122 protein-coding genes, 3 pseudogenes and 1 riboswitch (2 of these 126 running past the window's edge) are annotated in these 115,343 nt (G+C 44.7%); of the genes and pseudogenes, 44 read left to right on the forward strand and 81 right to left on the reverse strand.

Annotation, left to right across the window (positions count from 1 at the left end; genetic code table 11):
• The 3 genes from F7Y48_RS12760 to F7Y48_RS12770 form a co-directional block, all read right to left on the reverse strand.
• A protein-coding gene (locus F7Y48_RS12760; RefSeq protein WP_005392259.1) for an MJ1255/VC2487 family glycosyltransferase crosses the window boundary here: on the reverse strand, positions 1–998 show its 5' portion. Its footprint begins 49 nt before the window's first position; the window shows 998 of its 1,047 coding nt (coding positions 1–998); the start codon lies at positions 996–998; its stop codon lies off the left edge, out of view.
• 3 nt (positions 999–1,001) lie between these two features.
• A complete protein-coding gene (locus F7Y48_RS12765; protein ID WP_005379690.1) occupies positions 1,002–1,550 on the reverse strand; it encodes a phosphatase PAP2 family protein in 549 nt (182 codons plus the stop codon).
• 148 nt (positions 1,551–1,698) lie between these two features.
• Positions 1,699–2,496 (reverse strand): SH3 domain-containing protein, encoded by a 798-nt coding sequence (locus F7Y48_RS12770; RefSeq protein WP_047009047.1) that lies wholly within the window; start codon positions 2,494–2,496, stop codon positions 1,699–1,701.
• Positions 2,497–3,010: 514 nt separating this feature from the next.
• On the opposite strand from F7Y48_RS12770, the gene leuA reads away from it, so the two are divergent.
• From leuA to F7Y48_RS12795, 5 genes are all read left to right on the forward strand, one after another.
• A complete protein-coding gene (gene leuA / locus F7Y48_RS12775) occupies positions 3,011–4,558 on the forward strand; it encodes a 2-isopropylmalate synthase (RefSeq protein ID WP_006742733.1) in 1,548 nt (515 codons plus the stop codon).
• A gap of 82 nt (positions 4,559–4,640) precedes the next feature.
• Positions 4,641–5,732, forward strand: a complete 1,092-nt coding sequence (leuB, locus tag F7Y48_RS12780; RefSeq protein WP_005392269.1) for a 3-isopropylmalate dehydrogenase — start codon at positions 4,641–4,643, stop codon at positions 5,730–5,732.
• An 81-nt stretch (positions 5,733–5,813) separates the two neighbouring features.
• The gene (gene leuC, locus F7Y48_RS12785) at positions 5,814–7,214 is read left to right on the forward strand and encodes a 3-isopropylmalate dehydratase large subunit (RefSeq protein ID WP_316684392.1); all 1,401 of its coding nucleotides are present in this window, start codon (positions 5,814–5,816) and stop codon (positions 7,212–7,214) included.
• 11 nt (positions 7,215–7,225) lie between these two features.
• Positions 7,226–7,828, forward strand: a complete 603-nt coding sequence (gene leuD, locus F7Y48_RS12790; protein ID WP_104971226.1) for a 3-isopropylmalate dehydratase small subunit — start codon at positions 7,226–7,228, stop codon at positions 7,826–7,828.
• 363 nt (positions 7,829–8,191) lie between these two features.
• Complete coding sequence (locus tag F7Y48_RS12795; protein WP_258507037.1) at positions 8,192–8,974, forward strand: DUF547 domain-containing protein; 783 nt, start codon at positions 8,192–8,194, stop codon at positions 8,972–8,974.
• A 100-nt stretch (positions 8,975–9,074) separates the two neighbouring features.
• On the opposite strand, the gene djlA is transcribed toward F7Y48_RS12795, so the two are convergent.
• The gene (gene djlA / locus F7Y48_RS12800; protein ID WP_005383076.1) at positions 9,075–9,929 is read right to left on the reverse strand and encodes a co-chaperone DjlA; all 855 of its coding nucleotides are present in this window, start codon (positions 9,927–9,929) and stop codon (positions 9,075–9,077) included.
• A 266-nt stretch (positions 9,930–10,195) separates the two neighbouring features.
• Here djlA and lptD point away from each other — a divergent pair, with 266 nt between their 5' ends.
• The 6 genes from lptD (at position 10,196) to F7Y48_RS12830 (ending at position 16,957) form a co-directional block, all read left to right on the forward strand.
• Positions 10,196–12,541: an LPS assembly protein LptD gene (gene lptD, locus F7Y48_RS12805; protein WP_085342743.1), complete on the forward strand. Its 2,346-nt coding sequence runs from the start codon at positions 10,196–10,198 to the stop codon at positions 12,539–12,541.
• Positions 12,542–12,601: 60 nt separating this feature from the next.
• Positions 12,602–13,885, forward strand: coding sequence for a peptidylprolyl isomerase SurA (gene surA, locus F7Y48_RS12810; protein WP_006742728.1), 1,284 nt, complete (start codon positions 12,602–12,604; stop codon positions 13,883–13,885).
• Positions 13,875–14,873 carry a 4-hydroxythreonine-4-phosphate dehydrogenase PdxA gene (gene pdxA / locus F7Y48_RS12815; protein ID WP_258507038.1) on the forward strand — a complete coding sequence of 333 codons (999 nt, stop codon included), beginning with the start codon at positions 13,875–13,877 and terminating at the stop codon, positions 14,871–14,873. The genes surA and pdxA overlap by 11 nt, the downstream gene beginning before the upstream one ends.
• Positions 14,870–15,679, forward strand: coding sequence for a 16S rRNA (adenine(1518)-N(6)/adenine(1519)-N(6))-dimethyltransferase RsmA (gene rsmA / locus F7Y48_RS12820; protein ID WP_005379669.1), 810 nt, complete (start codon positions 14,870–14,872; stop codon positions 15,677–15,679). Before pdxA ends, rsmA begins: the two co-directional genes overlap by 4 nt.
• A gap of 75 nt (positions 15,680–15,754) precedes the next feature.
• Positions 15,755–16,135, forward strand: coding sequence for a Co2+/Mg2+ efflux protein ApaG (gene apaG / locus F7Y48_RS12825; RefSeq protein WP_005379668.1), 381 nt, complete (start codon positions 15,755–15,757; stop codon positions 16,133–16,135).
• Positions 16,136–16,150: 15 nt separating this feature from the next.
• On the forward strand, positions 16,151–16,957 hold the full coding sequence (locus F7Y48_RS12830; RefSeq protein WP_164666520.1) for a symmetrical bis(5'-nucleosyl)-tetraphosphatase: 807 nt from the start codon (positions 16,151–16,153) through the stop codon (positions 16,955–16,957).
• 266 nt (positions 16,958–17,223) lie between these two features.
• On the opposite strand, the gene folA is transcribed toward F7Y48_RS12830, so the two are convergent.
• The 6 genes from folA to rplU form a co-directional block, all read right to left on the reverse strand.
• Entirely contained in the window at positions 17,224–17,703 is a 480-nt protein-coding gene (folA, locus tag F7Y48_RS12835) for a type 3 dihydrofolate reductase (RefSeq protein ID WP_046874034.1), read from the reverse strand.
• A gap of 9 nt (positions 17,704–17,712) precedes the next feature.
• Positions 17,713–18,186 (reverse strand): threonine/serine exporter family protein, encoded by a 474-nt coding sequence (locus tag F7Y48_RS12840; protein WP_005392295.1) that lies wholly within the window; start codon positions 18,184–18,186, stop codon positions 17,713–17,715.
• Complete coding sequence (locus tag F7Y48_RS12845; RefSeq protein ID WP_150916207.1) at positions 18,186–18,986, reverse strand: threonine/serine exporter family protein; 801 nt, start codon at positions 18,984–18,986, stop codon at positions 18,186–18,188. Before F7Y48_RS12845 ends, F7Y48_RS12840 begins: the two co-directional genes overlap by 1 nt.
• A 195-nt stretch (positions 18,987–19,181) precedes the next feature.
• Positions 19,182–20,357: an Obg family GTPase CgtA gene (cgtA, locus tag F7Y48_RS12850; RefSeq protein ID WP_005383091.1), complete on the reverse strand. Its 1,176-nt coding sequence runs from the start codon at positions 20,355–20,357 to the stop codon at positions 19,182–19,184.
• A gap of 206 nt (positions 20,358–20,563) precedes the next feature.
• Positions 20,564–20,821, reverse strand: a complete 258-nt coding sequence (rpmA, locus tag F7Y48_RS12855) for a 50S ribosomal protein L27 (protein WP_005383095.1) — start codon at positions 20,819–20,821, stop codon at positions 20,564–20,566.
• Positions 20,822–20,841: 20 nt separating this feature from the next.
• On the reverse strand, positions 20,842–21,153 hold the full coding sequence (rplU, locus tag F7Y48_RS12860) for a 50S ribosomal protein L21 (RefSeq protein ID WP_005383096.1): 312 nt from the start codon (positions 21,151–21,153) through the stop codon (positions 20,842–20,844).
• 256 nt (positions 21,154–21,409) lie between these two features.
• Between rplU and ispB the strand changes: the two genes are divergently transcribed.
• Positions 21,410–22,381 (forward strand): octaprenyl diphosphate synthase, encoded by a 972-nt coding sequence (gene ispB, locus F7Y48_RS12865; RefSeq protein ID WP_316684444.1) that lies wholly within the window; start codon positions 21,410–21,412, stop codon positions 22,379–22,381.
• Positions 22,382–22,470: 89 nt separating this feature from the next.
• On the opposite strand, the gene F7Y48_RS12870 is transcribed toward ispB, so the two are convergent.
• A complete protein-coding gene (locus F7Y48_RS12870) occupies positions 22,471–22,662 on the reverse strand; it encodes a hypothetical protein (protein ID WP_005392299.1) in 192 nt (63 codons plus the stop codon).
• 113 nt (positions 22,663–22,775) lie between these two features.
• Positions 22,776–23,711 carry a malate dehydrogenase gene (mdh, locus tag F7Y48_RS12875; RefSeq protein WP_005392300.1) on the reverse strand — a complete coding sequence of 312 codons (936 nt, stop codon included), beginning with the start codon at positions 23,709–23,711 and terminating at the stop codon, positions 22,776–22,778.
• 359 nt (positions 23,712–24,070) lie between these two features.
• Between mdh and argR the strand changes: the two genes are divergently transcribed.
• The 4 genes from argR to F7Y48_RS12895 all read left to right on the forward strand — a co-directional run bounded on the left by argR (position 24,071) and on the right by F7Y48_RS12895 (position 29,272).
• Complete coding sequence (argR, locus tag F7Y48_RS12880; RefSeq protein ID WP_031780246.1) at positions 24,071–24,541, forward strand: transcriptional regulator ArgR; 471 nt, start codon at positions 24,071–24,073, stop codon at positions 24,539–24,541.
• A gap of 405 nt (positions 24,542–24,946) precedes the next feature.
• A complete protein-coding gene (locus F7Y48_RS12885; RefSeq protein WP_005392302.1) occupies positions 24,947–25,915 on the forward strand; it encodes a TAXI family TRAP transporter solute-binding subunit in 969 nt (322 codons plus the stop codon).
• A 295-nt stretch (positions 25,916–26,210) separates the two neighbouring features.
• The gene (locus F7Y48_RS12890) at positions 26,211–28,790 is read left to right on the forward strand and encodes a TRAP transporter permease (RefSeq protein WP_065644958.1); all 2,580 of its coding nucleotides are present in this window, start codon (positions 26,211–26,213) and stop codon (positions 28,788–28,790) included.
• A gap of 44 nt (positions 28,791–28,834) precedes the next feature.
• On the forward strand, positions 28,835–29,272 hold the full coding sequence (locus F7Y48_RS12895) for a universal stress protein (protein ID WP_005392306.1): 438 nt from the start codon (positions 28,835–28,837) through the stop codon (positions 29,270–29,272).
• 63 nt (positions 29,273–29,335) lie between these two features.
• Here F7Y48_RS12895 and F7Y48_RS12900 read toward each other — a convergent pair whose 3' ends face one another.
• Positions 29,336–30,412: an alkene reductase gene (locus F7Y48_RS12900; RefSeq protein WP_316684449.1), complete on the reverse strand. Its 1,077-nt coding sequence runs from the start codon at positions 30,410–30,412 to the stop codon at positions 29,336–29,338.
• Positions 30,413–30,504: 92 nt separating this feature from the next.
• Here F7Y48_RS12900 and F7Y48_RS12905 point away from each other — a divergent pair, with 92 nt between their 5' ends.
• The gene (locus F7Y48_RS12905) at positions 30,505–31,452 is read left to right on the forward strand and encodes a LysR family transcriptional regulator (protein WP_316684452.1); all 948 of its coding nucleotides are present in this window, start codon (positions 30,505–30,507) and stop codon (positions 31,450–31,452) included.
• Positions 31,453–31,470: 18 nt separating this feature from the next.
• Here F7Y48_RS12905 and thiQ read toward each other — a convergent pair whose 3' ends face one another.
• The 5 genes from thiQ to mpl form a co-directional block, all read right to left on the reverse strand.
• A complete protein-coding gene (gene thiQ / locus F7Y48_RS12910; RefSeq protein ID WP_182033097.1) occupies positions 31,471–32,175 on the reverse strand; it encodes a thiamine ABC transporter ATP-binding protein in 705 nt (234 codons plus the stop codon).
• Positions 32,175–33,761, reverse strand: coding sequence for a thiamine/thiamine pyrophosphate ABC transporter permease ThiP (gene thiP, locus F7Y48_RS12915; RefSeq protein WP_193447944.1), 1,587 nt, complete (start codon positions 33,759–33,761; stop codon positions 32,175–32,177). The genes thiQ and thiP overlap by 1 nt, the downstream gene beginning before the upstream one ends.
• Positions 33,762–33,802: 41 nt before the next feature.
• On the reverse strand, positions 33,803–34,795 hold the full coding sequence (gene thiB, locus F7Y48_RS12920) for a thiamine ABC transporter substrate binding subunit (protein ID WP_193447945.1): 993 nt from the start codon (positions 34,793–34,795) through the stop codon (positions 33,803–33,805).
• Between the two features lie 71 nt (positions 34,796–34,866).
• Positions 34,867–35,003: riboswitch (TPP riboswitch) on the reverse strand.
• 37 nt (positions 35,004–35,040) lie between these two features.
• Entirely contained in the window at positions 35,041–35,676 is a 636-nt protein-coding gene (locus tag F7Y48_RS12925) for a flavin prenyltransferase UbiX (protein WP_006742964.1), read from the reverse strand.
• Between the two features lie 4 nt (positions 35,677–35,680).
• On the reverse strand, positions 35,681–37,039 hold the full coding sequence (gene mpl / locus F7Y48_RS12930; protein ID WP_124007403.1) for a UDP-N-acetylmuramate:L-alanyl-gamma-D-glutamyl-meso-diaminopimelate ligase: 1,359 nt from the start codon (positions 37,037–37,039) through the stop codon (positions 35,681–35,683).
• 312 nt (positions 37,040–37,351) lie between these two features.
• Here mpl and fbp point away from each other — a divergent pair, with 312 nt between their 5' ends.
• On the forward strand, positions 37,352–38,368 hold the full coding sequence (gene fbp, locus F7Y48_RS12935) for a class 1 fructose-bisphosphatase (protein ID WP_005392321.1): 1,017 nt from the start codon (positions 37,352–37,354) through the stop codon (positions 38,366–38,368).
• A gap of 127 nt (positions 38,369–38,495) precedes the next feature.
• The gene (ppa, locus tag F7Y48_RS12940) at positions 38,496–39,026 is read left to right on the forward strand and encodes an inorganic diphosphatase (protein WP_012841160.1); all 531 of its coding nucleotides are present in this window, start codon (positions 38,496–38,498) and stop codon (positions 39,024–39,026) included.
• 74 nt (positions 39,027–39,100) lie between these two features.
• Here the strand turns inward: ppa and F7Y48_RS12945 are convergent, their stop codons facing one another.
• The 4 genes from F7Y48_RS12945 to F7Y48_RS12960 are packed head-to-tail and all read right to left on the reverse strand — an operon-like array spanning position 39,101 to position 45,379.
• The gene (locus F7Y48_RS12945; RefSeq protein ID WP_074191999.1) at positions 39,101–39,463 is read right to left on the reverse strand and encodes a DUF2799 domain-containing protein; all 363 of its coding nucleotides are present in this window, start codon (positions 39,461–39,463) and stop codon (positions 39,101–39,103) included.
• Positions 39,464–39,512: 49 nt separating this feature from the next.
• Positions 39,513–39,860, reverse strand: coding sequence for a gamma-glutamylcyclotransferase (locus F7Y48_RS12950; protein ID WP_316684461.1), 348 nt, complete (start codon positions 39,858–39,860; stop codon positions 39,513–39,515).
• A 45-nt stretch (positions 39,861–39,905) separates the two neighbouring features.
• Entirely contained in the window at positions 39,906–43,670 is a 3,765-nt protein-coding gene (locus tag F7Y48_RS12955) for a translocation/assembly module TamB domain-containing protein (RefSeq protein WP_316684462.1), read from the reverse strand.
• Complete coding sequence (locus F7Y48_RS12960; protein WP_046874047.1) at positions 43,667–45,379, reverse strand: autotransporter assembly complex protein TamA; 1,713 nt, start codon at positions 45,377–45,379, stop codon at positions 43,667–43,669. The genes F7Y48_RS12955 and F7Y48_RS12960 overlap by 4 nt, the downstream gene beginning before the upstream one ends.
• A 167-nt stretch (positions 45,380–45,546) precedes the next feature.
• On the opposite strand from F7Y48_RS12960, the gene msrA reads away from it, so the two are divergent.
• Entirely contained in the window at positions 45,547–46,185 is a 639-nt protein-coding gene (gene msrA / locus F7Y48_RS12965; RefSeq protein ID WP_316684465.1) for a peptide-methionine (S)-S-oxide reductase MsrA, read from the forward strand.
• An 86-nt stretch (positions 46,186–46,271) separates the two neighbouring features.
• Here msrA and F7Y48_RS12970 read toward each other — a convergent pair whose 3' ends face one another.
• Positions 46,272–46,472 carry a DUF1107 domain-containing protein gene (locus tag F7Y48_RS12970; protein WP_012841164.1) on the reverse strand — a complete coding sequence of 67 codons (201 nt, stop codon included), beginning with the start codon at positions 46,470–46,472 and terminating at the stop codon, positions 46,272–46,274.
• Positions 46,473–46,686: 214 nt separating this feature from the next.
• On the opposite strand from F7Y48_RS12970, the gene F7Y48_RS12975 reads away from it, so the two are divergent.
• The 7 genes from F7Y48_RS12975 to F7Y48_RS13005 all read left to right on the forward strand — a co-directional run bounded on the left by F7Y48_RS12975 (position 46,687) and on the right by F7Y48_RS13005 (position 52,338).
• Entirely contained in the window at positions 46,687–47,238 is a 552-nt protein-coding gene (locus F7Y48_RS12975) for a YtfJ family protein (RefSeq protein ID WP_316684467.1), read from the forward strand.
• A 236-nt stretch (positions 47,239–47,474) separates the two neighbouring features.
• The gene (locus F7Y48_RS12980) at positions 47,475–47,774 is read left to right on the forward strand and encodes a DUF2607 family protein (protein ID WP_012841165.1); all 300 of its coding nucleotides are present in this window, start codon (positions 47,475–47,477) and stop codon (positions 47,772–47,774) included.
• Between the two features lie 134 nt (positions 47,775–47,908).
• Positions 47,909–48,574 (forward strand): zinc uptake protein ZrgA, encoded by a 666-nt coding sequence (zrgA, locus tag F7Y48_RS12985; RefSeq protein WP_104969024.1) that lies wholly within the window; start codon positions 47,909–47,911, stop codon positions 48,572–48,574.
• Between the two features lie 52 nt (positions 48,575–48,626).
• A complete protein-coding gene (locus tag F7Y48_RS12990) occupies positions 48,627–49,355 on the forward strand; it encodes an ABC transporter ATP-binding protein (protein ID WP_316684470.1) in 729 nt (242 codons plus the stop codon).
• On the forward strand, positions 49,352–50,611 hold the full coding sequence (locus F7Y48_RS12995) for an ABC transporter permease (protein ID WP_047009029.1): 1,260 nt from the start codon (positions 49,352–49,354) through the stop codon (positions 50,609–50,611). Before F7Y48_RS12990 ends, F7Y48_RS12995 begins: the two co-directional genes overlap by 4 nt.
• Positions 50,612–50,615: 4 nt before the next feature.
• Complete coding sequence (locus F7Y48_RS13000; RefSeq protein WP_206946795.1) at positions 50,616–51,110, forward strand: DUF3299 domain-containing protein; 495 nt, start codon at positions 50,616–50,618, stop codon at positions 51,108–51,110.
• A 322-nt stretch (positions 51,111–51,432) separates the two neighbouring features.
• Positions 51,433–52,338 carry a TIGR03899 family protein gene (locus tag F7Y48_RS13005; protein ID WP_206946797.1) on the forward strand — a complete coding sequence of 302 codons (906 nt, stop codon included), beginning with the start codon at positions 51,433–51,435 and terminating at the stop codon, positions 52,336–52,338.
• Positions 52,339–52,427: 89 nt separating this feature from the next.
• Here the strand turns inward: F7Y48_RS13005 and cysC are convergent, their stop codons facing one another.
• From cysC to cobA, 5 genes are all read right to left on the reverse strand, one after another.
• Positions 52,428–53,045 (reverse strand): adenylyl-sulfate kinase, encoded by a 618-nt coding sequence (gene cysC, locus F7Y48_RS13010; RefSeq protein WP_005392350.1) that lies wholly within the window; start codon positions 53,043–53,045, stop codon positions 52,428–52,430.
• 24 nt (positions 53,046–53,069) lie between these two features.
• The gene (locus tag F7Y48_RS13015; RefSeq protein ID WP_124007393.1) at positions 53,070–54,794 is read right to left on the reverse strand and encodes an SLC13 family permease; all 1,725 of its coding nucleotides are present in this window, start codon (positions 54,792–54,794) and stop codon (positions 53,070–53,072) included.
• A 252-nt stretch (positions 54,795–55,046) separates the two neighbouring features.
• The gene (cysN, locus tag F7Y48_RS13020; RefSeq protein WP_006742973.1) at positions 55,047–56,477 is read right to left on the reverse strand and encodes a sulfate adenylyltransferase subunit CysN; all 1,431 of its coding nucleotides are present in this window, start codon (positions 56,475–56,477) and stop codon (positions 55,047–55,049) included.
• A gap of 18 nt (positions 56,478–56,495) precedes the next feature.
• Entirely contained in the window at positions 56,496–57,404 is a 909-nt protein-coding gene (cysD, locus tag F7Y48_RS13025) for a sulfate adenylyltransferase subunit CysD (RefSeq protein WP_005379592.1), read from the reverse strand.
• 59 nt (positions 57,405–57,463) lie between these two features.
• A complete protein-coding gene (gene cobA, locus F7Y48_RS13030) occupies positions 57,464–58,339 on the reverse strand; it encodes a uroporphyrinogen-III C-methyltransferase (RefSeq protein ID WP_048626585.1) in 876 nt (291 codons plus the stop codon).
• A gap of 275 nt (positions 58,340–58,614) precedes the next feature.
• On the opposite strand from cobA, the gene cpdB reads away from it, so the two are divergent.
• Positions 58,615–60,576, forward strand: a complete 1,962-nt coding sequence (gene cpdB, locus F7Y48_RS13035; RefSeq protein ID WP_316684476.1) for a 2',3'-cyclic-nucleotide 2'-phosphodiesterase — start codon at positions 58,615–58,617, stop codon at positions 60,574–60,576.
• 97 nt (positions 60,577–60,673) lie between these two features.
• Positions 60,674–61,252, forward strand: a pseudogene (locus F7Y48_RS13040) (Crp/Fnr family transcriptional regulator).
• Positions 61,253–61,295: 43 nt separating this feature from the next.
• Here F7Y48_RS13040 and dbpA read toward each other — a convergent pair.
• Positions 61,296–62,675 (reverse strand): ATP-dependent RNA helicase DbpA, encoded by a 1,380-nt coding sequence (gene dbpA / locus F7Y48_RS13045; protein WP_047009023.1) that lies wholly within the window; start codon positions 62,673–62,675, stop codon positions 61,296–61,298.
• Positions 62,676–62,817: 142 nt separating this feature from the next.
• Here dbpA and F7Y48_RS13050 point away from each other — a divergent pair, with 142 nt between their 5' ends.
• Positions 62,818–63,279 carry a GNAT family N-acetyltransferase gene (locus F7Y48_RS13050; protein WP_316684864.1) on the forward strand — a complete coding sequence of 154 codons (462 nt, stop codon included), beginning with the start codon at positions 62,818–62,820 and terminating at the stop codon, positions 63,277–63,279.
• 81 nt (positions 63,280–63,360) lie between these two features.
• Here F7Y48_RS13050 and F7Y48_RS13055 read toward each other — a convergent pair whose 3' ends face one another.
• A complete protein-coding gene (locus tag F7Y48_RS13055) occupies positions 63,361–63,957 on the reverse strand; it encodes a LysM-like peptidoglycan-binding domain-containing protein (protein ID WP_047009022.1) in 597 nt (198 codons plus the stop codon).
• A 232-nt stretch (positions 63,958–64,189) separates the two neighbouring features.
• On the opposite strand from F7Y48_RS13055, the gene F7Y48_RS13060 reads away from it, so the two are divergent.
• Together F7Y48_RS13060 and F7Y48_RS13065 are read left to right on the forward strand one after the other, a co-directional pair.
• The gene (locus tag F7Y48_RS13060; protein ID WP_005392370.1) at positions 64,190–64,810 is read left to right on the forward strand and encodes an FKBP-type peptidyl-prolyl cis-trans isomerase; all 621 of its coding nucleotides are present in this window, start codon (positions 64,190–64,192) and stop codon (positions 64,808–64,810) included.
• A gap of 153 nt (positions 64,811–64,963) precedes the next feature.
• A complete protein-coding gene (locus F7Y48_RS13065; protein WP_316684478.1) occupies positions 64,964–65,443 on the forward strand; it encodes a DUF2780 domain-containing protein in 480 nt (159 codons plus the stop codon).
• A 135-nt stretch (positions 65,444–65,578) separates the two neighbouring features.
• Here F7Y48_RS13065 and rplQ read toward each other — a convergent pair whose 3' ends face one another.
• The 29 genes from rplQ to rpmE form a co-directional block, all read right to left on the reverse strand.
• Positions 65,579–65,959 (reverse strand): 50S ribosomal protein L17, encoded by a 381-nt coding sequence (gene rplQ, locus F7Y48_RS13070; RefSeq protein WP_005383141.1) that lies wholly within the window; start codon positions 65,957–65,959, stop codon positions 65,579–65,581.
• Positions 65,960–65,985: 26 nt separating this feature from the next.
• Positions 65,986–66,978 (reverse strand): DNA-directed RNA polymerase subunit alpha, encoded by a 993-nt coding sequence (locus F7Y48_RS13075; protein ID WP_005383143.1) that lies wholly within the window; start codon positions 66,976–66,978, stop codon positions 65,986–65,988.
• Between the two features lie 24 nt (positions 66,979–67,002).
• Complete coding sequence (gene rpsD / locus F7Y48_RS13080) at positions 67,003–67,623, reverse strand: 30S ribosomal protein S4 (protein WP_005383146.1); 621 nt, start codon at positions 67,621–67,623, stop codon at positions 67,003–67,005.
• A gap of 27 nt (positions 67,624–67,650) precedes the next feature.
• A complete protein-coding gene (gene rpsK, locus F7Y48_RS13085) occupies positions 67,651–68,040 on the reverse strand; it encodes a 30S ribosomal protein S11 (protein WP_001118870.1) in 390 nt (129 codons plus the stop codon).
• 18 nt (positions 68,041–68,058) lie between these two features.
• Positions 68,059–68,415, reverse strand: coding sequence for a 30S ribosomal protein S13 (gene rpsM, locus F7Y48_RS13090; protein ID WP_005383154.1), 357 nt, complete (start codon positions 68,413–68,415; stop codon positions 68,059–68,061).
• Positions 68,416–68,564: 149 nt separating this feature from the next.
• Complete coding sequence (gene rpmJ / locus F7Y48_RS13095) at positions 68,565–68,678, reverse strand: 50S ribosomal protein L36 (protein ID WP_000868186.1); 114 nt, start codon at positions 68,676–68,678, stop codon at positions 68,565–68,567.
• 38 nt (positions 68,679–68,716) lie between these two features.
• A complete protein-coding gene (gene secY, locus F7Y48_RS13100) occupies positions 68,717–70,051 on the reverse strand; it encodes a preprotein translocase subunit SecY (protein ID WP_005379562.1) in 1,335 nt (444 codons plus the stop codon).
• Between the two features lie 20 nt (positions 70,052–70,071).
• Positions 70,072–70,506, reverse strand: coding sequence for a 50S ribosomal protein L15 (gene rplO, locus F7Y48_RS13105; RefSeq protein ID WP_005383155.1), 435 nt, complete (start codon positions 70,504–70,506; stop codon positions 70,072–70,074).
• A 5-nt stretch (positions 70,507–70,511) separates the two neighbouring features.
• Positions 70,512–70,688, reverse strand: coding sequence for a 50S ribosomal protein L30 (gene rpmD, locus F7Y48_RS13110; RefSeq protein WP_005379565.1), 177 nt, complete (start codon positions 70,686–70,688; stop codon positions 70,512–70,514).
• Between the two features lie 7 nt (positions 70,689–70,695).
• Complete coding sequence (gene rpsE, locus F7Y48_RS13115; protein WP_004745894.1) at positions 70,696–71,199, reverse strand: 30S ribosomal protein S5; 504 nt, start codon at positions 71,197–71,199, stop codon at positions 70,696–70,698.
• Between the two features lie 14 nt (positions 71,200–71,213).
• Positions 71,214–71,567 carry a 50S ribosomal protein L18 gene (gene rplR / locus F7Y48_RS13120; protein WP_005379568.1) on the reverse strand — a complete coding sequence of 118 codons (354 nt, stop codon included), beginning with the start codon at positions 71,565–71,567 and terminating at the stop codon, positions 71,214–71,216.
• Between the two features lie 9 nt (positions 71,568–71,576).
• Complete coding sequence (rplF, locus tag F7Y48_RS13125; RefSeq protein ID WP_005392377.1) at positions 71,577–72,110, reverse strand: 50S ribosomal protein L6; 534 nt, start codon at positions 72,108–72,110, stop codon at positions 71,577–71,579.
• Positions 72,111–72,123: 13 nt separating this feature from the next.
• On the reverse strand, positions 72,124–72,516 hold the full coding sequence (rpsH, locus tag F7Y48_RS13130; protein WP_005379572.1) for a 30S ribosomal protein S8: 393 nt from the start codon (positions 72,514–72,516) through the stop codon (positions 72,124–72,126).
• 29 nt (positions 72,517–72,545) lie between these two features.
• On the reverse strand, positions 72,546–72,851 hold the full coding sequence (rpsN, locus tag F7Y48_RS13135; RefSeq protein WP_012841173.1) for a 30S ribosomal protein S14: 306 nt from the start codon (positions 72,849–72,851) through the stop codon (positions 72,546–72,548).
• Positions 72,852–72,868: 17 nt separating this feature from the next.
• Positions 72,869–73,408 (reverse strand): 50S ribosomal protein L5, encoded by a 540-nt coding sequence (gene rplE / locus F7Y48_RS13140; protein WP_005379573.1) that lies wholly within the window; start codon positions 73,406–73,408, stop codon positions 72,869–72,871.
• A gap of 23 nt (positions 73,409–73,431) precedes the next feature.
• Complete coding sequence (gene rplX, locus F7Y48_RS13145) at positions 73,432–73,749, reverse strand: 50S ribosomal protein L24 (RefSeq protein ID WP_005379574.1); 318 nt, start codon at positions 73,747–73,749, stop codon at positions 73,432–73,434.
• 13 nt (positions 73,750–73,762) lie between these two features.
• On the reverse strand, positions 73,763–74,134 hold the full coding sequence (rplN, locus tag F7Y48_RS13150) for a 50S ribosomal protein L14 (RefSeq protein WP_004410450.1): 372 nt from the start codon (positions 74,132–74,134) through the stop codon (positions 73,763–73,765).
• Between the two features lie 162 nt (positions 74,135–74,296).
• Positions 74,297–74,551 carry a 30S ribosomal protein S17 gene (gene rpsQ / locus F7Y48_RS13155; protein ID WP_005379575.1) on the reverse strand — a complete coding sequence of 85 codons (255 nt, stop codon included), beginning with the start codon at positions 74,549–74,551 and terminating at the stop codon, positions 74,297–74,299.
• Entirely contained in the window at positions 74,551–74,742 is a 192-nt protein-coding gene (gene rpmC / locus F7Y48_RS13160; protein ID WP_005379576.1) for a 50S ribosomal protein L29, read from the reverse strand. The genes rpsQ and rpmC overlap by 1 nt, the downstream gene beginning before the upstream one ends.
• Positions 74,742–75,152 (reverse strand): 50S ribosomal protein L16, encoded by a 411-nt coding sequence (gene rplP, locus F7Y48_RS13165; protein ID WP_005379577.1) that lies wholly within the window; start codon positions 75,150–75,152, stop codon positions 74,742–74,744. The genes rpmC and rplP overlap by 1 nt, the downstream gene beginning before the upstream one ends.
• 11 nt (positions 75,153–75,163) lie before the next feature.
• Entirely contained in the window at positions 75,164–75,862 is a 699-nt protein-coding gene (rpsC, locus tag F7Y48_RS13170) for a 30S ribosomal protein S3 (RefSeq protein WP_005383161.1), read from the reverse strand.
• 18 nt (positions 75,863–75,880) lie between these two features.
• Positions 75,881–76,213 carry a 50S ribosomal protein L22 gene (gene rplV, locus F7Y48_RS13175; RefSeq protein ID WP_005383164.1) on the reverse strand — a complete coding sequence of 111 codons (333 nt, stop codon included), beginning with the start codon at positions 76,211–76,213 and terminating at the stop codon, positions 75,881–75,883.
• 10 nt (positions 76,214–76,223) lie between these two features.
• Entirely contained in the window at positions 76,224–76,502 is a 279-nt protein-coding gene (gene rpsS, locus F7Y48_RS13180; RefSeq protein WP_004394525.1) for a 30S ribosomal protein S19, read from the reverse strand.
• A 21-nt stretch (positions 76,503–76,523) separates the two neighbouring features.
• The gene (gene rplB / locus F7Y48_RS13185; protein ID WP_005383168.1) at positions 76,524–77,348 is read right to left on the reverse strand and encodes a 50S ribosomal protein L2; all 825 of its coding nucleotides are present in this window, start codon (positions 77,346–77,348) and stop codon (positions 76,524–76,526) included.
• A gap of 15 nt (positions 77,349–77,363) precedes the next feature.
• Positions 77,364–77,666, reverse strand: a complete 303-nt coding sequence (gene rplW, locus F7Y48_RS13190) for a 50S ribosomal protein L23 (RefSeq protein ID WP_004398471.1) — start codon at positions 77,664–77,666, stop codon at positions 77,364–77,366.
• Positions 77,663–78,265 carry a 50S ribosomal protein L4 gene (rplD, locus tag F7Y48_RS13195; protein ID WP_005379556.1) on the reverse strand — a complete coding sequence of 201 codons (603 nt, stop codon included), beginning with the start codon at positions 78,263–78,265 and terminating at the stop codon, positions 77,663–77,665. Before rplD ends, rplW begins: the two co-directional genes overlap by 4 nt.
• A 17-nt stretch (positions 78,266–78,282) precedes the next feature.
• Positions 78,283–78,912: a 50S ribosomal protein L3 gene (rplC, locus tag F7Y48_RS13200; RefSeq protein ID WP_005379555.1), complete on the reverse strand. Its 630-nt coding sequence runs from the start codon at positions 78,910–78,912 to the stop codon at positions 78,283–78,285.
• A 14-nt stretch (positions 78,913–78,926) separates the two neighbouring features.
• On the reverse strand, positions 78,927–79,238 hold the full coding sequence (rpsJ, locus tag F7Y48_RS13205; protein ID WP_004410492.1) for a 30S ribosomal protein S10: 312 nt from the start codon (positions 79,236–79,238) through the stop codon (positions 78,927–78,929).
• A 455-nt stretch (positions 79,239–79,693) separates the two neighbouring features.
• Entirely contained in the window at positions 79,694–79,915 is a 222-nt protein-coding gene (gene rpmE, locus F7Y48_RS13210; protein ID WP_005379546.1) for a 50S ribosomal protein L31, read from the reverse strand.
• Positions 79,916–80,210: 295 nt separating this feature from the next.
• Here rpmE and priA point away from each other — a divergent pair, with 295 nt between their 5' ends.
• From priA to rraA, 7 genes are all read left to right on the forward strand, one after another.
• Positions 80,211–82,412 carry a primosomal protein N' gene (priA, locus tag F7Y48_RS13215; RefSeq protein ID WP_258507061.1) on the forward strand — a complete coding sequence of 734 codons (2,202 nt, stop codon included), beginning with the start codon at positions 80,211–80,213 and terminating at the stop codon, positions 82,410–82,412.
• A 304-nt stretch (positions 82,413–82,716) separates the two neighbouring features.
• Positions 82,717–83,745 carry a DNA-binding transcriptional regulator CytR gene (cytR, locus tag F7Y48_RS13220; RefSeq protein ID WP_254901949.1) on the forward strand — a complete coding sequence of 343 codons (1,029 nt, stop codon included), beginning with the start codon at positions 82,717–82,719 and terminating at the stop codon, positions 83,743–83,745.
• Between the two features lie 224 nt (positions 83,746–83,969).
• Positions 83,970–84,518, forward strand: coding sequence for a cell division protein FtsN (gene ftsN / locus F7Y48_RS13225; RefSeq protein ID WP_017820300.1), 549 nt, complete (start codon positions 83,970–83,972; stop codon positions 84,516–84,518).
• A gap of 115 nt (positions 84,519–84,633) precedes the next feature.
• On the forward strand, positions 84,634–85,185 hold the full coding sequence (gene hslV / locus F7Y48_RS13230) for an ATP-dependent protease subunit HslV (protein WP_033905999.1): 552 nt from the start codon (positions 84,634–84,636) through the stop codon (positions 85,183–85,185).
• 23 nt (positions 85,186–85,208) lie between these two features.
• Positions 85,209–86,540, forward strand: coding sequence for an HslU--HslV peptidase ATPase subunit (gene hslU, locus F7Y48_RS13235; RefSeq protein WP_006742475.1), 1,332 nt, complete (start codon positions 85,209–85,211; stop codon positions 86,538–86,540).
• Positions 86,541–87,514: 974 nt separating this feature from the next.
• Positions 87,515–88,432, forward strand: a complete 918-nt coding sequence (locus tag F7Y48_RS13240; protein WP_258507062.1) for a 1,4-dihydroxy-2-naphthoate polyprenyltransferase — start codon at positions 87,515–87,517, stop codon at positions 88,430–88,432.
• Between the two features lie 76 nt (positions 88,433–88,508).
• The gene (gene rraA, locus F7Y48_RS13245) at positions 88,509–89,015 is read left to right on the forward strand and encodes a ribonuclease E activity regulator RraA (RefSeq protein WP_005397954.1); all 507 of its coding nucleotides are present in this window, start codon (positions 88,509–88,511) and stop codon (positions 89,013–89,015) included.
• A gap of 135 nt (positions 89,016–89,150) precedes the next feature.
• On the opposite strand, the gene zapB is transcribed toward rraA, so the two are convergent.
• Entirely contained in the window at positions 89,151–89,393 is a 243-nt protein-coding gene (zapB, locus tag F7Y48_RS13250) for a cell division protein ZapB (RefSeq protein WP_005379536.1), read from the reverse strand.
• Between the two features lie 348 nt (positions 89,394–89,741).
• On the opposite strand from zapB, the gene glpX reads away from it, so the two are divergent.
• From glpX to F7Y48_RS13265, 3 genes are all read left to right on the forward strand, one after another.
• Positions 89,742–90,749 (forward strand): class II fructose-bisphosphatase, encoded by a 1,008-nt coding sequence (glpX, locus tag F7Y48_RS13255; protein WP_258507063.1) that lies wholly within the window; start codon positions 89,742–89,744, stop codon positions 90,747–90,749.
• Positions 90,750–91,292: 543 nt separating this feature from the next.
• A complete protein-coding gene (locus F7Y48_RS13260) occupies positions 91,293–91,913 on the forward strand; it encodes a helix-turn-helix transcriptional regulator (protein WP_258507064.1) in 621 nt (206 codons plus the stop codon).
• 160 nt (positions 91,914–92,073) lie between these two features.
• Entirely contained in the window at positions 92,074–92,424 is a 351-nt protein-coding gene (locus F7Y48_RS13265; RefSeq protein ID WP_048626578.1) for a DUF3135 domain-containing protein, read from the forward strand.
• Here F7Y48_RS13265 and F7Y48_RS13270 read toward each other — a convergent pair.
• From F7Y48_RS13270 to F7Y48_RS13280, 3 genes are all read right to left on the reverse strand, one after another.
• Positions 92,418–92,711, reverse strand: a complete 294-nt coding sequence (locus F7Y48_RS13270) for a GIY-YIG nuclease family protein (RefSeq protein ID WP_309303515.1) — start codon at positions 92,709–92,711, stop codon at positions 92,418–92,420. The two genes, F7Y48_RS13265 and F7Y48_RS13270, sit on opposite strands and share 7 nt — an antisense overlap.
• A gap of 383 nt (positions 92,712–93,094) precedes the next feature.
• Positions 93,095–93,517: a DUF805 domain-containing protein gene (locus tag F7Y48_RS13275; RefSeq protein ID WP_258507066.1), complete on the reverse strand. Its 423-nt coding sequence runs from the start codon at positions 93,515–93,517 to the stop codon at positions 93,095–93,097.
• A gap of 215 nt (positions 93,518–93,732) precedes the next feature.
• A complete protein-coding gene (locus tag F7Y48_RS13280) occupies positions 93,733–94,080 on the reverse strand; it encodes a 5-carboxymethyl-2-hydroxymuconate Delta-isomerase (RefSeq protein ID WP_005397960.1) in 348 nt (115 codons plus the stop codon).
• 269 nt (positions 94,081–94,349) lie between these two features.
• On the opposite strand from F7Y48_RS13280, the gene tpiA reads away from it, so the two are divergent.
• Both tpiA and F7Y48_RS13290 read left to right on the forward strand, forming a co-directional pair.
• Positions 94,350–95,120, forward strand: coding sequence for a triose-phosphate isomerase (tpiA, locus tag F7Y48_RS13285; RefSeq protein WP_316684530.1), 771 nt, complete (start codon positions 94,350–94,352; stop codon positions 95,118–95,120).
• A gap of 389 nt (positions 95,121–95,509) precedes the next feature.
• Complete coding sequence (locus F7Y48_RS13290) at positions 95,510–96,859, forward strand: MBL fold metallo-hydrolase RNA specificity domain-containing protein (protein WP_258507068.1); 1,350 nt, start codon at positions 95,510–95,512, stop codon at positions 96,857–96,859.
• A 153-nt stretch (positions 96,860–97,012) separates the two neighbouring features.
• Here F7Y48_RS13290 and galU read toward each other — a convergent pair whose 3' ends face one another.
• The 18 genes and pseudogenes from galU to F7Y48_RS13380 form a co-directional block, all read right to left on the reverse strand.
• A complete protein-coding gene (gene galU, locus F7Y48_RS13295; RefSeq protein WP_258507069.1) occupies positions 97,013–97,891 on the reverse strand; it encodes a UTP--glucose-1-phosphate uridylyltransferase GalU in 879 nt (292 codons plus the stop codon).
• Between the two features lie 69 nt (positions 97,892–97,960).
• A complete protein-coding gene (locus F7Y48_RS13300; protein WP_258507070.1) occupies positions 97,961–99,127 on the reverse strand; it encodes a nucleotide sugar dehydrogenase in 1,167 nt (388 codons plus the stop codon).
• A gap of 156 nt (positions 99,128–99,283) precedes the next feature.
• Complete coding sequence (locus F7Y48_RS13305; protein WP_258507071.1) at positions 99,284–101,230, reverse strand: polysaccharide biosynthesis protein; 1,947 nt, start codon at positions 101,228–101,230, stop codon at positions 99,284–99,286.
• 160 nt (positions 101,231–101,390) lie between these two features.
• Positions 101,391–101,939, reverse strand: coding sequence for a sugar transferase (locus tag F7Y48_RS13310; RefSeq protein ID WP_020904315.1), 549 nt, complete (start codon positions 101,937–101,939; stop codon positions 101,391–101,393).
• A complete protein-coding gene (locus F7Y48_RS13315; RefSeq protein WP_410483273.1) occupies positions 101,936–102,904 on the reverse strand; it encodes a UDP-glucose 4-epimerase family protein in 969 nt (322 codons plus the stop codon). Before F7Y48_RS13315 ends, F7Y48_RS13310 begins: the two co-directional genes overlap by 4 nt.
• Positions 102,898–103,578, reverse strand: coding sequence for a WecB/TagA/CpsF family glycosyltransferase (locus F7Y48_RS13320; protein ID WP_009698918.1), 681 nt, complete (start codon positions 103,576–103,578; stop codon positions 102,898–102,900). Before F7Y48_RS13320 ends, F7Y48_RS13315 begins: the two co-directional genes overlap by 7 nt.
• Positions 103,565–104,743, reverse strand: a complete 1,179-nt coding sequence (locus F7Y48_RS13325; protein ID WP_258507073.1) for a hypothetical protein — start codon at positions 104,741–104,743, stop codon at positions 103,565–103,567. Before F7Y48_RS13325 ends, F7Y48_RS13320 begins: the two co-directional genes overlap by 14 nt.
• Before the next feature lie 19 nt (positions 104,744–104,762).
• Entirely contained in the window at positions 104,763–105,689 is a 927-nt protein-coding gene (locus F7Y48_RS13330) for a glycosyltransferase family 2 protein (protein ID WP_258507074.1), read from the reverse strand.
• The gene (locus F7Y48_RS13335; protein ID WP_050554557.1) at positions 105,671–106,141 is read right to left on the reverse strand and encodes a hypothetical protein; all 471 of its coding nucleotides are present in this window, start codon (positions 106,139–106,141) and stop codon (positions 105,671–105,673) included. Before F7Y48_RS13335 ends, F7Y48_RS13330 begins: the two co-directional genes overlap by 19 nt.
• Positions 106,134–107,345 carry a hypothetical protein gene (locus F7Y48_RS13340; protein ID WP_316684545.1) on the reverse strand — a complete coding sequence of 404 codons (1,212 nt, stop codon included), beginning with the start codon at positions 107,343–107,345 and terminating at the stop codon, positions 106,134–106,136. The genes F7Y48_RS13335 and F7Y48_RS13340 overlap by 8 nt, the downstream gene beginning before the upstream one ends.
• A 38-nt stretch (positions 107,346–107,383) precedes the next feature.
• Positions 107,384–108,268, reverse strand: a complete 885-nt coding sequence (locus F7Y48_RS13345) for a hypothetical protein (RefSeq protein WP_316684547.1) — start codon at positions 108,266–108,268, stop codon at positions 107,384–107,386.
• A gap of 28 nt (positions 108,269–108,296) precedes the next feature.
• Complete coding sequence (locus F7Y48_RS13350; RefSeq protein WP_258507078.1) at positions 108,297–109,595, reverse strand: cytidylyltransferase domain-containing protein; 1,299 nt, start codon at positions 109,593–109,595, stop codon at positions 108,297–108,299.
• Between the two features lies 1 nt (position 109,596).
• Positions 109,597–110,535, reverse strand: coding sequence for an SIS domain-containing protein (locus F7Y48_RS13355; protein WP_009698924.1), 939 nt, complete (start codon positions 110,533–110,535; stop codon positions 109,597–109,599).
• 18 nt (positions 110,536–110,553) lie between these two features.
• Positions 110,554–111,348, reverse strand: coding sequence for a 3-deoxy-8-phosphooctulonate synthase (gene kdsA, locus F7Y48_RS13360; RefSeq protein WP_009698925.1), 795 nt, complete (start codon positions 111,346–111,348; stop codon positions 110,554–110,556).
• Positions 111,349–111,427: 79 nt separating this feature from the next.
• A pseudogene (locus tag F7Y48_RS13365) lies at positions 111,428–112,635 on the reverse strand (ISAs1 family transposase).
• Between the two features lie 251 nt (positions 112,636–112,886).
• Positions 112,887–113,540 (reverse strand): annotated as a pseudogene (locus F7Y48_RS13370) (sugar phosphate nucleotidyltransferase); the annotation flags it as partial.
• 30 nt (positions 113,541–113,570) lie between these two features.
• Entirely contained in the window at positions 113,571–114,566 is a 996-nt protein-coding gene (locus F7Y48_RS13375) for a Wzz/FepE/Etk N-terminal domain-containing protein (protein ID WP_258507082.1), read from the reverse strand.
• Positions 114,567–114,855: 289 nt separating this feature from the next.
• A protein-coding gene (locus F7Y48_RS13380) for an SLBB domain-containing protein (protein ID WP_258507085.1) crosses the window boundary here: on the reverse strand, positions 114,856–115,343 show its 3' portion. It continues 2,185 nt past the right edge of the window; 488 of the gene's 2,673 nt are visible here — the last part of the coding sequence; its start codon lies off the right edge, out of view — the gene reads right to left on this strand; the stop codon is at positions 114,856–114,858.

Genomic DNA, 115,343 nt, shown 5'->3' on the forward strand with positions numbered 1-115,343 from the left:
TTGGATAACTCCGCTTGTGAATCCCACGCGCCTTGCAATACCCAATGGACAATGGCCTGAGCAACATCTGGATATTTCACACTTTCGGCTTGCTGCTCCTTTAGCCACTGGCGTACTGCGGAAATGTCTAAGCTCTCCATCGACATCGCAAGTCCTAAGTCTTCTAAGGTCGCGACATTGCTTTGTTGCTCAAACTGACCTGCGAGTGGCTTAAGCAATAATTTTTTCCCTAGAGACAGAGCTTCCGAAGGGAGCTCGAATCCACCATTGGCAATGACACCACTACACCGATGCAAATGATGCTGAAAGTTGCTGTGGCATAAAGGGCGTAATTCTATGTTTTCCACCTGCTCACATTCGATCACATCGGGGTGATAACAGATGAACGCTTGCTGGTTAAAATGGAACAGTAAATCCGAGATGTCTTCAATGGATTCGAACGGTAGGTAAACCAAAACAAAATCGTCATTTTCTGCTTGGCTATCGACGGTATGTACAATTGGCGGCAACAAAGGCTGGTCAAAATGATGCCAATGCAAACCAAGGTGGTGTTGAGAAGGCGCAAAGTATTCAATGACGGATTTGTCTAACCAACTCGCTCCCTTTAACGGCACTGGATAACGGAAAGCATTTTGGTGACTGATACCAATCGACGGCTTATTTTGTTGTTTTGCCGCCCATGCCGTAACTGGCTCGAAATCATTGAGCACGAGATCGTAGGACGACAAATCAAGCTGTTTAACTTCTTTGCAAAATTGCACCAAATTGTTACTCAATGCTGTTTTCGCATAGTTCACTGAACCTTTTTCAGTGATAAAGGTGAAGCCTCGGCGAGTCTGATAATCGCCAAACGCTTCCATTGAAAAGTACTTTTCAGGCGCTCGTCCAGAAAACAAAAAGTCGACCTCAACATCGTGCTCTTTAAACGCATGACTCATCGCCCTCGCACGCGCAATATGTCCGTTTCCTGTACCTTGAACACCGTATAAGATTTTCATCAATTAGCCTCCCAGCATCGCAATCGCTAATCCACCACAAAGGCTACCTAGCAGTGCACCAATGATGACATCGGTAAAAAAGTGCACCCCCAATAAGATTCGCGCAGTTCCGATTAAACTTGCCCAAAAGAATGCAGCAACGCCTAGGCTCGGATAGAAATGATCAATCAGCGTCGCCATGACAAACGCAGCGGCAGTGTGTCCTGAAGGAAGACTGTAGCGATCAGAGGGGGTAATAAAAGCAGGAAGGAGTGCACTGAGTTCTTCAGGGCGACGACGCTTAAAACTGTTTTTCAGCGTCCAATAAATTGGCAACTCGATGGCAAAAGCAAGTAAACCCGCCAGTAAAAACCAAACTCCCTGCTCTTTATCTAAATACCAAGCTAATAAACCTAGCACCAAGTACAGATGTCCGTCACCACTGTGGGAGACTCCTTTACTGATGTTGGCAACTTGCTGATTAAAACGGTGCTTAAGACAAACACTAGAGAGCGCTAAATCAAACTTAGCAATGGTTGCAATTGGCTGTGTAATTGTCTCTATGGTTCGCATGTGGCCTTTCCTTACTTTGACAACGCCGTTGTGTGAAAAGTAGGAGGTTTAGGTGACAACTGCATGACGGGAGTTTGGACAATTAATGACAAATGCCAAATTAGAGTGTGCCCAATGATCTGTTGAGCACAATCGTAGGAGAGAACGATTAAGAAGGGTTTGCTTGCTGCGGTTGAGGCGTATCGATGTACCAGACCTTTCTCTTCTTACGACAGGCGCGCAAAGAGCCCATCGTCATGTCGCCATCTTTTGTCAGCTCGTAGCTAAGGGAGCGGCAAGTGTAATTTCCTGACAGTTCATGCTCTATGCCCGTTTGCTCAGTTGTGCTCGAAGCAGACTCTAAAAGAGGATTAGGCTGTGTAGAAAGAATGTCACGATTTACCACATTGCTGCGCGCATAATCCTTATGGACATAACCTTTTATCACGCCTTTCTGTTCAACGAGAAACCAAGGTTGATCCACCACTTTTGCCAACACATTAAAAACTTCCCCTTTCGATAACACGCCAAGCTTTTCTCCTTCTAAGCTCGGCTTGGATCGCAGGTTTAATGTGGTCTTAGAGCGATAGGAGACATCCATAAACTCAACTGGGTTTGAGGTATCCACACCGTCAGCTGTTGGTCGGAAGACTTCCGCTTGTTGTTTCTCACTAGGTTGCACTCGGATCTTCCACCACGAATAGGTTTCCGGATCTTTGCCTTTAAATTTATCTCGACTGTCCGACTCAAGAGCAACGAGCATTTGATTCAAAAACGATTCACGTCCCTCGTAGCTCAAGAATCGATCCATTTGATCATTAATCACCATGACACTCTGAGAGTGATCATTAATAGCAACAGGGGAAATCTCTGCCATATAGGTTTGAGATTGAAACAGCTGACAACCCGATAAGCTGACCAGAGTAAATACTGCGGCTGAACGTCCAAATTGTTTTGCTAACCTCATTATTCCTTAACCCTTCTTTTTACCTAGTGCAACTGCACTACTATAAATGGTCATTCAAAACTTTTGCCAAACAATTCGGGCCTTTGTGTGACAAGTCGCAATCCCAATGCTTGTTTTGGTAATGAAACGTCGCAAACTTGATGAGAACTTGCCTCTTCTAGCACGTTTCTATCGCACCATGCTGTTTCACGTAGCGCATCATTTTTCTCGAGAAAATGAAAAGACTCATCCGATATGAATAAAAAATCGACTTTAGGGTTGACGCGCTCCATGGAGTGCGGTACTAATTTGTTAACTTAATTATGTGGAAAGCTTAACAACTATGTCAGCTCATTTTTCTATTCTGCTTAGCCTCCTCCTGATCGTGACCAGTTCGCGCGGGTAGGCTGTGGAAGAAAAATAACCACACCAATTTCTAAGAACCCGCATGAGAATGCGGGTTTTTTTATATCTAAATACTGGAAGTAAACGATTAACTTGCACGTAAAGTGCAGAAATCAGGAAGGAAGCAAACATGAACGATCAGGTCATTATATTCGACACCACATTGCGTGATGGCGAGCAAGCGTTGTCAGCAAGCTTGACGGTTAAAGAAAAACTGCAAATTGCCTATGCGCTGGAAAGACTCGGCGTTGATGTTATCGAAGCTGGCTTCCCAATCTCTTCACCTGGTGATTTCGAGTCGGTACAAACCATTGCAAAAAACATCAAAAACAGTCGAGTTTGTGCCCTTTCGCGTGCCGTTGCGAAAGATATTGATGCCGCCGCTGAAGCATTAAAAGTGGCCGACCAATTCCGTATTCACACGTTTTTAGCCACTTCCACCATTCACGTAGAAGACAAACTACGCCGCAGCTACGACGATGTACTTGAAATGGCGGTCAACGCCGTTAAACATGCGCGTAACTACACCGATGATGTCGAGTTTTCTTGTGAAGATGCAGGTCGTACTCCTATCGACAACCTATGTCGCATGGTAGAAGCTGCCATCAATGCAGGTGCGAGCACAATCAACATTCCAGATACCGTTGGCTACACAGTACCAAGCGAGTTTGGTGGCATTATTCAAACCCTTTTCAACCGCGTTCCAAACATTGATAAAGCGATCATCTCCGTTCACTGTCACGACGACTTGGGGATGTCAGTTGCCAACTCTATTGCCGCCGTTCAAGCCGGCGCACGTCAGATAGAAGGCACCATCAATGGCATTGGTGAGCGAGCGGGAAACTGTTCACTTGAAGAGATCGCAATGATCATCAAGACGCGTCAAGAGTTCTTGGGCGTTCACACTGGCATTAAACATGATGAAATTCACCGCACCAGTAAATTGGTGAGCCAACTATGCAACATGCCAATTCAGAGCAACAAAGCGATTGTGGGCGCCAATGCCTTTAGCCACTCTTCAGGTATCCATCAGGATGGTATGTTAAAGAATAAGAATACCTACGAAATCATGACCCCTGAGTCGATTGGCCTTAAAAACCAAGCACTAAACCTAACCAGCCGTAGTGGTCGCGCAGCCGTGAAGAGCCACATGGACACCATGGGATACAACGAGGACGAGTACAACCTAGACGCTCTATACGCGGACTTCTTGAAACTTGCCGACCGCAAAGGCCAAGTGTTCGATTACGATCTAGAGGCCCTAATGCACTTCTCGAACCTGCGTGAAGAAGATGACTTCTACAAACTGAACTACCTAAGCGTGCAATCGGGCAGCGTAATGGCCACCACCAGCATCAAAATGCAATGTGGCGATGAAGAAATGTGTGAAGCGGCAGTCGGTAATGGCCCAGTTGATGCGCTATACCAATGTATCTACCGCGTGACAGGCTACGACATCGTACTGGATAAATTCGACCTAACCGCGAAAGGCGAAGGTGAAGATGGTTTGGGTCAAGCTGACATCATTGCCAACTACAAAGGTCGTAAATACCACGGTACAGGCGTTTCCACCGATATCGTTGAAGCTTCCGGCCAAGCACTATTGCACGTTATTAATAGCATCCACCGTGCAGACAAAATCGAAGAAATGAAGCAGAAAAAGATTGCGACTGTGTAATAACAACCGAGCTGCATGGCTCAGGAAAGAACACGCTCGTTGAAATAATTAAGCTCAAAATTAGAAAACTTAAAGGATTAACATGACAGACAAATCATACAAAATTGCCGTCCTACCCGGTGACGGCATCGGCCCGGAAGTAATGGCGCAAGCACACAAGGTATTGGATGCTATCGAAAAGAAGCACGGTATTGCGTTTGAGCGTGACGAGCATGATGTAGGCGGCATCGCGATCGATAATCACGGCTCTCCACTTCCAGAAAGCACAGTAAAAGCGTGTGAAGAGTCTGATGCAGTACTATTTGGCTCGGTTGGCGGCCCGAAGTGGGAGCACTTGCCACCCAACGACCAACCTGAACGCGGTGCCTTACTACCACTACGCAAACACTTCCAACTGTTTTGTAACCTACGCCCAGCGCAAATCCACGCAGGCCTGGAAGCTTTCTCACCACTTCGTGCTGACATCTCAGGCCGTGGTTTTGACATCGTGGTGGTCCGTGAACTAACTGGTGGTATCTATTTCGGTCAACCAAAAGGCCGTGAAGGCGAAGGCGCGACAGAAAAAGCGTTTGATACTGAGGTGTACCACCGCTTTGAGATCGAACGTATTGCAAAAATCGCCTTTGAATCTGCTCGTTTGCGTCGCAAGAAAGTCTGCTCTATCGATAAAGCGAACGTTCTACAAAGTTCAATCCTATGGCGTGAAGTAGTCGAAGAAATCGCGAAAGATTACCCAGATGTCGAGCTGTCACACATGTACATCGATAACGCAACCATGCAGCTTATCAAAGACCCAGCACAGTTCGACGTCATGCTATGTTCAAACATCTTCGGCGACATCATTTCTGATGAGTGCGCAATGATCACTGGCTCAATGGGTATGCTGCCTTCAGCAAGCCTTAACGAAAGTAAGTTCGGTCTGTACGAGCCAGCAGGTGGCAGTGCACCAGATATCGCAGGTAAGAACATTGCTAACCCTGTGGCTCAGATCCTATCAGCAGCACTGATGCTACGTTATAGCCTTGGCGAAGAAGCCGCAGCACAAGACATTGAAACAGCGGTGTCGAAAGCACTTTCAGCTGGCGAGCTAACAGGCGACCTTGCAGGCGACAACCCGGCACTCTCAACGTCTGAAATGGGCGATAAGATTGCTGAGTACATTTTGAACGCATAAATAGACTGAATTTATAAATATAACTGTCGTTCGCAGTCTACAACATGGTTGTGATAACAAGGACGACGAGGAAAGGAAGCAATGGGCAAAACACTATACGAAAAAGTCTACGACGCACACGTTGCCGTCGCAGCAGAAGGGGAAAACCCTATCTTGTACATCGACCGTCACTTGGTACATGAAGTGACGTCTCCGCAAGCATTTGACGGCTTGCGTGAAAAAGGTCGCAAAGTGCGTCAGGTCAGCAAAACTTTTGCCACCATGGACCACAACGTTTCGACAACCACCAAAGATATCAACGCATCCGGTGAGATGGCTCGTATTCAGATGGAAACGCTATCGAAAAACTGTGAAGAGTTTGGTGTAACGCTTTACGACATTAACCACAAATACCAAGGTATTGTGCACGTTATGGGTCCAGAACTTGGTATTACCCTACCGGGCATGACCATTGTTTGTGGTGACTCGCACACAGCTACACACGGTGCATTTGGCTCGCTAGCATTTGGTATTGGTACATCAGAAGTTGAGCACGTATTAGCAACTCAAACTCTAAAACAAGCGCGCGCTAAAACGATGAAGATCGAAGTGAAAGGCAAAGTGGCTCCGGGCATCACGGCTAAAGATATCGTGCTAGCGATCATCGGTGAAACAACAGCAGCAGGCGGTACCGGTTACGTAGTTGAATTCTGTGGTGAAGCGATCACAGACCTTTCAATGGAAGGCCGCATGACCGTATGTAACATGGCAATTGAGCTAGGTGCAAAAGCCGGTTTGATTGCGCCAGATGAAACTACATTCGAATACATCAAAGGCCGTAAGTTCTCACCTCAAGGTGCGGATTTTGATGCCGCTGTAGAATATTGGAAGACATTAAAAACTGACGATGATTCCCAGTTTGATGCTGTCGTGACACTAAACGCAGCGGATATCAAACCACAAGTCACTTGGGGTACTAACCCAGGTCAGGTTATCGCGGTAGACCAACCGATCCCAGCACCAGAAAGCTTTGCTGACCCAGTAGAAAAAGCATCGGCAGAAAAAGCTCTGGCTTACATGGGTCTAGAAGCAGGCAAGTCATTGTCTGATTACAACGTCGATAAAGTCTTCGTTGGCTCTTGTACTAACTCACGTATCGAAGACATGCGCGCAGCCGCAGAAGTCGCGAAAGGTCGCAAAGTCGCGTCTCACGTTCAAGCGCTTATCGTTCCTGGCTCTGAGCAAGTAAAAGCGCAAGCGGAAGCAGAAGGCCTAGATGTCATCTTTAAAGAGGCGGGCTTTGAGTGGCGCCTACCAGGTTGCTCGATGTGTCTAGCAATGAACAACGACCGTTTGGGTCCACATGAACGTTGTGCGTCTACTTCAAACCGTAACTTTGAAGGCCGCCAAGGTCGTGATGGCCGTACACACCTAGTGAGCCCTGCGATGGCAGCGGCAGCAGCAATTGCTGGTCACTTTGTAGATATTCGTGAACTAGACTAAGGAGCAAACAAATGTCAGGCTTTAAACAACACACAGGCTTAGTTGTTCCTCTAGATGCAGCGAACGTTGATACTGATGCCATCATTCCAAAGCAGTTCCTACAAAAGGTCTCCCGCCTAGGCTTTGGTAAACACTTGTTCCATGACTGGCGCTTCCTAGACGATGCTGGCGAACAACCAAATCCAGAGTTCGTGATGAACGCACCTCGCTACCAAGGCGCGTCTATCTTGCTGGCTCGTGAAAACTTCGGCTGTGGCTCATCTCGCGAGCACGCACCGTGGGCACTGGCGGATTACGGCATAAAAGCGATGATCGCACCAAGCTTTGCCGATATCTTTTACGGCAACTCGATCAACAACCAAATGGTGCCAGTTCGTTTGACTGAACAAGAAGTGGATGAAATCTTCCAGTTTGTTGAGGCAAATGAAGGTGCAGAAGTCGAGGTCGACCTAGAAGCGAATGTGGTTCGTGCCAACGGCAAAGAGTACAGCTTTGAAATTGATGAGTTCCGTCGTCACTGTTTGTTAAATGGTTTAGACAATATTGGCCTAACGCTTCAACACGAGGACAAAATTGCGGAATACGAAGCGAATATCCCAAGCTTCTTGCGTTAAAGCGCATTAGTAAATACACAAATCAAGGGCTGGCAATTGTCGGCCCTTTTAATGTTTTAGGTGACTGATTTTATAGCGCTTTACTTACGGAATACCGAACGCCTCTGTTGAAATTCGTCATCCTGAACAGCGGCGAAGGAGCGTGATTCAGGATCGACTGCCAGAATGTACTGTGCAGATTCATACTTTCTTTACTCAAGCGTTTGTGGGGATTAGATTCCTGCTGTCGCTTATGCTCCTCGGAATGACGGAGAATAAAGGCAACAGATAACTGATTACTGATTACTGATTACTGATTACTGAAAGAAAACAAGCACTCAACAGGTCTACACTATCAACAATATCTCATTCAAAGGTATCTCTATGAAGCGTCTGTTATTGCTATTGTGTGCTCTGGTTTCTTTCTCAGCGTTCGCTGCTCCTAAATCTGACTTGTGGCCGTATTGGCAACAATCGAATCAGGCCAACCAAACACACATTTCGCACCAGGAATGGCAACAACTGTTAGACAATTACTTGGTTGAACAAGGTGAGAATACTTTGTTCCGCTATAGCAAAGTCACAACTTCAGACAAAACCAAGTTAAAGCAGTACATCCAACGACTGGCAAAACTAGACCCTCTACAATACAGCCAAGCAGAGCAATATGCCTATTGGGTAAACCTTTACAACGCCATCACGGTAGATCTTATTTTGGATAACTATCCCGTCGAATCCATCACCAAGCTAGGTGGTTTATTTAGCTTTGGGCCTTGGGGAGACGATGTGGTCGTGGTCAACGGGAAGGATCTAACTTTAAACGATATTGAACATCGAATTTTGCGTCCAATTTGGAATGACCCAAGAACGCACTACGCCGTAAATTGTGCAAGTTTGGGATGCCCTAACCTACAAGCTCAAGCATTCTCTGCCGAAAACACCGAAGCCTTACTTGAAAGTGCTGCCAAAGCGTTTATCAACAGCAACAAAGGCGTATCTATCCAAGGAAACACGGCACAGCTGTCTTCCATTTATGATTGGTTTGCAGCGGACTTTGGTGGAGAAAAACAAGTCTTCAACCACATCGCGAAGTACGCGCCACAGTACAAAGACTTCTCTGGAAAAGTGAAGTACGAATACGATTGGAGTTTGAATCAAGCTGACTAATTTATCGTCACCGTTCAGCTTGCAACGCTTTTGGTCACCCGTAACCCAAAAGCTAAAAAGGGCACCAAGTGCCCTTTTTATTTTCTAGATTTTGACAAAATCACTTAAAGCCTTTGACCTTTTTAATCAGATCGTAAGCGTTTTGAATCTCTTGAGATTTTTCTTTCGCTACGTTCATCATCTCTGGTGGTAGGCCTTTAGCCATCAATTTGTCTGGGTGATGCTCGTTCATCAGTTTACGATAAGCACGCTTGACGGTTTTACTATCGGCATCTGAAGACACATCCAGAATTTTGTACGCGTCAGCCAGTTGATCCGCTTGTGAAGCTTGTTGCCAGCTACCACCAGAAGATTGGCCTTGATGCTGACCATGAAAACCACCCTGGCTTTGGAAACGGAATGCGGCTTCTTGCATTTGCAAGCGACGCTCTAGCTGCTCAGAAGAGAAACCCAAACCACGTGCTATTTTGTGTAACACATTTCGTTCACTAGGATGAATCGAGCCGTCAGCAAAGGCCGCCGAGATTTGTAGTTCAAGGAAAAATTGCAACAAGTCAAAACGGCCTGCTGTCGAAATTTTCACACGAACAAGAACGTCTTCTAACGGAAAGTCACTGTCTTTACCTTCACGAAACGCATCTTGCGCAGCGCGGCGCTGTTCGCCATGCAAATTCATGCGGTCCATCATTGCAGAAGCCAGTTGGATTTCCTCTTTGGTAACTTGGCCTTTCGCTTTTGCCACATGTCCCATTACCGCAAACGCCGCTTTAAAAAATTCTTCTTGGCGCTGAGCTTGGCTCGGCCCTTTTCCAAAGCCGCCAGTAGAGAACCCGGCTTGACTCAAGCGACGTGCTTTATCGAATTGATGGCCAATAAATAAGCCAAAGAGTAAACCTAGCGGCCCGCCAAGTAACAAGCCAAAAAAGGCACCCAGAATTTTGCCAAAAATATGCATTATGTGTTCTCTATCAATGAATTTTTATCGACGACGGCGGTCTTATAGTGCCGGATGCAACGATTTCCTTTATGATAATGGAATTAGTTTTATTTCGGCTAGGCCATTTCGCCTGCTTATCTTTGCAGCTATTTTGTCGTCATTATGCCACAGTGAATCAATACGCTGGGATAAATGCGACTATAGTTGATTCATTTGGCTATTACGCTAGGGTACAACAAGCCCTATAGCCATCGAGTAGTAGTGACACAGGAAAGTTCAATTCAATGCAACATTTCTCCCGCACATGTTTAGCGGCCTCTATCAGCACCGCCTTGTTTGTACCCACCACTCAAGCTGAAGCGAATATCCATGATAGTGTGCAGGAAATGCCCGCCACAGATCAATGTTTGGTCGATACCAGTGGCGAGGAGGACGCTCTTAATACCCCAGTAGTGGTAGAAGCTGACACCCTGCAAGCCATCAATGGTGACAAAGCTCAGTACTCAGGTAATGTACAAGTCACCCAAGGCCAGAAGAAAATCACCGCAGATAGCGTAACGCTGCACCAACAAGACAACGTCGTGGTTGCCGAAGGCAACGTGACTTTCAATGACGGCCAAGTCAAAGCTCGATCTGATCGTGTTACTAATGACATCAACCAAGACACGTTTTCACTGGAGAACACCGATTATCAGTTCCTTTGCCAACAAGGTCGAGGCACAGCAGCATACATCGCGCGTACAGGTCAGTCGGTTTATGAACTCGAAGATGGTTCTATTACATCATGTCCTCAAGGCGACAATTCATGGCGTTTAGTGGCATCAGGTATTGACGTTGACCAAGATGAAGAGACGGCGACGCTGCACCATCCTCGATTTGAAGTGTTAGATGTGCCTGTTTTCTATGTGCCGTATCTAACCATGCCAATTGGAGATACGCGTAAAACGGGTTTCCTCTTCCCTTCTTTATCGTATGGTTCTAGCGATGGTATGGAAGTCGAGGTGCCATTCTATTGGAACATCGCGCCTCAATATGACATGACACTCACCACGCTCTATATGCAGCAGCGTGGAACAAAACTCGACACGGATTTCCGCTACCTAACGGATGGTTGGGGGAATGGTGAAATCAAAGGCGAATACCTCAATAGCGATCGCAAATATCAAGACGAGTCTCGTTGGGGCTACCAAGTTAAACACGACGGTATCATCAATAAACAGTGGATAGTCAAAGTCGATTACTCAAAAGTGAGTGATATTGATTACTTCCTCGATCTCGACTCCGATATTGGTAACCGTGAAGATGGTCAACTGGTTCAAGAAGGACAAGTACAATATCGTTCTGATTTCTGGGATGCCTCGTTAACCGTTCGTGACTTCCAAATCTTATTGAAAGAAGAGAACCGCCCTTATCGCCTGCTTCCTCAGTTAGACTTGAACTACTACACGCCATTGTGGGGAGATTACCTCAACTTTGACGTGAAGAGCCAAGTGAGCCGCTTCGATACGAGCGATACTGCGCGACCAAATGCGACCCGTGTTCATATTGAGCCAGGACTTACATTGCCGCTTTCAAATTCATGGGCAACGTGGACAACGGAAGCTCGCGTGCTTTCCACGTACTACTCTCAAGACTTAACGGGTCTGACAGATGTCAACTTACAAAACCAGTTAGATGACGAAGTTTCTCGTGTTATCCCCGAGTTCCGTACGCATGCGCAACTTTACTTGGAGCGAGACACGAGTTGGATCAAGGGCTACACACAAACACTGGAACCTCAGCTGCAGTACTTGTACGTACCTGAAGAAGATCAAACCAATATCTACAACTACGATACCACCTTGCTACAAACCGACTACTACGGGCTATTCCGCAGTCGTAAGTACAGTGGCATTGATAAAATCGCCTCTGCGAACCAGTTAAGCTACGGTGCGAGTACTCGCTTCTTTGATGATGACTATAAAGAGCGTCTTAACGTTTCATTTGGTCAGATTTACTACTTCGATAAAAAGACCAAACTGAGCAACAGCCCAAATCTTCCGGATGAGACCACCAACTATTCATCATGGGCGATTGAAGCTGATTTCAACTACAACGATTACTTGTTCTATCACGGTGGAATTCAATACGATATCGATTTGAGCTCCATGCAGTTGGCGAACAGCACCTTAGAGTACCAATTTAACGGTGGCTTTATTCAGGGTAACTATCGTTACGTCACGCGTGAATACATCGAAGATACGATCATTCTCGAAAACCTAGACACAATTACTCGTAAAGGCATTTCACAAGCAGGTATTGTAGCGGCCTACGAGTTCAACCCGAACTGGTCTGCAAGTGGTCAATACTACTACGACCTAAATGAAAATGCGGACCTAGAATGGCTAGCGAGCCTGCGTTACCAGTCTGACTGTTGGTACATTGGTGTGACTTACGCCAACCAATTGCTTGGTTGGGAAAACCAAACTATCGGCAGCACTGGCGCATCACCTGAATACGAAAATAACTTTAGCGTTAACTTCGGTATTCAAGGCTTTGCGACCAATCAGCGTGAAGATACAGCAGTCAAAGAACTGGACGGTTCTGACAACGCGATTAAGTACGGCCGCCCATTCTATCTGAACAATTAATCGAAATAGGCGTCTTAAATGAATAAGACGCCTATTCAAAAAATACTGACGGAATTTTAAATGAAAATTTGGAAATCAATCTTATTCACGACCCTACTCTCTTGCGGAGCGGTTGCAGCACCAGTAGAGATCGATAAGGTTGCGGTCATCGTGAATGACGGTGTAATTCTACAAAGCGACATCGAAACAGCGATGAAAACGCTGCAAGCCAACGCACGTCAAAGCGGAAAGAGCTTACCTTCTGCTAGCGTGTTAAAAGAACAAGTTGTTGAAAAGCTGATTATTGACACGTTGCAAGGCCAAGAAGCAGATCGTATCGGTGTGCGTATTGACGATAACCGCTTAAACCAAGCGATTGCGGAGATCGCACGTAATAATGAACAATCTGTAGAACAACTCGCCGCTTCTGTAGAAAGTGAAGGCTTGAGTTACCCAGAATTCCGCGAACAAATTCGTAAGGAAATCGCCGCTTCAGAAGCCCGTAATGCACTGGTTCGTCGCCGTATTAATATCCTTCCAGCAGAAGTCGACAGCCTTGCTGAGCAACTATCACAAGAAACCAATGCGACCGTTCAATACAAAATTGGACACATTCAACTGCGCTTCTCTGACGACAAAGAAAAGTCTGCTGTAGAAGCAGAAGCAAAAGCGCTGGCGAAAAAGCTGAACGAAGGTGCAGACTTTACGGAGATGGCCTACACCTACTCAAAAGGTCCTAAAGCTTTACAAGGTGGCGACTGGGGTTGGATGCGTAAAGAAGAGATGCCAACCATCTTTGCCGATCAGATCAAAATGCAAAACAAAGGCAGCATCATTGGCCCATTCCGTAGTGGTGTCGGTTTCCACATCCTAAAAATTGAGGATGTAAAAGGCCTAGAAACGGTTGCGGTAACGGAAGTAAATGCGCGTCATATTTTGATTAAACCAACCGTGATTCTGAGCGATGAAGGGGCGAAGAAGCAACTGAATGAATTTGTACGCCGCATCAAAGCTGGCGAAGCCACTTTCGCTCAACTGGCAACACAATACAGCCAAGACCCTGGTTCGGCAGCGCAAGACGGTGAGCTAGGTTATCAAACGCCAGATCTGTACGTGCCAGAATTTAAACACCAAGTAGAAACTCTGCCTGTTGGCTCAATCAGCGAACCGTTCAAAACCGTTCACGGCTGGCATATCGTTGAAGTGTTGGATCGTCGCCAAGTTGACCGCACTGACTCAGCGATGAAGAACAAGGCTTACCGTATTCTATTTAACCGTAAATTTAATGAAGAAGCGGGCGCATGGATGCAAGAGCTACGCGCAAGTGCGTTTGTTGAAATCGTGGATGACAACAATGACAACTAATACAATTCGTAGAATTGTCGTAACCGCAGGGGAACCTGCGGGTATCGGCCCAGACTTAGTGCTTGCCTTATCGAAGGAAGATTGGGCACACCAAATTGTCGTCTGCGCCGATAAAAATATGCTGATGGACAGAGCCAAGCAGCTTGGCATTGAAGTCCAACTGTCTGATTACAATCCAGAAGAAATGCCTAAAGCACAAAAAGCAGGCACGCTTATCGTTGATCATATCCAAATATCGGAACCTGCGGTCGCAGGCGAGCTCAATGAAGCGAATGGCCACTATGTATTAAAAACGCTAGAAAGAGCGGCTTTAGGCTGTATGAATGATGAATTTGATGCTATTGTCACCGGCCCTGTTCATAAGGGGGTGATTAATCGCGCAGGTGTTGCATTCAGTGGTCATACTGAATTTTTCGCCGAGAAGTCACAAACGCCGCTAGTCGTCATGATGCTAGCAACGGAAGGATTACGCGTGGCGCTAGTCACAACACATATTCCTTTAGCGTATGTGTCCAAAGCGGTCACCGAAGAGCGATTAGAAAAAATCATCGATATTCTTCATAAAGACCTTGTAGAAAAGTTTGCTATCGCGCAACCAAACATCTACGTTTGCGGGCTTAACCCTCATGCTGGCGAAGATGGCTGCTTAGGTCGTGAAGAGATCGAAACCATCACTCCGACACTGGAAAAGATTCGACAAGAAAAAGGTATCAACCTGATCGGCCCTTTGCCGGCAGATACCATTTTCAATGAAAAATATTTAAATGATGCTGATGCTGTTTTAGGCATGTACCACGACCAAGTGTTGCCAGTATTAAAATACAAAGGCTTTGGTCGTTCAGTAAACATTACTCTTGGTCTACCTTTTATTAGAACATCGGTGGATCACGGTACTGCATTAGATCTGGCAGGGACAGGTCAAGCGGATACAGGGAGTTTCCGAACAGCGCTCACGCATGCGATAGATTTGGTAGAGAAGAAACAATGAGAAATGATGTCCATTTAGGACACAAAGCGCGTAAACGTTTTGGTCAAAACTTCCTGAACGATCCATACATTATTGATGGAATCGTATCAGCGATTAACCCAAAACCAGGTCAAAACCTGGTTGAAATCGGTCCTGGTCTTGGTGCAATCACTGAGCCGGTAGGTCGTGAAGTGGATAAGTTCACAGTTATCGAATTAGACCGCGATCTGGCAGAACGCCTACGTACTCACCCTGAACTGGCGGATAAGTTGACTATCCATGAGGGTGACGCTATGCGTTTTGACTTCACTCAATTAGTGAAGCCAAACAACAAGCTACGCATTTTCGGTAACTTGCCGTACAACATCTCTACACCATTGATGTTCCACCTTTTTGAATTCCATAAAGACATTCAAGACATGCACTTTATGCTGCAAAAAGAAGTGGTAAACCGCCTAGCCGCCGGTCCTGGCAGCAAAGCTTACGGCCGTTTAACGGTAATGGCTCAGTACTACTGTAAAGTGGTACCAGTACTGGAAGTACCGCCAACGGCATTCGTTCCACCACCGAAAGTGGACTCTGCCGTTGTTCGTTTAGTGCCATATGAAGAGCTACCATGCCCTGCGAAAGATCTGCGTTTGCTGGATCGCGTTTGTCGTGAAGGCTTTAACCAACGTCGTAAAACAGTTCGTAACTGCTACAAATCGTTGTTAAGCACAGAAGTACTAGAAGAGCTAGGTGTTAATCCAAGCATGCGTCCAGAGAACCTGACGCTAGAACAATTCGTCGCGATGGCGAACTGGCTTGCGGATAACCCGCAGCACTAAGAACTCAAACGATAAGCCAAACCCTTGCCGGTTTGGCTTATTATTATTGGGATATTACGTTTCTGAGGAGTGCACATGGACGTCATTCAACCTTGCATCAAAATTCAAGTTCACACCAAATACATCGAAGAACAGTCCAATCCTGAGCTACAACGCTACGTTTTCGCCTATATCATCACCATCAAAAACCTTAGCCAACAAACCGTGCAGTTAGTGAGCCGTCGCTGGTTAATCACAGACTCGAATGGCAAGCAAATGACGGTTGAAGGTGATGGTGTGGTGGGTCAACAACCTTTTATTCCAAGCAATGATGAATACACGTACAGTAGCGGAACCGCGTTAGAAACCCCTGTCGGCGTTATGCAAGGGCACTACAAAATGCTGGATGAAAAAGGACAGGAGTTCATCACCGAAATTGAACCATTTCGTCTTGCTGTTCCAAATGTTTTAAATTAGTAAATTGGAGATTCAGTGGCTACTTATATTGTTGGTGATATTCAAGGCTGTTTTGATGAATTGCAGCGACTACTAGAACAAGTCTCTTTCTCTGCGAAAAAAGACCAACTTTGGCTCGCTGGTGATTTGGTCGCCAGAGGGCCTAAATCACTAGAAACTTTACGCTTTGTGAAGTCGCTTGGCAAAAGCGCAACCGTTGTGCTTGGTAATCACGACCTTCACCTGCTCGCCGTTGCTCACGGGATAAAAAAGGTCAAAGACAAAGATAAAACCGCGCCTATTTTCACAGCACCCGACAAAGAAGATCTATTAGCATGGCTAGCTCAGCAACCTCTTATGGCTGAGCATGACGAGTTCGTGATGTGTCACGCTGGGATATCACCGCAGTGGAATCTAAAAACTGCAAGAAAATGTGCCCGCGAAGTTGAACGCATCATCCAAAGTGAAGAGCTGCCTTGGCTCTTAAAAAACATGTACAGTAATCAACCTGATTCCTGGGATGACTCTCTACAGGGTTTGGACCGATACCGTTATATTATCAATGCTTTTACGCGGATGCGCTTTTGTTTCCCCGATGGTCGTTTGGATATGGATTGTAAACTACCACCACAACAAGTTTCCGGTAACGAACTTATTCCATGGTTTGATGTACCTCAGCGCGTTCACCTCAATAAAACGGTGTTATTTGGTCACTGGGCTGCACTACAAGGCCATGTAGACGAAGAGATCATCGGTCTGGATACTGGCTGTGTTTGGGGCGGAAGCCTAACCATGATCCGTTGGGACGATAAGAAAATCTTTACTCAGGATGCGTTAAGTTAAACACGGAATAATAGTCGATAATCCATCGTAGGGAGAATGCCTGTCACCTAACATCTCCTGTAGAGTCATTCCAGCGACTTAGCGAGACTAGGAATCTAATATCCGCACGCTGCGGGTAGATAGAGATACCTTTGACAACAAAGTACTCGTATAGAAGATCCTGAATCACGCTCCTCCGTCGCTTTCAGGATGATGGCAGGCCGGGATGGCCGCTCGCTGTTATACGAACGGCATTATCGTATTAACTACGCTGTATTAATCTCGAATTACTTTTCTAACACAGTAAAGCGCATGTTGTAGGCGTTCTTCTCATCGGCTTGATACTTTTCTGAGTAAGTTTCCTTAAACTCGTCTCCCCAATCTGGGAACTGAGTATCACCATCAATCGCGGCTTCAATGTGTGTTACATATAGTTTATTGGCCATCGGCAGACAAGCTGCGTAAATCGCACCACCACCAATGATCATCACTTCTTCCACGTCACCAGCCACGTCCAAAGCTTGCTCAATCGATGTTACGGTAGTAACGCCTTCGATCTTTAGTGTCTCATCACGGCTGATAACAATATTCAAGCGACCAGGTAAAGGGCGACCAATAGACTCATAGGTTTTGCGTCCCATCACAACCGGTTTTCCCATGGTACAACGCTTAAACCAAGCGAAATCGGCGGGAAGATGCCAAGGCATTTGATTGTCTTTGCCAATGATGCGATTGTCGGCCATCGCGGCAATCATACTAATGATCATGTTAGGTCCTTATACAATTGGTCTGCGGCGATAGAATAACAGCCCTGGAACAGCAAGACCAACAGCTAAACCTGCAATAATAAACATGGCCTTAAGAAAGTTCTCCATACAAGTTGCAACGAGCTCAGGTGAATAACCAATATGGTTGATCTCAACCATGGCTATCATTGCTTTGTAAGCAAACACGCCAGGTACCATCGGGATCAAAGCTGCCACAGTGAACACTTTTGGGTGCGCGAGAAAGCGGCGAGACCAGTACACACCAATCATCCCAACTAGCGTCGCGGCAAAAAAGGTCGCCCATTCAATGGGAATACCAAACTGCATCATCAAATAACGGCTGCCGTGTCCAATCGCGCCGCCAACAGCACAATACACTAAAGCTCTTTGTGGCACGTTAAAAACCAGTGCAAATCCAACTGCGGGAATCGCAGCGAAAAACATGTCATTCAGCAGGCCAAGCATCAAATCAAACAAACTCATTAGATTGCCCACCCCCAAATTCCAGTAACGCTCATCGCAGCAACGATGCCCAAACACGTCGCCAACGTCAGTAAGCTGGCCATCACAAATCGGGCAATACCCATGTTAATGTGCCCTTTCAGCATGTCTGCCACTGAGTTAATCAACGGGAAACCCGGTACGAGCATTAATACCGACGATGCCATTGCAACGGTGGGCAGATTGCCGATTTGGTAGATTTCCGCTTGCGCAGAAATTAAGGTCGTCACAAAGGCTGTCGCTGCAAAGTTCAGTAAAGGGTTAAAGTGACGATGACCAATTTCTTGGCGAACGATCATACCACCAGCTGATGCTAAAAAGGTCATAACAAATACCCCCCAATCACCACCTGCCAGATGGCTGAATGCCGCACATGACAGGCCAATCATAAACACCACCAGCCATCGGTTATAACGCTCTGGACTGATGGCGTTCAGCTTTTTCTGCGCCATGGCTGCATCGAGCAGCCCACGCTCCATCATGATGCAGATACGTTGAATTTGCGTAATAACGCGCATATTAATGCCACGATCGGCACAACTTCGGGTAGTGGTGATGCAGTGTCCATCCATTACCGTCGTTACAACCAGTGCATTGGCTGATAGCGCAACCGCAACTTCATTAACCCCACAAGCAAGGCCAATACGGCGCATAATATCGCTCACCAGAGTACTTTCAGCACCATGAGCGAGTAGCATTTGCCCGGCCTGGGCAACAAGGCGAGAAATAGATCGTTGAGTGGATACCGCCAACTCTCCAGACGGTATGGTTTCTAGAGTCATAAATAAGTCTAATTCCTTTTAGGGTGTTGCTCATTCATACGCGAGAGGTCCAAACTAGCCCTCAAAAATCACGACGTATCGGCTATTGTGCCGTAAATCACACCATCTAAATATGATTTAGATACAAAAAAAGCCGCAATAAATAATTGCGGCTTAATGAATTATAGACAAACAGGCATTGTTTGACGGTTCTGATTAGTCACGAACGTAGACAACGTGACCGTCATCTTCTTCATCGTCCCAGTCATCCCAATCGTCGTCATCATCTTCAGTGATAACGTCTTTACCCGCCATCGCATCTTTATGGTAGTCATCCCACATGAAGTTAACTTTATCTTCTTCAGCCACTTCTTCCTCTTCGCGAGGTAGGTTATCCATAAAGTCAGCCAATTTGTAACAAAGCTCTTTAGTACCGTTACGATTGATCGCCGAGATCTTAAAGTACTCGTCTTCCCAGCCTAGTGCGTCTAAGATTTCTTGGATCTTCTCATTCGCTTCTTCTTCAGGCATTAAATCAACTTTGTTGAATACTAACCAGCGTGGCTTGCTTGCCAGTTTTTCACTGTATTGCTCTAGCTCATCAATGATCGTTAATGCATTTTGCACCGGATCAGACTGATCAATTGGCATAATATCGATCATGTGCAGCAACACTCGGCAACGCTCTAAGTGCTTCAAGAATCGAATACCAAGACCAGCGCCATCTGCTGCACCTTCGATAAGACCTGGAATGTCTGCAACAACAAAGCTTTTCTCTGGTACGACACTCACTACGCCCAAGCTTGGGATCAACGTCGTGAATGGGTAATCAGCGACTTTTGGTTTTGCTGCTGAGACTGCGCGGATAAAGGTTGATTTACCTGCATTAGGTAGACCAAGCATACCAACGTCAGCAAGAAGCAATAGTTCAAGGCGAATTTCACGTACTTCACCTTTTGTGCCTAATGTTCTTTGACGAGGCGCGCGGTTTACTGAAGATTTGAAACGCGTGTTACCTAGACCGTGCCAACCGCCTTTTGCGATCATCACTTTCTTACCGTGTTCAGCAACTTCTGCCACGATTTCATTTGTGTGGATATCCACTGCGCGCGTACCTACAGGCACGCGAAGAACGATGTCTTTACCACGTTTACCAGTACAGTTACCACCGCGGCCATTCTCACCACGCTCCGCTTCGTAGAAGCGCTGGAAACGATAATCAATCAGAGTGTTAAGGTTTTCATCGGCTTGGATATAAACATCACCACCGTCGCCACCATCACCGCCATCAGGGCCACCTTTAGTGATGAACTTTTCACGCCAGAAACTCACAACGCCGCTACCGCCGTCGCCAGCCTGAACTTTTACTACCGCTTCATCTACGAACTTCATCTTTTACTCCGACTACTTCGTGCGTGGATTAAATCTACTTTGTCATCTGACAATTTTAGCAGATGACAGATCTAAGCTCCCAGCCCACAAATAAGGTGGAAACGAGAAACTTCGATATGTCGACTGCCATAAATAAAAAACCCCGCCGATTCGGCAGGGCTTTTGAATTCAGCTTAAAGCTATTAAGTAACTTGGTAAAAACCTAATTACTCAGCTTCGATGCTTACAAACTTACGGTTCTTAGGACCTTTCACTTCGAACTTCACTTTACCTTCAGTAAGAGCGAATAGAGTGTGGTCTTTACCGATACCTACGTTGTTACCAGCGTGGAACTTAGTACCACGTTGACGAACGATGATGTTACCTGCAAGTACAGATTCACCACCGAAACGCTTAACACCTAGACGTTTGCTTTCTGAATCGCGGCCGTTACGAGTAGAACCACCAGCTTTTTTGTGTGCCATTGTTAAACTCTCCTAATAGATTAAGCGTTGATACCAGTGATCTTCACTTCAGTGAACCACTGACGGTGACCCTGTTGCTTACGAGAGTGCTTACGACGACGGAACTTAACGATTTTAACTTTATCGCCACGACCGTGTTGTACAACTTCAGCAACAATTTTGCCGCCCTCTACAAGAGGAGCACCAACTTTGATGTCTTCGCCGTTAGCAACAAGAAGAACTTTATCAAATTCTACAGTTGCACCAGTTTCAACGTCTAATTTCTCTAAACGAAGAGTTTGACCTTCGCTTACACGGTGTTGTTTACCACCAGATTGGAAAACAGCGTACATATTTTACTCCGCTTTTTCCGCACAGCCTTTCTTGAGGGTGTGCGCTAAACTAATCATCAATAGGGCGCAGATTCTACAGAATAGATGCTCCTATGACAAGCCATATTTTGAAAAAATTGGCGAAAAGCTAATCGCCAAAGAAAAGTGCGGCAATCATGCCCTTTAGTAATGTATTAATCAACGTTTTTTAGTGTATTATTCGACAATTATATAAATCGAATAAGCCTTGCAGGGTCTAACTTCAGCCGGATATACGATGGATTTTAAAACTATCCAAGCGCTTACTGCCGATGACATGGCAAAAGTGAATGAAACAATTCAAGCCCAACTTAATTCTGATGTCTCTTTAATCAACCAGCTCGGTTTTTATATCGTGAGTGGTGGAGGCAAACGCCTGAGACCGCTTTTAGCGATACTGTCAGCCCGCGCACTTGGTTACCAAGGCAACGGTCATACCATGGCAGCTGCGTTTATTGAGTTCATCCATACAGCGACTTTGCTGCATGATGACGTGGTCGACGAATCAGACATGCGCCGCGGTAAAGCAACTGCGAATGCTGCATTTGGCAATGCTGCTAGCGTGTTAGTTGGGGACTTTATCTATACTCGCTCATTCCAAATGATGACGGAGCTAGGATCCATGAAGATCCTTAAGCTAATGAGCAACGCCGTAAACGTGATCGCCGAAGGTGAAGTTCAGCAGTTGATGAACTGTAACGATCCTGACACGACAGAAGAAAGCTACATGCAAGTCATCTACTCTAAGACGGCACGCTTATTTGAGTCTGCAACTCAAATTGGCGCAATCTTAAACGATGCTCCTGAGCATGTTGAAATCGCAATGCAAAATTACGGTAAGTATTTGGGTACTGCGTTTCAGCTTATTGATGACGTCATGGATTACACCTCTGATGGCGAAGACATGGGTAAAAATGTGGGGGATGATTTGGCTGAAGGCAAGCCAACTTTGCCTCTACTTCACGCTATGCGTAATACCACGCCAGACAATGCCCTCATGATTCGCGAAGCAATTGAGAAGGCCAATGGCATGGATCGCTTAGAAGAAATTCTCGCGGTGATGAAAGAGACCGGATCTCTGGAATACACGACGCAAAAAGCACTAGAAGAAGCAGACAAAGCGATCGAAGAACTATCAGTATTGCCGGAATCTGAATACAAGCAAGCGCTTATTACTCTGGCTCATGTCGCGGTACAACGCACGAAGTAATCATAGCAACCCATAACGCAAGACTTAAAACAAAAAGGAAGAGCAAGCTCTTCCTTTTTTGTATCTGATACCTAATGCCGTGATAAGCGCTAGTAATATCTGTCACTACCGCCATGCAGTTGTGGGTCATCTTCTATTTCATCAAAGCTAACCGCAATCTGCTGATCAGAGCCTTGTTTCGACAACAGTACCGTCTCTGCTTCACGGTCGACCACCAATATCGTACCTACGCCCTGCTGGCACTCAACAACCATGCCTTTACGGATTCGACTTGCTTCCATCATCTTCTCCTTCACCACGTTGTTTTGATCAAGTAATTTTACGAAGCAGAGAAGCTAAAGATCAAAAAAGCCGATCATTTTGATCGGCTTTCTTCTTATTCGAGCTTTCTAGATTACTTTGCGAATTCAACACCAATGTTGATGTCGCCATTTAGTGTTTCTAGCATACCGTCTAGTGCAGACTTTTCGTAGTCGCTGAGTTTGCCATAGCTTAGTACTTCTTCTACGCCTTCTTTACCCAGTTTCACAGGCTGTGCGAAGTAAGTCGCATGTTCACCGTCGCCTTCAACGTATGCACATTCAACTACGCCTTCTTCACCTTGAAGAGCACGAACTAGAGACAGACCAAAGCGACATGCAGCTTGGCCCATTGATAGTGTTGCACTACCACCACCCGCTTTCGCTTCTACAACTTCAGTACCTGCGTTTTGAATACGTTTCGTTAATGCTTCTACTTCTTCAGCTGTAAACTCAACGCCTTCCACTTGAGACAGTAGAGGTAAGATCGTTACGCCAGAGTGACCACCGATAACAGGTACGCGAATGTCACCTGGATCTTTGTCTTTTAGCTCTGCAACGAATGTTTCTGAACGGATAACATCCAGTGTTGTTACACCGAACAAGCGACGCTTATCGTAAACACCCGCTTTTTTAAGTACTTCAGCGGCAATTGGCACTGTTGTATTTACCGGGTTTGTGATGATACCAACACAAGCTTTCGGACAAACAACCGCAATCTTCTCCGCTAGCGACTTAACGATACCAGCATTTACATTGAATAGATCCGCGCGATCCATACCAGGCTTACGAGCAACACCTGCAGAAATCAGCACAACATCCGCACCTTCTAGTGCTGGAGTAGGATCTTCACCCGCGTAACCTTTGATAGAAACTGGCGTCGGGATGTGGCTAAGATCAGCAGCCACACCAGGAGTTACTGGAGCAATATCGTATAGGGCTAAATCAGAACCAGCAGGAAGACGGTTCTTAAGTAGAAGGGCCAGGGCTTGACCGATGCCACCAGCGGCACCAATAACGGCTACTTTCATGTAGTTCTCCTTGAGAGTATTTCTCTTATAAACGTATTCGTAGGGTAGTTTGTAACCAACTTAAATAAAGCTATCGGAATCACAACTTGATTACAATCAATTAACGCTAGCTTTGCGACCTCGCGCAACTCGCTGTTACCGTGCTACAAATGGGGCTTGGATTATTCTTTTATTCTGTTGAAATGACAAGGAATTCAAGAAAACAAAAACAGCCCTACTTCATATAGTTAAAGAATTCCATGTGGTATATAGTTTACAGTGACGTAACTAACATAATACTGGGACTCTTTGGCACCGCATGAATATATATGCGAGAATATGCAAAATTGCTGACCCGTAATAAGAGATTCGTAATGACTATGCGCAATTCAGAAAAACAAGACAACTTAGTCCGCGCCTTTAAAGCCCTATTAAAAGAAGAGAGCTTTGGCTCACAGGGTGAGATTGTTGATGCACTCAAACAACAAGGATTTGAAAGCATTAACCAATCGAAAGTATCACGCATGCTGACTAAATTTGGCGCCGTCCGCACACGCAATGCAAAAATGGAAATGGTTTACTGCCTTCCTGCTGAGCTAGGCGTACCGACTGTAAGCAGCTCTTTGCGTGAACTGGTGCTAGACATTGACCATAACGCGGCATTAGTTGTTATCCATACTGGCCCTGGTGCTGCGCAGTTGATTGCTCGCTTGCTTGACTCACTGGGTAAATCCGAAGGTATTCTTGGTGTTGTTGCAGGTGATGACACTATCTTTATCACTCCAACGATGGCGATTACGACTGAACAGTTGTTCAAATCAGTGTGTGAACTGTTCGAATACACTGGCTAAGTTCTTTCACATTTAGATCAGCTAACTCTTTGTGGGCTATAAAAGAAATCTCATTTTGTAGCCCATGATTTATGTAAATTTTTTGCTTATCCAGACCATTATTTAACCACCTATTTTGTGATTAACATCACGCAATTGATCTTTTTCACTTCGTTCACTTAATACTTATTAAGTGTTTGTTATAAAAAGAATTAAATCACAAATCTAACACTATCCTCCTGCACAAGATTCAGACTTATCAACTATAACATTTAACAATTGGATAATTTTCTGCCAATTTTTTGTTATGATTCGCTCGCTTTTTCAAACGATTGGATTGGAAAAGATGCCGTTTCCAAATAGGAAACTCCAGAAGTGATTTATGGTTATTTCCGGGTAAATAATGAATATAAGGAAGGGAAATTCATGGCATTTAACAAACTTCTCAAAGTAGGCGCTATCGCTGCAGCAGTAATGGGTGCAGGCGCAGTTAACGCTCAAGAGTTTATTACTATCGGTACTGGCTCTGTTACAGGTGTTTACTACCCTACTGGTGGTGCTATCTGTAAATTGGTCAATAAAGGTCGTAAAGAACACAACATTCGTTGTTCAGTAGAATCGACTGGCGGCTCTATTTACAACGTTAACACTATCCGTGCTGGCGAGTTAGATTTTGGTATCGTGCAATCGGATTGGCAGTACCACGGCTACAACGGTACGAGTAAGTTTGCGGAACAAGGCCCGTACAAAAAGCTACGTGCAATGTTCTCTCTTCATACAGAACCTTTCAACATCATTGCTCGTGCAGATTCAGGTATCGAAAACGTTGAAGACCTAAAAGGTAAGCGCGTAAACATCGGTAACCCTGGCTCTGGTGACCGTGCAACCATGGGCGTTGTTATGGAAGCGATGGGCTGGACAAACGACAGCTTCAAATTGGCTTCTGAGCTAAAGGGCTCTGAGCGTTCTCAAGCACTTTGTGACAACAAAATTGACGCATTCATTTACATGGTGGGTCACCCGAACGGTTCAATCAAAGAAGCAACAACATCATGTGATGCTAAGCTAGTTTCTGCAACTGGCCCGAAAATCGATAAGATTGTTGCTGATAACCCATACTACGCCTTTAGCTCAGTGCCGGCTGGCATGTATCGTGGCACAGACAAAGACGTAAACAGCTTTGGTGTTGCGGCAACGATGGTTACAACAGCAGACGTTTCAGACGATGTCGCTTACAACGTTGCAAAAGCCGTGTTTGAAAACTTCGATACGTTCAAACGTCTACACCCTGCGTTTGCAAACCTGAAAAAAGAAGACATGGTGAAAGCGGGTCTATCTATCCCTCTTCACCCAGGTGCAGAAAAATACTACAAAGAAGTGGGTCTACTTAAGTAACTTCCTCAGACTCCAAACTCACAGGCAGGAAAAGATGGTTTTCTGCCTGTTTGAGCATGCAGGTTGTAGCACGTGCTAACTGCATGCTTCATTCGCCAGTTTTCTTCCGAAAATTGCGAGTTCATACCCAAGAAAAACTTAAACGCCGCCTAGCAGAGTCTCCAAAATTCAACACTTTGAGTTCAGGCAGCAAAATACTCGAAAGCAAACTTCGCTCCATTCGCTACACTGATAAAGGCGAAGTGTGGTTCTCGATAAAAATCCGACAGGACCATCAATAATAAGGAAAAAGTACATGGCGACGAATCAAGCTCCGTCACAAGATGTGCAAGAAATGGTGGCTCAGGCAGACACAGGTGCACGTAGCCCCTCGGGAATGCAAGGACGAATCCTTTGGTTTGTTCCTCTGTGTTGGTCACTATTTCAATTATGGTACGCATCTCCGCTACCATTTATTTTTAATTTCGGCGTACTGAACGACACGGAAGCGCGATCAATCCACCTCACTTTCGCGATCTTCTTGGCTTTCACTGCTTATCCAGCGATGAAAAATTCCCCTCGCGATCATATCCCTCTTGTCGATTGGATATTGGCGCTAGCAGGTAGTTTTTCTGCGGCATATATTTACCTTTTTTATACCGAGCTAGCTGGACGTTCCGGTGCACCAACAACGGTAGATATCGTCGTTGCTGTCATCGGTATGGTTCTCCTTTTAGAAGCAACACGCCGAGCGCTCGGTCCACCACTGATGGTGGTTGCTGCTGTCTTCCTTACTTACACCTTTGCTGGCCCTTACATGCCCGATGTCATCGCGCATAAAGGAGCGAGCTTAAACAAGGCCATGTCTCACTTATGGCTAACAACGGAAGGTGTATTCGGTGTCGCATTAGGCGTTTCAACCTCTTTTGTGTTCTTGTTTGTATTGTTTGGCGCCATGCTGGAACGCGCTGGTGCAGGTGCTTACTTCATTAAAGTCGCCTTTTCTTTGCTGGGTCATATGAAAGGTGGTCCTGCAAAAGCGGCCGTTGTTGCATCTGGTTTATCCGGGCTTGTTTCTGGCTCTTCAATCGCAAACGTGGTAACCACTGGTACCTTTACCATTCCATTGATGAAACGTGTCGGTTTTCCGGGCACCAAAGCGGGAGCCGTTGAAGTTGCTGCCTCAACCAATGGTCAGTTAACGCCACCAATCATGGGCGCGGCGGCATTCTTGATGGTGGAATATGTCGGTATCTCCTACGTTGAAGTGATTAAGGCTGCCCTACTTCCGGCACTTATCTCTTACATCGCTTTGATTTACATCGTTCACCTTGAGGCGTGTAAAGCGGGTATGACAGGTCTTCCTCGTCGCCACAACCCAACGTTAGTACAAAGTTTGCTTTCCTTTACTGGCACAATCTTAGGACTGTGTGTGATCAGCGCATTGGTTTACTACGGAGTGGGTTGGACGAAAGATGTCTTTGGTGATGCCGCGACGCCAATTGTTACGGTTGCCCTGTTAATTGCGTACGTTGGCTTGGTGAAAATCTCAGCAAATCACGTGCAAGATGGCGCAATTGAGATTGATGCAGAGTTAACAGAAGTACCTGATCCTGGCCCAACGGTTAAATCTGGTTTGCACTATCTACTGCCTATCGTTGTATTGGTTTGGTGTCTGACTGTAGAGCGCTTCTCGCCAGGTCTTTCAGCATTCTGGGCAACAGTGTTCATGATTTTCATTTTGCTGACTCAGCGTCCATTGATTGCTCTGTTATCAAAGCAAGGTGACATGATGCAGCAAACCAAAGATGGCTTCGTTGATCTGGCTGAGAGCTTGGTTGCTGGCGCTCGTAACATGATTGGTATCGGCGTTGCAACGGCAGCGGCAGGTACCGTGGTTGGGGTCGTCACCCTAACGGGTATTGGCCTAGTTATGACCGACTTCGTTGAGTTTATCTCTGGCGGTAGCATCATTCTTATGCTGCTGTTTACTGCAATAATCAGCTTGGTTCTTGGGATGGGTCTACCGACAACGGCGAACTACATCGTAGTATCTACGTTGATGGCACCGGTTATTGTCACGCTAGGTGCAGCACATGGCTTGATCATCCCACTCATTGCGGTGCACTTGTTCGTTTTCTACTTTGGTATTTTGGCCGACGACACCCCACCCGTAGGTCTTGCGGCATTTGCGGCGGCTGCGATTGCTAAATCAGACCCGATTCGTACAGGTATCCAAGGCTTTACTTACGATATTCGAACCGCCATTTTGCCATTCATGTTTGTATTCAATACCCAGCTACTGTTGATGGGGATAGACTCTTGGTGGCATTTAGCACTCACTGTCATCTCATCGATCATTGCGATGCTGATCTTTTCCGCCGCAACACAAGGATGGTGGTTCACGCGTAACAAGTGGTGGGAAACCGTTCTATTATTAGTACTGACATTTTCGTTTTTCCGTCCTGGTTTTTGGTGGGACATGCTGTATCCAGCGAAAGTTCTTTCTCCTGGCGTTGAGGTAGCTCAAATCACGGAAACGCTAAATGTAGGAGAATCATTGGAGCTACGTGTTGCCGGCGAAAACCTTGAGGGCGACTACATCGAGAAAACGGTTCGTCTTCCATTCGAAGACAGTGCGACAACAGCGGAAGCACGTATTTCTTCTATGGGTCTGATGCTGACCGAAAGCGACAACAAAATGATTGTCGATATGGTCGAGTTTGGTAGCCCGGCAGAGTCTGCAGGTATCGACTTTGATTGGGAGATCAAGTGGGTTATCCAAGATGCAGAACGTCCGATGAAAGAATGGGTATTTGTGCCATGCTTAATGATTTTGCTGGTGCTTGCCATGAACCAAAAACGTCGTGCTCGTAAGGAACAATTGAGCGCATAACCGATTTGGCCCCGAGGACAAGGGGCCTTAGTGAGAGACATTGAATGTACAAACAAATTCTTGTTCCGGTTGATCTAAATGACCAAGGCTTTTCAGACCGAGCGGTTGAACTAGCGGTTTGGCAGGCAAAGCAAGCGAATGCGCAAATCCACCTTCTAACAGTACTACCTGGTATTCACATGTCGATGGTTGCTACATACTTCCCAAAAGATGCAGCAGCCAAAATGAAGCAAGACGTGAAGCAGCAATTAAAAGCTTTCGCCAATAAGCATATTGCTGAAGATGTTGTGTACCAAGTGCATGTTGCTGAGGGCAAAGCCTACGCGACGATTCTTGATTATGCAGAGCGCTTGGGCGCTGATCTCATCATTATGCCAAGTCACAAGCGTTCTAAAATCAATAAAGTAATGCTTGGCTCTGTCGCAAGTAAGGTCGTGGAATATTCTCCAATCAATGTGATGGTCGTGAAACCACAAGGTTAAACAACTAAAGAAACGAAAAAGGACGCTAACATTAGCGTCCTTTTTATATTGAACAAGTAAGAATTATGCCATTACTGGGTAATCGGTATAGCCTTCTGCTCCACCCAAATAAAAGTGCTCAGGTTTTGCCTCATTAAGAGGTGCATTTTTCTTAAATCGCTCAACTAAATCAGGGTTGGCGATAAATGGAACGCCAAATGCGACCACATCAACTTGATTTTCTGCGATTGCTGTTGTCGCTTCTTGTGCACTGTAGCCCACGTTGGCCATTAGGTAACCTTGATAGTTTTCGCGCGCTGGCTTGAGAACATCTGCTTTTTGTACGCCCTTTAGATCCGCACGCATCACGTGCCAATAAGCAAGATCGAAAGCATTAAGTTGCTTAGCTAAGTAACGAACCAAGCCAACCGGATCGCTGTCTTTCATGTCATTAAATCCATTTAATGGTGATGTGCGCAGCCCTACTCTTCCAGGTCCCCATACCTCGACCACTTCTTTAACTATCTCAAGTAAGAAACGAGCACGATTTTCGACCGAGCCACCGTACTCATCAGTACGTAAATTCGATCCATCACGAAGAAAGTTATCGATAAGATAACCATTGGCACCATGTATCTCCACACCATCAAAGCCTGCTTTCTTGGCGTTTTCCGCACCTTGCTTAAACGCCGCCACAACAGAAGCTATCTCATCCACTTCGAGTGCTCGTGGTACCGTATATGCTTGCTTACCTGAAGGGGTATGAACTAACTCATCACGAATGGCTAGTGCGCTCGCTGCAACAGGCGTTTTCCCATCATTCAGTTCAGGATGACAAGCGCGTCCCGCATGCCAAATTTGCAATACGATCTTACCGCCTCTCTCATGAACCGCATCCGTTACCTTTTTCCAAGCTGCAATTTGTTCTTCGTTATAAATGCCCGGTTCTGCCATAAAAGCAGACGTTCCTTCCATCACCATGGTGCATTCAGCAATGATAAGTCCAGCACTCGCGCGTTGAGCATAGTACTCAACCATAAGGTCGTTCGGGATATGATCTGCGCTGGCACGAGCGCGCGTTAAAGGGGCCATAATGGCACGGTTATCTAATGCTAATTGACCGAGTTCGATAGGAGAAAATAAGTCTACAGAGTTGGACATGTTGTTTACCTCAAATGACAATAACTTGATGGCTAAGGATGAAGAGCCAGACTATAATCAGATCAATATTGAAACAATATGGATAATTGAAAGTGATTGTTCGAAATTTAGAAACAATTGACTTTAGGACGCTCTCTATCTTTGTCACAAGCTGTCGACGACTGAGCTTAACCAAGTGCGCGCTAGAGTTAAACCTACCAAAATCTACTGTTAGTAAAGCCATAACCAAACTCGAACAACACTTTGAAGCCAAGCTCCTAGAGCGCACGACCCGAAAGTTGGTGATTACCGAAGCTGGTCAAATGGTTTTAGAGCGTGCTGCAAGCTTAGTTGAAGAATTTCACTCGATTGGTCAAGACGTTCAGGAAATGGAACAGCAGATCCAAGGTCGGCTTCGCATTGCTGCGCCACCAGCATTGGACGCGTATATGGCTGAGCACATCTTTTTACCATTTTTAAAACAATGGCCAAAAGTACAAATTGCGTTAGAAGCATCGAACGATTTTGTTGATCTGTTTTCACACGGTTTTGATATGGCAATTCGAGTCGGCCAGATCGTCGATGATCGACTGATTGCTAAAAAATTGGGCTACACCACCCGAGTATTGGCCGCCAGTCCTGAGTATTTAGCTGAGTGTGGCGTACCTAAAACGCCAGAAGATCTGACAACACACAACTGTTTGAGATATCAGTATGTTTCAGAGATAGGCCCTTGGACGCTGATCTCACACGATAATACCGTCAATGTTTCGGTAAGCAGTAACTTCTCAAGTACAACTGTAGAAGCAATATTAAAAGGCGCACTCAAAGGACTAGGCATCGCTAACTTACCTATGCAAAACATGACGCAAGAGCTAGAAAATGGCTCCTTAGTCAGAGTCTTACCTCAATGGCACACGGTACCAATGCCCATTTATTTAGTCTATCGTCCTGGCGCAAACCGAACGCGACGAGTACAAGCGATGATTGACCATATCATGAGCCTAAGATCTCAGTTTGAATTTGGTCCTCGACATGGTTTGTGTTGCGGTGAAGCATAATCCCGCCACCAATGAGCATTAGCGTGCGGCTCGGATAAATGCCGCAAGCTTCTCACTAACATGCTGTTCACTCAATGCAGACATACTATCCGCCGCTTCCACTTTGCCATCAGCCACAAACACAAAGTGGCTGGCAATGGCTTTGGCATCGCTTAAATGGTGCGTGACCATCAATACGGTTATTCCCCTCTCTGCCGCCAGTTTTTTTACCAAGCTCAGCATCTCTTCACGTAAAACCGGATCAAGCGCCGAGAAAGGCTCATCCAACAGCCACATGGGATGAGGCTGAACAAAACAACGCGCCAAGGCAACACGTTGACGCTGCCCTCCAGAAAGGTGCTCAGGCAAACGGTCGAGGTACTCTGCAACGCCAACTTGCTGCGCCGCTTGTTCAACCTGACGTTTTTGGTCTACCGTGAGCTTTAGCCCTGGGTGTAAACCTAAGCCAATGTTGTCACGCACCGACAAGTGAGAAAACAAGTTATGCTCTTGGAACAGCATGGAGAAAGGACGCTGATAAGGCTCTTTGTGCACAATAGACTCACCATCAACCCGAATGTCACCTTGGTCAGGATGGATAAACCCAGCCACCAACGCCAGCAAAGTCGATTTTCCAGCCCCACTTGGTCCCATCAGCGACACTATCTGACCTTGCTCAATCGTTAAGTCAAAACGAAACAGCTCACGTTGGTAGGTGTACTGCACATCATCCAACACTAACATTACGCTCTCTCCTTCGTTTTCAATACTTTCTCAATCAAGGCAAAACAGCCCACACTCAACAACAATAGGGTCACCGATACCACCGCAGCTGCGTCCATCTGATAACTGCCAAGAAACTGGAACAAATACAGAGGTAAGGTACGAAACTCTTGTCCACCAAACAGTGCGATGGCACTTAAATCCCCTATTGCAAACATAAAGCTAATCGCAAACGCATGTGCAAACGGCTTGCGTAGCGCCTGCCACTCCACCACTTTAAATCGTTGCCAACCACGCATGCCTAAGCTGGCACACAGATACTGGTATTGCTGCTCGATGTGCAGCATTGGCTGTGCCAGCGTTTTGATCACGTAAGGCAAAGCCATCAAACCATTTACCAAAATCACAACAAAAAACGCCAAGCTAAAAACATCGGTAAATGATCGCAACAGCAAGAATAATCCGGTGCTAATCACCAAACCTGGCGTCACCAAAATAATGGTGCCGATTAACTCAATCTGATCGGCTCGCGTGTTTTTGTACTGCAACCGCCAACGGCGACTGGTCAATAGTATGGACACCCCTGCAGCGACCGCAAGCGCACTGGCTAACCCTGCCACTTTGAGTGAGTTAGATAACGCAGACCAAAAACGTTCATCGGTTAACACCGTCCAAACTTGTTGGTTGATGCCACTCAGTAACACCATCAATAACGGTGGTATCACCAGTAAAAAGGCACCTATGATCCAAAAGCTATCCCAAGCTTTTGACCACCCATGATCCTTCGTTAAATATTGCTGTACCGATGTGCTGCCAGCACTGATAGAAACAGGCTTTGTTAACTTCTGCACTCCAATGGCAAGCAGTCCACATAACAGCATCTGCCACAGCGCCAATAACGCCCCAGCTTGTAAATCAAAATCAAACTTAATCGCTTGGTAAATTGCCAATTCAATGGTGGTGGATTTTGGCCCGCCCCCCAATGCCATTACAGTGGCGAAACTGGTGAAGCACAGCATAAATACCAAACCACAAACGTGGGGAAGTTGCTGTCTTAAACGCGGCCATTCCACCCAACGAAACTTATTCCAATGGTTCATACCTAAATGCGCACACAGCTTATGTTGCTCGGCAGGAATAGATTCTAATGCTTGCAGAAGCAATCGCGCCGCGTAAGGTAAATTAAAGAACACATGGGCGAGTAAAATTCCGTTCAAACCGTAAATAGAAAATGGCAGTTTAGTATCGAAACTTTGCAACCACTGCGCTAACAAACCGCTGTTGCCATAAATCGCTAACAGCCCGAAAACACCAACCAAAACAGGCAAAACTAGCGTCGATGCAAACAGCTTAAGCAGTAATGACTTACCCCAAAATTGGCGACGTGAAAGCGCGTGCGCAACTGGGATGGCAAAGCCAACACTGAGCAATGTGGAAAGAAAAGCTTGGTAGAAGCTGAACTTGGTGACATGTTGATAATACGGGTCGTCCCATACCACAGACACATCAAGTGAAGGGGCTTGAACAATCAAAGCACCTAGGGCAGAAACAACAAAGGCCGCGATGATCATCGCGACCCCTAAACCTATTTTTGGAACAGAATTCAAAGGTAAAACCTATCTCATTCAGATGAGGGGTGGAACGTCAGCTAAAACGTCAGTGCGCTTTGCCATTCGCGAATCCAAGACTTACGCATTTTTGCCACTTCATCAGCACTAAAGCTCAACGACTTGTTTGGAACGCTCAAGGTTTCAAAACCTTTAGGTAACTCAACGTCTGTAACAGGGTACATCCAGTTACCCGTTGGCATCGCTGACTGGAACTCATCACTTAAAATGAAATTCATAAATTGATCAGCAAGTTCTGAATTTTTTGCCCCTTTCACTTTAGCGGCGACTTCAACTTGCATGTAGTGACCTTCAGCAAAATTCGCCGTCGCAAACTTTGAATCGTTTTCCGCAATTAAGTGGTACGCAGGTGACGTAGTGTAAGAAAGCACTAAGTCCGACTCGCCGTTAAGGAACATGGAATACGCTTCTGACCAACCTTTCGTGACCGTTACGGTTTTGCTCGCTAGCTTCTGCCACGCTTGCGTCACATCGTCGCCATAGATGGATTTCATCCACAGCATCAAGCCTTGGCCAGGCGTTGACGTACGCGGATCTTGATAAATCACTTTCAAATCGTCGCGCGTATCCACCAGCTCTTTCATGCTTTTCGGCGGATTAGCAAGTTTCTCTGTGTTGTACACAAACGCGAAGTAGCCGTAATCGTACGGTACAAACGTCGTGTCACTCCAACCATTTGGTAACACTGTGTTAGCCGTATCCACATTGTGCTCGGTAAGCAGGCCGGTTTTCTTCGCTTCGGCCATCAGGTTGTTATCCAAACCTAACACGATGTCGGCTTTGCTATTACCGCCTTCGAGACGAAGACGATTCAGGATCGACACACCATCGTCCAACGCCACGAAGTTAACGTCACAGCCACATTTTGCTTCAAAAGCTTGCTCGATTTTAGGACCTGGTCCCCAATCTGCGGCAAAAGAATCGTAGGTATAAATAGTTAATGGGTTTTCAGCAGCAAACGCTGAAGTTGAAGTAATTGCAGCTAAGGCAATCAGACTTGAAGTGGTTTTCACTGCTCGCTCTCCATGAGTATTTCAGAGAAATAAGTTGAGCGGCACAGGGTTGAGGCGGCTATTAAGGACTTCCAATATCCAGACTCAATTCCTACGCCAGCATTATCTGGTTCAGGTAATACGGGTCCCTAGTAAAGCACTTAGGTCTCAGCGCCCAAATGCATTGATTGACTCAATGCTAAATGGGTTTGCTCCCCGATGAGTTGGATGGATTGTAAAGGTATTTGAGTGGTTACACAATCAGCTCACGAACGCTGGTCATAACCCCAACGAGGCACTAAACCTTGCTCAATACCTAAGTGGTCGAGAATTCTCGCCACCATAAAATCCACTAAGTCTTCAATGCTCTTTGGCTGATGGTAGAAACCCGGAGCCGCTGGCATGATGGTCACGCCCATTTGCGATAGCTTGTGCATGTTCTCCAGATGCAGCGTTGAAAATGGTGTTTCGCGAACGACGAGCAACAACTGCCCACGCTCTTTCATCACCACGTCAGCGGCGCGCTCAATCAAGTTATCCGACATACCATGCGCGATCGCCGCAACACTTCCTGCTGAACATGGGCAAACCACCATTTGCTTGGGTGCCGCAGAGCCAGACGCTACCGGTGAGAACCAGTCATCTTTACCACAAACGGTGATGTTATTTGGGTCACAGTTGAGGTGTTCCACCAACGCTTGCTTTGCGGCTTCTGGCCCACTTGGCAGCTTAAGGTTGTGTTCGGTTGCCATCACGACACGAGCCGCCGAAGAGATCAGAACGTAGACATGATAATCCGCCGCGACTAAACATTCTAAAAGGCGCAGACCATAAGGCGCACCAGATGCTCCAGTTAACGCTAAAGTGATGGCTTTTTCTGCTTGCTGCTGTTTGTTTTGCATAAAATCAGGCTTTTTGTTTAAGTTGCTCGAGGATCTTGCCGTGAATACCGCCAAAGCCACCATTACTCATCACGAGGATTTGGTCACCTGGCTGCGCACGTTCAACGATTTTCGCTACAAAGTTATCGATGTCAGCGTCAACAAAAGCAGGTTGCTGACATTGTTCCGCGATATCTTGCACCGACCATTCGATGTTGTCTGGTTGGAATAAGAACACTTCATCTGCGCTGTGTAGCGAATCCGCGAGTGTGTTTTTGTGCACGCCGCGCTTCATAGTGGCAGAACGAGGTTCCAACACGGCAAGAATGCGTTTTTCGCCTACCTTGTTACGCAAACCACCGACGGTGAGTTCAATTGCCGTTGGGTGATGCGCAAAATCATCGTAAACCGTCACACCTTGCTCTTCACCTTTTAACTCAAGACGGCGCTTGGTGTTAATGAAACGGCCCAGAGCCTGACACGCAAGCTCCGGCGTTACGCCAACGTGTCGCGCCGCGGCAATCGCCATTAACGCATTATCAACGTTATGATCACCCACCAAATCCCATTCGACGGTACCGACCTTCTCGCCTTGTAGAGCAACTTCAAATTTTGAGCCATCGACCACTAATTTGTGCGCCTGCCAGTCGCCATCAACACCTGAAAACTGCTTTTCTGTCCAGCAACCACGCTCTAATACATCCGCCAAAGCTTGGTCTTGCTTCGGAGCTAAGATTAAGCCATTGCCGGGAACCGTTCGCACTAAATGATGGAATTGGCGCTTGATCGCCTCTAGATCATCGAAGATGTCAGCATGATCAAACTCAAGGTTGTTCATGATTAAGGTTCGAGGATGGTAGTGCACAAACTTAGAACGCTTATCGAAAAAAGCACTGTCATATTCGTCCGCTTCAACGACAAAAAACATGCTTTCACCCAAACGAGCAGAGACTCCAAAGTTACCAAGTACTCCACCAACTAGGAAACCAGGTTGATAACCGCAGTCTTCGAGTATCCAAGCCAGCATGCTCGACGTGGTCGTTTTACCGTGTGTACCCGATACCGCCAATACCCAGCGATCGTGCAGCAAAAACTCGTTGAGCCACTGCGGACCAGAGGTGTAGCGCATGTTGGTATTGAGCACATGTTCAACACATGGGTTACCACGGCTCATGGCATTACCGATCACCACAAGGTCTGGTTGAGGGTCGAGTTGAGACGGGTCGAAGCCTTCAATAATTTCAATACCTTGAGACTCAAGCAACGTGCTCATCGGTGGGTAAACGTTGGCATCAGAACCAGTGACTTTATGCCCTAATTGGCGCGCTAAAATCGCAGCGCCGCCCATAAATGTGCCACAGATACCCAAGATATGAATGTGCATAAACTAAACCTTGTAATGCGTTCTTTAATGCTTTCATTATCGCGATCACAACCAGAAAAGCGAGAGACTTTAGCCTTCTTCTTGCAGTCCCTTTCACAAATATGACAAGGTTGAACACAGACTGTACAACCTCTTGCTTACTGATGAATCCCTCAAACAAGTCTACAAATAAATTGAGATCTCAAACAGTTACTTCATTACCATTAAAAAGATCTGCGACTTAAACTTACATCCAGCGCAATCGTTTAACATCCATAAAGAGATGCTCACTTGCGCACTACCCCCAATGAAATGAAAATGTAAGGATTAACCATGTCAGGACTGCGCACCCTAGGCGAGTTCATTGTCGAAAAACAAGCGGATTTCCCCCACGCTAGCGGTGATCTATCATCCCTTTTAGCCTCCATTCGTTTAGCTGCAAAAATCGTTAACCGCGAAATCAACGCAGCGGGTCTCGGTGATATCACTGGTGCTGTAGGCACGGAAAATGTCCAAGGTGAAGACCAGCAAAAGCTCGATGTTTACGCGAACGATAAGTTCAAAGCCGCGCTTGAAGCTCGTGACCAAGTGTGTGGCGTTGCCAGTGAGGAAGAAGACGAAGCGGTTGCTTTCAACAAAGAGCTCAACCAAAACGCCAAATATGTGGTACTGATGGACCCACTTGATGGTTCTTCTAACATCGATGTGAACGTCTCTGTCGGTACTATCTTCTCTATTTATCGCCGTGTTTCACCTATTGGCACACCAGCGACAGAAGAAGATTTCCTTCAGCCTGGTCATAAGCAAGTTGCCGCTGGTTACGTGATTTACGGTTCATCAACCATGTTGGTTTACACCACGGGTAACGGCGTAAACGGCTTTACTTACGACCCATCTATCGGCAGCTTCTGCCTTTCTCATGAAAACATGATGATTCCAGAAGAAGGCAAGATTTATTCGATCAACGAAGGTAACTACATTCGCTTCCCTCAAGGGGTGAAGAAGTACATCAAGTACTGCCAAGAGAATGTGCCAGAAGACGGTCGTCCATACACTTCTCGCTACATTGGCTCATTGGTTGCTGATTTCCACCGCAACTTACTGAAAGGTGGTATCTACCTTTACCCTAGTACGCAAAGCCATCCTCAGGGCAAACTGCGTCTACTTTATGAATGTAACCCAATGGCATTCTTAATTGAGCAAGCGGGCGGTATTGCATCAGACGGCGTCAATCGCATCATGGATATCAAACCAACCGAATTGCACCAACGTGTGCCTTTCTTTGTTGGTTCTAAGAACATGGTTCGCAAAGTTGAAGAGTTCCTTGAACTGCACCGCGACGAAGAATAATTTCAGACCTTTGTCCAACGCGGCAGGTGTTTACCTGCCGCGTTTTTGTCGCTAAAGTGAAACGCGAATTTATCATCAGATGAAGCCGCTTCTGTGTGACTCATCGTTAATGAAAAGGAATATTCTAATGAGCTTAAACCATGTGCCAGCAGGCAAGTCGCTGCCTGAAGACATCTATGTTGTGATCGAAATTCCTGCAAATGCAGATCCAATCAAGTACGAAGTAGATAAAGACTCTGGTGCGGTATTTGTCGACCGTTTCATGTCTGCACCAATGTTCTACCCATGTAACTATGGCTACGTGAACAATACGCTGTCTCTTGATGGCGACCCAGTCGACGTACTGGTACCAACACCATACCCACTCATGCCAGGTTCAGTGATTCGCTGCCGTCCTGTTGGCGTTTTGAAGATGACGGATGAGTCAGGTGAAGACGCAAAAGTGTTTGCGGTTCCACACACCAAAATCTCGAAAGAGTACGATCATATCCAAGATGTGGACGATATCCCAGAACTACTGAAAGCGCAGATCACGCAATTCTTTGAGCGTTACAAAGAGCTTGAAGCGGGCAAATGGGTGAAAGTGGATGGTTGGGCAGATGTTGCTGCCGCTAAAGCTGAGATCCTAGAATCTTACGAGCGCGCTCAGAAAAAATAAGCATCACGGCTGATACAAAATTAAAAAGAGCTGCTTTAGGGCAGCTCTTTTGCTTTTCATCTTGTGTAAGTCAACTAGATAGGCGCGCCTGCAGAAGACATTCGGCCGGCGTCATAGTCATGCTGAAAGAAAGGGTCTAGGTCATCACAAATACCAAAATACGGACGCCCGATAACACCAAGCATATACGCGCTTTGTTCACAATACTCTTGCTTCCCTTGCTGATAACCCGTTTGATAGGCCATGATCAGTTCAGGCGTAGCATGATGAGTACCATCCAGTGCAGCGATGCGATCTTCAGATAAAACTCTTAATCCATCTAAGGCAGACTGCTTACCAAACGCTTGCCAGTCGGTAACATTACTCGAGGTCGGCAGGGTTGTTTGCGCACATGCGGCAAGAATCAACGCCATTGATCCAATTACGAATACCTTCATCATGACTCCTTAGTGACCAGCTCGTCGCTATTGATAATGTCAGTATAGCTCACACCTTTTGACACCAATCTCCGGAAGCGATTTCTTCGGTCAGTTGTTCAGTATCTTGATACAAGTAGATCCAAGCTTGGCCAAACGGCGTGACGATACTCTCTCGACGATACTCTACTGGCACATCTTCCAACTTATCTAGCTCGGATAAGGTTTCATCATCAATCAGATACACTTCACCTTGTATCGAGCGCTGCCCGACAGACAACGCGGGATAAGGACCTAAGTCATACAGTGCGAACTGAGCATCCGTTTCATGCTGACCAAGAAACTGGGCCGAGCTCAGAAAGTGATGATTACACTCTCCTTCACGCAAGGTCCCATATACAAAAACTAAATGCTGCATAACCACTCCTTAGTCATGAACTTTATGTACGCAGACGAACAAGCTCTAATCGAACTCAAATTGATAGAGTAGGTCAACCGCACTATCTACACCAGAAACCGCCTCTAAATACAGATCTTGCATCAATCGATAACGCACAGTGAACTCGCCTAGTGAGTTAAAGATGCCGACGCCGTATTTCACCTGTAATCCCGGCAGAATGTAACCACTGACGGTCACTTGAGAATCATCGCCCGAACCCGCCGTATCCAATTGTAAATCTTGAACCCCAAAGGCTTCGCCGATTTCACCAACCACGCGTCCACTCTTTGCCAAACTTAGGCCGATCAACGTGGTCGTCATAGCATTGCCTCCCGCTTCGCCATCAATGTCTTGACCGCGAAGTAGGTAAGAGAGCGCATTCGCTTGAGGCATCGCTGGCTCAGAGAATATCTCCACATTTGGATCCGATGCTGGTCCTGTTACACGCACACCAGCAATCACGTCATCTTGGGTATTATCTGGATTTCGAATCGCCTTAATAGAAACGTACGGCTGATCTGCCGGGCCATTCATTAAGATCTTACCCTCTTCAATCACCAAATCCTGACCAAAAGAACGGTAAGAACCGTCGACGATATTAACCTCACCAACGATGAACGGACCTTTATCTTTCTGTGTCACATTGAGGTTACCTTTCAGACCACCTTTCAAGCCAAAGGCGGCCAGTTGGAAGTCATCACCGATCTTAATGTTGATATCCGTTTCAACATCAAATGGCATTGGCTCGATATCACTCACAGGCTGTAAGTTCTGGTCCAAAATCACGGTGTCGCTTGAAACACCAACCGCACTTGGTGGCAGCTCTTCAACCACTACTCGTCCCCAAGGCAGATTAATATTACCTTCGACCTTAGCAAGCTGTGGTGTGACATCAATAGTCATGTCCGGCTCAACTTTGATTTTTACCATTGGTGGAAGATCCACCTGAAGCTCTTTCGCAAATACGCGCGCTTTGGTATGCCAATTTTGTAGATCCTGCCAATCGGCCTCACCGGTCACTTCCAACTCACCATCTGGCGTCATGATACCCGCATCAAGATCCGCTTGGTGACCTTTAAAGTTGATCGCGACCTGACCGGAGTTAATGTCTATCGGCGTGACTTCACCTTGTAGCTTCATTTGATCAATCAAGAACTGACCGTTGACCTTAGGGTGCATAACATCACCAGATATCGCCAAATCAGTATTCATGTTCGCTTTGAATAGGCTGTACTCACCTATCAACGGCGCTAAGAAATCCAGATGGAATGTCGATAGCGAGACCTTACCGTCAATCTCAGGCTGCTCAGACGTTACATCGACCAAAGAAACCTGACCAGATAAGTCACCGTTGTCTCTCACATCAAATAACCACTCAGCATCTAACTTGTCTTTTGCCAGCGCCGCTTTAAAGCTAAAGCTTTCCCAACCAAGTGTTATCGACTGCTCTAGTGCTTGCTCTACTTGACCTTTAGGCATATCAACGTTCACCGTGACTTCCGGCTTCATCTCTGGTGCCCATTTTGCTGCTGCTTGCGCGTTGACCGACCCTTGTAATTTCGTCTCTGGCGGCAGGAACTGCTTGATTTGTTCAAAGTCAAAGTCGTTCACGGCTAACTTGGCTTCGCCACTTTGACCAACACTAATATCTTCGGTCAAACAAACACTCGAATTGGCTTGCAGCCAACAATGTGCTTGAACATCAGCGATTTGTTTATCAATGTTGACTTTAACCGCCGTCGACTTCTGCAACGCCCAAGGTCCCTGCGGCGTGCTCAAAGTAAGACGACGCAATGCACCATCCCAGATCATTTGCGGCTTCTGTATGAATGAGCCTTCAATTTCTAAGCTGGTTGATACAATGTCAGACACTACATCTAGCGTCAGTTGGTGCAGTTTTTCATCCCCAGAGACTTCAAGGTCTGCACTATCAACTTTAATTTCGTCGTAGGTAATGTTGTTCGCAATGAGGCTTAAGTTCGCTTTCGGTGCTGGCAGAGGCGTCACATCCCCCTTCAAAGTTATGTTTTCGACGTTCGCTTGCTGCTGCCAGTTCACTTGGTTTAGCGCTAGGTCTAATTTGATGTCAGGCTCTTTCAAGCTACCACGCAGCGCCACGTTGCCTTGCATCTTACCCGCTAGATCCGGAACACTTTTCGCAAAATCGGGGAAGTTAACCTCAACATCCATTAATATCTGTTTATCAATCTTACCCTTGGCACTCAATTGGTTAGGGCCATGAGAAAGCGCTAAACCTTGCGTGGTAAGCTGAATGTCTTCACCTCTGCCATTCTTATCAGACGCTTCAAGTTGACCTTCCACATTCAGCGGATAACCGCGCAAAATGCCATCGATATCTAACTTAGGTAAACTGACTTGCCAACCGCCTTGTTCTGTTAAAGAACCTGAAGTCGAGAGGCTGCCACTGATATCGCCTTCCGCCTCTTCCCATTGAAGCCCTGGTTGAATATGTTGCAAATTAAGGTCAGCTTGCCAGTTGATTGGCGCAGCCCAATTCGCCATCACCTGACCGGATAGCTCACCGCCCAATGTTTTGACTACCAGGCTTTCAAGATCGATTTGCTCTAATGTGCCTTTGCCGTTTAGTGCAACATCTACAGCAGGAATATCTTTACCCGAAGCTTGTGTTTCTAGTGCCACAGTGTATCCGTCCAGGGAACCTTTTGCAGATAAACTTGGTACCGATACTTGATAATCACTTTGACCGATTAACGGCCATTGCGCTTGCACATTTTTGATTGCAACATCAAAGGGTAACTGAGCTTTCAGGGGCTGAAGTTCACCTTTGATCTCCGCTTCGACTAGTTCAGATAAGGTCGCAGTGAGAGAAAGATCTCCCACCGAACCAGCAGCTGACAGCGACAGCTTTTGTCCCTTCGCATCCGCTTGCTTCACCAGCGCATCGAGCTGAGCTTTGAGAGGATAGTCGGCAGAAAGCGTTACTTGCGTGCTTAACTTACCTTCCACTTCAGGCATATCGAGCTCTAATGTTTTCACATCAACACGGTCGCCCCCCGCTTTCGCTACAGCACCAAGGTGGTGAACGATCACCGGCTTCTCACCTGCAAGCTTGAAGTTATGAATATCGAGGCGTCTTGCTTCCACAGTGAGTGGAATCCACACCTCAGGTAACACAATATCTTGCGGCGGAGCGTCAGCGTCTTTCGGCTCGTCGGTGGCGGCTTCAGGTTCAGCTTCACTTGGAGCCAGTGCAACATTGATGTCTTTTAATGCCGTCGGCGCAATCACTAAACGGTCGCCTTGCATAGAAAGCCCGGTAGAGAAATCTTGCCAGTCAATTTGGTTGCCCAAAATGTTTAAGTTAATGTCATCAAAACTGACCTTATTAACAAAAATAGGGACTGGTGTACTGACTGTACGTAATGGCGGTGTCTCCTCTGGCTCTTCGCCTGCCGGAGGGAGCTCTGGCATCTGAAAGTTAACACCTTGCAGGGTTAGCTCATCGACACAGACTTTAGGATCAAAGAAACAACGGAAGTTAACCGCTAACGCTAAACGATCGACTTTTGCGTCGATGTTCAAAGATTCGTCGACAAAACTGACGTTCTGTAGCTCAAAACGAGGAAATAATGAACCCTGAACTTTCTCTATCTGTAGTTGCGGTAAAGCCTTTTCTGCTCCCCACAACGCGAGCTTAAGACCAGGGTGAGTAAATAGCACTGTCGCAACAAAAATGATGAGCAACAGCAATAGACCAATCAAACTTAGCGACAGCCATTTGGTCCACTTAAACATCATTTTGATCATAACTCAGGCCCCAATGAGAAGTGGATGCGGAACTCTCTTTCTGGTTTTTCATCCAGTCCCCACGCAAAATCAAAGCTAACCGGTCCAACCGGAGACGCCCAACGGATACCCACACCAGCACCCGATTTCCATTCAGGTGTTTCGTTAAATGCATCACCAATATCGTAGAAGGTGGCTGCCCACCAGTTTCCATACACGCGATATTGATATTCTAATGTGCTGCTAACGATGTATTTACCACCCGTCAAGGCGCCACTTTCATCCACAGGTGAAATAGACTCGTATCCATAACCACGAATGTTGTTATCACCACCAGCGAAGAAACGCAGAGAAGGCGAAAGCTTTTCAAATTCGTCAGTGATGTTCGCACCACCTTCTAAACGGAACAAACCACGATGATTATCACCGATCCCGCGGATCCAAGATGATCGCCCTAATAGGCGCAATACTCGCGTTTCTGACAGCAAAGCAGGATCACCATATTCGATCGTTACACTTTGTTTATCCCCCCACATTGGCATGTTGCCACCACGGACACGAGTTCGTGAAAAAGTGGCTCCGGGTAACACAAATTGCACCCCATCATCTTGCAGACCTTGAGAGAAGTTTTCGTACAAGTGACGAACATAAATGGTTTTATGCCAGCCGCCATCAGTTAGCCAATGTCGTTCAACTGCCAGGTTGGATTCCAAACTCTCCGTATCTCGGTTATCAAGGTGCTTTAAACCAAATTGCAGTTGGTAGTATTCACGCAACACATCATCAAGCGGGATTTTGTATCCTGCCGTGATCGTCTGTTCTGGCTTTGATAGTGATAACGCCGTATTAAAGCTGTGACCACGTGAACTAACCCATGGTTTTTTCCATTTTAACGTGCCACGCACACCAGTATCGGTCGAGTAACCAAGGCCGGTTTCTATTTGGTTTTTTGACGCTGGCGCGAGCGAGACCTTAATTGGCAATTCGCGTCCCTCATCCAATTTACTTAAATCAGGCTCAACAAAAACCGATGAAAACCAATCGGTATTAGACAGGTTTTGGTTGTACTCTCCCACTTGCGAAACCAAGTAAGGTTCACCAATTTCAAAAGGTCGCATTGATTCAACACGGTTTTCCCAAATCTGACTACCAGTAATGTTAATCGGACCAAAGTGATAACGAATACCACTGTCATAATGCAAACGCACGTTCGCTTCATTGAAGTCAGGAATCACTTCAAGTTTGCTGAGCTTGTAATCACCATTGAAATAACCACGCTGCAACGCCAAGTTACGAATACCCGATTTCAGGCTATCGTATTCGCCTTGATTCAATACTTTGCCGACTTTAAGCGGTGAACGTTCAATAAGTTTGGCGAACTCTTCATCGTCTTTTGCTTCACCTGTGATCACCACATCCATGACTTTCACTTTCACAGGTAAACCCGGCTTGATGCTGACGATCAACTCATCATTCCCTTCCGGAATAGAGTATGAAATTTTTGCATGATAATACCCAAGCGCATTAAGAGCTTCAGTGATACTTTGATCTAATCTCGCTTGAAAACGCAGAGAAGTGGAGTAGTCCTTCGCTGGAATGGACGACAGGTACGCACTGACATTCTCTTCTAAAGCGCCATCGATGCCTTTTAAAGTCAAAGAAACATCGGCATAGGCACCATGAGAAAAGGCAAACAGGCCAACAATGGTGAGGAGAGCTTTTTTTATCATGCTTTTTTGGCTGAATGAGGTTAAGTAAACGTAAATAATGATAACGCCAATTAAAGTCTAAGTCTGTAATATTAATAGGTTTAACGCGGTCTATGTCATCACAGCATCAGATACAGACGAAATGAAAAAGTTCGCAAATTTAAGACACGTATTGAAGGACAAATACCATGCTCAACAAACAAACATTGATCAGTATAGAAGATGCCTTGCCAGGTAGAGATCAACCGATGCAGGTTGAAGATCATCATTTTGTAAATAAATCTAACTTAAAGGCACCATTGGAGCCGCATCAACAACAAATTCTGCTGGGAATGGGCTGCTTTTGGGGCGCTGAGCGCGTATTTTGGCAACTGGATGGGGTTATCTCCACTTCGGTTGGCTACGCCGGTGGATATACGCCCAATCCTACTTATGAAGAGGTGTGTACGGGTAAAACAGGCCATACAGAGGTAGTACGAGTCGTCTTCGATGAACGCGTGATTTCCTTAGAAAAACTACTGGCCGTTTTTTGGGAGAAACATGACCCAACCCAGGGGATGCGTCAAGGTAACGATTTGGGCACACAATACCGTTCGGCTATTTATACTTATTCCGCGAAGCAGCAAGAGAGCGCAGAAAAATCGAAGCTCTTGTATCAAAAAGCACTGCAAGAGGAACTACGCGCGAACATCACCACTGAGATACAGCCAGCGGGCCCGTATTATTTTGCCGAAACTTACCACCAGCAATATCTGGCTAAAAACCCTGACGGTTACTGCGGTATCGGTGGCACAGGTGTTTGCTTTCCACCCAGCTTACAAAGTTAGTTCCTAGGACTAACTGAAACCAAAAAGAGCGACCGAATAGGTCGCTCTTTTTTGAAATCGAAAACTAAATTCAAGCCAACGGGCTCTTAAACAGACAACGAAGCAATCACTTGGTTGACTTCTTTAAAGATGGTGAGTCTTTTCTGATCGTTGACGTCAGGGAGCAAAACTTTGCCATTGTCGAACTGAAAACATCCAACCCCAGCAATAAAGAATTGACCTTTGAACAACGTTTTAACGAAACGTGCCACTTGTAATGGTCGGTATACAGCAAACTCACGTAGCATAACTCACCTCAATTCCTTTGAGAAAACACGGATTGCTTATTTATCCTCTGCAATCTTGATGCGCAATCTGCGACGAGGTTCATTTTAGCAAATTCTAAATATAACGCAATATTACACCACCCCATACGTTAAATAAATGTTATCAACAGTTCTACAAATTTCCTAGATCTGGATATATACTGGAAAACTTCCAACTCGTACGGAATATAACAATATGAAAACTAAGACTCTCCTACCTCTACTATTGGCTATAACGCCAAGCTTTGCGTTTGCACACAACCTATCTGTCGGTGAGACCGTTCCTTCTGCCAAGGTCGCGGCTTATGGCGAGATTGTTTTGCAAGGTGAGGGCGTGGCATACCAACCATGGGCAACCCAGCATATGCAGGGTAAGGTTCGTGTTATTCAAGCCATCGCAGGTCGTAGCAGTTCAAAAGAAATGAACGCCCCTTTGATGTCAGCAATAACCGCCGCGCAATTCCCGCAAGAAAACTACCAAACAACTACGATCATTAACCAAGATGATGCAATCTGGGGGACAGGTTCGTTCGTGAAATCTTCAGCCCAAGACAGCAAAAAAGAGTTTCCTTGGTCATCTATGGTTCTGGATGAAAATGGCGTAGTCGCCAACACTTGGGATCTTAAAGAAGAAAGCTCTGCCATTATTGTTCAAGACAAAACAGGCAAAGTGCTGTTTGTAAAAGAAGGCGCACTTGAGCAAGATGAAATTGCAAAGGTGATCGAGCTAATTAAACAGAACATCTAGTCTCGTTGCTTGGCTCCTTAATATCCGTAGTACGCAGTATAAGGAGCCATGCGACCAAACTTAAAGCTTGAGATTTCTGTTGCCCCTAGTTTAACGCTCAGTGATTCCACCAAGGAGACTGTCTCAGATTCGGCGACATCACATGTGTTGACGTAAATTTTCCCACTAGCCAACAAAAGAGTGAACTTTTACTCATTATGGGTGTTATATTATAACAGTCGGTAAGAGGAGCTCAGATGTACCACCACCAGCAAAAGATACGGAAGCATTGGCATCGCACTGTTTTATTTTTCAGTGTCGCGTTGCTGATCGCTTGGAACTTTGCGGTAATCCTTCATCAAGTTGATCTGACTCCCGAACACCACACACACCATCATTGCCAGCTATTTTCTGGGGTTCAGCACGGCATAGCCAAAGCTCAACCGACCCTATCGTTGCCAACATTTACGCGCATCCAATACCATGATGTCTTTCAGCGCCTTGTTAATAGTGAAGACATTCGTGGTGCAGCTCGTGCCCCGCCTTATTTTGCTTAATTTCCAAACTATTCCACACTCAACATAATTTGTGCGTATTCCTACACCTCACGTGTCAACGAATCGCACCTTAGTAAATACAAATCTGATCCGGTATTGCTCGGGTTAGTGCCAGCAAAATTAGGAAACACAAAATGTCATCGAAACATGTTTTAGCGCTTGTCATTGGTCTCTCTTTATCGACAGCAGCAAATGCGGACGAATACCGTCAGCACGGTGCTCATGTGCATGGTCACGTCGAATTTAATATCGCCCAAGATGGAAAGGATCTGTTAGTGGAGATTACTGCTCCCGGAGCCGATGTGGTCGGTTTCGAGCATGCTCCAGAAAATGAACAGCAAGAGCAAGCACTTAAACAAGCAATTGCTACCCTAGAAGACAGCAACACACTGTTTGCTATTAACGCGCAAGCCAATTGTGATATTGAAGAAGCTTACGTAAACCATAACCTCAGCACCCCTCATGAAGACCATGATCATAGCGAGCACGACCATGATGACCATACAAATCACGATCATGAAGGGCACGAACACCATGATCACCACAATGAACATCATGATGAACATGAGCACCATGACGGTCACGATGCTCACCATGAGGAGCATGAAAATGGCGGACATGGTGAGTTTTCGGTGCAATATCGATTCAGCTGTGACCAAGTTAACCAACTCAGTCACATTCAAACCGACTGGTTTAATCAATTTCCAACGACTGAGTCAATCAACGTCAATATATTCACTGACACCATGCAATCAGCCATCAAACTGAGCAAAGATAACTCCCAAATCGTAATCAAATAACACGAGTGGCGTGTAAGTACACACTTACACGCCAATGCTTTGGTGATTTAGTATGACTGAAATCATGTCAAACGTTGTTGAGCTAAATAATGCCCATTTTGTCTGGCCCGGTTCAACACACGCAACCATTCATATTCCACAGTTACATATTGCCCAAGGTGAGCACGTATTTATCAAAGGTCCCAGTGGCTGCGGTAAATCTACGATGCTTGCCCTACTAACTGGCATCAACACGTTAACATCAGGCGCTCTATCCGTACTGAATACTGACCTTGTTAGTTTAAGTGCAAGTCAAAGAGACAAATTTCGCGCCGATCACATTGGCTATATCTTTCAGCAGTTCAATTTATTGCCTTATTTAAACGTACTTGAAAACGTACTACTGCCTTGCCAATTCAGTCAAACACGACGTGGCCGCGCTCATTCAAGAGTGCCATCTCAAACGTTAGAAGAGCAAGCTCAAGCTCTGCTTGAAAGACTCCACCTACCCAGCGAGCTTCATGCGCGTCCTGTATCGGAGCTGAGCATTGGCCAACAACAACGTGTTGCGGCTGCACGAGCACTCATTGGGTATCCGGGGTTAGTGATTGCTGACGAGCCAACCTCCGCTTTAGACCATGATAACCGTAAAGCGTTTATTGAACTCCTGATGGAGCAAACGAATCAAGCCAACGCTACGCTGATCTTCGTCAGTCACGATCCAACGCTTGAGCCCTTATTTGACCGCACACTTAACCTACCAGATATTAACCAAGCATCTGACCTAGGAGTCGCATCATGAGCGCTGTTGCAAAGCTCGCGTGGAAGAGCTTAATCAATCGTAAGGCGACGGCAATATTAACCATCATGACAGTCGCGATTTCTGTCGTACTCCTTTTAGGAGTAGAGCGCATTCGTACTCAGGCAAAAGATAGCTTCGCCAATACAATTTCAGGCACCGACCTCATCATTGGTGGCCGTTCTGGACAAGTGAACTTGCTGCTCTACTCTGTATTTCGCATTGGCAATGCCACCAACAACATTGACTGGAAGAGCTACCAAGAGTTTGCCAATCATCGAGCAGTAGATTGGGCGATTCCAATCTCACTTGGCGACTCGCACAAAGGGTTCCGAGTCATGGGAACCAACCACAGCTATTTTGAACACTATAAATTCGGAAGTAAGCAATCACTAACATTTTCAGAAGGCCGAGAATTCAATGGCTTATTTGAAACCGTGCTCGGTTCTGATGTCGCAAAACAGCTGGGGTATCACGTCGGTAGTGAAATCATCATTGCCCACGGCATTAGTGATGTAGGCTTTAGCCGACATGACAACCTGCCATTCAAAGTTGTCGGGATTCTTGCGCCCACAGGCACGCCAGTCGACAAAACCGTTCATGTCTCGCTAGAAGCTATCGAAGCGATTCACGTCGGATGGGAAAGCGGTGCACGTTTAGGCCCAACACCCAAAGCACAAGATCTCAAAAACAGAGACTTTCAGCCCAAGCAAATTACCGCGATGCTGGTCGGTTTGAAATCTCGTATTCAGACTTTCGCCCTACAAAGGCAAATCAACACTTATCCCAAAGAACCGCTTAGCGCGATTATGCCCGGGGTTGCGTTGCATGAATTGTGGGGAATGATGTCTGTTGCCGAGCAAGCCTTAATGGCAGTGTCTGGCTTTGTGGTGATTGCAGGATTACTCGGCATGCTAAGCAGCTTATTAACCAGCTTACAGGAGCGCCGCCGTGAAATGGCGATTTTGCGCGCTATGGGGGCAAGACCTCGTCATGTTTTCTCATTATTGATCAGCGAAGCCAGTCTACTTACTGCCGCCGGAATTGTGACTGGAGTGGCAGGGCTGTATGCCATTCTCGCCATCGTGCAACCCATCATTCAACAGCATTATGGAATACATCTGACTTTAAGCCTCTTATCGCCCTATGAATGGATGCTATTAGGTTTCGTACAATGCGCTGGAATTGTAATTGGTTTCATCCCGGCTTTTCGCGCCTACCGACAGTCACTAAGTGACGGAATGACAATAAGGATTTAATAAAATGTGGAGAAAAATACTCGCAAGTTGCTTGCTGATCGTCTCATTTATAGCACCAGTACTCGCAAGCGAGGAGCCATTAACGCTCGACTGGATTGATCTAGTACCTGAGAAAGAACGCAAACTGTTCGACAGCGTGGGCATGCCAGCTTCTGATCACAGTGGCGGCGCAGCGCAACAGTCTAAAATTGGTAACGTTCGACCAGAGCTAAATGGAAGCCAAGTTAAAATCCCGGGCTTTGTCATCCCGCTTGAAGGTGACGCGAATACCGTCACCGAGTTTTTGTTGGTGCCATACTTTGGAGCTTGTATCCACGTACCACCACCGCCACCAAACCAAATCATTTACGTGAAGTTTCCCAAAGGCGCACCCGTTCAAGAACTGTGGGATGTCATATATGTGATTGGAGAGTTGAAAACCGAGACGATAAGCCACGAGCTGGCTGAAACGGCTTACGTTATTGAGGGATCGAAAATAGAAGCCTACGACGATATGTAGTTTAAGTCGTTGACATGCATCGGTACACCTAAGGCGTCACATCGGCGCCTTTTTTAGTTCTGTGTTACACGATATAACGAGACAAATACGCTAATACGCCAACATAAATAACCAAAAGAAACGCTATCGACAGGTGCTTTTTGAGTTTACCTGCTTCTGAGAACTTCATTGTCCCTCCAAAATAACGATAACAATTTTAACAACTCATTATCATTTTGGATAGCCCTATTCGTTCAAAAACTGAGAACTCCTATCTGGTCGCCTGGTTAGATAAGGTGTAAATTTAAACAAGCGAACAGCGCAGTTCTTGGTAGGAAAATTAATGGCAGAACCGACAAAGCAACCTGTTGTCATCGAACATCAGTCAAACGCACAAAAAAATACGCAACAAGAAAAGAAGCAGGGCTACATCAAAGACAGTGCCAGCAAGGTAAAAACCATTGCCCAAATACACGGTCTTGATGCCTTACTACAAACCGATCCACCAGCCAAATCCGCGCTTGAAAGAGCCCAACTGCGTGAACAGAGACGCCAAGAACAGCGACAAAAAAACCTAGAGCAGATTCTAAAGCTAGCACACAGTTCATGCCGAGATGAAACTGCCGGAGAGCCCGACCAAGACTGGTTGTATCGTTTTTTTGAAATGGCTCAAGACATCCATAACAACGCGATGCAAAAGTTATGGGCTCAAGTGATGAAGCGTGAAGTGACAAACCCAGGCTCGACGTCTATGAAAGCGCTCAAAATCCTCAAAGATATGTCACCAAAAGAAGCGCAAACTCTGCAAAGAGCCGCCTCTCTGGCGTGCAGTTTTGGAGGGGATCACAGTCGCAAGCTGTTAATTGGTTATAAAGCGCAAGGAGGAATATTTAGCTTCGGCAAACGAGACATCGCCAACAGCTTAAACATGGGAAGTTTTCAGTTGCCCTATTCAAGTTTGTTGCTGTTGATTGAACTAGGGTTACTGCATAGTACCGAGCTTGAATCTGGCGAAATTGGTATCGAGACGCCATTGATCCTCACCTACCAAGGTAAAAACTTGTCGCTGAACGTGAACAGCAAAGGCGTCCGTCTTTTATATTACCGCTTCACGCCAACAGGCAATGAACTCTGTACCTTGCTCGGTAACAAACCACATGCCGACTACTACGACCAAATGCTTGCGCTTTTAAATCATAGATTTAGTGTCCATAGTGACGCTAAAAGTACGGTTCATCATACCGTGTAGGCAGTTTGAGAAGCATTTGACCACCCATGATCCAAATGCTTCTTAAGCCGATCAAAGAGCTTGAGGTCACCAATGATCCAAATGCTTATTTATCGGATCACTGCACGCGACTTAAGCGCTTCCAAGCACAAGTCCACCAGCTCATCGACGCTTTTTTCGCCCGCTGGTAAATCGACTTCCGGATTCTTCGGTGCTTGATATTCAGAATCAATACCAGTGAAGTTAGGAATTTCTCCCGCACGTGCTTTGCGGTACAAACCTTTAGGATCGCGACCTTCGCAGACTTCTAGAGATGCATTGACGAACACTTCGATAAACTCACCTTCTGGCAATAAGTCGCGCACTAGCTGTCGCTCTGCACGATGCGGTGAAATGAACGCCGACAACACAATTAAGCCTGCATCCGCCATCAGTTTAGCCAGTTCACCAATACGACGAATGTTCTCGCGACGATCCTGCTCAGAAAAGCCCAAATCACTACACAGGCCATGTCGCACATTGTCACCATCCAATAAATAAGTGTGGTAACCCAATGCTGCAAGGCGATTTTCCAACGCCCCCGCTACGGTTGATTTACCCGCTCCAGATAAGCCGGTAAACCACAATACGGCAGGTTTTTGCTTCTTTAATTCAGCACGAAACTGTTTATCAACCGAATGCTGGTGCCAAACAATGTTTTCATCTTTTACCGTCGTTTCGGCAGTCATAACGTATCCTTGTAAATATCGGAATTAAAACGGGAAGAAGACCGGAATCAAAGTAAGTACTAATACAGAGTACACAATCGAAATCGGCACACCAATTCTCACATAGTCGGTCAATTTATAATTTCCTACGCTGTACACCAGCAAGTTGGTTTGATAACCGTAGGGAGAAATAAAGCTCGCACTGGCGCCAAACAAGACCGCCATAATGAATGGCATCGGATCAACGCCATAACCGACCGCCATGCTATAGCCAATAGGAAAAGAAAGCGCAGCCGCGGCATTATTCGTCACCAGTTCAGTAAGAACTAATGTCATGATGTAAGTTGCGACCAAGGCTCCAAACACGCCCCAGCCATTGAACGCTTCAATAAACATCGCTCCCATTCTCTCTGACAAGCCGGAAGAGATCATCAATTGAGCGATGGACAAAGCAGAGCCGACAATCACAACGATATCAATTGGGAAACGGCGGCGCAGTTCTGAAATCTGTACAATGCCAAACGCGATAAGTGCGATAAGATACGCGGCAAGGCCTTTAATAATCGGTACTAGTTCTAATAGCGCACACCCAATTACGGCAGCAAAGCCCAGTAGCACGATGGAGGATTTATTTGTATCAAGCCGAGCGCTAGAGTCCAAATCATGCACTAAAACAAACTCTTTACGATGAGCTCGACGCTCCGATTCAAAACGCTTCCCCGGAACCAGAACTAACGTGTCACCTGGCGCTAAGGTAATGCTACCCAAACCGCCCTCTAGGCGCTCATGGCCACGACGAATAGCCACAACAACGGCATCAAAGCGGTCACGGAATCGGCTCTCTTTAAGTGTTTTATAGCAAAACGTCGCGGATGAGCTCACCACAACTTCAATAAAATTTTGCCCATTCAAGTGCTGCTGACCAAAAAGCTTGAGGCCCGGAATTTCTTGCAGGGTCGCGACGCTCTCAACATCACCACAAAACAACAAACGGTCTTTCGCATTGAGTACGAAATCCGGTCCTACAGAGGAAACCGTCACGCCATCTCGTACAACCTCCGCAAGAAACAGTTTGCGCAGCGCACGTAAATTATTCTCGCTGACCGTGCGCCCAACTAACGGTGAACCAGGCTCTACGCGAGACTCAAGAAAGTACGGTAAATCTTCTTGGCTTTGATCATCGTAGTTCGGCAGTAAGTAACTGAGCGGGATAAGAATCAGCATTCCTCCCACCAACACCGCCAAGCCAATCATCGTGGGTGTAAAAAAGTTCAGGCTCGGCAAACCGGCATCTTCTACAAAGCTGTTGATGATTAAGTTGGTCGACGTACCTATCAAAGTTAACGTGCCACCAAAAATGGCCGCGTAAGACAGCGGGATGAGTAATTTCGAAGGCGCATGCTGCTGATTACGCTTAATCGCCCCAATCAATGAGACAACCACGGCGGTATTATTCGTGAATGAAGAGAGCAAGGCCGTTGATACACCGAGCTTAGCGATCACACTACCTAACTGGCCTTCAGAAATACTACGGCTCACCCAACTGATTAGTAACGTTTTTTCTAAAGCACACGATGCAAGAATCAGCAGAACCAGAGTCAATAACGAAGAGTTGGTAAAGTTGGATGCGATCGTGGCTGAATCCATCATTCCCGCCATAAATGCAATAAAAGCGGCACCCGCAAAGACATAACTAGGCTTAATTTTTGTGACAAGCAAACAAGTGATAATGCCAAGCAAAATCGCTAATACAAACCCTTGTTCCCACATAGCCTTTCCTTACCAAATCGCCCAAAGGGCACAACAACGACTCATTTATCCGTGAGACACCAGACAAACGAGTAAACAGACCAAAATCAGCGCAAGCGAAAAGAACATCAGAATGCTCGGTTTTCTTGGGCTTCACCGAAGCATTCTGGTATTAGGAGAATAACCTAACTGCATTTCGCAACTCAGTTAGGCAGCGACGCCCCAAGCACAACAACAGATAGAATCAGAGCTTATCGTGCTCGGGCGCGCCAATTACTTTTTCAGCAATTGGCTGACGTCTTTTGCTTCCCAGTGTGGGAAGTGTTTACGCACAAGTGCATTCAGCTCAACTTCAAACGCAGAGATGTCCGTCAAGTCGCGCTCAACCACCGCGAGGCTTTCTTTGACCATGCCTGCACCAACCGTCACATTCGTCAGACGATCGATAATGATGAAGCCGCCGGTATCAGCACAATCTTGGTAATTGTCCAGCGCAACTGACTCATTGAGAGACCATTCACACAAGCCAATACCATTCAATGGCAGCTCTGCCGCACTATGAGTCGATAGGTTGTTGATATCATATTGGTAACGAATAGCTTCAACATGGCCCACAGTTTTCTTACCCGCGATTTTGATGTCGTAGTCACGACCCGGTTGCAGAGGTTGTTCTGTCATCCATACCACATCGGCAAGCAAGTGGTTTGTGGTTTCCACTTGAGCATTGTCTAGGACAATCAAATCGCCACGGCTAATATCGATCTCATCGCTTAGCGTCAGAGTGACCGCTAACCCAGCACGAGCTTCCTCAATATCACCATCAAACGTAACAATGCGTGCAACAGTTGACGTTTTCCCCGATGGCAATGCTTTGATGGCATCACCAACTTTGATCGAACCTGAAGAAATCGTCCCCGCAAAACCACGGAAATCGAGGTTAGGACGGTTAACGTATTGCACTGGGAAGCGGAACTCACCCGCACCTTTTTCTTGATCCACATCGACCGTTTCAAGAAGTTCAAGCAATGACGGGCCTTTAAACCAGCTTAGGTTTTGCCCTTTATCCACCACATTGTCACCCTCAAGCGCCGAAATCGGGATGATTTGAATATCAATATCCCCGGTCAGGTTCTCAGAAAACTTAAGATACTCATCGCGGATTTCTTCAAAGCGCTCTTGCGAGTAATCCACTAAATCCATCTTGTTGATCGCCACAACAAAGTGTTTCAAACCCAGTAGGTTGGAAATAAAAGAGTGACGACGAGTTTGATCAAGAATGCCTTTACGTGCATCAACTAAGATCACCGCTAAGTCACACGTCGATGCGCCTGTCGCCATATTGCGCGTGTACTGCTCGTGCCCAGGAGTATCGGCGATGATGAACTTACGTTTCTGCGTCGAGAAATAGCGGTAAGCCACATCAATCGTGATCCCCTGCTCGCGCTCAGCTTGTAAGCCATCGACCAACAACGCAAGGTCAGGCTTTTCACCCGTGGTGCCCACACGTTGGCTGTCTGAGTGCACTGCCGCTAGCTGATCTTCATAAATTTGTTTTGAGTCATGGAGTAAGCGACCGATTAGTGTACTTTTACCGTCATCTACCGAGCCACAAGTCAAGAATCTAAGTAACGACTTGTACTGGTGTTGTGTTAAATAGCCTTCGATACCAAGCTCGGCTAATTGAGCTTCAACTGCACTGTTCATTATCTTTCCTTAGATCCTTTAGAAGTAACCTTGACGTTTCTTTAGCTCCATCGATCCTGACTGATCGTGGTCGATCGCTCGACCTTGGCGCTCACTCGACGTTGCCACCAGCATCTCTTCGATAATGCCGGTCAAAGTGTTCGCTTCAGACTCGATAGCCCCAGTCAATGGATAACAACCAAGAGTACGGAAGCGCACACTCTTCTCTTCAATCACTTCACCCGGTTGAAGCTCCATACGATCATCATCAACCATGATCAGCATGCCATCGCGTTCAACAACTGGGCGTTTGTCCGCGAGGTAAAGCGGCACGATCTCGATGTTTTCTAAATAGATGTATTGCCAGATATCAAGCTCAGTCCAGTTAGACAGTGGGAATACACGAATGCTCTCACCCTTATTAACCTGGCCGTTGTACGTCTTCCATAGCTCAGGACGTTGATTTTTAGGGTCCCAGGTATGGTTCTTGTCACGGAACGAATACACTCGTTCTTTTGCGCGTGATTTTTCTTCATCACGACGAGCGCCACCAAAAGCAGCATCAAAGCCATATTTGTTTAGCGCCTGCTTAAGACCTTGCGTTTTCATGATGTCCGTATGCTTTGACGAGCCATGAACAAACGGACTGCAGCCCATTGCTAGACCTTCTGGGTTCTTATGTACCAAAAGCTCAAAGCCGTATTTGGCAGCGGTGCGATCGCGAAACTCAATCATCTCGCGGAATTTCCAGTCGGTATCGACATGCAAAAGTGGAAATGGAATTTTGCCCGGGTAAAACGCTTTACGCGCTAGATGCAGCATCACTGATGAGTCTTTACCAATCGAATACATCATGACTGGGTTATCAAACTCAGCCGCAACTTCGCGGATAATATGGATACTCTCCGCTTCGAGTTGTTTAAGGTGAGTTAAACGTTGTTGGTCCATGTTTTGTATTTCCTTTTTAAGCTTGAAGGCGCATTACGTCTCTAATCTTTGGTCTGAAATTATATGGAGTTGGCAATAGCACTTTTGTTGAATTCAGTACTAGACAAAAACCAGTCTAACTTTTGAGACAGTCGCACTACCTCTCCGACAACAATCAAAGATGGTGATTGTGCTTCCTTCGATAAATCAGAGAGTTGGGAGAGTTCTCCCGTAAATACTTTTTGTTGAATCTGCGTGCCACGCTCAATAATGGCAATCGGAGTCGACGCTGAACGACCATGCTTAATGAGTTGATTCTGAATATAGTGTGATTTCATCAGCCCCATGTAGATCACTAAAGTCTGATTCCCACGCGCCAACGTGGACCAATCCATCTCATCACTTTCTTCTTTCAAGTGGCCAGTCACAAAGATGGCCGATTGCGCATAATCACGATGAGTCAGTGGAATACCAGCATAAGCGGTTGCGCCAGCTGCTGCGGTAATGCCAGGGACAACTTGAAAACGAACGCCAGCATCAGCAAGCACTTCTAACTCTTCACCACCACGACCGAATACAAACGGATCACCACCTTTAATGCGCACTACTTTGTAGCCCTGCTTGGCAAAATCCACCAAAAGCTGATTCGTCTTCTCCTGCGGCACACTGTGATGCCCAGCTCGCTTCCCAACGCACACCAAAATCGTATCGCTTGGAATCAATGCCATGATTTCTTCTGACACCAAGTAGTCGTACAAAACCACATCGGCTTGCTGCAAACAGTTCAATGCTTTCACTGTCAAAAGTTCAGGATCACCCGGCCCCGCCCCCACTAAGGCGACTTCACCAGGCTGTAGCGATTGCTTTGCAAAACGAGTAACACCAGCTACTGAGTTGTCAGAAACTAACCGGGGCTTTGGTTTAGGAAAAGAAGTGACTGAATCGTTCGTTGCCATGTGCTTGCTCATCGTCCATTGATATCGTTATGCAAGCATTATGGCGGGGCGTTTATATTACCTGAAATTCTAAAATTTCATTTTTTATTCAAAAATCTGCTAAGAAGTTTTTGTTTGGTCTCATTCAAAAGCGTGAAAAAGTCGGCGGTTAATATGAATAAGGTTCAGTAAACTGATTCCTGTTCACAGTTTTCTGTATCTTTATCATTAAGTTGCACCAGCGTTTGATACATTACGCGGTACGATTCCCCCTTCCCATTGAATTGGAGCACCAAATGAAAGTGGCAGTTCACCCTATTTCCCTCGCAGTGTTAAGTGGCATGCTAACGCTTGCGGGCCCTGCGATGGCCGATACCATCAAGCTTCGTATTATCGAAACCACCGACATTCACACCAACGTGATGGATTACGATTACTATAAAGACCAACCATCACAGCAAATCGGTCTTAGTCGCGCCGCGACCATAGTGAAGCAGGCAAAGTCAGAGGCTGAAAACAGTGTATTAGTTGATAACGGCGACTTAATTCAGGGCAGCCCAATGGGTGATTACATGGCTGCGAAAGGGATTAACGCTGGCGATGTGCACCCAGTCTACAAGGCGATGAACCAACTAGACTACGATGTGGGCAACATTGGCAATCATGAGTTCAACTATGGCCTAGACTTTCTACAAAAGACGTTGGCGGGCGCTAACTTCCCTTACATCAACGCAAACGTATTTGATAAAAAAACCGGTAAGCATTACTTCAAGCCTTACCTGATCAAAACCCACACCTTTAAAGACACAAACGGCGAAGCGCATCAGATAAAAGTGGGTTACATCGGCTTTGTACCACCACAAATTATGGTGTGGGATAAGAAGAACTTAGAAGGCAAAGTCTTTGCTAAAGACATTAAGGAAACAGCAGAGAAACTGATTCCTCAAATGAAGAAAGAAGGCGCAGACGTGATTGTGGTGATTCCACACTCGGGCATTTCTACTGACCCATACAAGCTTGGCGCAGAAAACTCTGTCTATTACTTAACGCAAGTTGATGGGATTGATGCCATTGCTTTTGGACACTCTCACGCAGTCTTCCCAGGGAAAGACTTCGCAAACCTACCTGGTGTTGATACCGAGAAAGGGACCATCAATGGTGTGACGTCAGTGATGCCTGGTCGCTGGGGAAGTCATGTAGGTGTGATGGATTTGATGCTGAAAGAGGAAGACGGCAGATGGCAAGTTGTTGAAGGCCAAGCAGAAGCACGCCCTATCTTCGATAAAGTAAATAAGAAGTCATTAGCTAAAGCCGATGAAGGTATTGTGAAAGCGTTAGAAGAGGATCACAAAGGCACTCGTGAATTTGTAAACCAACCAATCGGCAAAGCAAATGATGTCATGTACAGCTTCTTGGCATTAGTGCAGGACGACCCAACCATTCAGATCGTTAACCTTGCTCAGAAAGATTACGTGGAACGCTTTATTCAAGGCGACCCAGATCTCGCTGACATTCCAGTATTGAGTGCCGCAGCACCATTTAAAGTCGGGGGGCGTAAGAACGATCCGAATAACTTTACAGAAGTCGAATCCGGTCAGCTCACCTTCCGTAATGCGGCCGATCTTTATTTATATCCCAACACCTTGGTCGCGATGAAAGTGAAAGGTAAAGAGGTTCGCGAATGGCTAGAATGCAGCGCGGGTCAATTCAACCACATCGACATCAACAATTCTGAACCGCAATCTTTGATTGATTGGGATAATTTCCGTACGTACAACTTCGATGTCATTGATGGGGTGAACTACCAGATCGATATCACCCAACCGCCCAAATACGATGCGAGTTGCAAAGTGATTAATCCAGATTCTCAACGTATTGTGAATCTGACATTCAATGGTAAGCCTGTTGATTCGAAGCAGGACTTCATCATCGCAACCAATAACTATCGTGCTTATAGCAATACCTTCCCTGGTACGGGCCCAGACTTTATTGCGTTTGACGCACCAGATGAAAACCGCTCTGTCGTCGCCACTTATATTTCTCGCGTGAGTGAAGAAAAAGGAGAAGTGACACCAAGCGCTGACAACAACTGGTCTTTCGCACCGATTAAGTCCGATAACAAGCTAGATATTCGTTTCGAAACCTCCCCTAGCGATAAAGCGGCGCAGTTCATCAAAGAGAAAGGACAATACCCAATGAAACGCGTGTCAACAGACGACATTGGTTTCGCAATTTATCAAATCGATCTGAATAAATAAGGTTGATTTGACAACAACACTAAGCGGCTCTCATGAGCCGCTTTTTTGTTATCAATAAAACCCGTTAAAATAAAGAAAACCGTTTCTGAGTTATCACATGCACAGCGATCTTTTTTCAGACTTAGTCAAACATGGCTTTTTAGAGACAGAAGCAAACTAACTTATTGAAAATGGTGAGTTGCTCGAACTGCCTACACGCCACATTCTTAATCACCAAGGGGAGTTTAGCTCACATCTGTACTTCATTATTGAGGGGTTATGCCACGCAAGCTATCTCACGGAGCACGGCAAAGAATTCAGTAAAGAATTTTATTGGGAGAAGGACTGGGTTATCGGGTTTGAGAGCATAATAAAGGACCAACCTTCGCCTTACTTATTGGAAACGCTGAGCGCTTGTCAGCTATTTTGCTTGCCAATTGAAACGTTGCATCACTGGCGAGCAGAAAAGCACGCCATTTACTTAAAGCTACTCGAAAACCAACTGGTTAATAAAGAGAATAAAGAACGCTTTATGTTGCTCTACTCTCCAGAGGAACGATATCAACTATTTTGCGCCCATTACCCAGACTTAAAGCTACGTATTACCGATAGCCAAATAGCTGCTTATCTTGGGATCACGCCTATCAGTTTGAGCCGAATTAAAGCGCGCTTAACTAAAGATCACACATCCAAGTAAACTCGAAAAAGAAAAGGCTCTTCAAACGAAGAGCCTTTCTATGCTATTTAAGAAGCCGCGCTCGGAACTGACGCCCTTTCATCTTGCCATTACTAATGGTTTGTAGAGCCTTTTTGGCAGCTGACTTCTCGACCGCAACGTAGGCGCGCATCGGGAAAAGGTGAATCTTGCCAACTTGAGAGCCTGGGATACCATTTTTTCCAGTCAGACATCCTAAGATATCACCCGGTCGTACTTTCTGTTTCTTACCGCCATCAATGTTAATCGTCACCATCTTCGCTTGGTATGGCTGCTGATTTGATTTGGCAGGCAATGTTGCTGGTACCACGTCCATGTCCAGGTATTCTTCAATACGAGCTACACGCAAACCGTCTTTCTCTCCAAAGAAGCTGAACGCCAAACCTTTACTACCTGCACGGCCTGTACGACCGATACGGTGTACATGAACCTCAGGATCGCGCGATAGCTCAAAGTTAAAGACTGCATCAAGGTTATCTACGTCCAAACCACGCGCCGCGACGTCTGTTGCGACAAGGATAGAAACACTCTTGTTAGCAAACTGCACCAATGCTTGATCGCGTTCACGCTGTTCTAAGTCCCCATGGATATCGATAACGCTGAACCCTTTGCGATGCAACTCATCTGCGACACTTTGCACTTCTTTTTTGGTATTGCAAAAAACCACAGCGGACTCTGGTTGGTGAGTCAGTAGCAAGTTAGCCAACGCTTCATCACGCGCTTCCGAACCTTCAACTTTGTAGAAATGCTGAGCAATGCTTGAGGTATCGTGCGTCGATTCCACCTTAATGACTTCAGGCGTCTGCATAATACGCTGCGCAATTTGCTCAATTTTCTCTGGGAAAGTAGCACTGAAAAGTAGAGTTTGACGCTGCTTTGGCGCTGCATCAATAATCGCATCTAATGCGTCTTGGAAACCCATGTCCAACATGCGATCAGCTTCATCCAACACCAAGGTATTCAGCTCGCTAAGGTTAATTCGGCCTTTCTCAAGGTGATCCAAAATACGGCCAGGTGTGCCGACTAGGATATGTGCACCATGCTCCAGAGAACCAATTTGTGGCCCCATTGGCATCCCACCGCAGAGAGTAAGCACTTTAATATTATGAATGCCACGACCTAAAGTACGAATTTCCTTCGCGACTTGATCCGCAAGCTCACGAGTTGGACACAATACTAATGACTGGACACGAAAGCGTTTGACGTTAAGGTTCGATAAAACACCCAAACCAAATGCAGCGGTTTTACCTGAGCCCGTTTTACCCTGCCCGATGACATCACGATGTTTTAGGATTGCAGGCAAACTCAAAGCTTGAATTGGCGTCATGTGGGTGTAGTTCAGGGAATCAAGTGTGGCGAGTAACGCTGGGTTTAGCCCGACTTGATCAAAAGTTTGTTTGCTCACGGGAATATCCTCAGGTGAGATGAAAAGAGGGCACATTATCACCAGATTTGGTGGGAAAACCAGTGATAATTAACCTTTGTTAATGAGTATGAGTACAAAACAAAGTAAAGTCAGTCACTCTACTCTCATGACGGATGACAACATGCCCACTTGGATTACTTTGCCCTTTGCTCAAATGACAACCACACAATTGTATACAATGATGAAATTACGTGTGGATGTATTCGTCGTTGAACAAACCTGCCCTTATCCTGAACTGGATGGCAAAGACACACTGGAAGGTGTTTATCATCTAATAGGTTACCACGGTGATGAACTTGTTGCTTGCGCACGATTGCTACCCGCTGGCACGACGTATGACAATGTGAGCATTGGTCGAGTCGTCACCAAACAAACTGCGCGTGGTGATGGTCTGGGACATAAGTTGCTGGAAGAGGCATTAACACAGTGTGAAATATTGTGGCCAGGACAGACGATTGATATAGGAGCTCAAGAGCATCTCATCCAGTTTTATGCGAGTCATGGATTCAAAGTTATTTCTGAGCGCTACCTAGAGGATGGTATTCCTCATGTGGATATGCGAAAAGAAGCCGTAGCGATATAACGCGTTCATTGCTAGGTTAACTAATTTATAGATAAACTAAAAAGACGCGATACCTTCGCGTCTTTAGTTCATTTGAAGCATCTACTTGTTGCGCCCAAAGGTCCCATCCGATAAGCGGAAAAACATGACGGACCGGCCGCTTTTTTCTAGTTGCAGCATATCCAACTCGCCTTCATCGCTAAGCTTAAAGCGAATCAATTGCCCTTGTTTAATTTGGCTCAGCGGCTTATCACTGCCTTCGATTTTTACTAGAGCGCTAAGATCCGCCATCGAGAGCTTATTACTTCTGAAAACCTGCGCTAACGTGTCGCCATTTTTAACCGTGTACTCTTTCCAGTCTTCGGATTTCGGCCCAGAATTCTGAGAGGTTCTTTGCTGGCTTAAACTCTGTGCGTTCAGTTGAATCGCTACGCGCTGATGATCGACCTCAGCTTGCTCAACTGATTGTTCTGTTTTATTCGGCAAAGGAATAACAAGGAGTACCAGAATCAATGGTACTAAAACCATCAAAGCTCGCTGATGGAATTTCGGTAGGCGCAGCCAAAACTGCTTAACAGGCTGTATACGCTCCAACCATTGCTCTTTGTTGAACGGCTGCTTCCAGTCGATAGCAGCGAATTTTTGTTTAACCAATTCGACATAGTCGACTTGCTGCTTTTTCTTTCTGCGACGATTCATTTTAATGAGTCCCTTAATACTTCTACTGCCAGTATAAAAATACCGACGCGGAGAGTATATGTTTTTCACTAAACTAAAATGGAATTTGGATTAAATTAGCAGAAATTTCACTTGGAGTAAGAGATAAGTCACACCCTGGCCGCCTCAATTAAGCATTCAGTCGCAATCATTTAAACCTAAGCTCGAAACTGATATCCTGTTGCCTTTATCACTCCTAACAAGAGCGACATTCATGTCTGAAATTAAATTTGAAACTGCAGAACAAAAAGCAAGCTACGGCATTGGTCTGCAAATGGGTCAGCAACTTGCAGGTTCTGGTCTTGAAGGTCTTAGCGTTGATGCTATCGCAGCGGGTATTGCAACAGCACTAACTGGTGACATGCCATCAATCGAAATTGATGAAATCAACAAAGCACTACAAGAACTTCACACTCGTGCAGAAACCGCTCGCCAAGAAGCAGCGAAAATTGCAGCAGCAGAAGGCGAAGCGTTCCTAAAAGACAACGCACTACGCCCTGAAGTTAACGTTCTAGACTCTGGCCTTCAGTACGAAATCATTTCTGAAGGTACTGGTGCAGTTCCAACAGCAGAAAGCTCAGTTCGCGTTCACTACCACGGTGAGCTAACTGACGGTACTGTATTCGATAGCTCTGTATCTCGCGGTCAACCAGCTGAGTTCCCTGTTACAGGCGTAATCAAAGGCTGGGTAGAAGCACTACAACTAATGCCTGTTGGTTCTAAGTGGAAACTATACGTACCACAAGACCTTGCCTACGGTGAGCGTGGCGCTGGTGCAGCTATCCCTCCATTCGCAGCACTAGTTTTCGAAGTAGAACTACTAGATATTCTTTAATTGAAACCATTTTCAATTATGATTTAATAAAACGGCGCATTAGCGCCGTTTTTTTGTCTAAACTGAATAGACTTTCTCACCTCTAAACCTTTCATTCTGATAGCCTTTAAAACAATAAAATCACGTTAAAAACGCTCAACCTTCGGAGGTACTATGCGTAAAACACTCCTGACTCTGGCACTCTTATCAATGAACATTGGTAGTGCACACGCATTCTTAGATTCCGTCACGCAAAAAAGTAAAGAAAGTGGCCTAATGGATATGGTAGGTAGTAGCCTGAACACTGAATCATCTCCATTGACAGACATGCTAACTAGCCAATTACCTGTATCTACAGAACAAGCGGCTGGAGGTAGTGGCGCACTACTCGCTTTGGCTCAAAGCCAGCTTTCACAAGAAAATAGCAGTGAATTACAGTCTTTGATTCCTGGGCTTTCAAACTTGCAAGGAGCACAAAGCTTACTGGGGAATATTGAGAATATCAGTGCAGTAAAAAGTGCATTCGATACGTTGGGTTTAGATCCCGCTATGATCAGTCAGTTTGCTCCAGTAATTCTGGATTACTTGAACAAACAAGGCGCTAGCGAGGGACTTCTAAGTTCGTTGGGCGGGTTGTGGAATACTAGTAAATAAGCGCAAGTGATAATCACTTTTTAAATTGCCAGTCTGCATGGAGTAAAATAAATGCAGGCTGGATATAAAGATTTACTGAATCGCAGATACAAAAAAGCCGAGCTAACGCTCGGCTTTCTCGTTCTTACGAACTGATTACTCAGCAGCTTCTTCAGCAGCTGGGCGATCTACAAGCTCAATGTAAGCCATTGGAGCTTTATCACCAGCACGGAAGCCAGCTTTTAGGATACGAGTGTAACCGCCCTGACGAGCAGCAAAACGTGGACCTAGTTCGTTAAATAGTTTTGCAACTACTTCGTTGTCACGAGTACGTGCAAATGCTAGACGACGGTTAGCAACACTGTCAGTCTTAGCTAGTGTAATCAAAGGCTCAACTACGCGACGTAGCTCTTTTGCTTTTGGCAAAGTAGTCTTGATAACTTCATGACGTACTAGAGAGCTAGCCATGTTGCTGAACATCGCTTTGCGATGTGAGCTGTTGCGGTTGAGTTGACGACCACTCTTACGATGGCGCATGACCTAATCCTTCTAACTAGTATCGATTAATCTTCAGCGATTGATGCAGGTGGCCAGTTTTCTAGGCGCATGCCCAGAGACAGACCACGTGACGCAAGTACGTCTTTAATCTCAGTAAGAGATTTTTTACCAAGGTTAGGCGTTTTAAGTAGCTCAACCTCAGTACGTTGTACTAGATCACCGATGTAGTGAATCGCTTCTGCTTTCAGACAGTTAGCAGAGCGAACTGTTAGTTCAAGATCGTCTACAGGACGCAGTAGGATCGGATCGAATTCTGGCTTCTCTTCTTTCTCCTCAGGAACTCGTACATCACGAAGATCTACGAATGCATCCAATTGTTCAGCTAGGATTGTAGCTGCACGACGGATTGCTTCCTCAGGTTCTAGAGTACCGTTTGTTTCCATATCGATAACAAGCTTGTCTAGATCAGTGCGCTGTTCTACACGAGCTGCTTCTACAGCGTAGGCAATTTTGTCTACTGGGCTGTAAGTAGCATCTACTAGTAGGCGACCGATTGGACGCTCGTCTTCTTCGTTATGGATACGCGCAGAAGCTGGAACATAACCACGACCACGTTCTACTTTAATACGCATTGCGATTTCAGCGTTGTCATCCGTTAGGTGACAAATAACGTGTTCAGGGTTAGCGATCTCTACATCACCATCATGGGTGATGTCACCTGCAACCACAGGGCCCGAGCCTGATTTGTTCAAAGTAATGAACACTTCATCTTTGCCTTCAGCAACACGCACTGCCAAACCTTTAAGGTTTAGAAGGATTTCAAGAATATCTTCTTGTACACCTTCTTTAGTGCTGTACTCGTGAAGTACGCCTTCAATTTCTACTTCTGTCACTGCACAACCAGGCATAGAAGATAGAAGAATGCGGCGAAGTGCATTACCCAGAGTATGACCAAAGCCACGCTCTAATGGCTCAAGAGTTACTTTTGCGTGAGTCGAGCTGATTTGTTCGATGTCAACTAGACGTGGCTTAAGAAATTCTGTTACAGAACCCTGCATTGTGTCCTCTCTTTAGTTTAAACCTTACTTAGAGTAAAGCTCGACGATCAATTGTTCGTTGATGTCAGCTGATAGATCAGAACGCTCAGGCATACGCTTGAATGTACCTTCCATCTTGCCACCATCTACTTCAATCCAAGTTGGTTTTTCACGTTGTTCAGCAACTTCTAGAGCCGCTTTAATACGAGCTTGCTGTTTAGCTTTCTCGCGAATAGAAACAACGTCATTAGCCGCTACTTTGAAAGAAGGAACGTTTACAACTTTACCGTTTACTAGGATAGCTTTGTGGCTAACTAGCTGACGTGCTTCTGCGCGAGTTGCACCAAAGCCCATGCGGTAAACTACGTTATCAAGACGACCTTCAAGAAGCTGAAGTAGGTTTTCACCAGTGTTGCCTTTTAGGCGAGCAGCTTCTTTGTAGTAGTTACGGAATTGTTTTTCTAGAACGCCGTACATACGACGTACTTTTTGCTTCTCACGAAGCTGAACGCCATACTCAGATAGACGACCGCGACGAGCGCCGTGTACACCTGGTGCGTTATCAATTTTACACTTGGTATCGATCGCGCGAACACCAGACTTAAGGAATAAGTCAGTGCCTTCACGACGGCTAAGCTTCAGCTTAGGACCCAAATATCTTGCCATGATTCTTCTCCAATTGTCCTAGAAACGTTATACGCGACGTTTCTTAGGTGGACGACAACCGTTATGAGGGATTGGTGTAGCATCAACGATGTTTGTGATGCGGAAACCAGCGGCGTTTAGTGCACGAACAGTAGATTCGCGACCTGGACCAGGACCCTTAACCATAACTTCCAAGTTCTTTAGGCCGTATTCTTTAGCCATTTCAGCACAACGCTCAGCAGCAACCTGTGCAGCGAACGGAGTAGACTTACGAGAACCACGGAAACCAGAACCACCTGCAGTAGCCCATGCAAGAGCGTTACCTTGACGGTCAGTAATGGTTACGATTGTGTTATTGAAAGAAGCATGGATGTGCGCAACGCCATCTGCAACTTGCTTGCGTACGCGCTTACGAGCGCGAGTTGGTTGTTTAGCCATTGTACTCTACCTTCCCGATTATTTCTTGATCGGCTTACGCGGACCCTTACGGGTGCGAGCGTTGGTTTTAGTACGCTGTCCACGTAGTGGTAGACTGCGACGATGACGAAGACCACGGTAACAGCCAAGGTCCATAAGACGCTTGATGTTCATAGATACTTCACGACGTAGATCACCTTCTACAGTGTACTTAGCTACACCATCACGCAGTTGATCGATCTGCTCTTCAGTTAGTTCACTGATCTTAACATTTTCAGCAATACCCACTTCAGCTAGGATAGCTTGAGAGCGAGTTTTACCGATGCCGTAGATCGCTGTTAGAGCGATTACTGCATGTTTCTGATCAGGAATGTTAATGCCTGCTATACGGGCCATTATTCACTCCTAAGTGTTTCTATAAAAGAATTAGCCGCAGCAAAGCCCGTTATGGATACGCTGCGGAATACTACTTCTTTTGCACGCAAAAGGTAGGCCGAGGAATATACTCGACCCAACCTTCATTTTCAAGTAAAAATTTCTGCTAATTAGCCTTGGCGCTGTTTGTGCTTTGGCTCACTGCAAATCACGCGAACGACACCGTTACGCTTGATTACTTTACAGTTACGGCAGATTTTTTTAACGGAAGCACGAACTTTCATTGCTAAACTCCGTAAATGAAACTGAGTCTACCACCGGATTAACGGCCGTAGCCTTTCAGATTCGCTTTCTTCAACACAGAATCATACTGTTGAGACATCAGATGAGTCTGTACCTGTGCCATAAAGTCCATAATTACAACAACTACGATTAGTAGCGATGTACCGCCGAAGTAGAAACGTACGTTCCACGCGACCATCATGAACTCGGGAATCAGACAGATAAAGGTAATGTACAGTGCACCAGCAAGGGTTAAACGTGTCATTACTTTATCAATGTACTTCGCTGTCTGCTCACCTGGGCGGATACCGGGTACGAATGCACCAGACTTCTTCAAGTTATCTGCTGTTTCACGCGGGTTGAAAACCAACGCCGTGTAGAAGAAACAGAAGAAGATAATTGCTGCTGCATAAAGCATTACATACAACGGTTGACCTGGGCTAAGAGCCAAAGACACGTCAGTTAACCAACCGAACGCGCTGCTCTCGCCGTTTTGACCAAACCACTGAGCCAATGTTCCTGGGAACAAGATAATGCTTGATGCAAAAATCGCTGGAATTACACCTGCCATGTTAATTTTAAGAGGCAGATGCGAGCTTTGCGCAGCAAATACTTTACGACCTTGTTGACGCTTCGCGTAGTTAACGACGATTCGGCGTTGACCACGTTCCATGAAAACAACGAAGTAAATGACTGCAAAAGCTAATACCGCGATTAGCAACAGAAGAAGTACATGCAATTCACCTTGACGCGCTTGCTCGATTGTTTGACCGATTGCAGAAGGCAATCCAGCAACAATACCTGCAAAAATCAGTATCGAAATACCGTTACCAATTCCTCGCTCTGTAATTTGTTCACCTAACCACATTAAGAACATGGTACCGGTTACTAAACTTACGGTCGCAATTAGCGTAAACATGGTTTGGTTGATAACAACCAGATTGTCGACCATGTTTGGTAGGCCAGTTGCAATACCTATAGCTTGGAAGGTTGCAAGTACAAGCGTGCCGTAGCGTGTATATTGGCTGATCTTACGACGGCCTGCTTCACCCTCTTTTTTGAGTTCAGCTAACGCTGGATGAACTACAGTTAGCAATTGGACAACAATAGATGCCGAAATATACGGCATGATGCCCAATGCTAATATAGATGCACGCTCAAGAGCACCACCGGAGAACATGTTAAACATTTCAACGATGGTACCTTTTTGCTGTTCGAACAAATCGGCAAGTACAGCAGCGTCAATACCAGGAATCGGCACAAAGGAGCCGGCTCGGAATACTAAAAGTGCACCAATTACGAATAACAAGCGCGACTTTAGTTCACTTAAGCCGCTCTGAGCACTACGAAAATCTTGTCCTGGTTTCTTAGCCATCTGTACCTCGTTCCTCGAGATTATTCCTCGATTTTACCGCCTGCAGCTTCGATTGCAGCTTTAGCGCCTTTAGTCACACGTAGACCTTTCACAGTCACTGCTTTGTTGATTTCACCAGAAAGAACAACTTTTACAAATTCGATGTTCTTAGTGATGATGTTAGCAGCTTTAAGACTGTTTAGATCAACTACGTCACCAGAAACTTTCGCTAGCTCAGCTAGACGAACTTCAGCAGACACTAGGCTCTTACGAGAAGTGAAACCGAATTTTGGTAGACGTTGTTTCAGAGGCATCTGACCGCCTTCGAAACCTGGACGAACACTGCCGCCAGAACGTGATTTTTGACCTTTGTGACCACGGCCACCAGTTTTACCTAGGCCTGAACCGATACCACGACCTACTCGCTTCGCAGAAGTTTTCGCGCCAGCAGCCGGTGCTAGAGTATTCAAACGCATTCTGATTACTCCTCAACTTTAACCATGTAGTAAACCTTGTTGATCATACCGCGAATACACGGAGTATCTTCAAGTTCTACTGTGTGGTTGATTTTACGAAGACCTAGACCGCGCAAAGTAGCTTTGTGCTTTGGCAGACGACCAATTGAGCTTTTAGTTTGAGTTACTTTAATAGTTGCCATGGTGTTCTTACTCCGAAATAGATTCAACAGTTAGACCACGTTTAGCAGCAACCATTTCTGGTGACTTCATGCTACCTAGTGCATCGATCGTTGCACGAACGATGTTGATAGGGTTCGTAGAACCGTACGCTTTAGATAGTACGTTGTGTACACCAGCAACTTCTAGTACTGCACGCATCGCACCACCTGCGATAACACCAGTACCTTCTGCAGCAGGCTGCATGTAAACTTTAGAGCCCGAATGGCGACCTTTCACTGGGTGGTGAAGAGTGCCTTCGTTTAGAGCGATCGTAGTCATGTTACGACGCGCTTTTTCCATTGCTTTTTGAATCGCTGCAGGTACTTCACGAGCTTTGCCGTAACCGAAACCTACACGACCATTACCGTCACCAACTACTGTTAGTGCAGTGAAGCTCATGATTCGACCGCCTTTAACCGTCTTAGATACGCGGTTAACTGCGATTAGCTTTTCTTGCAAATCATTCGCTTGAACTTGTTGTTCTTTAGCCATCTTCCAACCCTACCTTAGAATTTCAGACCAGCTTCGCGAGCAGATTCTGCTAGCGCCGCTACTCGACCGTGGTATTGGAAACCAGAACGATCAAATGCAACTGCAGTTACGCCCTTCTCAAGAGCGCGCTCAGCAATAGCTTTACCCACTGCTTTAGCTGCATCAACGTTACCAGTGTATTTCACTTGCTCACGGATCGCTTTTTCTACAGTAGAAGCTGCTGCGATAACCTCAGAGCCGTTAGCCGCGATAACCTGTGCGTACACGTGACGAGGAGTACGGTGTACAACTAGGCGAGTCGCACCCAGTTCTGCAATCTTACGACGTGCACGTGTAGCACGACGGATGCGAGATGCTTTCTTATCCATAGTGTTACCTTACTTCTTCTTAGCTTCTTTAGTACGCACATTTTCATCTGCGTAACGAACACCTTTGCCTTTGTATGGCTCAGGCTCACGGTAAGAACGAATGTCAGCCGCAACTTGACCAACTAGTTGCTTGTCAGCACCAGTGATCACGATTTCAGTTTGGCTTGGACATTCAGCTTTAATACCCGCTGGCAACTCGTGCTCAACTGGGTGTGAGAAGCCTAGTGTTAGACCTACAGCGTTGCCTTTGATAGCAGCACGGTAACCTACACCTTTAAGAGTTAGCTTCTTAGTAAAGCCTTCAGTAACACCAACAACCATGTTGTTAACTAGAGCGCGAGCAGTACCTGCTTGAGCCCATGCGTTAGCAACACCTTCTTTAGGACCGAAAGTCAGGTTATTTTCTTCCTGAGCGATTACAACTGCATCGTTAAGAACGCGAGTTAGTTCGCCTTTCGCACCTTTTACAGTGATTTCTTGGCCGTTTAGTTTCACCTCTACGCCAGCTGGAATAGCGACAGGTGCTTTTGCAACACGAGACATAGTCTACTCCTTATTAAGCTACGTAAGCGATGATTTCACCACCAAGACCTGCTTTACGTGCAGCGCGGTCTGACATAAGACCCTTGGAAGTTGAAACGATAGCAATACCAAGACCACCCATTACAGAAGGAAGTTCATCTTTCTTCTTGTAAACACGTAGACCTGGACGAGAAACACGTTTAAGTTGCTCGATTACTGGTTTAGCTTGGAAGTACTTAAGTGTAACTTCTAGCTCAGGTTTTGCTTCGCCTTCAACAGCGAAGTCAACGATGTAACCTTCAGCTTTTAGTAGTGCAGCAATTGCAACTTTAAGCTTTGAAGAAGGCATTTTTACAGCAACTTTGTTTGCTGCCTGACCGTTACGAACGCGGGTCAGCATATCCGAAATCGGATCTTGCATGCTCATATGATTTACTCCAAATGATTAAGTGGCAATTACCAGCTAGCCTTACGAAGACCCGGAATCTCGCCTTTCATGCAAGCTTCACGAACCTTAATACGGCTTAGACCGAACTTACGTAGGTAACCGTGTGGACGACCAGTTTGGTTGCAACGGTTGCGCTGACGTGATGCACTTGAATCACGTGGAAGAGATTGCAGTGTAAGAACCGCGTTCCAACGATCTTCTTCAGATGCGTTTACATCGCTGATGATAGCTTTTAGCGCTGCACGCTTTTCAGCGAACTTAGCTACTAGCTGTGCACGTTTAGCTTCACGTGCTTTCATTGATTGTTTAGCCATAACAGTAACCCTTCACCTTACTTACGGAATGGGAAGTTAAAGGCAGCCAGCAGAGCACGGCCTTCCTCATCAGTACCAGCAGACGTCGTAATAGTGATGTCTAAACCGCGTACACGATCAACTTTATCAAAGTCGATTTCCGGGAAGATGATTTGCTCGCGAACGCCCATGCTGTAGTTACCGCGACCGTCAAAAGACTTAGCGCTAACACCACGGAAGTCACGTACACGTGGAAGAGCGATGTTAATTAAACGCTCAAGAAAATCCCACATACGTTCGCCACGCAAGGTTACTTTACAACCGATAGGGTAGCCTTCACGGATTTTGAAACCTGCAACAGATTTGCGCGCTTTTGTGATAAGTGGCTTTTGACCAGAGATCGTTGCCATATCAGACGCTGCATTTTCTAGCAGTTTCTTATCGTTGATTGCTTCACCAACACCCATGTTTAGGGTGATTTTCTCGATTCTAGGGACTTGCATGACGCTTGTGTAACCGAACTGTTTGGTCAGTTCAGCGACTACAGACGACTTGTAGTAATCATGCAGTTTCGCCATAGTAGAACTCCAAATTACTTCTATTAGTTAGAAACGGTTTCGCCGTTAGACTTGAAGAAACGAACTTTTTTGCCGTCTTCAAAACGGAAACCGATACGGTCAGCTTTACCAGTAGCTGCGTTGAAAATCGCCACGTTAGAAACGTCGATTGCTGCTTCTTGCTCTACGATACCGCCTTGGATACCCATAGCTGGAACAGGTTTCTGATGCTTCTTAACTAGGTTGATACCTTCAACGATAACTTTACCAGTTGCTAGAACCTTAGTTACTTTACCTTTCTTGCCTTTGTCTTTACCAGCAAGAACGATTACTTCGTCATTACGACGGATTTTAGCTGCCATTTCTACGTGCTCCTTACAGAACTTCTGGAGCCAGTGAAACGATCTTCATGAACTTATCGCCACGAAGTTCGCGTGTCACAGGACCAAAGATACGTGTACCGATTGGTTGCTCAGTATTGTCGTTTAGCAATACGCAAGCATTTCGGTCGAAGCGAATGACAGAACCGTCAGGACGACGTACGCCTTTACGGGTGCGCACTACCACCGCCTTCAGAACATCACCTTTTTTAACTTTACCGCGAGGGATTGCTTCCTTCACAGTAACTTTGATGACGTCACCGATATGTGCATAACGGCGGTGAGAGCCACCCAGAACCTTAATACACATTACGCTGCGTGCGCCTGAGTTATCAGCTGCGTCCAGCATACTTTGCATTTGGATCATGTTAGTGCTCCGCTAAATATTAATAACTAGACCCATCACGGGTCGGGCTGCCTCTTTAAAAGGGACGCGAATTGTACCACCCTTTTTTGTGATTGGGTAGTCAAAAAATAAACGGCTCCAAAAATATTTTGGAGCCGCTTTAGTTTCATAGAATTAACGAGATTAAATCTTCGCCTTTTCTAGAACTTTTACCAAAGTCCAAGACTTAGTCTTAGACAGTGGACGACACTCTGCGATTTCAACTGTGTCGCCTAGGCCACACTCGTTGTTCTCGTCATGTGCGTGTACTTTAGTCGTACGTTTTACGTATTTACCGTAGATTGGGTGTTTTACGAAACGTTCGATAGCAACAGTGATAGACTTGTCCATCTTATCGCTAACAACACGACCTTGTTGAGTACGTTTTACTTCGCTCATTATGCGCCTGCCTTCTCAGTCAAAACAGTTTTCACACGTGCGATATCACGGCGTACAGCTTTCAGAGTATGAGTTTGCTGTAGCTGACCAGTCGCAGCTTGCATGCGCAAGTTGAACTGTTCACGTAGCAAATTCATTAGCTCAGCGTTAAGCTCTTCAACGCTTTTCTCGCGTAGATCTTGTGCTTTCATCACATCACCTGCTTAGTTACAAATGTAGTTTTGAAAGGCAGTTTACGTGCCGCAAGACGGAACGCTTCACGTGCCAATTCTTCAGGTACACCACCCATTTCGTACATAACCTTACCAGGTTGGATTTGGGCTACCCAGTACTCAACGTTACCTTTACCCTTACCTTGACGAACTTCAAGTGGTTTTTCTGTGATTGGTTTGTCTGGGAACACACGGATCCAGATTTTACCTTGACGCTTAACGTGACGTGTCATTGCACGACGTGCCGCTTCGATTTGACGAGCAGTTAGACGACCACGGCCAACAGCTTTAAGACCGAATTCGCCGAAGCTTACATCAGTACCTTTAGCTAGACCACGGTTACGACCAGTCTGAACCTTACGGAACTTAGTACGTTTAGGTTGTAGCATCTGTCGACTCCTTACTTACGGCCTTTACGCTGCTTCTTAGGCTTGTCGCCTTTAGGCTCTACAGCGTTAGCTGCTGGCATACCACCTAGGATTTCACCTTTGAAGATCCAAGTTTTAATGCCGATCACACCGTATTGAGTGTGAGCCGAAGAAGTTGCGTAATCAATGTCAGCACGTAGAGTGTGTAGAGGCACACGGCCTTCACGGTACCACTCTGAACGTGCGATTTCAGCGCCGCCTAGACGACCGCTTACTTCCACTTTGATACCTTTAGCGCCTAGGCGCATTGCGTTTTGTACTGCGCGCTTCATAGCACGACGGAACATAACACGACGCTCTAGCTGAGACGCGATGCTGTCACCAACAAGTTGCGCATCTAGTTCAGGCTTACGTACTTCAGCGATGTTAATTTGCGCTGGTACACCTGCAATTTTAGCTACAGCTGCGCGTAGCTTCTCAACGTCTTCACCTTTCTTACCGATAACAACGCCTGGACGAGCAGTGTGAATAGTCACACGGATGCTCTTAGCAGGACGCTCGATAACGATACGTGATAGAGACGCTTTTTTCAGTTCACTTGTAAGGAACTGACGTACCTTGAAGTCGCCGTCTAGGTTGTCAGCGAAATCTTTGGTGTTAGCAAACCATGTAGCATTCCAAGGCTTAACGATGCCTAGACGAATACCATTTGGATGTACTTTTTGACCCATTGCTTACTCTCCTAGTCTCTAGCGATCTGCTACAACAACAGTGATGTGGCTTGAACGCTTCAAGATACGATCCGCACGACCTTTAGCACGAGGCATAATACGCTTCATGGTTGGGCCTTCATCTACAAAGATTTTTGCGACATTCAGATCGTCAATATCTGCACCTTCGTTGTGCTCCGCGTTAGCGATAGCAGACTCTAGAACTTTCTTAACTAGTGCAGCAGCTTTTTTGTTGCTGAACGTTAGGATTTCTAGAGCTTGGTCAACAGATTTACCACGGATTAGATCCGCAACTAAGCGAGCTTTCTGAGGCGAAATGCGAGCAAAGTTATGTTTAGCAATTGCTTCCATTATTTACTCCTTAGCGCTTCTTAGCTTTCTTATCCGCAGCGTGACCGCGGTAAGTACGTGTTGGTGCGAATTCACCCAGTTTGTGACCGATCATTTCATCAGTTACAAATACTGGTACGTGCTGACGACCATTATGGACAGCGATGGTCAAACCGATCATCGTAGGGATGATCATTGAACGACGGGACCAAGTCTTAATAGGCTTTTTGTCTCCGCTTTCCACCGCTTTCTCTACCTTCTTCAGCAAGTGTAGGTCAATAAAAGGACCTTTCTTGAGAGAACGTGGCATGGCGATTCCTCTTTATATAGATTACTTGTTACGACGACGTACGATGTACTTGTCAGTGCGTTTGTTCTTACGAGTCTTGAAGCCTTTAGTAGGCATACCCCAAGGAGATACTGGGTGACGACCACCAGAAGTACGGCCTTCACCACCACCGTGTGGGTGGTCAATCGGGTTCATTACAACACCACGAACCGTTGGACGGATACCGCGATGACGTGATGCACCTGCTTTACCAAGTTCACGTAGCATGTGCTCAGAGTTACCAACTTCACCGATTGTTGCACGGCCTTCAGAAAGAACTTTGCGCATCTCGCCAGAACGTAGACGGATAGTTACGTACGCACCGTCGCGAGCAACGATTTGAGCGTAAGCACCAGCCGAACGAGCTAGCTGACCACCTTTACCAGGCTTAAGTTCAACGTTATGTACTGTTGAACCTACTGGGATATTACGCATTGGTAGAGTGTTACCAGCTTTGATTGGTGCATCAACACCAGACTGAATAACATCACCAGCTACAACACCTTTAGGTGCTAGGATGTAGCGACGCTCACCGTCTTTGTAAAGAACTAGAGCAATGTTTGCGCTACGGTTTGGATCGTATTCAAGACGCTCAACTGTCGCTGGAATACCATCTTTAGTACGTTTGAAGTCAACTACACGGTAGTGGTGCTTGTGACCACCGCCGATGTGACGTACTGTGATACGACCCTTGTTGTTACGACCACCGTTCTTAGAGTTTTTCTCTAGAAGAGGTGCGTATGGCTTGCCCTTGTGTAGGTCAGCGTTAACAACTTTAACAACGTGACGACGACCAGGGGAAGTCGGCTTACATTTAACAATAGCCATTTTTAACTACTCCTGTTATTCCGCGCCGCCAACGAAGTCAAGATCTTGACCTTCTTTCAAAGTAACGTACGCTTTCTTAACGTCGCTGCGGCGACCTTGGCGTAGACCTTGACGTTTGGTCTTACCCTTAGTAATAAGAGTATTTACAGACTTAACTTCAACTTCAAATAGCTTTTCTACAGCTGCTTTGATCTCTTTTTTAGTCGCATCTTTAGCTACTTTGAAAACGATAGTGTTCGCTTTCTCAGCTGCCATAGTTGCTTTTTCAGAGATGTGCGGTGCACGTAGAACTTTTAGGATACGCTCTTCAGTGATCATGCTAGCATTTCCTCTACTTGCTTAACTGCTTCTGCAGTCATTACAACTTTGTCAAACGCGATTAGAGATACTGGATCGATACCAGCAACATCACGTGCGTCAACTTTGTATAGGTTACGAGCAGCTAGGAATAGATTCTCATCTACTTCGCTAGTCACGATTAGAGCGTCAGTTAGCTCAAGCTCTTTAAGCTTAGCAACTAGCTCTTTAGTCTTTGGTGCTTCAACTGAGAAGTTATCAACAACGATTAGACGCTCTTGACGAACAAGCTCAGAAAGAATGCTCTTCATAGCACCACGGTACATTTTTTTGTTTACTTTTTGGCTGTGATCTTGTGGTTTCGCAGCAAAAGTAACACCACCTGTACGCCAGATTGGGCTACGGATTGTACCAGCACGCGCACGGCCAGTACCTTTTTGACGCCATGGCTTAGCGCCACCGCCAGAAACTTCTGAACGTGTTTTTTGAGCACGAGTACCTTGACGAGCACCTGCTGCGTACGCAACAACTACTTGGTGTACAAGAGCTTCGTTAAACTCACGTCCGAAAGTAGTTTCGGAAACAGTTAGTGCATCGGCACCTTTAACCATTAGTTCCATTACTTACTCCTGAGACGTTATGCTTTAACAGCTGGTTTAACGATCACGTTGCCGCCAGTTGCGCCTGGGACTGCACCTTTAATAAGAAGCAGGTTGCGCTCAGCGTCAACACGTACGATCTCTAGGTTTTGAGTCGTTACACGCTCAGCACCCATGTGACCTGCCATTTTCTTGCCTTTAAATACGCGACCTGGAGTCTGACATTGACCGATAGAACCAGGAGCACGGTGAGACAATGAGTTACCGTGAGTCATATCTTGAGTACGGAAGTTCCAACGCTTAACAGCGCCTTGGAAACCTTTACCCTTAGATGTACCAGTAACGTCTACTTTCTTAGTTTCGTTGAATAGTTCAACAGTTAGTTCTGAACCAACTTCGAACTCTTCGCCGTTTTCTAAACGGAATTCCCAAAGACCGCGACCAGCTTCAACGCCAGCTTTAGCAAAGTGACCTGCTTCAGCTTTGTTTACGCGGTTAGCTTTCTTAGAACCAGCTGTAACCTGGATTGCTGCGTAGCCGTCAGTTTCAAGAGTTTTCACTTGAGAAACACGGTTAGCTTCAACCTCAACAACAGTTACTGGGATAGAAACGCCTTCTTCAGTAAATACGCGGGTCATGCCCACTTTACGACCGATTAGACCAATCATACTTCTAATCTCCCTTAACCTAGGCTAATTTGAACGTCAACGCCCGCAGCAAGGTCTAGACGCATTAGAGCATCAACAGTCTTGTCTGTTGGCTCAACGATGTCGATTAGACGCTTGTGAGTACGGATTTCGTACTGGTCACGTGCTTTCTTGTTAACGTGTGGAGAGATAAGAACTGTGAAACGCTCTTTACGAGTTGGCAGTGGGATTGGACCACGAACCTGTGCGCCAGTGCGCTTAGCTGTTTCAACGATTTCCGCTGTAGAAGCATCGATTAGTTTGTAATCGAAAGCTTTTAGGCGGATACGGATACGTTGGTTCTGCATGAGACAGAGCTCCAAATTTAATAAATTACACAAACAATATCGCCACTCAAACTCGTCAAGACGAGAGAATGCCGATTGATTTATGTGAAACCGTAGCATCCAAGATTAGGACGCATTGTCAGTTAATTTTCGATTAACTATCCCTATATGCCAAAGTCACCTTTGAGGATAGTTTTTCCGAAGAAAAGATAGCTAATTGTATTAACCGCGAACATAAGCTGAGTATACATTACCTCGCAAATCCTTAGATTTGCTCGCTCCTCACTGCTCATTGGTTCACAACTGGCTTAACCAGTGCGCTGCATTATACAGATCACACTTTAGGTTGCAAGCGCTGAGTGAAAAATAATCGGGAATATTCCAAACCCTATACATCCCTCTTCGCTTGGTAGCCATTAAACAAAAAGGACGCCGAAGCGTCCTTTTCTAAACTGTAATCGTAATAGCGGCTGCTATTATTTCTTACCGCTTGATAGTGCACCGAAACGCTTGTTGAAGCGATCAACACGGCCGCCTGTATCAACGATACGTTGCTTACCAGTGTAGAATGGGTGACACTTGTCACATACGTCTAGGTGGATAGACTCTTTACCTAGAGTAGAGTTGAACTCAAAAGAGTTGCCGCAAGAACAAGTCGCTTTTACTGCTTTGTATTCTGGGTGGATACCAGCTTTCATGGGATAACCTCAATAGTAGGCCGTGTCGCTATACGAATCTAAGCCGCACACCACACGCAATTAATAATAAAATGGGATACCGCATCAACTAATTGCCGAAGCCATATCTCAAGGCGCGATATAGTAAAGAATCACATTGCTCGGATCAACATATTTGGCAACTTTTTCGCCACTTTTTTAGCCAGACTAATCATAGAGGCACGATTCACGCTGAATCACATAGCTTTACTCGAATTTCCATACCGATTTTAATAGACTCTCATTTCCTTTCCCTCTTTTTAATAGCTAAGAATTTATGCGTCCCACCATTGCTAGAGTGGCATTACCCGTTCCGCTCGACAAACAATTTGATTACGCCATTCCGGGGCACCTGTTTCCGATCATTGGTGGACGCGTTTCCGTACCTTTTGGACGCCAAACCTTAGTCGGCATCGTCACCGCAATGGTGAACCACTCCGACTTTCCTAAAGAGCAGCTTAAGCCAATCAAAGCGGTATTAGACTCCCAACCGATATGGCCAGAGACGCTTTATTCTCTGCTAAATTGGTGCAGCCAGTTCTATCAGTACCCTCTAGGTGACACTCTACACAATGCAATGCCTGCCGCGCTGAGGAAAGGCAAACCGGCCGACTTTGCAACGCTACAAGAATGGCAACTGACAGAAGCAGGAAGAAATAAGCTCATGCAAGGGCTTGGACGTGCGATAAAACAACAGCGTGCACTCCAAATGATGATCAACGGCCCAATCTCGCATCAAGAGCTCTTGGATCAAGAAGTAAACTCGACCATCTTAAAAAATCTCGAAGAAAAAGGTTGGGTCGAGCGCATCGAGAAAAAGCCGACCATTACGAAATGGAGTCAAAATGTAGAGTGTGCGGTAGAGAAACCAAAGCTTAACCATGAACAAGCACTCGCGATTGCCAGCGTAAATAGCCAAACGGGCTTTGCTTGCTATTTATTAGAAGGGGTCACGGGATCCGGTAAAACCGAAGTTTACTTAAACCTTATCAAGCCCGTTCTAGAGCAAGGGAAACAAGCATTAGTTTTAGTACCTGAGATCGGTCTAACGCCCCAAACCATCAACCGCTTTAAACATCGATTTAATGTCCCAGTAGATGTGATTCATTCCGGTTTGAATGAAACAGAGCGTTTGAACGCCTGGTTATCGGCTCGCGATAAAGCCGCGGGGATCATCATTGGTACGCGCTCAGCCCTACTGACACCTTTTGCTGATTTGGGGATTATTATCGTTGATGAAGAGCATGACTCCTCTTATAAGCAACAAGACAGCTTGCGTTACCACGCTCGTGATGTTGCTGTCATGCGCGCCCATAAAGAGCAAGTGCCGATTGTCCTTGGCTCAGCGACGCCAGCGTTAGAAACCCTACATAATGCACTGTCTGGTAAATATCACCATTTAACACTCACCCAACGAGCTGGCTCTGCCGTGCCAACCACCAATAAAGTGTTAGATGTAAAAGGTCAGTATTTAGAAAGTGGCTTATCCGCCCAACTGATTGCCGAAATGCGCAAACACTTAAAAATGGGCAATCAGGTTATGTTGTTTCTTAACCGCCGAGGTTTCTCGCCCGCTTTGATGTGCCATGAATGTGGTTGGATTGCAGAATGTAAACGCTGTGATGCGTACTATACGTTCCACCATTATAGCAACGAAATACGCTGCCATCACTGCGGCTCACAACAACCTGTCATTCATCAGTGTCAGGGGTGTGGTTCAACTCAACTGGTTACCGTCGGCGTAGGAACTGAGCAGCTCGAACAACAATTGGCTCAGTTATTTCCAGAATACAAAGCCATTCGCATCGACAGAGACAGCACACGTCGCAAAGGTAGCTTGGAAGATGCCCTTGAGTCGATTCGTAAAGGTGAATACCAAATACTGATAGGCACTCAAATGCTGGCCAAGGGGCACCACTTTCCAAATGTAACGCTCGTAGCTCTTTTGGATGTTGATGGCTCTTTGTATAGTAGTGATTTTCGCGCTTCGGAGCGATTAGCTCAGCTGTTTATTCAGGTCGCAGGTCGTGCTGGCCGAGCAAGTAAACCTGGCGAAGTGATCCTGCAAACTCACCATCCTGAGCACAGCTTGCTGCAAGCCCTACTTCAAAAAGACTATCGTCACTTTGCTATGACAGCTCTGGAAGAACGCAAACTGGCTCAGCTTCCGCCTTATAGTTTCTTGACTCTGTTTAAAGCAGAAGCAAACCAAAGTGAGGTAGTTGAAGACTTCCTGCGTCAGGTTCGCTTTACGTTAGAATCACACCCTCTGTTCGATGATTCCTGCATGGTGTTAGGCCCCACTCCTTCACCTTTGGCCAAGCGGGCTGGTAAATACCGCTGGCAGTTGTTACTTCAAACCCAGCATCGTTCATTGATGCAAAAGTTATTAACCAGTGCCAAACCTGCTATTGAGTTGTTGCCAAATGCCAAGAAAGTTCGCTGGAATTTAGACATAGAGCCACAAGATCTCAGCTAGCAAACGTTTAACTATGTAATGAATTACCATTTAATGTGACGAGCATCACGACGGGATTGCAATTTTTGTTAAACAGACCGTAACTTTCACTTTAGAAATGAATAGACTATCCAAATTAGAAAAGTCTAAAGTGACTTGTTCGCACAGGCTTAGATTAAAACAATGACTATTCCCACAAATTGATGTCGCAGTGAAGAATCCATTTTTCCACTTGTTAACACGAACTGAGCGAAGAGCAAACGCTGCTCTAACTCAGCGTGATTACTATGATTTCAAACCGGAATAACGTCATCTTGGCAAAAAAATAAACGAGAGGTTAAAAACTATGGCGACAATGAAGGATGTTGCCCAGCTTGCGGGAGTGTCTACGGCTACGGTATCTCGAGCATTAATGAACCCAGAAAAAGTATCTTCTTCAACGAGAAAAAGAGTAGAAGATGCCGTACTTGAAGCGGGTTATTCTCCAAACTCATTAGCGCGTAACTTACGTAGAAACGAATCAAAAACCATTGTTACTATCGTTCCCGACATCTGTGATCCTTATTTCTCTGAAATTATTCGCGGTATTGAAGATGCTGCCATGGAACATGGCTATCTAGTCCTGCTGGGCGATAGCGGACAACAGAAGAAACGCGAAAGTTCTTTCGTTAACCTCGTATTTACTAAGCAGGCGGATGGAATGCTACTGCTTGGCACAGATCTACCGTTCGATGTCAGTAAGCCAGAACAAAAGAACTTACCTCCGATGGTGATGGCGTGTGAATTTGCGCCAGAGTTAGAACTTCCAACAGTACACATTGATAACCTGACCTCAGCATTTGAAGCGGTGAATTACCTAACCCAGCTAGGTCATAAACGCATCGCGCAAATCTCGGGTCCAGATACGGCAATATTGTGTCAGTTCCGCCAGCAAGGTTATCAACAAGCCTTGCGCCGTGCAGGCATCAATAAAGACCCTCAATATAGTGTCATTACTGAGTTCTCTTTTGATGGCGGAGCAAAAGCCGTTCGTAAACTGCTCGAATTACCTGAGCCACCAACGGCTATTTTCTGCCACTGTGACACAATGGCCATCGGCGCAATTCAAGAAGCGAAAAAGCTTGGCTTACGAGTACCGCAAGATCTCTCTGTTGTGGGCTTTGATGACATTAACTTCGCTCAGTACTGCGATCCACCGTTGACCACTATCTCTCAGCCTCGCTATGAGATTGGTCGACAAGCGATGCTAATGATGCTTGAGATGTTAAAAGGACACGACGTGCATTCAGGCTCGCGCCTACTTGAAACTAACCTCGTCATTCGCGGAAGTGCAGCGCCACCACAGCGCCCTTAACCTAAAAATTAGGTATTCATACCCAAAGCGGTGCTAAGGCGCCGCTTTTTATTTGCCCCTCCTGCTTTTTGTGTATCCCCGAATAAATATAAGCAAGAACGGAAACACACTCCTACACTCGGGCGTTGTCGCGCTTTAGCTATCAAGATTCTATCAATAGGGTGTTTTCTCAACTCGTTCTGGATTAACATATTTGCAAGAATCCTTGATGACCAGAAATAACCGTGGCAAATAGAGATTATGTAAGACGGGGGCGAGGCGCCCCAAAAAAGTCGACAAAAAAACAGCCGCCGAGAAGAAAAAAACCTTGGCGTAGTGGCCTGCTCGCTATCTTGCTCGTGGGTGGTTTTGGCTATGGTCTTTACCTTTTGAGTAGCGACCCAGAACCCAAACAACCTGTCGTGAAGCAGCCAACAACCACTGTAAGCAAACCAAAGCCGAAAAAAGACTTGCCGCCACCACCAGAAGAAAAGTGGGAATATGTTGAGTCACTACCGAAACGTGAAGTTGAAGTTGTGGCCAAAGAAATTGAAGTTTCTAAAATTCCTTACATCATGCAGTGTGGCGCGTACAAAACCCAGGCACAAGCGGAAGAGCGCAAGCTTGCAATCGCGTTCCAAGGGATGTCGAGCAAGATTCGTAAGAAAGAAGGCAGTTCATGGTATCGCGTGGTGCTAGGTCCGTATAAGTTCAAACGTGATGCAGAACGTGACCGTCATAAACTGCAACGCGCGAAAATCGAGCCATGTGCGATTTGGAAAGAAAATCTTTAAACTCAGGCCCTAGGAGCTAAGATCCTAGGGCCTTTCTTTTTGCCCCCTTGAATCCCTATTTCCCCTCCCCCATATACTGAATTAAATCCAAAGAGAAATAATCAAGAGGTCGACTGTGACTACCATTGTATCTGTACGTCGAAATAATAAAGTCGTCATCGCGGGTGATGGCCAAGTATCTCTAGGCAATACCGTAATGAAAGGTAATGCGCGCAAAGTTCGCCGCCTATATAACAACCAAGTACTAGCGGGCTTTGCTGGCGGCACTGCAGATGCCTTCACCCTTTTTGAGCGCTTCGAAAGCAAGCTGCAAATGCACCAAGGCCACCTAACTAAGGCTGCGGTTGAGCTAGCCAAAGACTGGCGTAGCGATCGTGCTCTGCGCAAGCTCGAAGCCTTGCTTGCCGTTGCCGACGAAACCGCATCGTTAATCATTACCGGTAATGGTGATGTCGTACAGCCAGAACACGACCTGATTGCGATTGGCTCTGGTGGTGCTTACGCACAAGCTGCAGCAACCGCCCTACTAGAAAACACAGATCTAGATGCTCGTGAGATCGCGGAAAAAGCCCTCAACATCGCGGGTGATATTTGTGTCTTCACTAACCATCACCACACGGTAGAAGAGCTAGACTCAACAATAGAGCCTGAAAAACCAACCGCGTAATCGTAACGAAGTAAGGAAAGAATATGTCTGAAATGACGCCTCGCGAAATCGTTCATGAATTGAACCGCCACATTATCGGTCAAGAAAAAGCCAAGCGTTCGGTTGCGATTGCACTTCGTAACCGCTGGCGCCGTATGCAGCTTGAAGAAAGCTTGCGCGCCGAAGTGACGCCAAAAAACATTTTGATGATTGGTCCTACTGGTGTTGGTAAGACTGAAATCGCACGCCGCCTCGCCAAACTGGCAAATGCCCCTTTCATCAAAGTTGAAGCGACAAAATTCACCGAAGTGGGTTACGTTGGTAAAGAAGTTGAAACCATCATCCGTGACCTAACAGATGTCGCGGTAAAAATGACGCATCAACAAGCGATGGAAAAAGTAAAATTCCGCGCTGAAGAGCAAGCGGAAGAACGCATTCTTGATGCGCTACTGCCACCAGCACGTGATAGCTGGGGTCAAGCAGAGCAAACGGAAGAGTCTTCTCACACTCGCCAGATCTTCCGTAAGAAACTGCGTGAAGGCCAACTAGACGATAAAGAAATTGAAATCGACGTAGCCGCACCACAAATGGGCGTAGAGATCATGGCGCCCCCAGGTATGGAAGAGATGACTAACCAGCTGCAAGGCATGTTCCAAAACCTGGCAGGCGACACTAAGAAAAAACGTAAGCTGAAAATCAAAGACGCAATGAAAGCGTTAGCGGAAGAAGAAGCGGCAAAACTGGTTAACCAAGAAGAGCTAAAAGAAGCGGCGATTTTCAACGTTGAAAACAACGGCATCGTATTTATCGATGAGATCGACAAGATCTGTAAACGCGGCGAGAGCTCAGGCCCAGACGTTTCACGCGAAGGTGTTCAGCGCGACCTACTTCCATTGATTGAAGGCAGCACGGTATCAACCAAGCACGGCATGGTAAAAACAGACCACATTCTGTTTGTTGCATCTGGTGCATTCCAAGTGGCAAAACCATCTGACTTGATCCCAGAATTGCAAGGTCGTCTACCAATTCGTGTTGAGCTAGAAGCACTAAGCAGCAACGACTTCAAACGCATTCTGACAGAGCCAAAAGCCTCTCTAACAGAGCAGTACGTTGCGTTGATGAAAACGGAAGATGTGGACATCGAGTTCACAGAAGATGGCATCACGCAAATCGCGGAAGCGGCATGGACGGTCAACGAAAGCACAGAAAACATCGGTGCTCGTCGCTTACACACCGTTATGGAACGCTTAATGGATGAAATCTCTTACGACGCGGCGGAGCAATCTGGCGCGAAATTTGTTATCGATGCCGCTTATGTGAAAGAGCGCCTAGGCGACACGATTGAAGATGAAGATCTAAGCCGCTTTATTCTTTAACCGCAATCTATCCCACCAAAGCCCAGAAACTTGTTTCTGGGCTTTTTGTTTAGAATGACGATTACTGTGACAACACCTAAATCAAAAGATCTGGTCATTCTAGCGAGCTCAAGCGAGACTAAGAATCTAGTAACAGCGCACCCTGTTCTTTCCAGCTCACCTTAACCACCGCACAATCGGACGATAGATTCTGAATCACACTCGTTCCTCGTTTTTCAGAATGACGGTTACTTTGACAACATCTAAATCAAAAGATCTCGTCATTCTAAGGGTTCTCATCGAGACTAAGAATCTAGTAACAGCAAACGCCTATTCTTCCGAACTCGCCTTCACCACTACACAATCGGACGATAGATTCTGAATCACACTCGTTCCTCGTTGTTCAGAATGACGGTGGCTTTGACAACATCTAAATCAAAAGATCTGGTCATGCTAGCGAGCTCAAGCGAGACTAAGAATCTAGTAGCAGCACACCCTATTCTTTCCAGCTCACCTTAACCACCGCACAATCGGACGATTGATTCTGAATCACACTCGTTCCTCGTTGTTCAGAATGGCGGTGACTTTGACAACAGCTAAATCAAAAGATCTCGTCATTCTAGCGAGCTCCAGCGAGACTAAGAATCTGGTAACAGCAGACTCTTATTCTTTCCTGTTCGCCTTAATCACAGCCCAACCAGACGATAGATTCTGAATCACACTCGTTCCTCGTTGTTCAGAATGGCGGTGACTTTGACAACATCTAAATCAAAAGATCTCGTCATTCTAGCGAGCTCAAGCGAGACTAAGAATCTAATAGCAGCGTTCTCCGTACCCTTCACTTTCCAAAAAGAGGGCTATTTTATTGCCTCAAATATCGAAACTGCTTTCCTTCTACTTCACCCTTTGACTTCTAGTTGAGTTGTTTTAGGTCAATAGCGTATCTGCCTCTTTGTGCTTATACTGAGCACATTGGTTACTAGCACGAAATTTCCATGAAACAATCTTTACAGATCTGGCTTGAAGCCGCTCGCCCAAAAACACTACCTCTGGCATTAGTCTCTATCTTAACGGGTAGTGTACTCGCCTACTCGGCGGGTCATTTTTCACTGACAATTGCCATCATGGCTTTCGTAACCGCGACGTTGCTGCAAATTCTATCCAACCTTGCGAACGACTATGGCGATGCCATTCAAGGTACAGATAACGACAAACGCCTTGGCCCATTACGAGCGATGCAGTCTGGCGCGGTAAGTGCGAAACAGATGAAACAGGCGATTATATTTAACATCGTTCTGACCGCTATTTCTGGCTTGGTGTTAGTTTTCTATTCACTAAGTTCACTGGAAAGCATTGTGACGTTTATCGGGCTGGGAATTTTAGCCATCCTAGCGGCGATTGCTTACACCATGGGTAGCAAGCCATACGGTTACGTGGGGCTTGGCGATATTTCAGTTTTCTTGTTTTTTGGTTTACTCGGCGTATCCGGTACCTACTTCTTGCATACCGGTCACGTAGACACCACGCTATTCTTACCTGCTTTAGGCTGCGGTTTACTCGCCGTTGCAGTACTCAACATCAACAATATGCGTGATATCGAGAACGACCGAGAGTGTGGTAAACGCACAGTCGCAGTGCGATTGGGTCAACGCAAAGCCAAGCAGTACCACTTTGTTTTACTTGGCGGTGCTATTCTTGCCTTTGCGGCTTACTTGTTAATTCAAGACAAACCCGTTTGGATTAGCTTGCCATTTTTACTTAGTATTTATTTCGTGGCCGATCATGGCAAAGCGGTTTGGCATACACAAAAGCCCGCTCAGATAGCACCAATGATGCCAGTCATCGTGAAATGCTCTTTAGTCACCAACGTTTTGTTTGCAACAATTGTGGTAGCTCAAACTCTAGTAAGTTAAAAAAGGATTGTCATTGCATTGACTTAATGCCTAGATATACTCAAAGACAACCAATTTCTGTTTAGAAAGGTACGCTATGGAATACAATACCTCAGCACTCTGTGATATCTACCTCGATCAGGTAGATGTGGTTGAACCAATGTTCAGTAATTTTGGCGGTCGCGCTTCATTTGCCGGGCAAATCACCACCATCAAGTGTTTTGAAGATAATTCGTTGATCCGCGAGACATTAGAGCAAGATGGACTTGGTCGCGTTTTGTTAATTGACGGTGGCGGTTCCCTACGTAAAGCCCTTATCGATGCAGAAATCGCAACTATTGCGGAAGAAAACGAGTGGGAAGGCATTGTCGTTTACGGCTGTGTTCGTGAAGTAGATGAACTTGAAGATATGAACTTAGGCATTCAAGCCCTCGCTTCTATTCCTGTTGGAGCGACCAGCCAGGGTATCGGCGAATTAGATGTACCAGTCAACTTTGGCGGCGTCAGCTTCTTACCTGAAGATTATATTTATGCTGATAGCACTGGGATCATCCTGTCGCCTGAGCCATTGAATATTGATTTAGAGTTGGATGAAGAAGAATAACGAGTCTTAGGTACCTAAGTTATAGGACCTTATCTTGGCTATCAGAATCGAGCTTGTCCTAACGATTTTCAACTTGCCTAAAACACAAACACCCGCTTAACGCGGGTGTTTTTAATTTGGAATGAAGAAGCCGAATTATTCCACTTCGTCCATTTTGCCAAGTAGTGCACGAATGCGCTCTTGCCATTGTGCGTGCTCTTGCTGTGCTTGTTGTGCTTTTTGCTCTAGCTCTTCACGTTGAGAGCGAAGCTCGTTCGCTTCTTCCGCAAGTTTAGCTTTATCTTCTTTCAGCTCTTCGACTTCCATCTGAAGAAGAGTGATTGTGTCAACTGCAGTTTGAATTTTAGATTCTAGTTGTTCTAGTACTTCAAAAGACATCTTGGCCTACCTATGTTATTCCGTTGGGACGATGTGCGAGATTGATGCACACCTAACCTATATAAGGTTCATTCTACTCAGCGTCGCGATGAGAAACACTCACTATATTCGATATTTCGCATCATTCGGTCAAAAAATCGGCGCAATCTCACTAAACGCTGACTTTTCTTATCGCCGAAGCATTTTTGAGCAAGGATTTTGCCTCCCGCCACGCTGAAAATCGCCCTAAGTATTGATCAAATTCAAGTTAGATAAAGTAAAAGCTCCGCAAAAAGGCAAACGTTTACCCTACGTTGTGATAGAATCGCCGCGCAAATTCTTCTTCCCTCTTGCTTACTTGGAGACATCATGAAACGCGATTTAGCAATGGCATTTTCCCGTGTGACTGAAGGTGCAGCTTTAGCTGGTTACAAATGGCTTGGCCGTGGCGATAAAAATGCAGCCGATGGCGCAGCTGTTGAAGTTATGCGCACCCTACTGAACAAAACAGATATCAGTGGTGAAATTGTCATTGGTGAGGGTGAAATCGATGATGCGCCAATGCTATACATTGGTGAGCAAGTGGGTATTGGTGGTGATGAAGTGGATATTGCAGTCGACCCGATTGAAGGGACTCGCATGACCGCAATGGGGCAATCCAACGCACTAGCCGTACTTGCCGCAGGTGAGAAAGGCAGCTTTCTTAAAGCGCCAGATATGTACATGGAAAAACTGGTTGTTGGCCCTAGTGCAAAAGGCGCAATTGATTTAGAAAAGCCGTTAAAAGAGAACCTAGAGAACGTAGCAAAAGCCCTGAACAAACCACTTGATACCTTAGTCGTTATTACCCTTGCGAAACCTCGCCACGATGACGTTATTGCAGAAATGCAAGCAATGGGCGTACGTGTCTTTGCGGTGCCTGATGGTGACGTGGCTGCCTCTATTCTGACTTGTATGCCAGACAGTGAAGTGGACATGATGTACTGTATTGGCGGCGCGCCAGAAGGGGTCGTATCAGCCGCGGTGATTCGAGCGCTAGACGGTGACATGCACGGTCGTCTACTTCCGCGTCACGAAGTAAAAGGCGATACTGAAGAAAACCGCATTTACGGCGCAGACGAACTAAAACGCTGCGATGAAATGGGCGTAAAAGCGAATGTTGTCCTCAAAATGGAAGACATGGCACGCAGCGACAACGTGGTATTCTCAGCAACAGGCATCACTAAAGGTGACTTACTAGAAGGCATCTCTCGCCAAGGCAATATCGCAACCACAGAAACGCTTCTCGTGCGTGGTCGATGCCGTACTATTCGTCGCATTAAGTCGACTCACTACCTAGATCGTAAAGATCCAGAAGTGCGTGATATTATTCTTTAAGCATTTTTCGAGGCTCTAGCTAATCTGAGTTGGAGCCTTTCTTTCCGCACAACCAAGCAATAGATTCTGAATCACGCTCGTCCCTCGCTGTTCAGAATGATGGGCAACCATAGCAAGCTCAAAATCAAAAGAGCTCGTCATTCTAGCGAGACTCAGAAATCTAGTAACAGCAAAATCCTATTCTTTCCTGCTCGCCTTAACCACTGCACAATCGGACGATAGATTCTGAATCACACTCGTTCCTCGCTGTTCAGAATGACGGTCACCACAGCAAGCTCAAAATCAAAAGAGCTCGTCATTCTAGCGAGCTCCAGCGAGACTAAGAATCTAGTAGTAACAAGCTCCTATTCTTTCCTGCTCGCCTTAACCGCTGCACAATCGGACGATAGATTCTGAATCACCTAGTTCCTCGCTGTTCAGAATGACGACGTATATTGGTTCGCATGAACATAGACCCAACAGATCCCCACTCAAACTAAGTCAACACTTTTCTTTACTAACCCTATCGCGCATAATATGTACTGACGTATAAATGGTGGGTATATGAAGACCGTAGATAGGATATTGCAAATCGTTAAGCGTGATGGTTCCGTCACTGCAAAACAACTCTCTTCTGAGCTAGGTATGACAACCATGGGGGCGCGTCAGCACCTGCAGAGTTTAGAAGATGATGGCATCCTGTCTATTCATGACGTCAAAGTCAAAGTGGGTCGCCCCGCTCGCCATTGGTCTCTCACTCAAAAAGGTCATGAGCAATTTGCTGACCGTCACGGTGAGTTGACCATTCAGTTTATAGAAGCTGTCGAACATATTTTTGGCAAAGATGGACTGGAAAAAGTCACATCAGAAAGGGAAAAACTCACGTTACAAAGTTATCGGCAGCATCTTGAGCAATGCGACTCTCTGCAAAGCAAACTAGAAACACTCGTCACATTAAGAGAGCAAGAAGGCTATATGGCAGAGCTCGAGCAAGATGAGAACGGATTTATCTTGATCGAAAATCACTGTCCGATTTGTAAAGCCGCAACTCGCTGCCCAAGCTTGTGCCAATCGGAATTGAGCGTCTTTCAGTCTTTGCTTGGACGTGACACCAAAATAGAGCGCACCGAGCATATCATCAGCGGTCAAAGACGCTGCGTGTACCGCATCCAACAACTGCAGTAACCACCACAACCCAACATCGACATGTCGCTCTTATTCAATCTCAAGCTTGAAAGCTTCTCTTATAAGTGAGACGGCTGAAGAATTCATCCTCTCACTTCTTTCTAGTGGTATAGGCTTTTAGTAACTAAAGGCAATTTCCATAAGGATTTGGAGAGCATCGATGTCTACTCTACGTCACTACCCTTCTCAAACGCTTCCGCCATTCGATGAAATGGTTCGAATGGCTGAGCGAGACCCAGAAGCTTTTGAGCAATTTCGTCATGAAATGGCAAAAGAGATGATCGAAAGCGCATCAGAAAACATGCAAGAAAGGCTGTGGGCTCAGCAAAGCCACATCGATAGGGTCATCAGCACGTGTAAAAACCCTCACCACACCAATGTGGTATTGATGAACGAATTACAAAAACAGGTCGTGAAGTTCAGAGCGGCGCTACAAGGGGAAACGGCACCGACTCAAAAAGCGGATGTGGTTAGCTTAGAGGCATTTAAAGGTAGGGATGATTTTTACTGATACTCAGCAGACAGCTCGAGAAAGTTAGGGGTCGTTTCTCTTACCAAGGCTAACTTCCACTCACGCTTCCACTGTTTGAGCTGCTTCTCTCGATTTATAGCAGTAGCCATATCGTCGAATAACTCAAAGTAAACGAGCTTATGAACGTTGTATTTCTTGGTAAATCCCTCAACTACTCCGTTTTTATGCTGCCATATTCTTTGAGGCAGCTGACTGGTAACACCAATGTAAAGAACGGCGTTGTTGTTTGACGTTAGGATATAAACGCAAGGTGTCCTATCGATGATTCATTCTCCTTCATGATTCGCTGTTACTTTTCCATTGTAATTCAATCGCTCAGTTCAAACTCGGAGCGCTCTGTGCGTAGATTCTGAATCACACTCGTCCCTCGCTGTTCAGAATGACGGTGAGTTTAACTGCCTCTAAATCACAAGAGCTCGTCACTCTATCGAGCTTTAGCGAGACTAAGGATCTGGTAACAGCAAACTCCTATTCTTTCCCACTCACCTTAGCTACTGCTCAAGCGGACGATAGATTCTGAATCACGCTCGTACCTCACTGTTCAGAATGACCGTCACTATAGTAAGCTCTAGATCAAAGGAGTTCATCATTCTAGCGAGCCTTAGCGAGACTCAGAATCTACTTTCAGCAAGCGTGATACTTGGAGCAATTACTCAGGCTCAGGGCCATATTGGTTTGGTCCTGATGTTCCTTTTAAGAAGCCACATTCAATTAGAATCCATAAACCACAAATCAGAGAAATGGATGCAACGAACATTTGCGGTGTCGACGGCTCTTGTGCAACAGGGCTGGTCATTGGCGTAGCGATTCGTCCGATAATCAGCGGAATATTCAGTGCTAGCCAATAGATTGATTTGTTGCGGTCATGCCAACGCTTGGTGGTGATCGCCAAATCAGGGATTAACAAAACCACCAAGAAAATAGGGAGAAGTAAATAGGAGAAAGTAGGAAATAGCTTACTGATTCCAGCACCAAAACCTAGAATAGAGACATAGTAAATGACGTTCCAAATCCAGTAGGTTTTACGGTTTATACGTCCTTGAAAAGAAAACAGTAACTCTTTAGTCGACATCAAATTTTACCCCAAAATAGAAAGGTTATAGATTAGCCGAGTCGATATGGTTTGGAAAGTACACCTGCAGTGTAAGCGCCAACAACGCCGTTCTAACAAGCAGAGAGACTAAGCTCAAGCAACGATAAACACTCGATAAGGCCTATTAGCTTTCAGTTCCCTTGCATCTCGCGATGCTTAACCCTACTCGTTATTCTCAAGAAACTCTGTTCAACCTAATTCACTACCTTCTGGAAGCTGTCTACATCCATGTCTCGGATGTTGACCGTTAAGCTGTGCACGTGACTGGCTTGCTCTTGAAGTGTCGCCATCAAGGCTCGTGACAGTTCTCGCTTCTGCTCTTGGGAACGGCCAGATAGCAAATCAAAGTTGATATGGATAAAGTCGAGGCTATCGCCCTCTTCTCCAATTAACCAATTGTGGCACCGGAGCGTTCTAGATTTCACTGACGCGAGCTCAAAAAGACCACTCTCTAACGCCGTTTTATGTAAATCCTCCAGCAACCCCTGAACATTGACACGTTCTTCAACCGAGTTTGAATACTCTAAAACGAGATTTGGCATTTTGATTCCTTTCTACAACAATTAATTCCAGCGCGTAGTAATACCAATCTCAGCAGCAATTTCCGAGGAATGAACTATCATTCTGTCTACGTGATCACCAATCGATTGCTTTTGACAAAAATAACAGGATCGCTGCTTGGTCGAATCAGTAAAGAAAGCCGGACAAGACATGACGCCAATCATGATCTGTTCACATTATTCTGTTATATTCCTACGTAGATTTTTTACATTAATTGACTATTTACATTAAAGATAAGGGAGATATTCCTATGCGTCGTCCTGTAGTGATGGGTAACTGGAAACTAAACGGCAGCAAAGCAATGGTAACTGAGCTGCTAACTGGTCTTAACGCTGAGCTTGAAGGCGTTGAAGGTGTTGACGTAGCAGTCGCTCCACCAGCACTTTACATCGACCTAGCAGAGCGCGTAATCGCTGAAGGCGGTAACAAGATCATCCTAGGTGCTCAAAACACTGACCTAAACAACAGCGGTGCGTTCACTGGCGATATGTCTCCAGAAATGCTGAAAGATTTCGGTGCTACTCACATCATCATCGGTCACTCAGAGCGTCGTGAATACCACTACGAATCTGACGAGTTTATCGCTAAGAAATTCAACTTCCTAAAAGAAAACGGCCTAACACCTGTTTTCTGTATCGGTGAATCTGAAGCGCAAAACGAAGCTGGCGAAACTGAAGCTGTATGTGCACGTCAAATCAACGCAGTTATCGACACTTACGGTGTTGAAGCTCTAAACGGCGCAATCATCGCTTACGAACCAATCTGGGCCATCGGTACTGGTAAAGCAGCAACAGCTGAAGATGCACAACGCATCCACGCTTCTATCCGCGCACTAATCGCTGCGAAAGACGAAGCAGTTGCAGCACAAGTAATCATCCAATACGGCGGTTCTGTTAAGCCAGAAAACGCTGAAGCTTACTTCTCACAACCAGACATCGACGGTGCTCTAGTTGGCGGCGCTTCTCTAGACGCTAAGAGCTTCGCAGCAATCGCTAAAGCAGCGGCAAAAGCAAAAGCCTAATCTCGTTTTTACTCAGAGTAAAAATAACAAAGGGATGCATCATGCATCCCTTTTTGTTTGCTTACGATCTAATGAGTTTTGTCACTCCAAGGAGCTCAACGACATTAGGAATCTACTCTCCGCACGCACTCAAATCAAACCAGCAAAACAACAGACATAACCTATAGGAATCCCGTCATTCCGAGGAGTCTAAGCGACATCAGGAATCTACTCTCCGCATGTGTCAAACCCAAAGTTAAGTAACGAAAAACACCTTACATCAAAACAAAGAACCTAATCGCACTTCCAGTTATTCCTACTTAATTCAATCCAACCAACGAACTCTATTCACTTACCCTACCCTCTAGATTTAGTATTGACCTATGCTTGTTCAAGGAGGAACAATCGACATGACAACACCAATATCAGATATCGCCAGTGTGATTCACCATGGTGGGAAACATACCGTCACAGGCTCTTGTCATGAATTGAAACTGCCACACGGCAGCATCTTGATCGATTGCGGACTCTTTCAAGGCAAAGACATCCATTTTGGTAATCGCAAGGCATCACTGGATATTGAGTTTCCGGTTAAACACATCAAAGCATTAGTCCTGACTCATGCTCATATCGACCATATTGGACGCCTACCTTGGTTACTGGGTGCTGGATTTAAAGGCCCCATCTACTGCACCAAAGCAACAGCCGAACTGGTACCGCTCATGTTAGAAGATGGATTAAAGCTGCAACTGGGTTTGAACTTCCATCAGCGTCAGCAAGTCCTCAATGTCATTAAAAAACAGCTAAGACTCCATGACTACCAGCAATGGCTGCCACTTGGCAAACAATGTTACCTACGCTTTCAACCTGCAGGACACATTCTTGGTTCTGCTTACGTAGAATTCAAACTCCCCAATAATGAAATCATCGTGCTTTCCGGCGATCTAGGTCCGTCCAATCCCCCGCTCTTACCCGATCCAAAGCCGCCAAAGCGTGCCGACTATTTGTTCATAGAGTCCACATACGGCAACAAAGAGCATGAAGACATTGCCACTCGAACTGAGCGCTTGAACACCATTATCGATCACGCACTGCAAGACGGTGGCGTAATTCTGATCCCAGCTTTCAGCGTAGGACGTACGCAGGAACTGTTATTCGATATTGAACAGCTGATTCACCAACGCGACTTGTCGTCTTCTTTGCCAATTATCTTAGACTCTCCGCTCGCGAAAAGAGTCACGAAGACCTACCGGCGTTTCAAAAAACTGTGGGGAAAAGAAGCAAAGCAAAAGCTCAACAACCATCGTCATCCCCTCGCTTTTGAACAATGCATTACCGTGGAAAACCATCGAGAACATCAAGCATTAGTGAATCGACTAGCCTCCACCGATGAGCCTGCAATTGTCGTCGCGGCATCCGGTATGTGCGAAGGAGGAAGAATCGTCAATTACTTAAAAGCACTCTTGCCAGACGGAAGAAATGATGTGTTGTTTGCGGGCTATCAAGCGCAAGGAACCTTAGGTCAAGAAATCCAATCAGGCAGCCACACGGTGGATATCGATAACCAACCAATCGAAGCCAACGCGCAGATCCATACCATCTCTGGTTATTCTGCACATGCAGACCAAAGCGATTTATTGAAGTTTGTTACTGGGATTCCAACACAACCAAAAGCCGTGCATTTGATACATGGAGAGAAAGAAGCAAAAAAAGAGTTAGGAGAGAAGTTGGAAGCAGAGGGAATTGAGGTGGTTTGTTAAACTAATATCAGTCGACATTAGAACGATACAACCTAGTTCTTACTTATTGTTAATGAGTTAAAACAGCATAAAAATTTGAATATCAACGTGCTTTAACTAAGTTCTGTACGTCAGAAAGCTATGATAAAGCACGTTAGTAACGAGACTGAAAAACTATGCTGGTTCAGCAACCTTTACGGTTGGTGTTTTAGCAAGCTCAGCACTAGACGCTTTTTTGTATAGGTTTTCGTAGCAGTAGTTTGTCGCCTCGATGTAACCTTCTACACTGCCGCAGTCAAAACGCTGACCTCTAAATTTGTAAGCAATAACACAACCAGATTGCGCTTGTTGCATCAATGCGTCAGTGATTTGGATTTCTCCACCTTTGCCTGGTTCTGTATTTTCGATAAGATCAAAAATATCTGGCGTTAAGATATAGCGACCAATAATTGCTAAGTTACTTGGTGCTGTACCTGGCTCAGGCTTTTCTACCATGCTGTCAATACGGAAGATGTCATCTTTGATCATCTCACCAGCAATCACACCATATTTATGGGTTTCAGTTTCTGGAACTTCTTGAACCGCAACAATAGAGCAACGGAACTGCTTGTACAGCTCAACCATTTGCGCTAATACGCCCTGCTCTTCATTCACACAGAGGTCATCTGCTAGTACAACAGCAAATGGTTCATCACCCACCAACTCACGACCAGTCAAGATAGCATGACCAAGACCTTTCATCTCACGCTGACGGATATATGTGTAACTCGCTGAATCAATCAAAGAACGGATATCGTCCAACAGTGCTTCTTTGCTTGTTCCTGAAATTTGATGTTCCAACTCATAGTTTTTATCGAAGTGATCCATCAAAGAGTGTTTGCCACGACCGGTGACAATGCACATGCCATCCATGCCAGCTTCAATCGCTTCTTCAACACCATATTCAATCAATGGCTTGTTAACTACCGGCATCATTTCTTTCGGCATAGATTTTGTTGCAGGTAGGAAACGAGTACCGTAACCCGCTGCAGGGAAAAGACATTTTTTAATCATTTTTAAATTCACCAACTGTAAAAAAGGCCCTCATGCATGAGAGCCATATATTATCGTTATACTAAAAATTTAATCACTACCAAACAAGTCACGCGTGTAAACTTTATCCGCTACATCAGCTAACTCTTCCACCATACGGTTAGAAACAATCACATCCGCACTTTGTTTGAACTCATTCAGGTTTTTAATCACTCGAGAGTTAAAAAAATCTTCTTCTTTGAGCACTGGTTCGTAAACTACGACCTCAACACCTTTCGCCTTGATGCGCTTCATGATGCCTTGAATAGAGGAAGCACGGAAGTTATCCGATCCCGCCTTCATGATTAAACGGTAAATACCGACAACTTTTGGTTCGCGCTTAAGAATAGCTTCAGCCACAAAGTCTTTACGAGTACGGTTAGCATCAACAATCGCACCAATGATGTTGTTTGGTACATCTTGGTAATTGGCTAAAAGCTGTTTAGTGTCTTTTGGTAAGCAGTAACCACCGTAACCAAATGATGGGTTGTTGTAATGATTACCGATACGAGGATCTAAGCCAACACCTTCAATGATCTGACGAGCATCCAAGCCATGAGCTTCTGCGTAAGAATCTAGCTCATTAAAGTATGCTACACGCATAGCAAGGTAGGTGTTGGAGAAAAGTTTCACTGCCTCAGCTTCTGTCGAGTCTGTAAATAAGACTTGGATGTCTTCTTTTACAGCCCCCTCCAACAGCAAGTTAGCAAACACTTCGGCACGTTCACTGCGCTCACCAACAATGATACGTGATGGGTGAAGGTTATCGTAAAGCGCTTTGCCCTCTCGCAAGAACTCAGGAGAGAAGATGACATTCTCACACCCCAACTCTTCCTTAATGCGAGCAGTATAGCCAACAGGAACAGTAGACTTAATCACCATTACTGCATCAGGATTGATAGACATAACATCTTTAATCACCGCTTCAACAGAAGAAGTATTGAAGTAATGCGTAACTGAGTCATAATCCGTTGGCGTTGCGATCACAACGTATTCTGCACTTTGATAAGCTTTCTGCTTATCGGTTGTTGCTATGAAGTTTAGTTCCCTGTTTTCAAGGAAATGTTCAATCTCTGCATCAACAATTGGAGATTGTTTTTTGTTTAGCAATTCAACTTTTTCAGGAACAATATCTAGTGCAACCACTTCATGGTTTTGAGCTAACAACATAGCGTTAGAAAGCCCAACATAGCCGGTACCAGCGACAGCAATTTTCATAATTTTACCCCAACCCTAAGAGTTACACTTCTGAAAAAGATTAGAATTAAACAATACAGCTCTTAAACAATCTATATATGTTTGTTATTTGGAGTTGAGCGACATCAAACCATTCAACATAATAAAGCGAAATGGACACTAAGTATCCATTTAAATCTATTCGTTTACAACTAGCTCTGAATCAACCAGATTTAACTCCAATTGGTTATGACTCCAGACTAAGTCACCAATGCCATCCGTAGGATTAAACCCTGTAGGAGCATTTAATAGTAATGTGCGGATATTTTCGTGATCCATACTATGGCAGGCGAAATCGAGATCGTTCAACAATAGTTCGTACTCTTTTAAAGGTAAATGAACCTCATGAGCAGTCATAATTCGCTCATGCGCTGTTTGTTTTACACTGTCGCCAATAAGCAACTCTTCATACAGTTTCTCACCAGGTCGAAGTCCTGAGAATTGAATCTCAATATCACCATGAGGATTAGCCTCAGATTTTACTTCAAGACCAGATAGCTGAATAAGATTACACGCTAAGTCTGTAATTTTTACTGACTCTCCCATGTCCAAAACAAATACATCCCCACCTTTCCCCATAGCACCAGCTTGAATGACTAACTGTGCCGCCTCTGGAATCGTCATGAAGAAACGAGTGATTTCCGGGTGAGTAACCGTTACTGGCCCACCAGATGCAATTTGCTTTTTAAATACGGGAATAACTGAGCCAGAAGAGCCCAGAACATTACCAAATCGTACCATGCAAAATCGCGTACCATTTGGTTTTGCATTTTCTTGATCAGCAAGAGCCTGTAGGCCAAGTTCTGCCATTCGTTTGGTTGCGCCCATTACGTTAGTCGGACGAACAGCTTTGTCGGTAGAGATCAAGACAAATGATTCAACACCAGCTTTAATCGCCGCGCACGCAGTATAATAAGTCCCATAAATATTATTACGCACACCTTCAATTACGTTAAATTCGACTAATGGAACGTGTTTATATGCTGCTGCGTGATATACCGTTTGAACTTTAAAAGAAGACATTGTCGTTTCTAGACGATGTTGACGTTGAACAGAACCCAACAAAGGAATAATGTCGCAAGTGAGCCCTTTTTCAATCTTAAGTTGATTTAGTTCGCGATCGATCTGATATAGACCAAACTCAGACAATTCAAATAAAATAATAGACTTAGGAGACTGCTCCACGATTTGACGACACAATTCAGAGCCAATAGAACCACCGGCACCTGTCACCATGACCACTTTGTCTTTGATATTCGCTTCTAACAATACTTGTTGAGGAGCGACTGGATCTCTCCCAAGTAAATCCTCAATCGCGACATCCTTAAGCTCATCAATTTTGGCTTTCCCAGAGACAATGTCTGTCATATCTGGGACCGTGAGTACTTCAACAGGTAACTTAGCAAGTTCATCAAGGATGACTTTACGTCGTGAACGTTTAGCACTAGGTACAGCTAGTAAGACTTGAGAAACATCGTATTTATTGATGATAGGCATCGCATCTTCAATGGCAATAACAGGTAAGCCTAAAATCATGGTATTGCACAATGTTGAATCGCCGTCAATAAAAGCCCTTACACGATAGTCCCCACAACTTCTCAATGCCATTGCGAGTTGTCGACCACCGGAGCCCGCACCATAAATAAGAACCTCTTTGCTCTGTGTAGAGTAGCTCTGTGCAATCAAAGATCGAACAATAACACGGGGGCCTCCACAAAAAAGAGCAAGAAATGCACCATAGATAATAGGAACAGTTCTAGGAAACGGGTCACTCATGTAGAAACTTAAAGCTGCTACAAGTGTTGCTGATATGATAGCACCAGTAGTCACCACAAACAGAGCTTGAAAAGTTAAGTAGCGAAGCACTGCTCTGTAGAGCCCTAACCGAGCAAAAACAGCGATCGTAACTACTGTTACCCCAATTTGAATTCCCCAAACTTCAGGATAAGTGAAATAGTTGGTTTCTCCAGAACGAACTAAGATTGCCAAATGAAAAGCCATAAAGATCAATATTATATCGATCAATACACTAACAATTCTTTTGTTAGTTCGAGAAAGTTGCCATATAAATTGTAGACGTTGCATAATAATTCTTGTGTGTGGTTTTATCGGAGATAGCATGCGTTAGTTTAACACGAAAACAGAACTCTCACCGGAATAGAGGCGAACACGAATAGTAAGAGATAGATACAATAAAACGCAAAAGAACGTCTGCCACCGCTCCATCATAGCACTTTTCTGCTTCCTACTTTACCGCATCACCAGAACCACTCCCTGTTGCGGTCATCATGATATACTTGAAATAATCTTTTAGTGTTAATGTATCGATCATTTTTTTATCAGTTTTTGCTAATAAACTTGGTGTGGACATGTCGATATTTTGAACTTGAGCCAGACCGGTGACTCCCGGTAACACATCATAAACACCAAGCGCGTCGCGCTCAATGATCAGCTCGTGCTGGTTAAACAAGTTTGGACGAGGTCCCACAAGACTCATTTCACCTTTCAAAACATTAATGAGCTGCGGTAATTCATCAATCTTTGTTTTACGCAGAAAAGAACCAAGCTTAGTAATAGATGCGTTGCTCGCTAAATGGCTCGCAACTGACTTAGTTTCCACCGACATAGTACGAAACTTGATCAGCTTAAACGGCCTTTTATTACGCCCAACACGCTCTTGAACAAAAATTGGTGAGCCTGTATCAAACAGGCCAATAATGGTAACAATGAGCAATACTGGCCACAAAAAAAGCAAACCGAAAAAGGCAGCTAGAAAATCAATTAAACGGATCATGCTTTACCACTCCTTTTCTTTGATTGAAGAAAGGCTTCGGCTGTTTGCTTAAAGCCCTCTTGTAGAGATTGGGGCGGTACCCAACCTAACGTTTCTTTGGTGTGTGAAATATCGACTTGTAAAGAGCCTGTTAATCTATCTACGACATCCGATTTATTGAATACTTTACCAGCCAAGTTGTAACACCAAACAGGAACAGGCAACTGCCAAGTGGGTTTGCCTAGCGCTTGAGCCATATGACGCACCATTTCATAGGTGGAGACATCATGATCATCTGACACCAAAAAAACTTCATTGGCTGCATTCGGGTGGTCAATACAGGTGACAATTAAATCAACTAAATTATCTACCGAAACTAAACTGCGCTTGTTATTCTTGATACATCCAAAAGGAAGTGGAATACCTTTTGATACCAGATTCATTAATGAGGCAAAATTGGCTTTAACGCCGGGACCATAAACTAATGTTGGCCGAATGATTACCACCTCAAGACCAGATTTGATGGCCAAGTCTTTTAGTGCCAATTCTGCTTCAAATTTCGATTGTCCATAATAATCTTCAAACTGGTGACGGTCTAAGAAAGAAAAAGGGTGCCCTGGTTGGGTCTGCTCTCCATTTACCTTTATAGAGCTAACAAAAACAAACCGCTGTACACCGGCCTTTACTGCTTGCCTAGCCAAATTAATTGTACCTAAAGTGTTTACCTCTCTATAACAAGCAAGTGGATTGTCGCTTGAATCATCCATAATGTGAACTCTAGCCGCACAGTGGATTACGGTATTACAGCCAAATAGGGCCTCAGTAAAGTCCGAATGACTATTTATTTCAGCACAGGAAAACCTAATATTAGATGAATGATTTGTACGATTCGGCCCCCGATCCAAGAGGGATAGCGATTCAGAGCTAAGTCTAGAAGTAAGGTGTTTTCCCAAAAAACCATTAGAACCTGTAATTAAAATCATAATTTTTTAGAAACCTTCTCCAAGATATACCTAATAGTAAAAACAGGATAGTCACATAAGAGTCTTCTTCTAACATAACCATGTCTAAAGAACCTCTGTAACCAACGCAAATGAAGTTTATCAAAAAATGGATGAAAGTAATTTTCATTGGCAGAAATTTGACTCAAAAAACCGCCACATGTAAAACCAAACTTCAATGATGGTAAATTTGGAGAAAATTCTAGTAAAAACTTTTCCTGTAGAGGAGTTCCCATACCACAAATTATAACATCAGGCTGATACTGTTTTAGACTCTCTCTCAGTTCTGCTTCTCTTCCTCGGAAATATCCGTGATGAGCAAACGTATCAAGCTTTGGAAATCTGCGCGATATTACTTTTTGAGCAAGTGATATTTCCGTTTCACTGCCTCCGACTAAAGCCACTTTAAAACTATTTTTTGAACAATGATTTAAAACCTCATTAGCTAACGACGTAAAATCGAAGCTAAACCTCTTTATTTTATGATCCGAGAACATATTATGTAATTTTACCATTAATATACCATCAGCGAATATTTCAAAATGAGAGTCAACACACTCTCTTTGCAACACGTAATAAGAGAAAGGGTTAACAAACGTGAACAACTTATACTCGCCAACAACTTCGAGACAGTTAATATCAAAATTAGTTATCTTCATCACAAAACCTTCTATGATTTGCACTATGATTTTCAAAAAAAAGAATTGAAATATACATAATATAAATCAAACCAATTTTTGAACGACTAAATCCTGCCGAAAGAAAACAGTAAAAACCCAAAAACATCAACAAAAACAACAACAGATTCTTTCGTTGTTCATTACGAGTTTTGAAATAAAAAACAATAGAAGAAAATAGTACTATAAAAAACCATAAACTCCCAAAAACACCGTTTCGATTGAGTGTTGAAAATAGCTCTGATTCAAAGTACATAGTGTCTAATTTAAAATTTCCAAAAAATATTTCTACCCAAGACGATTCCAGAAAGAAAAACATTTCTTGTGCTCGTTTAGACCTCAGTGCGTAATGATCTAAGTTGTCTAGGAATTTAATAAAATACTCTAACTCGAAGTAATGAACCAGAAATATGCTAAAGGCCGTAATTACAGAGACTGCAAGCACGCCACTCATACTAAACTTAGTAATACTTTTAACTAAGTAATAACCCAAAAGCAAAATTAGACCAGCTTTACTTTGTGTTAACATTAACATTAAAAATAAAACAGCAAGTGTAATCTTACTTGACTTAATAGAGTGAGAACAAACAAAGCAAAGAACAATTATAGCAGCAAGATCACCAGGAAAACTTGTAAACCCTGAGAAACGATTATAATGAACAGAGTCTATACCACCCAAATCTTGTCTAGCTTTGTATAGATAAAGAAAACTCTGCAAAGAAAACCCTCTAAGTGTATACTCAAATAATAAAGAGAGAACAAGTAGAGTAAACAATACACGAGTAAAGTCTTCCAAAGCTTTAGATCTTGAAGAATAGTTATTGACAATATAGCAACGCGTGAGATAGAAATAACAAAAAAATACTCCTATTCGGAAAATATAGTTATTGTCAACTGCGTCATAATGAAACGTAGCACTATTTTGGATAAGTAATGAAACACACAAAAAAAGTAAGGACGCTGAGAAAAAAATTAATTCCCAAGTCCTAACTTGCAAACCTCCACCGGAAACAACGAAAGAAAAAGAAGTAATAACCCCAACAACATAAATAGCAACCGTTCCAAAACCTACATCCACAAGTGGAAAAGAGAAAGCTGGAATTAGGAATAAAAGAAGTTTGCTCTGAGACCTAGATAGCTTAAACACATTAATACCAAAATACTAACTAAATGATTCTCATCAACAAAAGCTTGATGGAGTTTATAGTTTTAAAGCCATAATTATTAGAACCACTAAAGTACAAATGGAATAGCTTATTAAAAACCTCGAACAAAGAACGCGAATGCAAGGATTTTTTCAAAAAGAAATATTCAAAATTCAATTCTAAAAATTGAGAGTATTGATTTACGTTTTCACCACTAACATTTGAAAAATTAGCAACCATCTTAGATTTTAGCAACTTAACTTTATTCTTATCTTTAAATAAGGTCGAACTCATTGATTTGCTGTAAACAAAGTAGTTAACTTGATATTCAGAAACATATGCTCCAGAAGAAAATGGAATTAGCCTTGAAAAAAAGTCCCAATCTTCACCCAAAGACAAGCTTGGATCAAACCTAATATCTTTTGCCTTCTTCACTGAAAAAATACAAGCACCGGGAGTGACCAAATAGTTATTGTAAAATATTTTCTCTTTTAAGTTTGAAAAGTTAGGTTGTTTTAATTTTTTTAATTGAGAAACAACATTATTAACGCATGACGACTTTTCATTAGAAAAGTATTTTACATCTCCATAAATAAAATCAACATTATTGAATGACAGGTATTCTAAAGCCCTTTCTAGTCCACGAGGACAAATATAATCATCTATATCTAAAAATATAACGTAATCCGAATCAACAAGATCCAAACCAACATTTCTACTATCTGGCAAACCTGTGTTTTTCTTTGTTTCTATTTTAACTTTACTTTCTAACCCAATTTTATTGTCGTTTAGTTTTAGTGCAGTATCATCGTTAGAACCATCATCTACAATTATTACTCGCTCAACAAGATATAGTATCTCTTTCAGCTTTTCAAAATAACTATTGACAAACTCAGAACCATTATATACGCAAGTAACTATGGATAAGCCTACTTTCTTACAGTGCAATTTATCACCTTTTCACTAGATTCAACATTGAAATTAACAAAACTACAAGGACCAATCTTAGCCCTATCGTTAATTGTTATATCGCCTATAATAACTGCATTTGCCCCAATACTAACACTGTTACAAATAACGGGACATTTATCATTTACACCATCGTTGCCTATAACAACGCCATTTCTCAACTCAACCCACTTTCCAATAGTTGCAGATGGGTTAATAACAACACCAGAACCGTGCCAAATAATTATTGGTGACTCTACATTTGTGTCAATTGGCATTTCAAGTGAGATAAAGTATTGTGAATAAAAATGATATAAAAAATGAAAAGGAAAAAACAAGATAGAGAATAATATGTTTTTCCTTCTAAGTTTTGATAGTCTAAATAAAAGAAGTAAAAACTTTATCTTAATTTGTTTATTTACTTTAAACTCTAATGCTATTTCTTTAATCATATTTAATCTCTAACTTATTCGCTCGATTACCTTTAAACACAAGATAAAATAACGAACATAGGCCACCTAAAAATAGGGATATTGGAAGTGAGTTTACACCTACGTCACTAATATTTAAAACATAGAAAGAAGATAATACAATGAGCATAAACAATGGTCCACTTTGATGCCACAAAATTATATTTCTTAAAGCAAAATAATGCGCAACTAAAGCAAGAGTTCTCTCGAAAACAAAAGCGATCACAAGCAAAATCCAGAATGAACCGAATAATGCAGGCAACCTAATGCTGAACAAAAGGTCTATCATTTCTGAAATTATTGGGACAATCATCCCCAATGAAAGTAACAATCCTGTCGTAATTATAGCCAACTTGAAAGCTTTTTTTAGAAGAAGCCTATCTTCCCCTGATGAATACAACGTAGCCATCATCGGTATTTTTACATAAAATGGGACTTGACAAAAGTTAGATATCTGACGTATTAGCATTAATGAATATATAACATTTGACCCCAACGATTCGTAATGCGCTGAACTAAAGAGTGTTAATGCTTGTATCGTCCCTATTGTGCTCATTAGGCTAATTGCGCCTTTTAAGGATTGTGAAATCAATACTTTCCGATACTTTGTCACGACTCCCATATTGAATCTAGTTGATACCGAAATATACTGTTTAGAAGCCGATCTTAATAGAAAAAAAGATACCGATGCTGGCATATAGTAGAATAATACAAAAAGGAAAAAGTCAAAACCAAAAGCAACTGAAATTAGCAACCCTAAACATTGAACTATCACTTGGCATAATATAACTTGTCGCACATATAAAATACTTCCACAACCTTCAAGAACAGATACGTAACGTCCAGTGTATAGAGTAATAAATACAGAAGAACACAATATAAGACTGCTGTACGAAACTACCCCTATAACGTAAACAATTGACACCAACGATAGACCTAACCCAAAAATTGACACAATCAGGAAAAATCTTTTCTGAATATAATCTAAGCCACCATAATCTATATCGTTAAATTTTTCACCTTGACCACTACAATAAGCATAAAACCTAGAGAATGTTGGGGTAAATGTTAAATCTGCGAGTATCGCAAAGTTATATATAGCTAGATAAGTCACCCAGTTACTAGTCTGCTCAATACTCATAATCCAGGGAGTGAATAATAGTACGACTAACGCCCGAAAGACCATGGTAATCCATGAAACTATAGACGTATTTCTAAAGGGATTTACCATTTTTTATTGATCATTCTTTTGAACGTTTTAAGCAGCCCTAGCTTGTGCAATATAAATAATAACTTATTTTTTCCTGTCGGTTTAACACCTATATGACCAGATACTCTGTTAAATTCAATTAGAAATTTATTTTGCCAATCCATTCCATACTTGTCTGAGAAAACTGACAACATCTCTAACTCAGCTTCAGTGCGATAATTTGAGACACTTTCGTCAGCGACACCTTTTCGGTGCGCAAGATTTGTTCGCCACTCTACTACCAAACTCTTTGAAACATAACATGGCAAGTTATTCAAGTTTGAAATATATTGTAATTCCCTATCAATACCCCAACCTCTTTTTAAATCCAGATTAAAGTAAGCAGACTCACTTGCCTTACATAACGATATTAATCTTCGTGAAACCACTGTTACTATCGGCTGAAAGTCAAAAATCTGATGATAATCCTCCGTCAAGATATCAACATCTTGGTCTGGAGCACTATCTTTGGTCCTACCTCCAGTTAATGAAGCTACTGTGAATCCTGCATTACTTTTTCCCATGTTTTCGATTACTTTGACTACTTCTTTAAAGTAATCTATGTGGCTTAATAACCTTGCACTAGTAGTAATATATACATAGTAATCATATTCGTAGAAATCTAACAAGAGATTTGAAGTTAAATATGCCTGTCCCGTAAATCTTAAGTTTTTCGGTAAAATGAAATTAGCGGATTCGGGTATCAAACATTTGTCCGACCCATTGTCTACAACAATAATATCATCACGGCAAACACCATCGGACAATAATTTGGCATATATGTTATCTACCTCATCAGGCAGATTATAATTAAATATTACAAAACAAAAGTTCATCAGAAACCCGAAAATGCAGGTCACGTATCTAACCTGCATTGTAACTTAAATATTAAAAGAATCCGTACTTGGAAGTCAAAGTATCTACATCCACACCTTCAGCAATCTCAGAAAGAATTTTCTTTTCATTAGCTGCTCGTTTATATACTTCTTCAATTACGGTATTTTCGATAGCTTTAGGTATAATAATCACACCTTCAGAATCTGCAAAAACAAGATTTTCCGGCTCAACTTTAATACCGTTCAGCATTATTGACTTGTTGAAATAGTCTGTCGTAGCTCTTTTTCTTACGTCCTGACAGGTGTAACCTGAAGAAAAAACAGGTAAACCAGTAGATAATACTTCCTCATTATCTCTAGTCATACCATTAACTATCACGCCTGCAGCTCCTGAGCGGATAGCTAAATTAGCATTCAATTCACCAAAATATGCATATTCTGGAGTTTCATTTTCAATTAATATCAAGTCATCTGGTACGATCGTGTCGTAACTATGAAGAGCATTATATATTCCTTTAAAACACTCTCCTTCTTTTAGCGCTCGCAGTTTTAATGTTTTTGCTCTACCTAATAATTTAGTGCCTGAAATATTTGGTGATAAACCTTTCACTACTTGGTTAGGATAACCTAAATCATCTAATAGGTCTGAAAGAATACAGCTGGTTAAGTGGTTTTTTATATTCCCAAGAAGTTTCCTGCTTTTTTCTCTCTGTCCCGCAGCAATCAATTCTGCAAGAGCAAAATCGTCAGGCCAATTAACATCGATAGCTTCTAATGGCGATGCTTCAAGTAGATAGGGAAAGTCTCCTATTCTTCTATTTGTTTTTTTTGCAGCCTTTTTCTTAACAATATACAAACCCATAGTTTCCAATATTGTATCATTTAGCTCATTGCTATTTGGAATCGCTTCTACATTGTAGAGGGGACCTTGCTCACTCCACACATATTGCTTTTCCTTTCTAATTAATACAGCACTATCATAGTTATCATCATTTCGAATCGTATCAATACCCTTTTTTATTGTTTCAACTTCAATAAAGGGACTAGTACACAATACTTGTACATATATATCAGCTTCGACATGATTTACTTCATTCATAAACATCTGATTCCCATCGGTCTTATTAGATGCGAGCTTTTTATCACGCATCATAATCTGACAAGAAACTTCAGATGCAGCCTCTGCAACTTCCTTTGACTCGGTATCCAAATACACCTCATCAAATAAGCCTGAATCAACTAACTTCTCCAATGTATGGAGAAAAAGGGGTTTACCATCTAAAAGCTTCATGTTTTTGCTATTAATTCTTGAGCTTGAACCTTTTGCTGGAAGAAAAGCCACAATTTTCATTCTATTTCCTATTTAACTTATCATAGATACCAATAACTCTATTCGATTCAACAACAACAAGAGAGTTCACTGCTTCTGATGCCATCTTAGCATCTGCATCTATACACTTGGTAATTGAAGAAACTAATTTAGGTTCTTTTGTCATAATATCCGTTGCTATAACTTTAAGATTTTCAAGGCTATTGCATTTATTTAGGTACTTACGTATATCTCCATCAGTGATAATACCTAACAAGCTATCAGGATCTCCTACGAGAACACTACCAGTCGTACAATTACTTATTGATCCTAAAATATCGATCAGTTGGGCGTCCTGAGGCACAAACACTGCACGTTGAAGACAATCACTGACTGTCATTAACAAGCGCCTGCCAAGACTTCCCCCTGGGTGATATCTAGCAAAGTTTTCTTCTTTGAATCCATTAGCTTGCATAAGCGCGATAGCTAGTGCGTCACCAAGAACCAAAGAGGCTGTAGTAGAAGAAGTCGGGGCTAAATTTAATGGGCATGCCTCTTTATTAACACCTATATCTAAATGAAAATCAGAGTACTGTCCAAGAGTGGAGTTCTTATTGCCAGTCATAGCAACAAGTAAGTTCCCATTAGCTTTTATGAAAGGAAGTAATTGTGTTACTTCGGAAGTTTCCCCAGAATTAGATATAGCAAAAAATATATCCTCACTCTGAATCATTCCTAAATCCCCATGAAAGGCTTCGGCAGGATGCATGTACATAGAAGGAGTGCCAGTACTAACTAAAGTAGCAAATATTTTTTTTGCGATATGCCCAGACTTCCCCATACCACACATAACTACACGCCCTTGCGAGGAGCTAATTGTGCGAACTAACTCTTCAAAGCTGGGGCCTAGTTTATGTTCAACCTCTATAATGCCCTCAATTTCATTTTTGATTACTGCTTTGGCGACATCTAAATAACTCATTATTCATTACCAACTTTACTAAAATTTAGTCTCAATTTGAGGTTTACTTCTTACGGCATGATCTATTTCTAACAAAGTTTCTAAAAGTGATTCCATATGTTTTAAAGGAAGCATATTTGGCCCATCACACAAAGCGTTGTCAGGATCTGGGTGTGTTTCCATAAACACTCCATCCACACCTACTGCTACCGCAGCTCTTGCTATTGCCGGGACATGATAACGATTTCCACCGGTTGAACCGTCAAGTGTACCAGGCATTTGCACACTATGAGTGGCATCGATTACCACTTTACAGCCTGTCTCTTTCATTATCGTCAAGCCTGGCATATAGTTTATTAGCTGACCAAACCCAAAACTTGTCCCTCGGTCGCAAAGCCATACATCTTCATTACCAACGGCTTTGCATTTCTCTACAACTGGTGCCATATCACTAGGGTGCATCCATTGTCCTTTTTTAATATTGACCGGTTTCCCCATGGAAGCAACTCGCTGTATAAACCCTGTCTGGCGCACGAGAAAAGCTGGTGTCTGTAGAACATCTACTACTGATGCAACCTCACTTAAAGGTGTATCTTCATGCACGTCTGTTAGCACTTTTACACCAAGCTCTGTTTTTGCCTTTTCAAGAATTTTCAATCCCTGTTCTATACCTGGTCCTGTAAATGCGTTGATGGAAGATCGGTTTGCCTTTGTAAAAGAGGACTTTGCAATATACTCTATCCCCAACTTTTCAGTTATTTCTTTCAATCTACCAAAAGTATCTAGTACAAGTCCCTCTGACTCTATAACACATGGTCCAGCTATTAAAAACATTACAATATCTCTTATTAAATTAAATCAAAAACATAACTCTCGTAGCTCTTGAATTATGTATATTTACTTCTATGGAATTCTAACTATCCCTGACCGTTATTTGCAGGGCAAGATTACGCCCCCCTTGTCCTGCAAGGACTTGCGATAGATAAGCGTTATTTCTATTTGCTTTCTTTTGCTTCCGCTTAATACCTGCTTTAAAGCTAGTTTCTGCCGTTAACAGATTGAGAGCAATGTGCCTAACAACTGCAAAATTCTCTCTTGCCTGTTCTCGACGTATCCTACAACTAACTTCATTAAAGCCGACATCCAAACGCCAGTGCATTTGGTTCTCGAGACTCCAATGAGCCCGAGTTCTTTCCAATAAGTTTTTAGCAGACAATTCCGCTGAGCTAATATAACTCTTTATCTGCATCGTCTCTGCTGGCCTAGCGCGTTCTTGTCTTATCGACACCACGACACCACGACACCACGACACCACGACACCACGACACCACGACACCGACAGTTTTCAATCCCGGTCATTTAAGTGCAATACCTCCAAGCAAAGACATATCGTGCTCTACTAAACTCAATAGAGTTTCTAAGCGTCCATGGCCTTTCTCTTGGGTGACATATTTTTCACCATCAAACTGCTATATCATGCCTGAATGGAACACTTGGTTTAGCGCATTTTCCAGCGATTTTTGATTCCCCTTTACCCTTAAGAGGTAGTCAGAACCTTTGTCCCTGATTTTATTAGCGATGTTTTTTGGCAGCCCATGGCATCAATGGTGACAAGGCATCCTCTGATTGAGAGTAACTCTAATAGCTCTGGAATCGATTTAATCTCATTGGTCTTATCTCCTGTTTTGACTTGCCCTAAAGCAGTTTGATTTACTGCGCTAAATGCACTGACCATATGAATTACTCCACTGCGCTTATCTTTGTCATATGTCATGTCCCTCGGAGAGTCTTACCATCAATCGTAATAACCTCTCCTTTGGTGACCTCATGACAGTTTTGCATCCATTTCGCAAAACAGCGCTGTAACTGCTTTGCTGAAATAAGATTAATGGCTCGAGCGATAGTGTCATGAACCGGTACACCGTCAGTGAAGTCACCATACTCTTGAAGCCAATTGAGATTGTCTTGCCCGAAACCCTCAATATCTCCTAAACTTTCAGTTTCGGCAATAACGGCCGCTACCATAAGGAAAACAATGCCCGTTATCTTATACTCTATTTTCCAAGATTGGCGTGGGTCACGAACAACAGAAATGTGTTCCAAAAGACTCGTTCTGTTCATATCAAATACTCCCGAAAGAAAGTTTATGATTACGCCTAAAACAGATCGTCAAATTGATCATTATCTTTGTTGCAAATTTGAGCACTAAACGATACTTTGGATTAAAGTCCCATCACGCTGGAGCCTTAGTGAAATAAGGACTATTCATGATCTTGCCCTGCTCTTTCGCATTGAGTTTCTTCGAACTGATGCAGAAACGAACTGACATATCTTGCTCCAAAAATTCCTGTAGTCAGCCTGAAGATTTATATTTATTTGAAAAAATGATTGTAACAGTAATTTGTCGCTTCGATATATCCTTCCACGCTACCACAACAATCAAAACGTTGACCTTTAAATTTATATGCTAGTACACAGCCGGCTTTTGCTTGTTTAAGTAGCACATCTGTAATTTGAATTTCTCCACCTTTACCCGGCTCAGTATTTTTGATCAGCTCAAAAATATCTGAGGTTAAGATGCTGCGACCAATGATAGCTAGATTGCTTGGTGCTGTGCCTGGCTCAGTTTTTTCAAACATGTCGTCAACACGGTAGATATCGTCTTTGATCATTTCACCAGAAATCACACCTTATTTGTACGTCTCTTCTGCAGGTACTTCTTGAACGGCAACGATAGAGCAACGGAATTGGCTAAATAGCGTAACCATTTGAGCAAGAACGCCTTCGTCTTAATTCACGCAAAGCTCATCAGCCAGAACCACTGCGAATGGTTCATCACCAACCAACTACCGACCAGTCAAAATGGCATGGTCTAGACCTTTCATTTCGCGTTGACGAATATAAGTGAAGTTGGCTGAGTCAATGACCTCACGGATGTCTACTAGCAGCTCTTCTTTGTCAGTTCCACTAATTTGATGCTCAATTTCGTAGTTATTATCGAAGTGGTCCATGATTGAGTGCTTGCCAAACCGACCCCAAATAGGTAACCAAAAAGCCTAGGTTCTAGGTTCTAGGCCCTCAATATCTTCCTTTCGAAACGCAAAACGTACTAACACAATCGCTACACCTAGCATTCCACCAAACAATGTGCCTAGCATACAGATCAGCGCACCCTTCGGACCATCTTTCAGTTCTGGAACCACTGCTGGATCAACGACTTTGAAGATAAACTCTTCTTGTACTTCTGCAAGCATTAAGCTTTTGGTTTGCTCTTCAATCAGCTTATAGAACGTGCTTTGCATGTCAGCCACGGCGGTTTTTTGTAGCTGAGTGTTTAGGTAAGCTAGGTTTTGCGACGTTTCTGCTATTGTGCGTTCACGCATCACTTTGTTGATGTCTTCAATCAACCAGTTCACCCATTGCTGAGCAATGTAAGGAGAGTAGTTTTTGACTGATACCGTGTATAAGCCGCTTTCTTTGTCTTGGCTAACGCTCAAGACCTCTTTACTGAAGACTTCAAAGGCTTCTTGCGCTGTTGGTGTTGCGCCTCGTAGACCATTAGGCTCACGTAGCCATTCTCCCGTATTTGGGTTATAAATTTCTTCATCTAAGATGAGTTTGTTATTTGCTAAATCCCAATCCTTAGCTGCCATGAGAGGTACAAGTAATTCATGTTTGTTAACGAATGCTTCAACAAACTGGCGAGACTTCATTACCTGAACGGCTAAATCGGTTTGAGAAGATTCACCTGCGCCCAAGTTCACACCCGCTAGTGCTGCTAGTCCGCCAAGTTGCCCCGCCATTTTTGAAAGACCACCGCCATTTGAGCTTTCTGCAGGAGCAAGCAACGCATCCGATTTGTAGATATTTGGTAAGCTTAGTGCGTAAAGTACTGCGCCAACGGCAAAAACAAATGTGGTCGCAATGATGATCCACTTACCTTTCCACAATGCGCCAAACAGTTTACGCAAGTCGATTTCATCATCCGCAGGTTGTTGGCTGTGTGGTGGATACGGTAGGTAATGTTGTGGGTGTTCTTTTTGTGGTTCCATTGGTATTTAATCCTAAGCTCTGAGGTTCGTTATACTGGACTCAGAGATTGGTGAAATTTGAGAGATTATTCTCCGACTTTCAAAACACAACGCTGTGACAAGGTTCCTATTCTCGCTTCGGCTCGCTGGAATGACGGGCTACGGCTGAATAATGCCACTATTGGTGTTCAGAGTAGTATTAGCCGTTTTGATTAATAATGTTCATAAAATTGAGCTTATGTAACTTCCATCGCTACATAAGCTCATACTATGATTGAATTTCTAACCTTGTTTAAGCTGATTGGTTTCGTTATTTCAGCGCGTTGATCGCTACACCCGTTTGGTAAAGGATCTGCGTTGCAGCAGTCCAAGTACTTAGTGCATCGCGGTAATCGGTGTCGATTGGTACAACAATAGTATCACCAGCTTTTAGCTCTTCATGGTTATTACCAAACCAGTATCCTGACGTTGGTTTGTAAACAGAGCCATCTGCGCGCACAACGAAGATACGGTCTTCATCTGCTTGTTTTTTCGCACCGCCGGCTTTGTTCAAGTAATCATCAACATCTAGCTTGTTATCCAGTAGATATGTAATTGGAACTTGAACTTCACCCATGATCGAAACCGTGTTGCGGAAGGTCGGTACAAATAGGAAGTCACCATCTTCTAACATAAAGTCCGCAGAACGCTCGTCTTTAAGGATACGATTAAGCTGTACGACCATACGACCAAGAGCTTTGCTACGGCTTGCTTCTTCAACAAATTTCAGTGTTTTGTCTGGGTCTGAGATTACTGAAC

This window comes from Vibrio sp. 2-1-2a, from assembly GCF_032648565.1.
In the GTDB taxonomy this organism is placed as follows: Bacteria; Pseudomonadota; Gammaproteobacteria; order Enterobacterales; family Vibrionaceae; genus Vibrio; species Vibrio diabolicus.

Coding starts and splice junctions, on each gene's coding strand:
- F7Y48_RS12925 (WP_006742964.1), bottom strand. CDS start 35,676: ATGCAAAACAAACAGCAGCAAGCAGAAAAAGCCATCACTTTAGCGTTA.
- rplF (WP_005392377.1), bottom strand. CDS start 72,110: ATGTCTCGTGTTGCAAAAGCACCTGTCGCTATTCCAGCTGGCGTAGAG.
- leuC (WP_316684392.1), top strand. CDS start 5,814: ATGGGCAAAACACTATACGAAAAAGTCTACGACGCACACGTTGCCGTC.
- rplO (WP_005383155.1), bottom strand. CDS start 70,506: ATGCGTTTGAATACTCTAGCACCGGCTGCTGGCGCGAAAACTTCTGCG.
- glpX (WP_258507063.1), top strand. CDS start 89,742: ATGAAACGCGATTTAGCAATGGCATTTTCCCGTGTGACTGAAGGTGCA.
- hslU (WP_006742475.1), top strand. CDS start 85,209: ATGTCTGAAATGACGCCTCGCGAAATCGTTCATGAATTGAACCGCCAC.
- F7Y48_RS13060 (WP_005392370.1), top strand. CDS start 64,190: ATGTCTGAAATTAAATTTGAAACTGCAGAACAAAAAGCAAGCTACGGC.
- F7Y48_RS12960 (WP_046874047.1), bottom strand. CDS start 45,379: ATGATAAAAAAAGCTCTCCTCACCATTGTTGGCCTGTTTGCCTTTTCT.
- F7Y48_RS12885 (WP_005392302.1), top strand. CDS start 24,947: ATGGCATTTAACAAACTTCTCAAAGTAGGCGCTATCGCTGCAGCAGTA.
- rpsH (WP_005379572.1), bottom strand. CDS start 72,516: ATGAGCATGCAAGATCCGATTTCGGATATGCTGACCCGCGTTCGTAAC.
- argR (WP_031780246.1), top strand. CDS start 24,071: ATGCGCAATTCAGAAAAACAAGACAACTTAGTCCGCGCCTTTAAAGCC.
- F7Y48_RS13000 (WP_206946795.1), top strand. CDS start 50,616: ATGTGGAGAAAAATACTCGCAAGTTGCTTGCTGATCGTCTCATTTATA.
- F7Y48_RS12975 (WP_316684467.1), top strand. CDS start 46,687: ATGAAAACTAAGACTCTCCTACCTCTACTATTGGCTATAACGCCAAGC.
- rsmA (WP_005379669.1), top strand. CDS start 14,870: ATGAGAAATGATGTCCATTTAGGACACAAAGCGCGTAAACGTTTTGGT.
- F7Y48_RS13050 (WP_316684864.1), top strand. CDS start 62,818: ATGCCCACTTGGATTACTTTGCCCTTTGCTCAAATGACAACCACACAA.
- F7Y48_RS12955 (WP_316684462.1), bottom strand. CDS start 43,670: ATGATCAAAATGATGTTTAAGTGGACCAAATGGCTGTCGCTAAGTTTG.
- rpsK (WP_001118870.1), bottom strand. CDS start 68,040: ATGGCTAAACAACCAACTCGCGCTCGTAAGCGCGTACGCAAGCAAGTT.
- rraA (WP_005397954.1), top strand. CDS start 88,509: ATGGAATACAATACCTCAGCACTCTGTGATATCTACCTCGATCAGGTA.
- apaG (WP_005379668.1), top strand. CDS start 15,755: ATGGACGTCATTCAACCTTGCATCAAAATTCAAGTTCACACCAAATAC.
- mdh (WP_005392300.1), bottom strand. CDS start 23,711: ATGAAAGTAGCCGTTATTGGTGCCGCTGGTGGCATCGGTCAAGCCCTG.
- rplP (WP_005379577.1), bottom strand. CDS start 75,152: ATGCTACAACCTAAACGTACTAAGTTCCGTAAGGTTCAGACTGGTCGT.
- cysC (WP_005392350.1), bottom strand. CDS start 53,045: ATGACTGCCGAAACGACGGTAAAAGATGAAAACATTGTTTGGCACCAG.
- zapB (WP_005379536.1), bottom strand. CDS start 89,393: ATGTCTTTTGAAGTACTAGAACAACTAGAATCTAAAATTCAAACTGCA.
- F7Y48_RS13275 (WP_258507066.1), bottom strand. CDS start 93,517: ATGTCGACTAAAGAGTTACTGTTTTCTTTTCAAGGACGTATAAACCGT.
- F7Y48_RS13290 (WP_258507068.1), top strand. CDS start 95,510: ATGACAACACCAATATCAGATATCGCCAGTGTGATTCACCATGGTGGG.
- F7Y48_RS13375 (WP_258507082.1), bottom strand. CDS start 114,566: ATGGAACCACAAAAAGAACACCCACAACATTACCTACCGTATCCACCA.
- F7Y48_RS13240 (WP_258507062.1), top strand. CDS start 87,515: ATGAAACAATCTTTACAGATCTGGCTTGAAGCCGCTCGCCCAAAAACA.
- F7Y48_RS13005 (WP_206946797.1), top strand. CDS start 51,433: ATGGCAGAACCGACAAAGCAACCTGTTGTCATCGAACATCAGTCAAAC.
- rpsC (WP_005383161.1), bottom strand. CDS start 75,862: ATGGGTCAAAAAGTACATCCAAATGGTATTCGTCTAGGCATCGTTAAG.
- F7Y48_RS12900 (WP_316684449.1), bottom strand. CDS start 30,412: ATGTCCAACTCTGTAGACTTATTTTCTCCTATCGAACTCGGTCAATTA.
- F7Y48_RS12895 (WP_005392306.1), top strand. CDS start 28,835: ATGTACAAACAAATTCTTGTTCCGGTTGATCTAAATGACCAAGGCTTT.
- F7Y48_RS12845 (WP_150916207.1), bottom strand. CDS start 18,986: ATGACTCTAGAAACCATACCGTCTGGAGAGTTGGCGGTATCCACTCAA.
- kdsA (WP_009698925.1), bottom strand. CDS start 111,348: ATGTTTTTAATAGCTGGACCATGTGTTATAGAGTCAGAGGGACTTGTA.
- rpmA (WP_005383095.1), bottom strand. CDS start 20,821: ATGGCACACAAAAAAGCTGGTGGTTCTACTCGTAACGGCCGCGATTCA.
- F7Y48_RS13310 (WP_020904315.1), bottom strand. CDS start 101,939: ATGATCCGTTTAATTGATTTTCTAGCTGCCTTTTTCGGTTTGCTTTTT.
- ppa (WP_012841160.1), top strand. CDS start 38,496: ATGAGCTTAAACCATGTGCCAGCAGGCAAGTCGCTGCCTGAAGACATC.
- rplU (WP_005383096.1), bottom strand. CDS start 21,153: ATGTACGCTGTTTTCCAATCTGGTGGTAAACAACACCGTGTAAGCGAA.
- F7Y48_RS13055 (WP_047009022.1), bottom strand. CDS start 63,957: ATGAATCGTCGCAGAAAGAAAAAGCAGCAAGTCGACTATGTCGAATTG.
- rplX (WP_005379574.1), bottom strand. CDS start 73,749: ATGGCAGCTAAAATCCGTCGTAATGACGAAGTAATCGTTCTTGCTGGT.
- lptD (WP_085342743.1), top strand. CDS start 10,196: ATGCAACATTTCTCCCGCACATGTTTAGCGGCCTCTATCAGCACCGCC.
- rpsM (WP_005383154.1), bottom strand. CDS start 68,415: ATGGCCCGTATAGCAGGCATTAACATTCCTGATCAGAAACATGCAGTA.
- djlA (WP_005383076.1), bottom strand. CDS start 9,929: ATGCATATTTTTGGCAAAATTCTGGGTGCCTTTTTTGGCTTGTTACTT.
- tpiA (WP_316684530.1), top strand. CDS start 94,350: ATGCGTCGTCCTGTAGTGATGGGTAACTGGAAACTAAACGGCAGCAAA.
- F7Y48_RS12770 (WP_047009047.1), bottom strand. CDS start 2,496: ATGAGGTTAGCAAAACAATTTGGACGTTCAGCCGCAGTATTTACTCTG.
- F7Y48_RS12990 (WP_316684470.1), top strand. CDS start 48,627: ATGACTGAAATCATGTCAAACGTTGTTGAGCTAAATAATGCCCATTTT.
- mpl (WP_124007403.1), bottom strand. CDS start 37,039: ATGCACATTCATATCTTGGGTATCTGTGGCACATTTATGGGCGGCGCT.
- F7Y48_RS12795 (WP_258507037.1), top strand. CDS start 8,192: ATGAAGCGTCTGTTATTGCTATTGTGTGCTCTGGTTTCTTTCTCAGCG.
- F7Y48_RS12980 (WP_012841165.1), top strand. CDS start 47,475: ATGTACCACCACCAGCAAAAGATACGGAAGCATTGGCATCGCACTGTT.
- leuB (WP_005392269.1), top strand. CDS start 4,641: ATGACAGACAAATCATACAAAATTGCCGTCCTACCCGGTGACGGCATC.
- msrA (WP_316684465.1), top strand. CDS start 45,547: ATGCTCAACAAACAAACATTGATCAGTATAGAAGATGCCTTGCCAGGT.
- rplN (WP_004410450.1), bottom strand. CDS start 74,134: ATGATCCAAATGCAAAGTATGCTGGACGCAGCTGATAACTCAGGCGCA.
- pdxA (WP_258507038.1), top strand. CDS start 13,875: ATGACAACTAATACAATTCGTAGAATTGTCGTAACCGCAGGGGAACCT.
- rplQ (WP_005383141.1), bottom strand. CDS start 65,959: ATGCGCCATCGTAAGAGTGGTCGTCAACTCAACCGCAACAGCTCACAT.
- F7Y48_RS13335 (WP_050554557.1), bottom strand. CDS start 106,141: ATGATTAAAGAAATAGCATTAGAGTTTAAAGTAAATAAACAAATTAAG.
- rpsQ (WP_005379575.1), bottom strand. CDS start 74,551: ATGAGCGAAGTAAAACGTACTCAACAAGGTCGTGTTGTTAGCGATAAG.
- F7Y48_RS12950 (WP_316684461.1), bottom strand. CDS start 39,860: ATGCAGCATTTAGTTTTTGTATATGGGACCTTGCGTGAAGGAGAGTGT.
- rplW (WP_004398471.1), bottom strand. CDS start 77,666: ATGATCACTGAAGAGCGTATCCTAAAAGTTCTACGTGCACCGCACATC.
- F7Y48_RS13350 (WP_258507078.1), bottom strand. CDS start 109,595: ATGAAAATTGTGGCTTTTCTTCCAGCAAAAGGTTCAAGCTCAAGAATT.
- F7Y48_RS12945 (WP_074191999.1), bottom strand. CDS start 39,463: ATGAAGGTATTCGTAATTGGATCAATGGCGTTGATTCTTGCCGCATGT.
- rplC (WP_005379555.1), bottom strand. CDS start 78,912: ATGATTGGTCTAATCGGTCGTAAAGTGGGCATGACCCGCGTATTTACT.
- rpsD (WP_005383146.1), bottom strand. CDS start 67,623: ATGGCAAGATATTTGGGTCCTAAGCTGAAGCTTAGCCGTCGTGAAGGC.
- F7Y48_RS13065 (WP_316684478.1), top strand. CDS start 64,964: ATGCGTAAAACACTCCTGACTCTGGCACTCTTATCAATGAACATTGGT.
- F7Y48_RS12840 (WP_005392295.1), bottom strand. CDS start 18,186: ATGAGTTTGTTTGATTTGATGCTTGGCCTGCTGAATGACATGTTTTTC.
- rpmJ (WP_000868186.1), bottom strand. CDS start 68,678: ATGAAAGTTCGTGCTTCCGTTAAAAAAATCTGCCGTAACTGTAAAGTA.
- surA (WP_006742728.1), top strand. CDS start 12,602: ATGAAAATTTGGAAATCAATCTTATTCACGACCCTACTCTCTTGCGGA.
- cysN (WP_006742973.1), bottom strand. CDS start 56,477: ATGAACAGTGCAGTTGAAGCTCAATTAGCCGAGCTTGGTATCGAAGGC.
- F7Y48_RS12995 (WP_047009029.1), top strand. CDS start 49,352: ATGAGCGCTGTTGCAAAGCTCGCGTGGAAGAGCTTAATCAATCGTAAG.
- zrgA (WP_104969024.1), top strand. CDS start 47,909: ATGTCATCGAAACATGTTTTAGCGCTTGTCATTGGTCTCTCTTTATCG.
- rpsE (WP_004745894.1), bottom strand. CDS start 71,199: ATGGCTAAAGAACAACAAGTTCAAGCGAATGATTTGCAAGAAAAGCTA.
- leuA (WP_006742733.1), top strand. CDS start 3,011: ATGAACGATCAGGTCATTATATTCGACACCACATTGCGTGATGGCGAG.
- thiQ (WP_182033097.1), bottom strand. CDS start 32,175: ATGTTAGTGTTGGATGATGTGCAGTACACCTACCAACGTGAGCTGTTT.
- rplR (WP_005379568.1), bottom strand. CDS start 71,567: ATGGATAAGAAAGCATCTCGCATCCGTCGTGCTACACGTGCACGTCGT.
- F7Y48_RS13265 (WP_048626578.1), top strand. CDS start 92,074: ATGTCTACTCTACGTCACTACCCTTCTCAAACGCTTCCGCCATTCGAT.
- cgtA (WP_005383091.1), bottom strand. CDS start 20,357: ATGAAGTTCGTAGATGAAGCGGTAGTAAAAGTTCAGGCTGGCGACGGC.
- rplE (WP_005379573.1), bottom strand. CDS start 73,408: ATGGCGAAACTGCATGATTACTACAAGTCGTCTGTAGTCGCTGAACTG.
- F7Y48_RS13340 (WP_316684545.1), bottom strand. CDS start 107,345: ATGGTCTTTCGGGCGTTAGTCGTACTATTATTCACTCCCTGGATTATG.
- F7Y48_RS12890 (WP_065644958.1), top strand. CDS start 26,211: ATGGCGACGAATCAAGCTCCGTCACAAGATGTGCAAGAAATGGTGGCT.
- cpdB (WP_316684476.1), top strand. CDS start 58,615: ATGAAAGTGGCAGTTCACCCTATTTCCCTCGCAGTGTTAAGTGGCATG.
- rpsJ (WP_004410492.1), bottom strand. CDS start 79,238: ATGCAGAACCAACGTATCCGTATCCGCCTAAAAGCTTTCGATTACAAA.
- F7Y48_RS13320 (WP_009698918.1), bottom strand. CDS start 103,578: ATGAAGATAACTAATTTTGATATTAACTGTCTCGAAGTTGTTGGCGAG.
- galU (WP_258507069.1), bottom strand. CDS start 97,891: ATGATTAAAAAATGTCTTTTCCCTGCAGCGGGTTACGGTACTCGTTTC.
- rplD (WP_005379556.1), bottom strand. CDS start 78,265: ATGGAACTAATGGTTAAAGGTGCCGATGCACTAACTGTTTCCGAAACT.
- rpsN (WP_012841173.1), bottom strand. CDS start 72,851: ATGGCTAAACAATCAATGAAAGCACGTGAAGCTAAACGTGCACAGCTA.
- F7Y48_RS12870 (WP_005392299.1), bottom strand. CDS start 22,662: ATGGAAGCAAGTCGAATCCGTAAAGGCATGGTTGTTGAGTGCCAGCAG.
- F7Y48_RS13305 (WP_258507071.1), bottom strand. CDS start 101,230: ATGCAACGTCTACAATTTATATGGCAACTTTCTCGAACTAACAAAAGA.
- priA (WP_258507061.1), top strand. CDS start 80,211: ATGCGTCCCACCATTGCTAGAGTGGCATTACCCGTTCCGCTCGACAAA.
- leuD (WP_104971226.1), top strand. CDS start 7,226: ATGTCAGGCTTTAAACAACACACAGGCTTAGTTGTTCCTCTAGATGCA.
- folA (WP_046874034.1), bottom strand. CDS start 17,703: ATGATCATTAGTATGATTGCCGCGATGGCCGACAATCGCATCATTGGC.
- F7Y48_RS12765 (WP_005379690.1), bottom strand. CDS start 1,550: ATGCGAACCATAGAGACAATTACACAGCCAATTGCAACCATTGCTAAG.
- rplB (WP_005383168.1), bottom strand. CDS start 77,348: ATGGCTATTGTTAAATGTAAGCCGACTTCCCCTGGTCGTCGTCACGTT.
- rpmE (WP_005379546.1), bottom strand. CDS start 79,915: ATGAAAGCTGGTATCCACCCAGAATACAAAGCAGTAAAAGCGACTTGT.
- F7Y48_RS13015 (WP_124007393.1), bottom strand. CDS start 54,794: ATGTGGGAACAAGGGTTTGTATTAGCGATTTTGCTTGGCATTATCACT.
- F7Y48_RS13280 (WP_005397960.1), bottom strand. CDS start 94,080: ATGCCAAATCTCGTTTTAGAGTATTCAAACTCGGTTGAAGAACGTGTC.
- ispB (WP_316684444.1), top strand. CDS start 21,410: ATGGATTTTAAAACTATCCAAGCGCTTACTGCCGATGACATGGCAAAA.
- F7Y48_RS13355 (WP_009698924.1), bottom strand. CDS start 110,535: ATGAGTTATTTAGATGTCGCCAAAGCAGTAATCAAAAATGAAATTGAG.
- rpsS (WP_004394525.1), bottom strand. CDS start 76,502: ATGCCACGTTCTCTCAAGAAAGGTCCTTTTATTGACCTACACTTGCTG.
- F7Y48_RS13260 (WP_258507064.1), top strand. CDS start 91,293: ATGAAGACCGTAGATAGGATATTGCAAATCGTTAAGCGTGATGGTTCC.
- secY (WP_005379562.1), bottom strand. CDS start 70,051: ATGGCTAAGAAACCAGGACAAGATTTTCGTAGTGCTCAGAGCGGCTTA.
- rpmC (WP_005379576.1), bottom strand. CDS start 74,742: ATGAAAGCACAAGATCTACGCGAGAAAAGCGTTGAAGAGCTTAACGCT.
- rpmD (WP_005379565.1), bottom strand. CDS start 70,688: ATGGCAACTATTAAAGTAACTCAAACTAAAAGCTCAATTGGTCGTCTG.
- cysD (WP_005379592.1), bottom strand. CDS start 57,404: ATGGACCAACAACGTTTAACTCACCTTAAACAACTCGAAGCGGAGAGT.
- cobA (WP_048626585.1), bottom strand. CDS start 58,339: ATGGCAACGAACGATTCAGTCACTTCTTTTCCTAAACCAAAGCCCCGG.
- F7Y48_RS13075 (WP_005383143.1), bottom strand. CDS start 66,978: ATGCAGGGTTCTGTAACAGAATTTCTTAAGCCACGTCTAGTTGACATC.
- F7Y48_RS12970 (WP_012841164.1), bottom strand. CDS start 46,472: ATGCTACGTGAGTTTGCTGTATACCGACCATTACAAGTGGCACGTTTC.
- fbp (WP_005392321.1), top strand. CDS start 37,352: ATGTCAGGACTGCGCACCCTAGGCGAGTTCATTGTCGAAAAACAAGCG.
- rplV (WP_005383164.1), bottom strand. CDS start 76,213: ATGGAAGCAATTGCTAAACATAACTTTGCTCGCATTTCGCCTCAGAAA.
- F7Y48_RS13300 (WP_258507070.1), bottom strand. CDS start 99,127: ATGAAAATTGCTGTCGCTGGTACCGGCTATGTTGGGCTTTCTAACGCT.